The sequence below is a fragment of the Streptomyces sp. NBC_00328 genome, assembly GCF_036139655.1.
Lineage (GTDB): Bacteria > Actinomycetota > Actinomycetes > Streptomycetales > Streptomycetaceae > Streptomyces.
In genome coordinates this window covers 6,428,534-6,541,377 of record NZ_CP108013.1, presented here as the reverse complement: position 1 = coordinate 6,541,377, position 112,844 = coordinate 6,428,534, and the positions used below count along the sequence as shown (strand labels likewise).

102 protein-coding genes, 1 pseudogene and 1 riboswitch (2 of these 104 running past the window's edge) are annotated in these 112,844 nt (G+C 70.2%); of the genes and pseudogenes, 53 read left to right on the top strand and 50 right to left on the bottom strand.

Features of this window, described 5'->3' with window-relative positions:
• Both OG485_RS28835 and OG485_RS28830 read right to left on the bottom strand, forming a co-directional pair.
• A protein-coding gene (locus OG485_RS28835; protein WP_328671411.1) for an FtsK/SpoIIIE domain-containing protein crosses the window boundary here: on the bottom strand, nucleotides 1–1,156 show its 5' portion. Its footprint begins 182 nt before the window's first position; the window shows 1,156 of its 1,338 coding nt (coding positions 1–1,156); it begins with the start codon at nucleotides 1,154–1,156; its stop codon lies off the left edge, out of view.
• Between the two features lie 3 nt (nucleotides 1,157–1,159).
• The gene (locus OG485_RS28830) at nucleotides 1,160–1,489 is read right to left on the bottom strand and encodes an SCO3933 family regulatory protein (protein WP_328671410.1); all 330 of its coding nucleotides are present in this window, start codon (nucleotides 1,487–1,489) and stop codon (nucleotides 1,160–1,162) included.
• Nucleotides 1,490–1,680: 191 nt separating this feature from the next.
• On the opposite strand from OG485_RS28830, the gene OG485_RS28825 reads away from it, so the two are divergent.
• The 3 genes from OG485_RS28825 (at nucleotide 1,681) to OG485_RS28815 (ending at nucleotide 4,751) form a co-directional block, all read left to right on the top strand.
• The gene (locus OG485_RS28825; protein WP_328671409.1) at nucleotides 1,681–2,001 is read left to right on the top strand and encodes a putative quinol monooxygenase; all 321 of its coding nucleotides are present in this window, start codon (nucleotides 1,681–1,683) and stop codon (nucleotides 1,999–2,001) included.
• Nucleotides 1,998–3,236, top strand: coding sequence for a helix-turn-helix domain-containing protein (locus tag OG485_RS28820; RefSeq protein WP_328671408.1), 1,239 nt, complete (start codon nucleotides 1,998–2,000; stop codon nucleotides 3,234–3,236). Before OG485_RS28825 ends, OG485_RS28820 begins: the two co-directional genes overlap by 4 nt.
• A gap of 462 nt (nucleotides 3,237–3,698) precedes the next feature.
• Complete coding sequence (locus OG485_RS28815; RefSeq protein ID WP_328671407.1) at nucleotides 3,699–4,751, top strand: HNH endonuclease; 1,053 nt, start codon at nucleotides 3,699–3,701, stop codon at nucleotides 4,749–4,751.
• Between the two features lie 173 nt (nucleotides 4,752–4,924).
• Here the strand turns inward: OG485_RS28815 and OG485_RS28810 are convergent, their stop codons facing one another.
• Nucleotides 4,925–6,874 carry an ATP-binding protein gene (locus OG485_RS28810; protein ID WP_328671406.1) on the bottom strand — a complete coding sequence of 650 codons (1,950 nt, stop codon included), beginning with the start codon at nucleotides 6,872–6,874 and terminating at the stop codon, nucleotides 4,925–4,927.
• 209 nt (nucleotides 6,875–7,083) lie between these two features.
• On the opposite strand from OG485_RS28810, the gene OG485_RS28805 reads away from it, so the two are divergent.
• Nucleotides 7,084–7,338 (top strand): hypothetical protein, encoded by a 255-nt coding sequence (locus OG485_RS28805; protein ID WP_328671405.1) that lies wholly within the window; start codon nucleotides 7,084–7,086, stop codon nucleotides 7,336–7,338.
• 523 nt (nucleotides 7,339–7,861) lie between these two features.
• Here OG485_RS28805 and OG485_RS28800 read toward each other — a convergent pair.
• Complete coding sequence (locus tag OG485_RS28800) at nucleotides 7,862–8,845, bottom strand: hypothetical protein (protein ID WP_328671404.1); 984 nt, start codon at nucleotides 8,843–8,845, stop codon at nucleotides 7,862–7,864.
• Between the two features lie 750 nt (nucleotides 8,846–9,595).
• Between OG485_RS28800 and OG485_RS28795 the strand changes: the two genes are divergently transcribed.
• Nucleotides 9,596–10,303, top strand: coding sequence for a hypothetical protein (locus OG485_RS28795; protein WP_328671403.1), 708 nt, complete (start codon nucleotides 9,596–9,598; stop codon nucleotides 10,301–10,303).
• 405 nt (nucleotides 10,304–10,708) lie between these two features.
• Here the strand turns inward: OG485_RS28795 and ku are convergent, their stop codons facing one another.
• Nucleotides 10,709–11,902, bottom strand: a complete 1,194-nt coding sequence (gene ku, locus OG485_RS28790) for a non-homologous end joining protein Ku (protein WP_443048777.1) — start codon at nucleotides 11,900–11,902, stop codon at nucleotides 10,709–10,711.
• A gap of 62 nt (nucleotides 11,903–11,964) precedes the next feature.
• On the opposite strand from ku, the gene ligD reads away from it, so the two are divergent.
• Complete coding sequence (gene ligD, locus OG485_RS28785; protein WP_328671401.1) at nucleotides 11,965–12,846, top strand: non-homologous end-joining DNA ligase; 882 nt, start codon at nucleotides 11,965–11,967, stop codon at nucleotides 12,844–12,846.
• Between the two features lie 14 nt (nucleotides 12,847–12,860).
• Here ligD and OG485_RS28780 read toward each other — a convergent pair whose 3' ends face one another.
• On the bottom strand, nucleotides 12,861–13,664 hold the full coding sequence (locus tag OG485_RS28780) for a nuclease-related domain-containing protein (RefSeq protein WP_328671399.1): 804 nt from the start codon (nucleotides 13,662–13,664) through the stop codon (nucleotides 12,861–12,863).
• A gap of 98 nt (nucleotides 13,665–13,762) precedes the next feature.
• Here OG485_RS28780 and OG485_RS28775 point away from each other — a divergent pair, with 98 nt between their 5' ends.
• Nucleotides 13,763–14,269 carry a protein-tyrosine phosphatase family protein gene (locus OG485_RS28775; RefSeq protein WP_328671398.1) on the top strand — a complete coding sequence of 169 codons (507 nt, stop codon included), beginning with the start codon at nucleotides 13,763–13,765 and terminating at the stop codon, nucleotides 14,267–14,269.
• A gap of 585 nt (nucleotides 14,270–14,854) precedes the next feature.
• Here the strand turns inward: OG485_RS28775 and OG485_RS28765 are convergent.
• A complete protein-coding gene (locus tag OG485_RS28765; protein ID WP_328671396.1) occupies nucleotides 14,855–15,184 on the bottom strand; it encodes a hypothetical protein in 330 nt (109 codons plus the stop codon).
• A 75-nt stretch (nucleotides 15,185–15,259) separates the two neighbouring features.
• Nucleotides 15,260–16,129: an IS5 family transposase gene (locus OG485_RS28760; protein WP_328671395.1), complete on the bottom strand. Its 870-nt coding sequence runs from the start codon at nucleotides 16,127–16,129 to the stop codon at nucleotides 15,260–15,262.
• A gap of 57 nt (nucleotides 16,130–16,186) precedes the next feature.
• On the opposite strand from OG485_RS28760, the pseudogene OG485_RS28755 reads away from it, so the two are divergent.
• The 5 genes and pseudogenes from OG485_RS28755 to OG485_RS28735 all read left to right on the top strand — a co-directional run.
• A pseudogene (locus OG485_RS28755) lies at nucleotides 16,187–16,537 on the top strand (hypothetical protein); the annotation flags it as partial.
• Nucleotides 16,419–17,114: an SH3 domain-containing protein gene (locus tag OG485_RS28750; RefSeq protein ID WP_328671394.1), complete on the top strand. Its 696-nt coding sequence runs from the start codon at nucleotides 16,419–16,421 to the stop codon at nucleotides 17,112–17,114. The pseudogene OG485_RS28755 and the gene OG485_RS28750, both read left to right, overlap by 119 nt.
• A gap of 122 nt (nucleotides 17,115–17,236) precedes the next feature.
• On the top strand, nucleotides 17,237–18,622 hold the full coding sequence (locus tag OG485_RS28745; protein WP_443048776.1) for an FtsW/RodA/SpoVE family cell cycle protein: 1,386 nt from the start codon (nucleotides 17,237–17,239) through the stop codon (nucleotides 18,620–18,622).
• A complete protein-coding gene (locus tag OG485_RS28740) occupies nucleotides 18,619–20,076 on the top strand; it encodes a penicillin-binding transpeptidase domain-containing protein (RefSeq protein ID WP_328671393.1) in 1,458 nt (485 codons plus the stop codon). The genes OG485_RS28745 and OG485_RS28740 overlap by 4 nt, the downstream gene beginning before the upstream one ends.
• Before the next feature lie 173 nt (nucleotides 20,077–20,249).
• The gene (locus OG485_RS28735; RefSeq protein ID WP_328671392.1) at nucleotides 20,250–20,714 is read left to right on the top strand and encodes a DUF3291 domain-containing protein; all 465 of its coding nucleotides are present in this window, start codon (nucleotides 20,250–20,252) and stop codon (nucleotides 20,712–20,714) included.
• Here the strand turns inward: OG485_RS28735 and OG485_RS28730 are convergent, their stop codons facing one another.
• Nucleotides 20,715–21,824, bottom strand: a complete 1,110-nt coding sequence (locus OG485_RS28730; protein WP_328671391.1) for a ferritin-like domain-containing protein — start codon at nucleotides 21,822–21,824, stop codon at nucleotides 20,715–20,717.
• Between the two features lie 138 nt (nucleotides 21,825–21,962).
• On the opposite strand from OG485_RS28730, the gene OG485_RS28725 reads away from it, so the two are divergent.
• The 4 genes from OG485_RS28725 to OG485_RS28710 all read left to right on the top strand — a co-directional run bounded on the left by OG485_RS28725 (nucleotide 21,963) and on the right by OG485_RS28710 (nucleotide 25,366).
• The gene (locus tag OG485_RS28725; protein ID WP_326785535.1) at nucleotides 21,963–22,892 is read left to right on the top strand and encodes an AurF N-oxygenase family protein; all 930 of its coding nucleotides are present in this window, start codon (nucleotides 21,963–21,965) and stop codon (nucleotides 22,890–22,892) included.
• A 153-nt stretch (nucleotides 22,893–23,045) separates the two neighbouring features.
• A complete protein-coding gene (locus OG485_RS28720) occupies nucleotides 23,046–23,771 on the top strand; it encodes a TetR/AcrR family transcriptional regulator (RefSeq protein WP_328671390.1) in 726 nt (241 codons plus the stop codon).
• A gap of 10 nt (nucleotides 23,772–23,781) precedes the next feature.
• Nucleotides 23,782–24,099, top strand: coding sequence for a hypothetical protein (locus tag OG485_RS28715; protein WP_392962956.1), 318 nt, complete (start codon nucleotides 23,782–23,784; stop codon nucleotides 24,097–24,099).
• Nucleotides 24,100–24,208: 109 nt separating this feature from the next.
• Nucleotides 24,209–25,366, top strand: a complete 1,158-nt coding sequence (locus tag OG485_RS28710) for a C40 family peptidase (RefSeq protein ID WP_328671388.1) — start codon at nucleotides 24,209–24,211, stop codon at nucleotides 25,364–25,366.
• 172 nt (nucleotides 25,367–25,538) lie between these two features.
• Here the strand turns inward: OG485_RS28710 and OG485_RS28705 are convergent, their stop codons facing one another.
• The 6 genes from OG485_RS28705 to OG485_RS28680 all read right to left on the bottom strand — a co-directional run bounded on the left by OG485_RS28705 (nucleotide 25,539) and on the right by OG485_RS28680 (nucleotide 32,150).
• Nucleotides 25,539–26,015: a hypothetical protein gene (locus tag OG485_RS28705; RefSeq protein ID WP_328671387.1), complete on the bottom strand. Its 477-nt coding sequence runs from the start codon at nucleotides 26,013–26,015 to the stop codon at nucleotides 25,539–25,541.
• A gap of 150 nt (nucleotides 26,016–26,165) precedes the next feature.
• Nucleotides 26,166–27,419, bottom strand: a complete 1,254-nt coding sequence (locus tag OG485_RS28700) for a styrene monooxygenase/indole monooxygenase family protein (protein WP_328671386.1) — start codon at nucleotides 27,417–27,419, stop codon at nucleotides 26,166–26,168.
• Nucleotides 27,420–27,450: 31 nt separating this feature from the next.
• Complete coding sequence (locus tag OG485_RS28695; protein ID WP_328671385.1) at nucleotides 27,451–28,089, bottom strand: GTP-binding protein; 639 nt, start codon at nucleotides 28,087–28,089, stop codon at nucleotides 27,451–27,453.
• Nucleotides 28,070–28,480, bottom strand: coding sequence for a DUF742 domain-containing protein (locus OG485_RS28690; protein WP_328671384.1), 411 nt, complete (start codon nucleotides 28,478–28,480; stop codon nucleotides 28,070–28,072). The genes OG485_RS28695 and OG485_RS28690 overlap by 20 nt, the downstream gene beginning before the upstream one ends.
• Nucleotides 28,480–28,980 carry a roadblock/LC7 domain-containing protein gene (locus OG485_RS28685; protein WP_328671383.1) on the bottom strand — a complete coding sequence of 167 codons (501 nt, stop codon included), beginning with the start codon at nucleotides 28,978–28,980 and terminating at the stop codon, nucleotides 28,480–28,482. The genes OG485_RS28690 and OG485_RS28685 overlap by 1 nt, the downstream gene beginning before the upstream one ends.
• The gene (locus tag OG485_RS28680) at nucleotides 28,977–32,150 is read right to left on the bottom strand and encodes a sensor histidine kinase (RefSeq protein ID WP_328671382.1); all 3,174 of its coding nucleotides are present in this window, start codon (nucleotides 32,148–32,150) and stop codon (nucleotides 28,977–28,979) included. The genes OG485_RS28685 and OG485_RS28680 overlap by 4 nt, the downstream gene beginning before the upstream one ends.
• Before the next feature lie 369 nt (nucleotides 32,151–32,519).
• Between OG485_RS28680 and OG485_RS28675 the strand changes: the two genes are divergently transcribed.
• Nucleotides 32,520–33,308, top strand: a complete 789-nt coding sequence (locus OG485_RS28675) for a protein phosphatase 2C domain-containing protein (protein ID WP_328671381.1) — start codon at nucleotides 32,520–32,522, stop codon at nucleotides 33,306–33,308.
• A gap of 172 nt (nucleotides 33,309–33,480) precedes the next feature.
• On the opposite strand, the gene OG485_RS28670 is transcribed toward OG485_RS28675, so the two are convergent.
• Entirely contained in the window at nucleotides 33,481–33,999 is a 519-nt protein-coding gene (locus OG485_RS28670; protein WP_328671380.1) for a MarR family winged helix-turn-helix transcriptional regulator, read from the bottom strand.
• Nucleotides 34,000–34,296: 297 nt separating this feature from the next.
• Here OG485_RS28670 and OG485_RS28665 point away from each other — a divergent pair, with 297 nt between their 5' ends.
• The gene (locus OG485_RS28665; protein ID WP_328671379.1) at nucleotides 34,297–35,115 is read left to right on the top strand and encodes a lysozyme; all 819 of its coding nucleotides are present in this window, start codon (nucleotides 34,297–34,299) and stop codon (nucleotides 35,113–35,115) included.
• A gap of 151 nt (nucleotides 35,116–35,266) precedes the next feature.
• On the opposite strand, the gene lon is transcribed toward OG485_RS28665, so the two are convergent.
• Nucleotides 35,267–37,681, bottom strand: a complete 2,415-nt coding sequence (gene lon, locus OG485_RS28660; protein ID WP_328671378.1) for an endopeptidase La — start codon at nucleotides 37,679–37,681, stop codon at nucleotides 35,267–35,269.
• A 191-nt stretch (nucleotides 37,682–37,872) separates the two neighbouring features.
• Between lon and OG485_RS28655 the strand changes: the two genes are divergently transcribed.
• The 5 genes from OG485_RS28655 to OG485_RS28635 all read left to right on the top strand — a co-directional run bounded on the left by OG485_RS28655 (nucleotide 37,873) and on the right by OG485_RS28635 (nucleotide 45,304).
• On the top strand, nucleotides 37,873–38,151 hold the full coding sequence (locus OG485_RS28655) for a hypothetical protein (RefSeq protein WP_328671377.1): 279 nt from the start codon (nucleotides 37,873–37,875) through the stop codon (nucleotides 38,149–38,151).
• A gap of 343 nt (nucleotides 38,152–38,494) precedes the next feature.
• Nucleotides 38,495–39,172, top strand: a complete 678-nt coding sequence (locus tag OG485_RS28650) for a spermidine synthase (protein ID WP_328674704.1) — start codon at nucleotides 38,495–38,497, stop codon at nucleotides 39,170–39,172.
• 113 nt (nucleotides 39,173–39,285) lie between these two features.
• Complete coding sequence (locus OG485_RS28645) at nucleotides 39,286–40,023, top strand: response regulator transcription factor (protein ID WP_037620929.1); 738 nt, start codon at nucleotides 39,286–39,288, stop codon at nucleotides 40,021–40,023.
• 62 nt (nucleotides 40,024–40,085) lie between these two features.
• Nucleotides 40,086–41,225 carry a HAMP domain-containing sensor histidine kinase gene (locus tag OG485_RS28640; protein WP_328671376.1) on the top strand — a complete coding sequence of 380 codons (1,140 nt, stop codon included), beginning with the start codon at nucleotides 40,086–40,088 and terminating at the stop codon, nucleotides 41,223–41,225.
• Between the two features lie 281 nt (nucleotides 41,226–41,506).
• Nucleotides 41,507–45,304: a multifunctional oxoglutarate decarboxylase/oxoglutarate dehydrogenase thiamine pyrophosphate-binding subunit/dihydrolipoyllysine-residue succinyltransferase subunit gene (locus OG485_RS28635; RefSeq protein WP_328671375.1), complete on the top strand. Its 3,798-nt coding sequence runs from the start codon at nucleotides 41,507–41,509 to the stop codon at nucleotides 45,302–45,304.
• A gap of 120 nt (nucleotides 45,305–45,424) precedes the next feature.
• Here the strand turns inward: OG485_RS28635 and fxsT are convergent, their stop codons facing one another.
• The 8 genes from fxsT to OG485_RS28595 form a co-directional block, all read right to left on the bottom strand.
• Nucleotides 45,425–48,436, bottom strand: coding sequence for an FxSxx-COOH system tetratricopeptide repeat protein (fxsT, locus tag OG485_RS28630; protein WP_328671374.1), 3,012 nt, complete (start codon nucleotides 48,434–48,436; stop codon nucleotides 45,425–45,427).
• Between the two features lie 273 nt (nucleotides 48,437–48,709).
• Nucleotides 48,710–50,260 carry an aKG-HExxH-type peptide beta-hydroxylase gene (locus OG485_RS28625; RefSeq protein WP_328674703.1) on the bottom strand — a complete coding sequence of 517 codons (1,551 nt, stop codon included), beginning with the start codon at nucleotides 50,258–50,260 and terminating at the stop codon, nucleotides 48,710–48,712.
• The gene (locus OG485_RS28620; RefSeq protein ID WP_328674702.1) at nucleotides 50,260–51,447 is read right to left on the bottom strand and encodes an FxsB family cyclophane-forming radical SAM/SPASM peptide maturase; all 1,188 of its coding nucleotides are present in this window, start codon (nucleotides 51,445–51,447) and stop codon (nucleotides 50,260–50,262) included. The genes OG485_RS28625 and OG485_RS28620 overlap by 1 nt, the downstream gene beginning before the upstream one ends.
• A gap of 265 nt (nucleotides 51,448–51,712) precedes the next feature.
• A complete protein-coding gene (gene fxsA / locus OG485_RS28615; protein ID WP_328671373.1) occupies nucleotides 51,713–52,012 on the bottom strand; it encodes an FxSxx-COOH cyclophane-containing RiPP peptide in 300 nt (99 codons plus the stop codon).
• Between the two features lie 54 nt (nucleotides 52,013–52,066).
• On the bottom strand, nucleotides 52,067–55,378 hold the full coding sequence (locus OG485_RS28610) for an SAV_2336 N-terminal domain-related protein (RefSeq protein ID WP_328671372.1): 3,312 nt from the start codon (nucleotides 55,376–55,378) through the stop codon (nucleotides 52,067–52,069).
• Nucleotides 55,379–55,385: 7 nt separating this feature from the next.
• A complete protein-coding gene (locus OG485_RS28605; protein WP_328671371.1) occupies nucleotides 55,386–56,414 on the bottom strand; it encodes an AAA family ATPase in 1,029 nt (342 codons plus the stop codon).
• Between the two features lie 157 nt (nucleotides 56,415–56,571).
• Nucleotides 56,572–58,695, bottom strand: a complete 2,124-nt coding sequence (locus OG485_RS28600) for a VMAP-C domain-containing protein (RefSeq protein WP_328671370.1) — start codon at nucleotides 58,693–58,695, stop codon at nucleotides 56,572–56,574.
• Nucleotides 58,692–59,138 carry a CU044_2847 family protein gene (locus OG485_RS28595; RefSeq protein WP_328671369.1) on the bottom strand — a complete coding sequence of 149 codons (447 nt, stop codon included), beginning with the start codon at nucleotides 59,136–59,138 and terminating at the stop codon, nucleotides 58,692–58,694. The genes OG485_RS28600 and OG485_RS28595 overlap by 4 nt, the downstream gene beginning before the upstream one ends.
• A 154-nt stretch (nucleotides 59,139–59,292) precedes the next feature.
• Between OG485_RS28595 and OG485_RS28590 the strand changes: the two genes are divergently transcribed.
• On the top strand, nucleotides 59,293–59,478 hold the full coding sequence (locus tag OG485_RS28590) for a DUF6104 family protein (RefSeq protein WP_007266501.1): 186 nt from the start codon (nucleotides 59,293–59,295) through the stop codon (nucleotides 59,476–59,478).
• Between the two features lie 36 nt (nucleotides 59,479–59,514).
• Here the strand turns inward: OG485_RS28590 and OG485_RS28585 are convergent, their stop codons facing one another.
• Nucleotides 59,515–60,348: a hypothetical protein gene (locus tag OG485_RS28585; protein WP_328671368.1), complete on the bottom strand. Its 834-nt coding sequence runs from the start codon at nucleotides 60,346–60,348 to the stop codon at nucleotides 59,515–59,517.
• 164 nt (nucleotides 60,349–60,512) lie between these two features.
• Here OG485_RS28585 and OG485_RS28580 point away from each other — a divergent pair, with 164 nt between their 5' ends.
• A complete protein-coding gene (locus OG485_RS28580) occupies nucleotides 60,513–61,643 on the top strand; it encodes a DUF4097 family beta strand repeat-containing protein (protein ID WP_328671367.1) in 1,131 nt (376 codons plus the stop codon).
• A 1-nt stretch (nucleotide 61,644) separates the two neighbouring features.
• Nucleotides 61,645–62,724 (top strand): PadR family transcriptional regulator, encoded by a 1,080-nt coding sequence (locus OG485_RS28575; RefSeq protein ID WP_328671366.1) that lies wholly within the window; start codon nucleotides 61,645–61,647, stop codon nucleotides 62,722–62,724.
• A 373-nt stretch (nucleotides 62,725–63,097) separates the two neighbouring features.
• Here OG485_RS28575 and OG485_RS28570 read toward each other — a convergent pair whose 3' ends face one another.
• The 4 genes from OG485_RS28570 to OG485_RS28555 form a co-directional block, all read right to left on the bottom strand.
• Nucleotides 63,098–63,685, bottom strand: a complete 588-nt coding sequence (locus tag OG485_RS28570) for a Clp protease N-terminal domain-containing protein (RefSeq protein ID WP_328671365.1) — start codon at nucleotides 63,683–63,685, stop codon at nucleotides 63,098–63,100.
• Nucleotides 63,685–63,894, bottom strand: coding sequence for a helix-turn-helix domain-containing protein (locus tag OG485_RS28565; protein WP_148010429.1), 210 nt, complete (start codon nucleotides 63,892–63,894; stop codon nucleotides 63,685–63,687). The genes OG485_RS28570 and OG485_RS28565 overlap by 1 nt, the downstream gene beginning before the upstream one ends.
• A gap of 147 nt (nucleotides 63,895–64,041) precedes the next feature.
• Complete coding sequence (locus OG485_RS28560) at nucleotides 64,042–65,007, bottom strand: zinc-binding dehydrogenase (protein ID WP_328671364.1); 966 nt, start codon at nucleotides 65,005–65,007, stop codon at nucleotides 64,042–64,044.
• 185 nt (nucleotides 65,008–65,192) lie between these two features.
• Entirely contained in the window at nucleotides 65,193–66,416 is a 1,224-nt protein-coding gene (locus tag OG485_RS28555) for an NAD(P)-dependent malic enzyme (protein WP_328671363.1), read from the bottom strand.
• Nucleotides 66,417–66,955: 539 nt separating this feature from the next.
• Between OG485_RS28555 and OG485_RS28550 the strand changes: the two genes are divergently transcribed.
• The 3 genes from OG485_RS28550 to OG485_RS28540 are packed head-to-tail and all read left to right on the top strand — an operon-like array spanning nucleotide 66,956 to nucleotide 69,678.
• Nucleotides 66,956–67,918, top strand: coding sequence for an ABC transporter substrate-binding protein (locus OG485_RS28550; protein ID WP_328671362.1), 963 nt, complete (start codon nucleotides 66,956–66,958; stop codon nucleotides 67,916–67,918).
• A gap of 33 nt (nucleotides 67,919–67,951) precedes the next feature.
• Complete coding sequence (locus OG485_RS28545; RefSeq protein WP_328671361.1) at nucleotides 67,952–68,881, top strand: amino acid ABC transporter permease; 930 nt, start codon at nucleotides 67,952–67,954, stop codon at nucleotides 68,879–68,881.
• On the top strand, nucleotides 68,878–69,678 hold the full coding sequence (locus OG485_RS28540) for an amino acid ABC transporter ATP-binding protein (protein ID WP_328671360.1): 801 nt from the start codon (nucleotides 68,878–68,880) through the stop codon (nucleotides 69,676–69,678). The genes OG485_RS28545 and OG485_RS28540 overlap by 4 nt, the downstream gene beginning before the upstream one ends.
• Before the next feature lie 202 nt (nucleotides 69,679–69,880).
• On the opposite strand, the gene OG485_RS28535 is transcribed toward OG485_RS28540, so the two are convergent.
• Nucleotides 69,881–70,639: a class I SAM-dependent methyltransferase gene (locus OG485_RS28535; RefSeq protein ID WP_328671359.1), complete on the bottom strand. Its 759-nt coding sequence runs from the start codon at nucleotides 70,637–70,639 to the stop codon at nucleotides 69,881–69,883.
• Nucleotides 70,640–70,739: 100 nt separating this feature from the next.
• On the opposite strand from OG485_RS28535, the gene OG485_RS28530 reads away from it, so the two are divergent.
• Nucleotides 70,740–71,369 (top strand): CGNR zinc finger domain-containing protein, encoded by a 630-nt coding sequence (locus tag OG485_RS28530; protein WP_328671358.1) that lies wholly within the window; start codon nucleotides 70,740–70,742, stop codon nucleotides 71,367–71,369.
• Here OG485_RS28530 and sodX read toward each other — a convergent pair.
• The gene (gene sodX / locus OG485_RS28525; RefSeq protein ID WP_326785569.1) at nucleotides 71,273–71,707 is read right to left on the bottom strand and encodes a nickel-type superoxide dismutase maturation protease; all 435 of its coding nucleotides are present in this window, start codon (nucleotides 71,705–71,707) and stop codon (nucleotides 71,273–71,275) included. The genes OG485_RS28530 and sodX overlap by 97 nt on opposite strands.
• Nucleotides 71,708–71,852: 145 nt before the next feature.
• Between sodX and sodN the strand changes: the two genes are divergently transcribed.
• Entirely contained in the window at nucleotides 71,853–72,248 is a 396-nt protein-coding gene (gene sodN / locus OG485_RS28520; RefSeq protein WP_261707948.1) for a superoxide dismutase, Ni, read from the top strand.
• A gap of 139 nt (nucleotides 72,249–72,387) precedes the next feature.
• On the opposite strand, the gene OG485_RS28515 is transcribed toward sodN, so the two are convergent.
• Nucleotides 72,388–72,585, bottom strand: a complete 198-nt coding sequence (locus tag OG485_RS28515; protein ID WP_328671357.1) for a hypothetical protein — start codon at nucleotides 72,583–72,585, stop codon at nucleotides 72,388–72,390.
• A gap of 326 nt (nucleotides 72,586–72,911) precedes the next feature.
• Here OG485_RS28515 and OG485_RS28510 point away from each other — a divergent pair, with 326 nt between their 5' ends.
• The 6 genes from OG485_RS28510 (at nucleotide 72,912) to OG485_RS28485 (ending at nucleotide 77,471) form a co-directional block, all read left to right on the top strand.
• Nucleotides 72,912–74,165, top strand: a complete 1,254-nt coding sequence (locus OG485_RS28510; RefSeq protein ID WP_328671356.1) for a DUF2254 family protein — start codon at nucleotides 72,912–72,914, stop codon at nucleotides 74,163–74,165.
• 154 nt (nucleotides 74,166–74,319) lie between these two features.
• The gene (locus tag OG485_RS28505; RefSeq protein ID WP_328671355.1) at nucleotides 74,320–74,733 is read left to right on the top strand and encodes an SHOCT domain-containing protein; all 414 of its coding nucleotides are present in this window, start codon (nucleotides 74,320–74,322) and stop codon (nucleotides 74,731–74,733) included.
• A gap of 149 nt (nucleotides 74,734–74,882) precedes the next feature.
• On the top strand, nucleotides 74,883–75,263 hold the full coding sequence (locus tag OG485_RS28500) for a helix-turn-helix transcriptional regulator (protein ID WP_328674701.1): 381 nt from the start codon (nucleotides 74,883–74,885) through the stop codon (nucleotides 75,261–75,263).
• Between the two features lie 68 nt (nucleotides 75,264–75,331).
• Nucleotides 75,332–75,751: a VOC family protein gene (locus tag OG485_RS28495; RefSeq protein ID WP_328671354.1), complete on the top strand. Its 420-nt coding sequence runs from the start codon at nucleotides 75,332–75,334 to the stop codon at nucleotides 75,749–75,751.
• A 107-nt stretch (nucleotides 75,752–75,858) separates the two neighbouring features.
• On the top strand, nucleotides 75,859–76,695 hold the full coding sequence (locus OG485_RS28490) for a hypothetical protein (protein ID WP_328671353.1): 837 nt from the start codon (nucleotides 75,859–75,861) through the stop codon (nucleotides 76,693–76,695).
• The gene (locus OG485_RS28485; RefSeq protein ID WP_328671352.1) at nucleotides 76,692–77,471 is read left to right on the top strand and encodes a VOC family protein; all 780 of its coding nucleotides are present in this window, start codon (nucleotides 76,692–76,694) and stop codon (nucleotides 77,469–77,471) included. Before OG485_RS28490 ends, OG485_RS28485 begins: the two co-directional genes overlap by 4 nt.
• 47 nt (nucleotides 77,472–77,518) lie before the next feature.
• Here OG485_RS28485 and OG485_RS28480 read toward each other — a convergent pair whose 3' ends face one another.
• The 6 genes from OG485_RS28480 to OG485_RS28450 form a co-directional block, all read right to left on the bottom strand.
• Complete coding sequence (locus tag OG485_RS28480) at nucleotides 77,519–77,866, bottom strand: DUF952 domain-containing protein (RefSeq protein WP_328671351.1); 348 nt, start codon at nucleotides 77,864–77,866, stop codon at nucleotides 77,519–77,521.
• 10 nt (nucleotides 77,867–77,876) lie between these two features.
• Nucleotides 77,877–79,103 (bottom strand): RNA polymerase sigma factor, encoded by a 1,227-nt coding sequence (locus OG485_RS28475; protein WP_328671350.1) that lies wholly within the window; start codon nucleotides 79,101–79,103, stop codon nucleotides 77,877–77,879.
• Between the two features lie 5 nt (nucleotides 79,104–79,108).
• Nucleotides 79,109–79,522 carry a YciI family protein gene (locus tag OG485_RS28470; RefSeq protein ID WP_328448370.1) on the bottom strand — a complete coding sequence of 138 codons (414 nt, stop codon included), beginning with the start codon at nucleotides 79,520–79,522 and terminating at the stop codon, nucleotides 79,109–79,111.
• A 475-nt stretch (nucleotides 79,523–79,997) separates the two neighbouring features.
• Nucleotides 79,998–80,651: a GNAT family N-acetyltransferase gene (locus OG485_RS28460; protein WP_328671348.1), complete on the bottom strand. Its 654-nt coding sequence runs from the start codon at nucleotides 80,649–80,651 to the stop codon at nucleotides 79,998–80,000.
• A 156-nt stretch (nucleotides 80,652–80,807) separates the two neighbouring features.
• The gene (locus OG485_RS28455; RefSeq protein WP_328671347.1) at nucleotides 80,808–81,872 is read right to left on the bottom strand and encodes a family 2 encapsulin nanocompartment cargo protein polyprenyl transferase; all 1,065 of its coding nucleotides are present in this window, start codon (nucleotides 81,870–81,872) and stop codon (nucleotides 80,808–80,810) included.
• A 226-nt stretch (nucleotides 81,873–82,098) separates the two neighbouring features.
• On the bottom strand, nucleotides 82,099–83,505 hold the full coding sequence (locus OG485_RS28450) for a family 2B encapsulin nanocompartment shell protein (protein WP_328671346.1): 1,407 nt from the start codon (nucleotides 83,503–83,505) through the stop codon (nucleotides 82,099–82,101).
• 259 nt (nucleotides 83,506–83,764) lie between these two features.
• Here OG485_RS28450 and OG485_RS28445 point away from each other — a divergent pair, with 259 nt between their 5' ends.
• The gene (locus tag OG485_RS28445) at nucleotides 83,765–84,355 is read left to right on the top strand and encodes an N-acetylmuramoyl-L-alanine amidase (protein ID WP_326785584.1); all 591 of its coding nucleotides are present in this window, start codon (nucleotides 83,765–83,767) and stop codon (nucleotides 84,353–84,355) included.
• Between the two features lie 288 nt (nucleotides 84,356–84,643).
• A complete protein-coding gene (locus OG485_RS28440) occupies nucleotides 84,644–85,600 on the top strand; it encodes a 1-aminocyclopropane-1-carboxylate deaminase/D-cysteine desulfhydrase (RefSeq protein WP_328674700.1) in 957 nt (318 codons plus the stop codon).
• On the opposite strand, the gene OG485_RS28435 is transcribed toward OG485_RS28440, so the two are convergent.
• A complete protein-coding gene (locus OG485_RS28435) occupies nucleotides 85,582–87,177 on the bottom strand; it encodes a Na+/H+ antiporter (RefSeq protein WP_328671345.1) in 1,596 nt (531 codons plus the stop codon). The genes OG485_RS28440 and OG485_RS28435 overlap by 19 nt on opposite strands.
• A gap of 62 nt (nucleotides 87,178–87,239) precedes the next feature.
• On the opposite strand from OG485_RS28435, the gene OG485_RS28430 reads away from it, so the two are divergent.
• The 3 genes from OG485_RS28430 (at nucleotide 87,240) to OG485_RS28420 (ending at nucleotide 89,397) form a co-directional block, all read left to right on the top strand.
• A complete protein-coding gene (locus OG485_RS28430; protein WP_328671344.1) occupies nucleotides 87,240–87,500 on the top strand; it encodes a UBP-type zinc finger domain-containing protein in 261 nt (86 codons plus the stop codon).
• A gap of 284 nt (nucleotides 87,501–87,784) precedes the next feature.
• The gene (locus OG485_RS28425; RefSeq protein WP_328448386.1) at nucleotides 87,785–88,198 is read left to right on the top strand and encodes an anti-sigma regulatory factor; all 414 of its coding nucleotides are present in this window, start codon (nucleotides 87,785–87,787) and stop codon (nucleotides 88,196–88,198) included.
• Nucleotides 88,195–89,397, top strand: coding sequence for an RNA polymerase sigma factor SigF (locus OG485_RS28420; RefSeq protein ID WP_328671343.1), 1,203 nt, complete (start codon nucleotides 88,195–88,197; stop codon nucleotides 89,395–89,397). Before OG485_RS28425 ends, OG485_RS28420 begins: the two co-directional genes overlap by 4 nt.
• Before the next feature lie 6 nt (nucleotides 89,398–89,403).
• Here the strand turns inward: OG485_RS28420 and OG485_RS28415 are convergent, their stop codons facing one another.
• A complete protein-coding gene (locus OG485_RS28415) occupies nucleotides 89,404–89,856 on the bottom strand; it encodes a hypothetical protein (RefSeq protein ID WP_328671342.1) in 453 nt (150 codons plus the stop codon).
• Between the two features lie 171 nt (nucleotides 89,857–90,027).
• Here OG485_RS28415 and OG485_RS28410 point away from each other — a divergent pair, with 171 nt between their 5' ends.
• Together OG485_RS28410 and OG485_RS28405 are read left to right on the top strand one after the other, a co-directional pair.
• Nucleotides 90,028–90,993, top strand: coding sequence for a diacylglycerol/lipid kinase family protein (locus OG485_RS28410; protein ID WP_328448392.1), 966 nt, complete (start codon nucleotides 90,028–90,030; stop codon nucleotides 90,991–90,993).
• A gap of 317 nt (nucleotides 90,994–91,310) precedes the next feature.
• Nucleotides 91,311–91,568 carry a WhiB family transcriptional regulator gene (locus OG485_RS28405; protein ID WP_006380970.1) on the top strand — a complete coding sequence of 86 codons (258 nt, stop codon included), beginning with the start codon at nucleotides 91,311–91,313 and terminating at the stop codon, nucleotides 91,566–91,568.
• A 278-nt stretch (nucleotides 91,569–91,846) separates the two neighbouring features.
• On the opposite strand, the gene OG485_RS28400 is transcribed toward OG485_RS28405, so the two are convergent.
• Nucleotides 91,847–93,313 carry a PAS domain-containing sensor histidine kinase gene (locus tag OG485_RS28400; protein ID WP_326790802.1) on the bottom strand — a complete coding sequence of 489 codons (1,467 nt, stop codon included), beginning with the start codon at nucleotides 93,311–93,313 and terminating at the stop codon, nucleotides 91,847–91,849.
• 618 nt (nucleotides 93,314–93,931) lie between these two features.
• Between OG485_RS28400 and nagB the strand changes: the two genes are divergently transcribed.
• Nucleotides 93,932–94,717 carry a glucosamine-6-phosphate deaminase gene (nagB, locus tag OG485_RS28395; protein ID WP_328671337.1) on the top strand — a complete coding sequence of 262 codons (786 nt, stop codon included), beginning with the start codon at nucleotides 93,932–93,934 and terminating at the stop codon, nucleotides 94,715–94,717.
• Between the two features lie 238 nt (nucleotides 94,718–94,955).
• Here the strand turns inward: nagB and OG485_RS28390 are convergent, their stop codons facing one another.
• The 4 genes from OG485_RS28390 to OG485_RS28375 form a co-directional block, all read right to left on the bottom strand.
• Nucleotides 94,956–96,659, bottom strand: a complete 1,704-nt coding sequence (locus OG485_RS28390) for a glycoside hydrolase family 3 protein (RefSeq protein WP_328671336.1) — start codon at nucleotides 96,657–96,659, stop codon at nucleotides 94,956–94,958.
• Between the two features lie 9 nt (nucleotides 96,660–96,668).
• Nucleotides 96,669–97,544 carry a carbohydrate ABC transporter permease gene (locus OG485_RS28385; RefSeq protein WP_328671335.1) on the bottom strand — a complete coding sequence of 292 codons (876 nt, stop codon included), beginning with the start codon at nucleotides 97,542–97,544 and terminating at the stop codon, nucleotides 96,669–96,671.
• On the bottom strand, nucleotides 97,541–98,527 hold the full coding sequence (locus OG485_RS28380; protein ID WP_328448400.1) for a carbohydrate ABC transporter permease: 987 nt from the start codon (nucleotides 98,525–98,527) through the stop codon (nucleotides 97,541–97,543). The genes OG485_RS28385 and OG485_RS28380 overlap by 4 nt, the downstream gene beginning before the upstream one ends.
• Before the next feature lie 145 nt (nucleotides 98,528–98,672).
• A complete protein-coding gene (locus OG485_RS28375) occupies nucleotides 98,673–99,956 on the bottom strand; it encodes an extracellular solute-binding protein (RefSeq protein ID WP_328671334.1) in 1,284 nt (427 codons plus the stop codon).
• Nucleotides 99,957–100,393: 437 nt separating this feature from the next.
• Between OG485_RS28375 and OG485_RS28370 the strand changes: the two genes are divergently transcribed.
• From OG485_RS28370 to OG485_RS28340, 7 genes are all read left to right on the top strand, one after another.
• Nucleotides 100,394–101,158: a GntR family transcriptional regulator gene (locus OG485_RS28370; RefSeq protein ID WP_326785595.1), complete on the top strand. Its 765-nt coding sequence runs from the start codon at nucleotides 100,394–100,396 to the stop codon at nucleotides 101,156–101,158.
• A gap of 252 nt (nucleotides 101,159–101,410) precedes the next feature.
• Nucleotides 101,411–101,674 (top strand): DUF3311 domain-containing protein, encoded by a 264-nt coding sequence (locus OG485_RS28365; protein ID WP_328448405.1) that lies wholly within the window; start codon nucleotides 101,411–101,413, stop codon nucleotides 101,672–101,674.
• Nucleotides 101,671–103,281: a monocarboxylate uptake permease MctP gene (mctP, locus tag OG485_RS28360; protein ID WP_328671333.1), complete on the top strand. Its 1,611-nt coding sequence runs from the start codon at nucleotides 101,671–101,673 to the stop codon at nucleotides 103,279–103,281. The genes OG485_RS28365 and mctP overlap by 4 nt, the downstream gene beginning before the upstream one ends.
• A gap of 131 nt (nucleotides 103,282–103,412) precedes the next feature.
• Entirely contained in the window at nucleotides 103,413–103,934 is a 522-nt protein-coding gene (locus OG485_RS28355) for a GNAT family N-acetyltransferase (RefSeq protein ID WP_328671332.1), read from the top strand.
• Between the two features lie 52 nt (nucleotides 103,935–103,986).
• Nucleotides 103,987–104,135: riboswitch (cobalamin riboswitch) on the top strand.
• 135 nt (nucleotides 104,136–104,270) lie between these two features.
• Nucleotides 104,271–106,652 (top strand): ribonucleoside-diphosphate reductase subunit alpha, encoded by a 2,382-nt coding sequence (locus OG485_RS28350; protein ID WP_328671331.1) that lies wholly within the window; start codon nucleotides 104,271–104,273, stop codon nucleotides 106,650–106,652.
• The gene (locus tag OG485_RS28345) at nucleotides 106,652–107,701 is read left to right on the top strand and encodes a ribonucleotide-diphosphate reductase subunit beta (protein ID WP_328671330.1); all 1,050 of its coding nucleotides are present in this window, start codon (nucleotides 106,652–106,654) and stop codon (nucleotides 107,699–107,701) included. Before OG485_RS28350 ends, OG485_RS28345 begins: the two co-directional genes overlap by 1 nt.
• A gap of 158 nt (nucleotides 107,702–107,859) precedes the next feature.
• On the top strand, nucleotides 107,860–108,330 hold the full coding sequence (locus OG485_RS28340) for a hypothetical protein (protein ID WP_328671329.1): 471 nt from the start codon (nucleotides 107,860–107,862) through the stop codon (nucleotides 108,328–108,330).
• Here the strand turns inward: OG485_RS28340 and OG485_RS28335 are convergent.
• On the bottom strand, nucleotides 108,291–108,494 hold the full coding sequence (locus OG485_RS28335; protein ID WP_328671328.1) for a hypothetical protein: 204 nt from the start codon (nucleotides 108,492–108,494) through the stop codon (nucleotides 108,291–108,293). The genes OG485_RS28340 and OG485_RS28335 overlap by 40 nt on opposite strands.
• 92 nt (nucleotides 108,495–108,586) lie before the next feature.
• Between OG485_RS28335 and OG485_RS28330 the strand changes: the two genes are divergently transcribed.
• Nucleotides 108,587–109,552: a helix-turn-helix domain-containing protein gene (locus OG485_RS28330; RefSeq protein ID WP_328671327.1), complete on the top strand. Its 966-nt coding sequence runs from the start codon at nucleotides 108,587–108,589 to the stop codon at nucleotides 109,550–109,552.
• Nucleotides 109,553–109,598: 46 nt separating this feature from the next.
• Here OG485_RS28330 and OG485_RS28325 read toward each other — a convergent pair whose 3' ends face one another.
• The 3 genes from OG485_RS28325 to def form a co-directional block, all read right to left on the bottom strand.
• Complete coding sequence (locus tag OG485_RS28325; protein WP_328671326.1) at nucleotides 109,599–110,969, bottom strand: bifunctional albaflavenone monooxygenase/terpene synthase; 1,371 nt, start codon at nucleotides 110,967–110,969, stop codon at nucleotides 109,599–109,601.
• On the bottom strand, nucleotides 110,966–112,045 hold the full coding sequence (gene cyc1, locus OG485_RS28320; protein WP_328671325.1) for an epi-isozizaene synthase: 1,080 nt from the start codon (nucleotides 112,043–112,045) through the stop codon (nucleotides 110,966–110,968). The genes OG485_RS28325 and cyc1 overlap by 4 nt, the downstream gene beginning before the upstream one ends.
• A gap of 338 nt (nucleotides 112,046–112,383) precedes the next feature.
• Nucleotides 112,384–112,844: the 3' portion of a peptide deformylase gene (gene def, locus OG485_RS28315; RefSeq protein WP_328671324.1), read on the bottom strand. The gene runs 190 nt beyond the window's last position; 461 of the gene's 651 nt are visible here — the last part of the coding sequence; its start codon lies beyond the right edge, outside the window — the gene reads right to left on this strand; the stop codon is at nucleotides 112,384–112,386.

Genomic DNA, 112,844 nt, shown 5'->3' with positions numbered 1-112,844 from the left:
AATCCGCGGCGACCGCCAGGCCGGCCTTGTCCGGCGGAAACGTCGTGACCAGCGGGACAGCTTCGGGGGCGACGTCCCCGAGACACATTTCGGCGGTCTGCTTATCGTTGACCCGGTGCACCACCCGCCCGGTGAGCTGCGCGCGGAGCATCGTTGCGCCCTTGCCGAGTTCGGAGCCGAACCGCTGCCCGCAGATCTCCAGGAAGATCCCGGCGGCACGGGCCATCTGCGCCAGCCGAACCAGCGAGGTGACCAGCCGTTCGCGACGCTCCTCATCCTTCTTGGAGGAGATCAGGAAGAGTTCGGCGATCTCGTCCACGAGGAGCACGATCGGCACCGGCCGCAGGTCCTCCGGCAGCTCCCACAGGTCCGAGACGCCGTGCAGGCTCAGCAGGTCGAACCGGGATTCCATCTCGGCGACCAGGACATCGAGGAGCGATGCGGCATCGTCCGGGGTCGTGGCCAGCGCCGACAGCCGGGGCGCGTAGGCGGACTGTTCTACACCGCGCTTGCAGTCGATCCCCGCGATGGCCACCGGCAGTGGAGCCAGACCCTTGACCAGGTTGCGTTGGAACATCGACTTGCCGGACTGGTTGGCGCCCACGGTCAGCGCCATGGGCACCTTGCGGTAGTCGCGGACGAAGACGGTCCCGTCCTCCCGCAGCGCCACCGGCACGACCATGTCCCGGGGGCGTGCCTTGCGCGGCATGCGCACCCGGCGCAGCACGTCGTACCCGGTCATCCGCAGTTCCACGAACCCGGGCTTCGTCTCGGTCACGTTCACCGAGTGCACGCCCCAGGCGTGACGCAGCCGTTCCGAGGAGGCGACGACGTCCATCGGCTCCAGGCCGGCGGGAAGCCGCAGCGTGACCCGCAGACCGGTCGACGTGGCCCGGACCCGGCGGACCTTCGGCGGCACCGGCTGCACCTCACGCCGGGCGACGTTGCGGACCATGAACGCCCGCAGCCCCGACGGGTGCACCGTCAGCCCGCACACGTCCATGGTGGAGCGGTAGGACAGCGTGAAGCGGCCCCAGGCGGCTGGCAGTCCGACCAGCGACCAGTACACGCGCGGAGCGCGGACCTTCGCCAAGCCCAGACCACCGGCACCCGCTAACGCGCCCGACGCCTCCAGCCACAGGGACAGATCCGTCATGACTCAGACCCCGGCCGTGACGGCGACCGCACGGAACGAGATCCCGTGCCGCTTCTGCCCGTTGAACTCGTTCTCCCAGTCCCGCGCCTTGAGTCCGATCACCTTCACCGGCATACCCGGCGTCAGGCCCTCGGGGAGACCGGTCTCCGGGACGGTCACCTGGTAGAGGTTCCCCTCCCCCTCATCCGAGATGAGCAGGCCCACCGTGGACAGACCCGCGTTCGTCTCACGATCCACGGCCCGCTCACCGGTCTGCTTGTTGACCAGCTTCGGCACGGGCGCGGTCGCCACGAACACCACAGCGGTCGAAACGTCGATCTTGAAGGACGGCATTATGGAGTTCTCCCCTTGTGGGATGAGCCCCGGACTGCGTCGTGATCTTGGCGGATGGCGCGCAGTCCGGGGTGCCTTGTTTCTCGACCCTTTCGAAGCTACTCGCAGTTTTTCTGCGGGTCAACAGAAAAGCTGCGAGTAGCAGCAAAATTCTGAGTCTGCGAGACTGACGGCGGGAAGAAGGAGGAATTATGAGGAATTTCGCACTCTTTGTCCGCTTCACCCTGCGCGACGGCATGGGCGACGCCTTCGACACCTTGGTGAAGGAGACCGAAGCGGGCATCCGGGCGCACGAACCGGGGACGCTGGTCTACGCCTGCCACACGGTTGAAGGGGAGCCGAACCAGCGGATCTTCTTCGAGATCTACGCCGATCGGGCAGCGTTCGAGGAGCACGAGCGTCAACCACACACAGTGCGATTCCTGAGCGAGCGAACGCGGTACGTCGAGAAGACCGAAGTGGACTGGCTTGAGCCGTACGCCGGCAAGTACCCGCACGGAGCCGCGAAGTGAGCACCCTTCCCCCCACCACTGGTCAGCGGGTCAAGGAACTACGGCGGGCCGCGGGCATGTCGCAAGCCGACCTTGCTACCGCCATGGGGCGCTCCGAGAGCTGGGTGTCCCAAGTCGAACGCGGTGTGCAGCCTGTTGAACGTCTGGCGATCCTTCAAGGACTCGCAGATGCGCTGGGCGCCTCGATAAGAGACGTTCGGCCGGACGCCGCCCCCACCCCTGCGGACCGCGTGGACGACCCACCCGTGCCGGAGAGCAACGATCTAGACGGCCTTCGCGTCGCTCTCACAGGCCATCCCGCATTGGGTAGCTTGTTCGACCGCGGGCCGAGTTCCCCCGTGCCCACGCTTGCCGAGTTCCGCCACCGCGTCGACCAGGCGTGGGAATACGTGCATGCATCGAGCTTTGCGGCCTTGAGTGACCATCTCGTCAAGTTGCTGCCGGACATCGAGGTTGCGGTACGCCACGCGCCCGCAGCCGATCAAGTCGAATTGCACTCTCTCAGAGCCCGCAGCTACCAGGCAGCCGCCGCCAGCTTCACCCGCCAGGACCAGGCTGACGCTGCATGGGTAGCCGCAGACCGCGCCCTACAGGCCGCCGAGATGGCCGGCCAACCGCTTGAGGTGGTGGCCAGCCTCTTTCGCATGGCTCACGCGTTCATGCGGCAGCAGCACATGGACCAGGCCGAGCAGGCAGCAAAATCAGCGGTCGAGGTCTTGGACCCACGGGCAGAGAATCCCGCCTGCCCAGCCGAGGAACTGTCACTTCTCGGCGCCATGAACCTTGTGCTCTCGGTGATCAACGCGCGCGAAGGCAACCGATCCGAGACACACGCTCACCTCGAACGGGCAGAGGAGATCGCCGCGCGGCTCGGCGAGGACCGGAACGACTTCGACACCGAGTTCGGCCCCACAAACGTCAAGCTGCACTCCGTGAGCACGGCCGTGGAACTGGGAGATGCCGGACTGGCGTTGGAGATCGCAGCACAGGTCGACGCCGGCGGACTCTCCGCTGAACGTCAGTCACGCTTCCTACTCGACGTGGCACGGGCCCATTCGCAACGCCGACACGTCGGCGAAGCCACCGCAGCACTACTGGAAGCGGAGACCCTTGCACCGGAGCAGATCCGCGATCACCACATGGCCCGCGAGATCATCCGCGACCTCATCCAACTCTCAGGCCGACGCGTACCCGAATCGCTGCGAGAGCTTGCCGACCGATGCGGCGTGAGCTGACCTGTTACAGGTTTCTCTACCTCATCAAGTGCCCGCGCGAGCGCGGGCTGGCCCCTGGGGCCCGACCCCTCTGCGCCTTCGGCGCCGGGGTCGGCCCCTGGGGCCGCAGCGAGCTACGGCCCATACGTAGAGATCTGAACGCGGAGTGCTCCGGTCAGAACGTGCCTCCGGCGGGGGCGCTCAGGCTCCGAGATGGCGGGGGCGCCGTTCGCGGGTGCCGGCCGAGTGTGGTGTGCGCGGGGTGCTCCCATCCCGTCTGCCGTCGACCCAGGCAGAGCCGAGCAGTCGCGGCCCAGGGCGTCAAGGTCGTTCGTCCAGCCGGGCGCTCCACCTTGACGCCCTGAACCACGCCCGCTCCACGGTGTGTGGGTCGACGGCAGACGGGATGGGAGCCGCGGCGAGTGACAGGTTGACGTGGTAGGTGTCTAACGGGCTGTCAGTAGCGGCCCTTAGGCTTCCGGCATGCGCAAAGGTGCGATCACTCAAGACGGTGTCTTCAAGGCCATAGCGGAATACGACGAGTTGGGCCGTGACAGGTTCCTGTCTGAGTATGGGTACAAGCCGGCGACCGGCTATCTGCTTCTGCACGAGGACCGAACGTACGACTCGAAAGCCATCGCAGGTGTAGCCCACAAGTTCGATCAAGGCCGTGCACTGCGACCGGACGAGTTGATCGGGGGAAGGTCACACGCTGCCAGGTGGCTCGCCCGACTCGGCTTCCTAATCCGTTCGTCTCGCAGTCCTGACTGGACTCGCGACGAGATCATCCTCGCCTGCGACCTGGCGATGGCCAACGGCTGGAAGCGACTGGAGTTTGACGACGCACGCGTGATCCAGCTGTCTGCACTGCTACAGAACATGCCGATCCACCCCGAAGAACTACGCAACGAACTGTTCCGGAATCCCAACGGCGTAGCTCGCAAAACTGTTGACATTACGTCCAGGCACCCAAACTACCGAGGGAAGCCGACGAACGGCAACGCGCTTGATGTCGAAGTCATGAATGACTTCCTCGCCCGGCCAGCTGAGATGACGGAGGTAGCCCGGCGTATCCGGCACGGCCTTGCTTCAGGCGAATTCCAGGATCTAGCCCTGGAGGTTGAGGCAGAAGACGAATACAGCGCGCCCGAGGGCAGGTTGCTGATGAGCCTGCATAAGAGCCGAGAGCGGGACAAGGGGTTGCGCAAGAGGAAGATCGATGCGGTGTTGCGCCAGGGCCGCCGGCTCGCCTGTGAGGCATGCGGCTTCGACTTTGAGCAGGTCTACGGCGACCGTGGAAGCGGCTACATCGAGTGCCACCACGTCGTTCCCCTGCACGAGGCCGGCGAAGGTCGAACTAAGCTCAGCGATCTCGCCCTCATCTGTGCGAACTGCCATCGGATGATCCATCGCCGTGCTCCCTGGCCGACCCCCATAGAATTGAGGAACCTCATCCAGAGCCGACAAAACGCCAGGGCGCGTATCCCCTCCCAGCACAACGACGAAGCTGACCAACCCGCTGCGACCAAGATGTAGGTGGCATGCACGTGTCCCGTCCATGCCTGACCCTGTCGCAGTCATGGAGGACCGCGGTCGCGAATGGGTGCAGTCGAGTGCGGCGGCCCCTGACATTTCTACCGGTCAGGGGCCGCTCATCTGTCGTCGGCAAGAGGGGGATCGCGATCCTCTTAAGGGCCCTCTTATCCCATTCAGTTGCCTGCAAGTTGTTTCATACGATCGTCATCTGGAGCTCGATCGTGAAGAATCTCGAAGTAATCTGCCCACTGCTTCTTCGACCGCTCCAGCAATCCGAGCCAGTCGGTCGCCTCCATGTCATCCTGCCGGAGCTTTTCAATTTTATCCATAACATCTTGAGCTTTGTCGAGTTTATCCGCTACGAGAAGCCCAGAGACTGACTTGAACTCCGAAAAGCGAGCAGCAGTGGCATTGCGCAATCTTGTCACATACCGTTCGTAGCGCCCCAGATGATCCCAATCAATCTTCAACCCTGGACGCATAAATTCGACAACCAAGAGCTGGTTTCCTGAGGATAGGACCAGGTCTACGCGCGCATCCCAGTCTTTTCCGTAAATTTCCTTTGCGACTTCTTCCATTAGCCCCCGTACGCCGCGTTCCACACGGAAAGTCTCCCATCGGGGCGAGATTAGCCAGGGGTTTTCCGCGATGTAGTCCCGAATATGATTCTCAAGCTCACGTCGCTGGACACGCTCCTCAAGTCCAGTGATCAAGTTGAGTTGCGCTTTCACGTGCTCCGCAGCATGCAGGGCACTCATGACTCGAGACTGGGCAAGGATTTTGACCAGGGCGTCCGCATCTAGTTCGTCGGCACTGGCGAGATCGTCAATCAGGCCCTTAAGCCGCCCACCTTCCCAAGCCGATAGCATGGCCTGCGCCAGGTCGGCGAACTGTTCATCACTGAGGGTCGTAATCTTGGCGATCGATTCAAGAGCCTTTTCGACAACCTTCCGCTCAGGCCTCTCCAGTCTGCCGAGCCTAATGGAGAAAGGAGCCATTCGGTCACGCATGGCGGTAACTTTTGCTTGCGCCCTGAATCCCTGCCAAATCCGCAGGAGGGATTTAACTCTAGCCTGCCCCCACGCGAGCAGGGGCTCAGACGCCTCCGCTTCCCAATTCACCCGCTGTCGTTCGGTTGAGATGAGGTCCCGCGGCTGGTCGTCCAGGAAGTCAGCTTCCACACGCCCAGACAAATAGCTGGTTCCCTGCTGCCCGCCAAATCCGCCCGTCAGATTGAAAAGGAAGGGACGCTGCGCCAGCTTGTAGTGACTGAAGATAGAGACGCCAGTGAGTTCGTCATCACTGATCGGTTCTTTATAGAAGACGAATCGCCATTTTACCTGGTGCCCGTTGACAAGTCGCTCCACCCCCCACCCATCATCGTCGACAGTGAGGTTCGCCGGCCTCTGAGAATCCTCATAGTCACGAGGGAATGAGAACTCTATTTTCTCAATGTCATCAACTTCGGCGATTCGCTCGCCATTGACTGAAACAGCGAATTCGTCCGCTCGTTCCAAAAGCAAGAAACGTCGCGCCATGCTAGTTCTGAACTGATCTGCATTCGGCGTCTTTTTAAGCGTCAGGCTGCGAAGGGTAATAGTAGTACCGTGATCAACGCAACGGTCTTCCGCAGGCCCATCGTAGTCGATTACGTCGACCTCTAGCGGGTCATTCTGGGCGTAGCTGTCGGCGCCCTCAATTAGTTGGCTAGCGTCTAGTTCAAATACGGTTCTCTCTCCTGTTTCTCCGCTGACAGTTTCCACCCTGACGAAATTAGCAATTCCAAATCCAGCGAACTTGCCGATCCCTTTCCTTCCCATCATCGGGCGTCCGGAACCGGTTACATCCTTGCCGTTTTCCTTTCGCTTGTTGTAGCCGACGTTGAGGTATCGGTCTTGGCACTGGGCTAGAGTCATGCCGAAACCGTCATCACGGATCGAAATCTCCGAACCGGTATTCAGGTCGCCGGGCAGTACAACTTCAACCGAACTGGCGTCCGCATCCCAAGCGTTGGAGATCAACTCTGCAATAGCTGCCACCGGCGACTGATACATATCAATACCGAGATGTTCGATAACTCGACCGCGAAACCGGATTTCAAGTCGCGGCGATTTTGCGCCCATATTTCACTCCCGGAGAGCTAGGTGATGTCGCTTGGCTACGCTATCGCCCACGGCTCTCTGGTGGCAGCCCGTTTGGAAAATCGCTGACGGAACGCCAGATGCGCGGGCTGCTGGCGCTCGAAGTTGGCGGTTTCCGATGCGGCCTAGGACTCCTGGGTGGTTGGATTCGTGCTCCAGGCAGGTGCCGCGCCTGCGGGGAGGGGGACAGTATGAGTACGCCCAAGGTGCTGACAGTCACGCTTGAGTTCGAGATGGGTGATCGCAAGATCCACGCTCCGCGAGTCAAGGCGGCCTACGAAGCTGCGGTGAGTGCTGCGATCGATGCCGCGAAGGGTGAACTGCTCGACGGTAGCGTGAACACCGTTCGCAGCCGCATGACTTGGGACTACCGATGGGCCGAGACGTCCGCCCAATACACGGATGTGGACGTCGAGTGGTCCGATGAAGAAGAGCCGGAAGAGTAGGGCAGCCTTTCGGCCGTACCTGGCGCCTGACCTCTATGGCTGGCATCGACAGTGTCGGACGGCTCTGGCTACCAGCGGGCGTGAGCAGCACGGGTTACGCCGGTTCGACCCCACGCGGGTGACCGATGGGCAAACTCCCAAAAGTTGTGCTCAGTCGGCCGTGGACTATCTGTGGACTCGCCCCGTCCGATCTGCCGCGGACAGGGCCGTGACCTGCGGCGTTGCCCCGAACCCAATGGGCCTCCGGAGCCGTGTGCGCAGGTTTGAATCCTGCCGGGGGCACCCCTTATAAGGTGCCCAAAGACCCCGTCACCAGCGGAAACGCTGAGGCCGGGGTCTTCGCGTATGTGCAGACAGGTGCAGCCTGAGGCTGCTCTATGCCGGGGTCTGTGGACGAGTGTGGGCGGGATCTTGAAACATCGGCCCCGGTCGGTGGGCGCAACGAGCGGGGCCATTCCTCCGCCGTCTCCGTCCTCTCCCCCGGATCACCGAGGGCCGCACCGTCGATGTGCCCGCTCCGCGGTCAGGACGTGCAGCCGGGGACCGAACCGACAGGCCGGCAGTTGTTGGGGGTGTTGTCGACGATCTGGCTGTTGACGAGGTTCAGGACGCTGGGGGACGGCGCTTGCCAGATGCCGCCGCCGTTGAGCGCACTGTTGCGCTGCACCACTGTTTTCGTCAGCGTGCTGGTGCCGTCGTTGGCGATACCGCCGCCCATCTGGCCCGCGCGATTGTCGGCGATGGTCGTCGAGGAGATGTCCATCGGGGCGCGGTCGTTGTAGATTCCGCCGCCCTGCTCGAAAGCGCGATTGCCGCCGATGGACGACTTCTTGATGGTCAGAGAGGCCCCGGCGGTGAAGATGCCACCCCCAAGTTGCGTAGCCTGATTCCGCTCCACTTTGGTGTTGTCGAGCAGGGTGGTGCTGCGCGGCCCGTTGTAGATGGCGCCTCCCCGCTGTGCCGCGCTGTCCCGCAGAACGCTGTCATGGACTTCGAGGGTGCTGCCCTGGTTGACGAAAATGGCGCCCCCTTGGTTTGCCGTGCTGTTGGTCACCGTGCTGTGCCGGAGGATGAGCGTCGCTCCGTCGGTGGGCAGGTAGGTGCCGGCGTAATCGAGGTAGCCGCCACCGGTCGCTGTGACGCCGTCGACGGTCAGGCGCCCGTTGGGACCGTCGATCTGCGCGATGCGGAAGGCGTCGGAGGCGTCGGGGTCCCGTCGGATGGTGGTGTTGTGACCCAACAGGGTGACGGTGCCCGTGATCCGCGGCAGGGCGTTTGCGCCGAGCCCCCCTGTGGACGCAGGGGTTGTGACGTTGTAGACGCATTTGGGCGCGAGCCGGATGGTGTGCGGTCCGGTGTTGTTGTTCGCGGCGACGATCGCGTTGTTGAGCGCGGCGACATCGCAAGGGATGGACACCTGGGGTTCCGCGCTTGCCACGCTTCCCATGCCGAGCACAGCCACAATCGGCACAGCCAAGACCACGGGGCTGAGTTGACGTCTGAGCATGCCTTCTCCAGATCGCTTTGCGTGATCAATTGATCACCTTCAGCGACCATGGCCAGTTTTCCGCGAGCTCGCAACCTGTCGTTCGCGGCAAAGGCACGACCGGCAGGCAGGTATCGACCGCCCCAGCCGGCATGCGCGGTCGGCACGTCGACGGCGCACCAGCGGCGGTGGCACAGGCCGAAGGCGAATGGGAAGCCGGTGGGTACGGAAGTGGTGACCGCAGGATCGCGCCCTCAGTCCCTCGTGCTCGCGAGGCAGGTCCTCGATACGCCGGTCGACGACGTCCTGCCGCCCGTCGAGACACTCACTTCGCGTAGCGGGTCAGCAGGACCTCCACGATTGCGAGCCTGCTCAGGTTGTCGACAACGCGAGGGCCGACCTGGTTGGAGACCTTCCGTTTCCGCCGGCGGAGAGCCGTGATCGGATTTCGCGCAGTTCCCCCAGTCGACCGCGTAGTTGGCCGCGTTGACGAGAGTCCGCCGTTTCGCCGCGCGGTCTCGGCCGCCGCGGCCGTGCCGTCGAGCGTGAGTTTCAGTGAGTCCAGCACCGCGCGGGCCGTGGCTGGTTCAGCGGCATCGGCGAGTGGCCGCGCCCAGGTCCAGGGTGGCCACCGCGTGATCCATCGTTCCGGCAGCGGCGGAGATCATCGTGAATGCGATCGGCAGGTTCGCTCCGCAGAGCAGGGTTTCAGTGATCAAGTAGGCTCGCCGCTCCGATCATGCACATGACCTTGGGGGCACTGTGGGAAAGATGTCGACCGTGGTCACAGCCGCGGCGGTCTGCATGGCGTTGGGCGCTACCGCGACCGGCAGCTCAGGCGGCGCCGCGACCGACGAGCGCTCCGCCGAGCAGTTGCTCGACGACGCGTACAGAACCATGAGGTCACTCACGTCAGTGACCATCGACGGGGACACGGAGACACTCCCCACCGACGGGGAACGCATGACCAGCCGTCTGACGACCGACCTCAAGAACACGTGCACGTACAAGTCGTCCCGGGAATCAGGCGCCGTGCTCGAACAGATCCGGATCGGGAAGACGGACTACGTCCGGCTGAACCGCGCCTACCTCGATGCGTGGTCGGGGCAGGACACGCCAAGCGCGGCCGAACAGAAGCTCTGGATCAAGAAGCCGTCCAGCGAGTCGGTGCGCGGCGACGGGCTTTCGGACTGCACCTGGTCCTTCACCGCGTTCGGCAAGGCGAAGAAGAGCGATCCGACCACGGTCGACGGTCGCCGGGCCATCGCGCTGGTGGTGACCGACGCGAAGGTCGAAGGCGGCACCTACACGTTTCACGTCGCCGCCGAGGGCAAGCCCTACCTGCTCAAAGTCACCTACAGGGGACCCGACTTCCGCACCACGACCACCTTCAGCGGCTTCGACAAGCCACTGAGCGTGGATCCGCCGGCCAAGGGCCGGCTGCTGGATCTCGGCGGGATCGGCGGGATCGGCGGCTGAGGGGATCGGGCATTCGCCGGTCAGCCTTCAATCGGGGGGGCTGACTCAGTTCGCCCGGTCCCAGGTGGTTCCGCGCGGCCGGGCGCCTGTCTCGGACATGAACGAGGTCCGTTCGCTCCGGCCCCGCGGCGGGTGCCCTGCCCTCGTCATGGGTTCCGCCTCGACGCGTGGTCCTCGTCCTGCAGGAGACTTGGAGCACCCGAACGAGCTCTTCCCCCGGCTGCGGGAAGTCCGTCATCACCGGACGCTCGGCTACCGCCTTCCTGGGCGATCGCCCAGGTCGCCTCGCTTCTGCTCGTGTGCGGCGTGCTCGTACATCTATCTGGTGGGGTGGTAGGGATCGGCTTCGAGGCCCTCCGAACGTGGTGGGGGCCCCTCCGAACGTGGTGACAGGTCCGCCCGTCCTCACGCCGACGCCCGTTTGCGCGGGGTCGACTTCCTCGCGGGCGTCTTCTTCGTGGCGGTCTTCTTGGCCGCTGTCCGGGAAGAGGAGGAGGCGGAGGAGGAGGAGGAGGCTGTGTCGGCGGACTGTTTCGCGGCCGTCCCGGCGGCCGACTTCGCCTTCGTCGTCCGGCTTTCCGTCCGCCCGCCCTCCGTCGTCTGTCTTCCCGTCGTGGACTTCTTTCCCGCCGTCGACTTCGTCGTCGACTTTCTCGGTGTGGTCTTCTTCGCCGCTGTCTTCTTCGCGGTCGACGTCGACTTCTTTCCGCCGACCTCCTTGGGAGCCGTACGGGCCGACTCTCGGGCCCGTGTCTTGCCGCTCGGCAGCTCGGTGACCTCGGCGTCCTCACCGGTCCCGGTGGCCTTCTCGGACTCGTCGCCCCTCGATTCCTTGGCGGCGCGCACGCTCTTCTCCAGGGCCGCCATCAGGTCGAGCACCTTGCCGCCGGCCTCCTCCCCCGACGGAGCGGCCGGCGCTTCGTGGCCCTCGGCCTTGGCGGTGACGAGTTCCTCCACGGCCTCGCGGTAGTCGTCGTGCAGGTCTTCCAGGTCGACCTCGCCGAGGGTGTCCATCAGGGCGTCGGCCATGTCGAGTTCCTTGTCGCGGACCGTGATGGCCGTGTCCGGGGCGACCTCGCCGGTGGCGCGGATCTCGTCCGGCCAGAGCAGGCCGTGCATGGCGATGACGTCGTCGACGACGCGCAGCATGCCCAGCCGCTCCCGCCCGCGCAGCGCGAACTTCGCCACGGCGACCTTCTGGCTGCGTTTGAGGGCCTCCCGCAGCAGGATGTACGGCTTGGCGGCGGGGACGCCGTTCGCGGCCAGGTAGTACGCCGTGTCCATCTGGAGCGGGTCGATGCGGTCCGCCGGGACGAAGGCCACGATCTCGATCGTCCGGGTGGTCGGGATGGGCAGCGAGGCCAGGTCCTCGTCCGTGATCGGGATCAGGGTTCCGTCCACGTCCTCGTAGGCCTTGCCGATCTCCGCGGTCGGGACCTCGCTGTCCTCCAGCTCGCAGACCTTGCGGTAGCGGATGCGGCCGCCGTCGTCGAGGTGGATCTGGCGGAAGGAGATCGCGTGGCTCTCGGTGGCGTTCATGACCTTGATGGGGATGCTCACCAGGCCGAAGGAAATGGCGCCGTTCCAGATGGATCGCACGTTCAGCACCCTTCAGATCACTTTGAGCAAGGTTCGTGCCGGTTTCGTGGGATTGTCATCGTATGACGCCGATCACGGAGGTGGAGGGCAGGAGGCTCGCGCTCACCAATCTCGACAAGGTCCTCCACCCGGCCACCGGATTCACCAAGGGCGAGGTACTGCACTACTACGCCACGGTGGCGGAGGCGCTCCTCCCCCATCTGCGGGACCGGCCGGTCTCCTTCCTGCGCTATCCCGACGGGCCCGACGGGCAGGTCTTCTTCACCAAGAACGTTCCGCCGGGTACACCCGCCTGGGTCACCACGGCCGAGGTGCCACGCACGGAGGGACCCGCGCGCATGGTCCTCGTCCAGAATCTGGCCTCGCTCATGTGGGCGGCGAACCTCGTGACGGAGTTCCACACGCCGCAGTGGACGATCGGCACGCCCGGGATCGCCGCCCGGATCGTCTTCGACCTCGATCCGGGCGCGCCCGCCACGGTCGTGGAGTGCTGCGAGGTGGCGTTGTGGCTGCGCGAGCGGCTGGCCGCCGACGGGATCGAGGCGTACGCGAAGTCGTCCGGGTCGAAGGGGCTCCATCTGCTGGCCTCCGTCGCGCCGACGCCGTCCGCCGACGTCAGCGCGTACGCGAAGGAGCTGGCCGTGGAGGCGGAGAAGGCGCTGCCCCGGCGGGTCGTGCACCGGATGACACGGAACCTGCGCCCGGGAAAGGTGTTCGTCGACTGGAGTCAGAACGCCGGCCGCAAGACGACCGCCACTCCGTACACGCTACGGGCCCGGGCGGAGCCAATGGTGTCCGCACCCGTGACCTGGGACGAGGTCGAGGGATGCGGGTCGCCGGCTCAACTCGCCTTCCAGGCAACGGACATCCCGCCCCGCGTGCGGGAGTTCGGCGATCTCCTGGCCCCGCTGTTCGACCCGGATCGCGCCGGGCGGCTGCCATGAACGCCGGCCCCGCCTCACACCCGTAGCCACGTATGCCGGTCCCGGGCCATCGCGTGCAGGGCCTCCACGTCCGCCGGTTTGAGCACCCCGCCGAGCCGCCCGAGGTCCGCGATGTCGGTGTCCCGCAGGACACGGACCTCGCGCGGAGGCGTAGGCGTGTCCAGGCGCGCGGGGCCGACCACGGCGAGGACGGCGTGGACCTCGGCGGTCAGGGCATGGGACGCGCGGTCGGCGTCCGAACGGATCCGGCGGAGCAGCGGACGTGATGCGCGGCGGCCTACGGTGACCACCGGGTCGGCGATCAGGACGCGCTGCTTGTGGGCGTGCAGGGCGTGTAAGGAGAAAAGGCCGGCGGGGCCGATCAGCAGGTGATGGATGCGGTCGCCGCCCGGGAGCGGGACCGAGTGCAGGACATGCAGGCCCCCTCCCTCCAGCCGGTCGAGGGCCGCGCCGACGGTCTGCTCGGCGGCGAGCGCGCGGCGGCGCGGATCGGGGCGCAGCCGGTGCGCCGGGCCGGGGTCCCGGTCGAGGTCGATCAGCAGGGCCTCGCCCGGCCGGTTGGGCGCGAGGTCGTCGTCCGGGTGGAGGGTCAGGCGGGCCAGCTCGGCCGAGGTCGGCACGGGCGGTGGTCCGACCGTCACCGGGCCGGTCAGGAACGGGCGCAGAACGCCGAGCACGTCCTCGCGCCGGTCCTCGCTGAGCAGATTGACCCTGGCCGTGTCACGGTCGTACCAGGCGACGCTCCTCCCGTCGGTCAGGCACACGTACAGACGCTCCTGTCCGTGGCGCCGGGCCGGTACGACGCGCAGTCCGTTCATGCCCATCACCCCATGACCATGGGAACAGGCGGGGTGCTCCAGGGGCAAGAACCCGGTTACCTTTGGCAGGAGTTGGGGCAGTTGGGTGGGAGGCGCCGTTGCGAACTCGCAGAAGGTATCCGGATGTTCCGGCCCCGGACAGCCCGTGGAATGAGATCGTGCCCGGCCTGTGGATGGGCGGCCACGAGTTCACGGGACGTTCGGGACAGCCGCAATCCGTCGTCGTGAACGACGAGTTCGACCTGGTGCTGACGCTGCTGCGGCAGCCGGGGCACGGGCCCGACCCTGGGGTCGAGCATCACGTGTGGCCGATACCGGACGGGCCGCTGGACGGTACGCAGCTCACCGGGGTCATGCGGCTCGCGCGGGCCGCCGACGACGCGCTGGAGGACGGGCGCCGGGTGCTCGTCCGCTGCCATCACGGGTACAACCGCTCGGGGCTGGTCGTCGCGCACGCGCTCGTCCTGGCGGGGTACACCGCCGACGACGCGATACGGCTGATCCGGGCCCGGCGCTCGCCCTGGGCGCTGCACAACGAGCTGTTCGTGGAGTACCTGCGGGCCGGGCTCCCCACGGCACGTCTTCTCGAGGAGCTCGCGGAGTAGCCGCCAGGGGCAGGCGCTCCCGCAGCGAGGAGAGAAATCTCGGGGTCGTGATCATCCATGCGGTGCGAACGAAAGGGATTTCTGTGTGAATAAGGGGTACGGGGTGGCCGGTCGTCCTGTGTCGTGCCCGGTCTCCCGGGGCGTGCCCGTCCTCGGCTGTCACCCCCGGGACGACCTCTACTTCTTCGCCGGTCTCGTGCGGTAGCGGCGCGGCAGCTCCCGCGGACGGGGCGGCCCGGACACGGGAGCGCGGTGATCCCCAGCCGCCTCGCGCGAGGGCACCGGCCCCTGCCCCTGCCCCTGCCCCGAGGAACGGGGCATACCGGAGGGACCCGGGGGACCGGTCGGGGACCGACACCGCGGTCCGGGTGGTGCGGGGCGTACGCGTGGAAACCGACCGGCGGCGGCTGGAAGGGTGCCCGGGAATCTGGTGGCGAACGCCCCCAAGCACGGCAGGAGGCCAGTGGTGCCGGCCCTGGACGGCCCGGTCGTCACCGTCCGGGACCACGGGGACGGTTACCCCGGCCACCTCGTGGAGCACGGCCCGCAACGCTTCCGTACCGAGGGCGGCGCCTAGGGCGTGTTTTAGAAGTCGAAGATTGGTGGGGTTGGCCGTCCGGGATGAGAGCGGATGGCCAACCAGAAGGTCAGGTCGCGGGCAATGTCGCCGATCCTGGTCGACGTGGTGACCTCATGCTCGCGGCGACTGGCATCACGGAGGACGACTTCGTAGCCTCCTTCGTCGAGGACGGCCACTGAGGCGAACCAGACGGAGTCTTCTGCGTCGGGCTGGACGACGATGAAGGTGTTGTCGGTGTCGTTGAGGTCGCTGATCATCATGAACAGCGCATCCTCGGACGGGTCGTCGATACGGTCACCGTTCTCGCTGTCAGCGCCGTAGAAGCGAGCCCCCATCGGCAATCCCCTCCCGTCACGCTGCTCAACTTGTCGGCCGTCAGCATGGCATGCGGTACCGACACCCCGGCCTTGTCACAGCCATTCGCCGATCGTTGCGATCAGCACAGTGGCCTCGAAGCGGACCGAGAGCTTGTCGAACCGCGTGGCCACTGCCCTGTTGCGCTTGAGCCGGTTGATCCCGCACTCGACCGCGTGCCGGGCCTTGTAGTCCTCCCGGTCGAAGACCGGAGGCCGCCCGCCGGCCGAGCCACGCCGCTTGCGGTGACCGACCTGGTCAGCACGCTCCGGAATCGTGCAGCGGATACCACGCTTGCGAAGATAGGCCCGGTTGGCGCGAGACGAATAAGCCCTGTCGCCCCGCACCCGCAGTGGACGAACTCGAGGCCGGCCTGGCCCGGGGCGAGGAATCCGTATGCCCTCCAGAACAGCCTTGAACTGCGGACTGTCACCTCGCTGCCCGGCGGTGACCAGCACAGACAGAGGCCGTTGTCCCTGCTCGCATGCAATATGAATCTTGGTGGTCCAACCGCCACGAGATCGGCCCAGACCATGGTCGTGGGGTTCCGTGCGTGACCCTCCCGGCGATTCGTTTTGAGCATTGCCGTTGCGGCGGGCGCCCGCCGCGTGCTGATGGGCCCGGCAGATCGTGGAGTCGACGTTGACCTCCCAGATGATCAGCCCCGCCGCATCGGCACGGCTCTGCAACCTCGTCAACAGCGCCGCCCAGGTTCCGTCACGTTGCCAGCGCCGGAAGAATCCGTAGACCGTCTGCCACGGCCCGTATTCCCGCGGCAGGTCCCGCCACGGAGCTCCAGTCCGTACCCTCCAGCGGACCCCGTCGATCAGTCTCCGTCGACCCACCATCGGTCGTCCCAGAGCCGTGATCGGCAACAACGGTTCCAACACCGCCCACTGCTCGTCAGAAAGATCTCCTCGCCCCACCCTGCGATCATCACAGCGTGAAGCGAGGACCGATCCAACTTCCAAAACACGGCCTAGGGCCACGGGCTGGGCCTGACGATCGCGCTCGGCCAGGCGGAGGTCCTGGGTGCGCGTCTGGAGTTCGCCAACGCCCCGGACGGCGGTGCGCCGGCGACACTGACGCCCCCTCAGGACGGGCGGGGCGGCGGGAGCCGGGCGTCCCCGATGGCGGAGTGTGAACTGCGCTCCCGGGCTCCCGATCCTAATGTGGCGATAAGTCAGCTTCACCCCCTTCCTGGAGGAGCCCTCCATGTCCCTGCGGTCCCAATACACCCGAATCGGTATGGCCCTCGCCACCGGCAGTCTCGTCGCCCTCGCCGGTGCCACCCCCGCCCTCGCCGACGGCGACGGCGGCTCCGGAAGCGGTGACCATCAGCAGTGGAGCAACGGCGCCGGCGGCCACCAGTGGAGCGACGGTGGCGGCGGAGGCGGTGACGGCCGCGAGCAGGGCGCCGGCGGCGACGGGGGCGGCCAGTCGTGGAACAACGGTGACGGCGGGGGCGGTGACGGCGGGGGCAATCAGAACTGGGACAACGGCGGCGGTGGCGGCAACAGCTGGGACAACGGCGGCGGGGGCGGAGGCGGGGGCGGCAACCAGAACTGGAACAACGGCGGAGGCGGAGGCGGAGGCGGGGGCGGAGGCGGCGGTGACGGCCGCGAACCGGCGAACGGCAACGGGCATGGCAACGGAAACGGCCAGAACAACCCGCGGCTGTACCAGGGCCGGGTCACCGCTCGTGGCGGGCTGGCCCTGCGCAGCTCCCCGACACGCGGCAGCCAGCTGATCCGGGTCGCGCGGCAGGGGGAGATCGTCTCCATCTTCTGCAAGACCCCGGGCGAGACCGTCGACGGCAACCCGAACTGGTACCTCCTCACCGACGGCACCTGGGCCTGGGGCGCCGCTCGCTACATCGACAACATCGGTCCGGCCCCCCGCTGGTGCTGACGCCCGGGGCGACGGCGAACCGGGCCCTCGGTTCGTCATCACATGACGGGACTCGGTTCGTCATCGCATGACGGGACATCGGGTAACGGGACATCGGGTCGCCCGCTTGCTACGTTCCGGACATGATCCAGCCCGGAATGTCCGGAACATCCGGAACGGCCGTGGCGGCTGACCCGGCTCCTCCCGCCGAACGCCTGCCCAGGCGCCGTGGCATCGAGCTGTCCCTCATCGTCGTCGCCGTCCTGCTCTGCGTGTACGGCTACTGCGCCGTCGGTCTCGCCAAGCACGGCACCGTTCCGCCCGGCGCCGCCGGTTATGGCGCCGGGCTCGGCGTGCTCGCGCTCCTCGCCCATGTCGCCGTGCGCCTGCGGGCCCCCTACGCCGATCCGCTGCTGCTGCCCATCGCCGTCCTCCTCAACGGCCTGGGCCTGGTGCTGATCTACCGGCTCGACCTGGAGACACCGGCCGACCAGGCGGCTCCCATCCAGCTCGTCTGGTCCACGCTCGGCGTCGCGTTCTTCATCGTCGTCGTGCTCTGTCTGCGCGACCACCGTGTCCTCCAGCGCTACACCTACGTCTCGGTGGTCGGCGCCCTCGCCCTGCTCGTCCTGCCGATCTTCTTCCCGGCGGTGAACGGCGCCCGCATCTGGATCCGGATCGCCGGATTCTCCATCCAGCCGGGCGAGTTCGCGAAGGTCCTGCTCGCCGTCTTCTTCGCCGGCTACCTCGCCGCCAACCGCAACGCGCTCGCCTACAGCGGCCGCCAGATCTGGCGGTTCCGGCGGCTCCAGCTGCCCACCGGCCGCGTGCTCGGCCCGATCGTGGCGATCTGGCTGCTCAGCGTCCTGGTCCTGGTCCTGGAGCGGGACCTCGGAACCTCGCTGCTCTTCTTCGGCCTGTTCGTGATCCTGCTCTACGTCGCCACCGGCCGCACCGGATGGATCGCGGTCGGGCTGCTGCTGGCCTGCGTCGGCGCCCTCGCCGTCGGCCGCCTCGAACCGCATGTCCACAGCCGGGTCGAGGACTGGCTGGACCCCTTCGCCTCGATCGCCGCGGGCCAGGGACCCAATCAACTCGCCCAGTCCCTCTTCGCGTTCGCCGCCGGCGGCATGCTCGGCACCGGCCTGGGGCTCGGCCATTCGGTCCTCATCGGCTTCGCCGCCAAGTCCGACTTCATTCTGGCCACCGCGGGCGAGGAACTCGGTCTGACCGGCCTCTCCGCGGTCTTCCTCCTCTACGCCCTCCTCGTCGAACGCGGCTACCGCGCGGGCCTCGCTCTGCGCGACCCCTTCGGCCGGCTGCTCGCGATCGGACTCGCCTCGATCGTGGCGCTCCAGGTCTTCGTCATCGCGGGAGGCGTGACCGGCCTGATCCCGCTGACGGGCATGGCGATGCCGTTCCTCGCCCAGGGCGGCTCCTCCGTCGTCACCAACTGGATCATCGTGGCCCTGCTGATCCGGATCAGCGACTGCGCCCGCGGTCAGTACGACGGGACACCGGCACCATGACCAAGTACATCCGCCGGGCGATCGGACTGTGCGCCGTGCTGCTCGTGGCCCTTCTGGTCAACGCCGCCCGCGTCCAGGTCGTCGAGGCCCCGTCGTACGACCGTAATCCCGCCAACCGCCGTCCGGCGATCGCCCGTTACGGCCAGCCGCGCGGGGACATCGTCGTCGACGGCCGTACGGTCACCGGCTCCAGGGACACCGGCGAGCAGTTCCGCTACGAACGGACCTACCTGGACGGGCCGTTGTACGCCGCCGTCACCGGCTTCGCCTCGCAGCTCTACGGGACCACGCTGCTGGAGGGCACCGAGGACGGCATCCTGTCCGGCACCGACCCGATGCTGACCCCGTTCCCCCTGTTCAGCGGCCTCACCCGGGCCCGCGGCTCCGGCGGCAGGGTCGTCACCACCCTCAACCCGGCCGCGCAGCGGGCCGCCTACGAGGGGCTCGGCGGCCGCCGGGGCGCGGTCGCCGCGATCGAACCGTCGACCGGGCGGATCCTGGCCCTGGTCTCCACGCCGTCGTACGATCCCGCGCGGCTGTCCGGGACGGGGCCGGACGTCACCGGGGCGTGGGCCGGACTGAACGGCCGGGCCGACAAGCCGATGCTCAACCGGGCGATCCGGCAGACGTATCCGCCGGGGTCGACGTTCAAGGTGCTGACCGCCGCCGCGGCGCTGGACTCGGGTGTCGTGGACGACGTCGACGCGCCCACCAGGTCACCGAACCCCTACCGTCTTCCCGGCACCACGACGAGGCTCACGAACGAGATCGAGGGCTGTGAGGACGCCTCCCTGCGGTACGCCTTCACCTGGTCCTGCAACACGGTCTTCGCGAAGCTGGGCGTGGACATCGGGCTCGACGACATGACGAGGACGGCGGCGAACTTCGGCTTCAACGACCGCAAGCTGCGCATCCCCTTCTCGGTGGCGCCCAGCAACTTCGATCTGCGGCTCGACAGGGCGCAGTTGGGGCTCTCCTCCATCGGCCAGTTCGACACCCGGGCGACTCCGTTGCAGATGGCGATGATCGCGTCGGCCGTCGCGGGCGACGGTTCGGTCAGAACGCCCTACCTGGTGGAGCGGACGACCACGCACAGAGGCGCGACGCTCAGCACGACCGGTCCGCGCGTCCTTCACCAGGCGATGAGAGCGTCGACCGCGCAGCGCATGCGTGAGCTGATGACCGACGTGGTGCAGAAGGGCACCGGGACCGTGGCCGCCATTCCCGGCGCCACCGTCGGCGGAAAGACCGGCACCGCCCAGCACGGCATCGGCAACTCCGGTACCCCGTACGCCTGGTTCATCTCCTGGGCCCGCGCCGACGGCTCCATGGAGCCCGCTGTGGCCGTCGCGGTCGTCGTCGAGGACGCCGCCGCGGACCGGGGGGACATCACCGGGGGCGGGTTCGCGGGGCCGATCGCCCGGGCCGTGATGGAAGCGGTGCTGGGCTCTTGAAGGGACTCCCACTCGGGAGCGCTTCGCCGCGCGGCCAGGTTCTGGTCTGTCGCGGCCCGCACCTGGTCTGCCTCGCCCTGGGTTCGACCGGTCTCGCTCCGGTTCCGGTTCGGGTCGCCCAGTCCGTGAGACGGGGGCTGTGCCGTTCCTCCCGGCCGACCTACCGTTCGGCCATGACTCCGTCGACAGCCTCGTTCGAGCTCGCCCAGGTCAACGTCGCGCGACTCAAAGCCCCTTTGGATTCCCCCCAGTTGAAAGGTTTCGTGGAAGCCCTCGAACCCGTGAACGCCGTCGCGGACGCGGCGGACGGATTCGTCTGGCGTCTGCAGGACGACTCCGGTGACGCCACGGACTTCCGCGTTCTCGGCGACGCGTGGACGATCATCAACATGTCCACCTGGCGGGACACGAACGCGCTGACGGCGTTCATGTACCAGGGCCGGCACCGCGAGCTGATGGCACGGCGCCGTGAGTGGTTCGAACGGCTGCAGGAGGCGGTGACCGCACTGTGGTGGGTTCCGGCCGGCCACCGTCCCACGGTCACGGAAGCCGAGTCCCGCCTCCTCCACCTGCGCGAACACGGACCCACGCCGCACGCCTTCAGCCTGCGGACCTCCTTCCCGCCGGCGGGGCCGTGATCACGGGCTCCCGCGCCCCTCGTCGATCGTGTTCCCGACCTCCGCCACGCGTTCCCTCTCCTCGGCCGCGAACCGTTCCGCGTCCAGCTGCTCGGCCATCTCCTCGTCCTGGGCCATCAGGAGGTCGAGGTTGGAGTTGCCCATGTCGAAGACGCCCATGTCCACGTAGGCGCGCTGGAGGCGTTCGCCCCACAGGCCGATGTCCTTGACGCACGGGACGATGCGGCTGAAGAGCAACTGGCGGAAGAGGTGCAGGAATTCGGAGTTCTCGCTGAACTCCTCGGCCTCCGCCTTCGGGATGCCGAAGTTCTCCAGGACCTCGACCCCGCGCAGCCTGTCCCGCATCAGATAGCAGCCCTCGATCACGAATTCCTCGCGTTCGCGGAGTTCGGCGTCGGAGAGCTGCCGGTAGTAGTCGCGCAGGGCCATGCGACCGAAGGCGACATGGCGCGCCTCGTCCTGCATCACGTAGGACAGGATCTGTTTCGGCAGCGGCTTGTCGGTGGTGTCCCTGATCATCCCGAAGGCGGCCAGGGCCAGGCCCTCGATCAGGACCTGCATGCCCAGGTAGGGCATGTCCCAACGGGAGTCACGCAGGGTGTCGCCGAGGAGGGACTGGAGGTTGTCGTTGATCGGGTAGAGCATCCCGATCTTCTCGTGCAGGAAGCGGGAGTAGACCTCCGCGTGCCGGGCCTCGTCCATGGTCTGGGTGGCCGAGTAGAACTTGGCGTCGAGGTCGGGGACCGATTCGACGATGCGCGCCGCGCAGACCATCGCACCCTGTTCGCCGTGCAGGAACTGGCTGAACTGCCAGGAGGCGTAGTGCTTGCGCAGTTCGCCCTTGTCCCGGTCGGTCATCTTCGTCCAGTACGGGGTGCCGTACAGGGTCATCGCCTCGTCGGGGGTGCCGAGCGGATCGAGGGGATCGACCTCCAGGCCCCAGTCGATGCGCTTCTGGCCGTCCCACTGCTTGTCCTTGCCCTTCTGGTAGAGGGCGAGCAGCCGGTCACGACCGTCGTCGTACTCCCAGCTGAAGCGGGCCGCCCCCGAGGCCGGTATCTGCCAGTGGGGGTCTCCCGAGTCCGCGGCGTACAGCTCATGCGTCGGCATACTTCGCAGGCTCACACGGAGTAGACGCGTCGTCAACAAGTCCGGCACAGGGGATTGACGAGCTTGCTGACAAGCAGTCTCATAAGTGGTGACCGCCGGTAACCCATAGAGATCCCGTACGACGAGGTGGGAACAGCCATGACGACGGTGCCCGAAGCCGATGTGCTCCGTGACGCGCTCGGTCTGCTCAAGGACCGGGAGCAGGTGGCCGAGCGCCTCCTCGACTCCTCCGCGAAGCACTCCTTCGACCCCGACAAGGAGCTCGACTGGGACGCGCCCTTCGAGGAGGGCAAGTGGTTCTGGCCGCCCGAGCTGGTGTCGCTGTACGACACCCCGCTGTGGCGGAAGATGGGCGAGGAGCAGCGGATCGCGCTGTCCCGGCACGAGGCGGCCGCGCTGGCCTCGCTGGGCATCTGGTTCGAGATCATTCTGATGCAGCTGCTGGTGCGGCACATCTACGACAAGGCGGCGACGAGCGCGCACGTTCGGTACGCGCTGACCGAGATCGAGGACGAGTGCCGGCACTCGAAGATGTTCGCGCGGCTGATCACGCGCGGGGGCACGCCGTACTACCCGGTGAGCCGGGCGCATCAGAATCTGGGACGGCTGTTCAAGACCATCTCGACCACTCCGGGGTCCTTCACGGCGACACTGCTCGGTGAGGAGATCCTCGACTGGATGCAGCGGCTGACGTTCCCGGACGAGCGGGTGCAGACCCTCGTCCGGGGTGTCACGCGGATCCACGTGGTGGAGGAGGCGCGCCATGTCCGGTACGCCCGGGAGGAGTTGCGGCGGCAGATGCTCACCGCGCCGCGGTGGTCGCAGGAGTTCACCCGGGTCACCTCGGGCGAGTTCGCCCGCGTGTTCTCGGTGGCCTTCGTCAATCCCGAGGTCTACACGAACGTCGGGCTCGACAAGCGCGAGGCCCTGGCCCAGGTGAAGGCCAGTGGGCACCGGCGGGACGTGATGCAGACCGGGGCCAGGAAGCTGACGGACTTCCTGGACGACATCGGGGTGCTGCGGGGGGCGGGACGGCGGCTGTGGAAGTCGTCGGGGCTGCTGGCCTGAAGTGACTCCCGGGCGGCTGCGGGGTCGCCCGGGGCTTCACGGCGACGCTCGGCCCGGGAACACCGACGTCCGATACGACTCCGGACCGGCCTCGGTGTCCGCTGTTCCGCGCTGTTCGCGAGGGTGTGCGGATGGGCGGTTACGCTGCCGGACATGACCTCGCAGGCTTCCACCCCCGCTTACCGTCGGCTCAGTGTCGAGGAGCGGCGCAGTCAGTTGCTCGAAGCCGCGCTGTCCCTGTTCGCCCAGCGGGTGCCCGAGGAGGTCTCGCTGGACGATGTGGCGGAGGCGGCCGGGGTGTCGCGGCCGCTCGTGTACCGGTATTTCCCCGGCGGCAAGCAGCAGCTGTACGAGGCTGCCCTGCGGTCCGCCGCCGAGGAGCTGGAGCAGTGCTTCGCCGAGCCCCCGGAGGGGCCGCTGACCGAGCGGCTCTCCCGGGCCCTCGACCGGTACCTCGCGTTCGTGGACCAGCACGACGCCGGATTCAGCGCTCTGCTCCAGGGCGGCAGCGTCATCGAGACCTCGCGGACCACGGCCATAGTCGACGGGGTCCGCCGGGCCGCGGCGGAGCACATTCTCGATCATCTGGCGGTCAAGGATCCCGGGCCCCGGCTGCGGATGACCGTACGGATGTGGATCACGGCCGTGGAGGCCGCCTCGCTGATCTGGCTCGACGAGGACAAGGAACCGCCGCTGGACGAGCTGCGGGACTGGCTCGTCGAGCAGTTCACGGCGGCGCTCGCGGCGAGCGCCGGGAGCGATCCGCAGACCGCCGCGGTGGTCCGGGCCGCGCTCGCGATGGAGCGCCCCGACGGCATCGCGGGGGCGCTGGTCCGGCGGGTGCTGCCCGTTGTCGAGCATGCGGGCCACCTGCTGTGACACTGGTCCGGTGAAGAGCGAAGACACCCCCTTTGTCGGCGGCCCGCTGGACGGGCGCGTCCTGCCGGTCCTGCTCGGGATCACCGGCCACCCGCCGAAGACGTACCGGATCCCGGTGCCCGACCCGGACGGCGGCAAGTCCACCGTCCTGGTCTACCGGCGCGTCCAGGCGGCCACCAGCAAGCGGCTCGGTCTGCATCAGGGGTGGAAGTACGAGTACGCCCCCGAGGGCGACGCGTCGGAGCGCCGGTTCAAGCTGCCCTGGTCCCCGGGCACGCACAAGGGCGGGGGCGGCGGCGCCACGCCGGGCGGCAACGCCGACGAGTGACCTTCTTGCGCCGAAGCGCTCTCCCGGCGCGCGCCCGGGATGCGGCGGCCCGATCCTGCCGGTGCGAAACGGGTGGCGGACCGGCCGCCCCGGCAACGGAGGTGACGGCATGTCAGGAAGGCTTCTGCGTCTGGTCTGTACGGGGGCGGTGGCGGTCGGGGCGCTCCTCCCCTCCTCGTCGGCGGCGGCCGCCCCCGAGCCCGGCCCGGCCTCCGGCAGCGACGCCCAGCGGTCCGTCACCTCGTTGCTGACGGATCTTCAGCGGCTCTACCGGGACGCCGAACGCGCCACCGAGACGTACAACGGGACCGAGGAGAAACTGAAGAAGCAGCGCGCGGAGGTCGCCGGGCTCGACGCCCGCCTCGCCACGGCCCGTCTGTCGCTGGAGGACAGCCGGGTCGCCGCCGGACGGCTGGCCCGGCAGCAGTACCAGAGCGGGGACGGGATCTCCCCGTACGTACGGCTGCTGCTCGCCCGGGATCCGCAGCACGCCCTCGACCAGGGGCACCTGATCCGGCAGTTGTCGCTGGAGCGGGCCCAGACCGTACGGCGGGTCACGGGCCGCGAGAAGCGGGCCGACGGGCTCGCGCGCTCGGCCCGCAAGGCGCTGGACGCACAGCTCTCCCTCGCCGCACGCCGGCAGAAGGAGCGGGACGAGGTGCGCGAGCGTCTCGACGACGTGCAGCGGCTGCTCGCCTCCCTGACCGCGAAACAGATCGCCGAACTGGACCGGGTGGAGAAGTCGGGAACGGACACGGCCCAGAAGAAGATCATGGCGTCCGGCGCCCTCAGCAGCGTGCGGCCGCCCACGCGGGAGGGCGAGGAGGCGTTGCGCTACGCCGTCGAGCAGATCGGGAAGCCGTACGAGTGGGGTGCGGAGGGGCCGAAGACCTTTGACTGCTCGGGGCTGACGTCACAGGCCTGGGAGCGGGCCGGCCGGTCCATCCCGCGCACCAGCCAGGAGCAGTGGGCCGAGCTTCCGAGAGTCCCGCTGGACAAGCTGCGTCCCGGTGATCTGGTGATCTACTTCCCCGAGGCCACGCACGTCGCCCTCTACCTCGGCGAGGGGATGGTGGTGCAGGCCCCGCGGCCGGGGGCGAGCATCAAGGTGTCCCCCATCGCGGCCAACCCGCTGCTGGGTGCCGTACGCCCGGACCCGGACGGGGAGCCCTTGCGGCACTACACGCCGCCGGAGTTCCCCGAAGGCGCCACGGACGGATCCGACGAGGGCTACACCTCGGCCGCTCCGGTGGCCGCACCGAGGTAGTGGAAGGCCCCTGGCGGGGGCGTGCCGCCCGTCAGGGCAGAGGAAGGCCGTGCCCGTCCCGGACGCGCGGGAGGTGGGAGGTGGGACCTGTCCGGCCCCGGACAGGCGGGAGATGGGACCCGTTTCGCCGGGCCGGATGCTCTGCGTCCTGCCGGAATCGAACGGAACGCGGCTACATGCCCGCCGCAGGGTCGCCGTCGCCGAGGCCTATCCACCAGTGCCCGTCGTCCTTCACCAGCAGCAGCTCCTGCCGCTGGCCGGTTTCCTTGTACGCCACCGTCACCGAGTTGAAGTAGCCGACGACTCCCTCCAGTACGGTGACTTCGACGGGGCCGCCCGCTGCCCGGCCGTACTCGCGCACGTACTTGGCTGCGGTGGGCCCGGGCTGCTTGTAAGCGGGCCCGGCGAGATCGGCGATTCCCTCTGCGTCTCCGTCCTTGAGCCGCTGGACGTAGACCCGTACGACAGTGTCGACGTCCTTGGCCGTCTCCCGGACGTCGGGGTATGTGGACCTCTCCGCGCGCACCGTCACGTCGACCTCGGGTGCGTCGGCCAGGGCGTAGGGCTCGCTGGACCAGTTCCACCACACGGCTGCGGTGATCCCGACGGCCAGCAGGCCGCCGGCGAGCGATATGACCGGCTTCGTCACATGCACCTTCCTCAAGTACCAGTACAGCACCGATGTACAGCCACGGACGGCCCAGGGGTCACCCCTGGGCCGTCCGTGGGCCGGCCGAGTTGAACCGAAGGCGGCAAGCAACGACAGGCGACGGCTGCCGGACCGCGGGTCAGAAGGCCATCAGGCCCCGGTGACCGACGCCAGGTAGGCGCCCGTCTTCTCGGGGTCGAAGAAGAAGTTCTCGAAGTCGGCCGGGTTGTTGAAGCCGTTGGCGAACCGGTCGGCCACGGGCGGGAGTTGGCCCGCCGCTCCGATCAGGTTGAGCACGTGCTCCGGCGGGACGCCCAGCATCGCGTTGGTCCACTTGGTGACGTGCTGCGCGGTGTCCCAGTAGCGGTCGAACGTCGCCTGCATCCACTCCTCGTCGAAGGGCTTGTCGCCCTGCTCGACGATCGAGGCAAGATAGGCGGCGGCGCACTTGGACGCAGAGTTGGAACCCTGGCCGGTGATCGGGTCGTTGGCCACGACGACGTCGGCGACGCCGAGGACCAGCCCACCGCCGGGCAGCCGGCCGATCGGGTTGCGGACGGTGGGGGCGTACCGTCCGGACAACGTGCCGCCCGCGTCGGTCAGTTCGACGTTGGTGGCGCGGGCGTACTCCCAGGGCGTGAACCGCTCCATGAGTTCCAGGGTCAGGGAGAGGTGCTCGGCGGGGTCCTTGACGCCGTTGAAGACGTCGAGCGGGCCGCCGGGAATGCCCTCCCAGAAGAGGATGTCGGCGCGTCCCGAGGTGGTGAGCGTCGGCATGATGAAGAGCTCGCCGACACCGGGGACCAGGTTGCAGCGGACCGCGTCGTAGTCCGGGTGCTCCGGGCGCGGGCCCAGGCCGTGCACGTAGGACACCGCGAGGGCGCGCTGCGGCTCGTTGTACGGGGAGCGGGAGGCGTCACGGCCGAACATGGAGACGAGTTCGCCCTTGCCCGCCGAGACGAGCACCAGGTCGTAGGCGCGGGAGAAGTAGTCGAGGTCGGACACCGCCGCGCCGTGGATGACCAGTTGGCCGCCGCGCTGCGCGAACGTCTCCATCCAGCCGGCCATCTTGACCCGCTGGTCGACCGACTGCGCGTACCCGTCGAGCTTGCCGACCCAGTCGATGACGCGCTGCGAGGGCCCCGGGTCGAAGGAACCGGGGGCCGCGACCGAGACGCCGAGCCCTTGGATCTTCGGGGCCTGGGACTCCCAGAAGTTCACCTGGAGATCGCGCTCGTGCTGGAGCGCCGTGTCGAACATGCACTGCGTCGACATGACCCGGCCGGAACGGATCTCGTCCGCCGTCCGGTTCGACATCAGGGTGACCTCGTACCCGTGCGACTGGAGTCCGAGGGCGAGCTGGAGTCCGGACTGGCCGGCTCCGACGACGAGTATCTTCCGCATGCGGGTTGCTTCTCCTAGGACTCGGGCGTCCCTATTCGGGGCTGACTTCGAGCGCGTGGCCGACGAGCGCGAGCAGGGTCTCGACGACCGAGATCCGGCGGCGCGCGTCCATGATCATGACAGGTATGTGTGAAGGCACCGTGAGTGCTTCGCGCACGTCGTCGGGCTCGAACTCGTCGCTGCCGTCGAAGTGGTTGACGGCGACGACGTACGGCAGTCCGCAGCTCTCGAAGTAGTCGAGCGCCGGGAAGCAGTCCGAGAGGCGGCGGGTGTCGGCGAGGACCACCGCGCCGATCGCGCCGCGCACCAGGTCGTCCCACATGAACCAGAACCGCTGCTGGCCCGGCGTGCCGAAGAGGTAGAGCACCAGGTCGTCGTCGAGCGTGATGCGCCCGAAGTCCATGGCCACGGTGGTGGTCAGCTTGTCCGGCGTACCCGTGAGGTCGTCGGTCTCCTCGCTGGCCTGCGTCATCAGCGCCTCCGTCTGGAGAGGCGTGATCTCCGAGACGGAGGTGACGAGGGTGGTCTTGCCGACGCCGAAGCCGCCGGCCACCACGATCTTCGTGGCGATCGGCGCGCGCGTGCGGTCCGTCTGCCAGGCCTTCAGGTTCTCCTCTTCGTCGAGGAGGGGGGCGACGCCAGGTTCGGCGTCAGAGACGGCGGAGTCCACTCAGCACCCTTTCCAGCAGAGCGCGGTCCGGCTGTCCCGGGCCGTGACCTGTTCCGTACACGCGGATCTTTCCCTGGTCCGCCAGGTCGCTCAGGAGCACCCGGACCACTCCGAGCGGCATCCTGAGGAGGGCGGCGATCTCGGCCACCGTACGCATCCGGCGGCAGAGTTCGACGATGGCCCGCATCTCGGGCATGACCCGGGTGGTGAGCGAGCCGTTGGTCAGCTCCTTGCGCGCATCCGGGGCCTCCAGCGCGGCCACGAACGTCTCCACCAGCAGGACGTGGCCGAAGCGTGTACGTCCGCCGGTGAGCGAATAGGGGCGTACGCGGGCGGGCTTGCGGTCGCCGCCGCGGACCGGGAGCTTCTTGACGCCGTTCGACGCGGTCATCAGGCACTCCCGGGAGCGTCGGCCTCGAGGGATTTTCGGAGCTCGATGCGCAGCTCGGGGGTCAGGACATGTCCGGCCCGGCCGACGAAGAGCGCCATGTGGTACGCCACGACGCTCATGTCGCAGTCCGCGGATCCGTGCACTCCGAGCAGCGAGCCGTCGCTGATCGCCATGACGAAGAGGCTGCCCTCGTCCATCGCGACCATGGTCTGCTTGACGCCGCCGTTGTCCATCAGCTTGGCGGCGCCGAGGGTGAGGCTGCCGATGCCGGAGACGATGGTGGCGAGGTCGGCCGCGGAGCCCTTGGGGCCCTTCGGTTTGACGCTGTCGGCCGTCCTCGCCTCGGCGTTGTGGCCGGGGTCGGAGGAGAGCAGGAGCAGGCCGTCGGAGGAGACGACCGCGACCGACTGGAGGCCGGGCACCTCCTCGACGAGATTGGTCAGCAGCCAGTGCAGGTTACGTGCTTCGCTGCTCAGGCCGAAGGTACTGGTCGCGGTCAACTGCTTGCCTCCTCGACTGTGCCCCCCGATGCTTCTACGTCCTGTGCGCCGGTCCGGTGATCGGTGGACGCGGGTCCTGCGGGCGCGTGCGCGGGTGCGGGAGCCGGCGGGGTCTGTCCTTCGGGCGTGGGGGTCTCCGCCGTCCGGTCCGCGATCTCGGCCTCCACATCGCGTCGGCCTTCGATCGCGCCCCGGTGGAACCCGCCGAGCCTGCGGCGCAGTGCGTCGGCGTCCACGCCGCCCACGCGGGGGCGCGGTGCGGTCGCGGGGGCGGAGATCTTCGGTGTGCGTTTGGGCAGGCCCTTGTCGGTGACCCTGGGGTGTTCGTCGGGAACACGCTCGTGGTCGTCCGGGCCGATGGCGTACGGGTCGGCGGCTGCCGGACCTGCGGCCGGGGTGTCGGCCGCGGACCCCGCGGGTGCCTCGGTGGCCGTTCCCTGGTGGACGTCCGCCGCCGGAGTGCGCTCCGCGGCCGGTACACGGGGGTCGGACGCGGTCTGTGTGACACCGGGGGCCGTCCCGTCCGTGCGGGAGGCGGTCTCCGTGACACCGGCGGGCGTGGTGTCCGCGCGCGTGGTCGTCGTGTCCGGGCGTGCGGCCGTCGTGTCCCCGGCGAGGGCCTGGGCCGGCTCGGGGGATCCGGGGCCGGGTGCGTCGGCCGTCCCCGTGGTGCCGGCTGTGGCGGCCATGGCGGCCATGGCGGCCGGTTCCTCGGCGGCGTCCTGTGCGGGGGCCTGCGGGGCGAGCTCAGGGAGGAGCAGCTCCATCGTCGTCTCGGAGGTGAGCTCGGGCTCGGGCTCACGGGGCGCCGGGATGACCGGAGCCTGCACGGCCGGCCCGGACTCGGCGGCCGGCGTCCGCTCGGACACCGCCTCCGGTCCGGCGGCGGACTCCTCGACGGCCGCCTCGGCTGCCGCGATCAGCGGGTCCTCGGCGTCGGCCGAGGCCGCGACCGAGGCGCGCAGGATCGAACGGCCGCGCAGCACATTGGAGTTGGCCTCGGCGTCCGCGCCCGGCAGGGCCACCGCGGGGGCTCCGCCGGCGAGCCGGACGGAGGCGGGGACGGTGGACGCGGGGGCGGCGGCGAGCAGCGCCTTCGGGAGGACGACCACGGCGGCCACCCCGCCCTGCTTCTGCTCGCGCAGCTTCACCCGTACACCGTGCCGGTGGGCGAGCCTGGCCACGACGTACAGGCCGAGCCCGAGTCCCTCGCCGCTCTCCTGGTCGTACGTGTCCTCCGGGTCGAACTCGGAGAGGCGGGCGTTGAGGTGCCTCATCCGGTCGTCGGTCATGCCGATGCCCTCGTCCTGCACGGAGAGCATCACGTCACCGCTCTCCAGCAGCCAGCCGGAGAGTTCGACGGGCACGTCGGGCGGCGAGAACGAGGTGGCGTTCTCCAGGAGTTCGGCCACCAGGTGGCTGAGGTCGTCGGCGGCGAACCCGGCGATGTGCGCGTGCGGGGGCAGCGCGGCGATGCGCACCCGTTCGTACCGCTCGATCTCGCTGACCGAGGCACGGGCGACGTCGACGAGCGGGACCGGGCCCGCGTGGTGCTGGACGTGCTCGGCGCCCGCGAGAACGAGGAGGTTCTCGCTGTGCCGCCGCATGACGGTGGCGAAGTGGTCGAGCTTGAAGAGGGTGGAGAGGCGGTCCGGGTCCTGCTCGCGCTCCTCCAGGCCCTCGATCACGCCGAGCTGGCGCTCGACGAGGCCGAGGGTGCGCAGCGCGAGGTTCACGAAGGTGCTGTGGATGGTGCCGCGCACCTGCTCCAGGTGGGCCGCCGCCTCGGCGAGTCCGGAGCGCAGCTGGTCGCGCTCTTCGGCCATCTGCTGGCGCTGGCCGACGAGGTGCTTGCGGTCGCCTTCGAGGGTGGCGATCCGCTCGTGCAGACCGGCGGCGTGCGCGTGCAGTGCGTTGACGGAGCGGACCACCTGGGCGAACTCGTCGTTGCGGCCGGTGAACTTGACCGGTTCTCCGGCGGCCGGGTCGGCGGCGAGCCGGGCCGAGCCGAGGCGCAGGACGGCGAGCGGCCTGGTCAGGCTGCGGGCCATGGCCATCGTCATGCCGGCGGCGACCAGCATCAGGACGCCGAGCAGGGTGACGCGGAGCTCCAGCGCGGTGACGTCGTCGTCCCGCAGCGCTTCGACGTTCTTGGTGCGGTGGTCGTTGAGGGAGGCCTCGGCTCCGCGCATCAGCTCGATCCGGGCCGACAGGGCGGCGTCGAGCTTCTTGACGCCGGTGCCGAGCGCGGAGTCCGAGAGCTTCGGCTGCGCGGTGAGGTTGGCCAGGTACTTGTCCGCGGAGCCGACGTCGGGGCCGGTGACCGTGGAGTCGTACGACGTCACGGCCTGCTTGGGCGCGGTCTCGCGGAAGTCCGCGATGGCCGCGTCGGAGCGGAGGCGCGCCTGCTGGGCGGCGGCGCTCAGCGCGTCGCGCTGCTTGGCGTCGGCGGCCGACGAGGTGTTCGTGGTGGTCGTCAGACCCGTGACCGGGTTGTAGATGTTCTGGGTGGTGTGCGGGATGCCAAGGGCCGCCAGGAGCAGTCCGCGGGCCGCGGCGGACTGCTGGACGGCGGTGTCCAGCTCGGCGAGGGCGTGCGAACCGGCGCCCGCGCGCGGCGGCATCCGGTCGGCCAGCTCCTCGGCGAGGGCGTGGAGTTCGGCGATGGCGCCGGAGTACGCCTGGTGCGCCTCCAGGGCGGAGCTCTTCCCGGTGAGCGCCGATCGCCTGAGTGTCGCGATGCCGTCGAGGTCCTCTAGCAGCGCGGCGGGGGCGTCCGCGTCCGCGCGCAGCTCGTCGACCTGCCGGTCGACCAGGGCGCTGCGCCGCTCGGAGGGCGCCTTGGCCTTGGGCCTGCCGGCGGCGACGTAGGAGGTGACCTCGTCGCGCTCGTCGGCCAGCGCGTGCGCGAGGGTCAGCGCCTGCTGGGTGCGCTGGGCGAGCGTCACCAGATTCTGGGAATCGTTCAGTTGCTGTGAGGCCGACAGGACCATGGGCGCCCCGGCTCCGGCGATGGCGGCCGCGACGACCGCCACGGCCACGATCAGCCGGTTGCGTACATGGGCGGTCCTGCCCCGGCCCGTGGAGCCGGTGGCGTCGCCGACGGCGCCACCCTCTGTGGAGTTGGAGGCCGTCTTCTTGCCTGTGCGCCTCGGCCGCGTCTTCTGCACCGGTGCTCGCATTCCTGACTCGTGTACCCATTTGGGGCCCGGGTGACGTCCCGTCAATCGCGGCGTACGCCCGGTACGGCTCCCGACCCTCCCAGTGCCGGTGGGCAGTGGTCCCGCATCATCTGACCCGCCACCCGAAGGAGTGAACATCGGAGGGGAGTTGGCGGGCAAGTCTCCCCGGCGCCCGCCGCGGGCCCGCGCGGCGGGCCGGTTGGACGTCCGGGACGGGCTTTGGCAGTATTCGCCGCCACGTTTTGCCGGAGTCGATCATTCCATGCCAAACCCGGCGCCTGAGCTGCTGAACCGCACGTCGGGCGTTGCCCGGCGCCCTTCCGGTGCCCTTGTGAAGGGCTCGTGCAGACTGGCGGAATGCGCACTGAACTCGTGTCGGAGCCCGGAGACCCGGACCACCCCAATGAGGACTTCGCATCGGTCGGGCTTCCCGCTTCAGGACAGGGCGGTTCACTGGTCGTGCTCGACGGGGTGACACCGCCCCGGGGTGGCGACGGCTGTCTGCATTCGGTCCACTGGTTCTCCGCGCGGCTCGGCGGCGCGCTGACCGAACTGTCCGTTTCGCAGGGGGATTTACCCCTGCGGGAGGTCCTGGCGCGGGCGATTCGCCGCGTCGCCGACGCACACGCCGACACCTGTGACCTTTCTCACCCGCGTACGCCCCAGGCAACCGTGGTCCTCGCGCGGTGGTCCGCGTCGCGGGTCGAGTACCTGATCCTCTCGGACTCGGCCCTGCTGGTGGAATCCCCCTCAGGCGAGGTCACCGCCCTGCTGGACGACCGCCTCTCGCGGCTCCCCCGCACGGCCCTCGCCTCGGACGCCGTCGCCGACTCCACCGTCCGCAACAAGGAGGGCGGCTTCTTCACGGCCGCCGCGGACCCCTCGGTCGCCTCGCGCGCGGTGACGGGCACCCTCCCCCGGTCCTCGGTCCGCGCCCTGACCGCCCTCACGGACGGCGCCACCCGGTGGGTGGAGAGGTTCCACGCGGGCGACTGGGCCGAACTGTTCGCCCTCGTGCGCGAAGAGGGCCCGGCCTCGCTCGTCGAGCGCGTACGGCGCCTGGAGCGCACGGACGCGTCGGAGCGGCCGGGGTCCCGGCGGGGCAAGACGCACGACGACGCGACGGTGGTCTTCGTGGACCTGTGAGCGGGGCCGCGCGTCGAGCCGCGGGGGAACCGTGAATGGCGCTGCGCGTCGCGCTCTTCCCGGAACCGCGAGGGGAGCTGCGCGGGGAACCACGAACGGCGCGCCGCGCGGCGCGCCGTTCGGGAAACCGTGCGGGGAGCTGTCCGGAGGCGCGGGCGCCGGCCGGACGGAGCTACCTCTCCATGCCGCGGTTCAGCTGGTTCAGCAGGCGGGCGAGTTCCGCGACCTCGTTCTGGTCCCAGTGGGCGAGTTGGCGGACATAGCGGGCCCGGCGGGCCTCGCGGACGCTGGAGACACGTCCGCGGCCCTCATCGGTGAGGTGGACGAGCCAGGCGCGGCCGTCGGCGGGGTCGGGCTCGCGCGCGACCAGGCCCAGCTCCTCCAGGGCACGCAGCTGCCGGGACATCGTGGCCTTGCCGACGCCGATGTAGGCGGCGAGTTCCGTGGCTCGCTGGCGGCCGCACTCCTCCAGACGGACGAGGAGCCCGTACGCGGCGGACTCCAGGTCCGGATGGACCTCGCGGGCCATCTCCCCCTGGTTGGCGCGAGCGCGGCGCAGAAACACGGTCAACTCGCGTTCCAGGGAAAGGAACTCGCGCTCCACACCGCCGTGCGTCGCGGGCCGGTCCATACCATTTCCCGACACGCCGGATTCGACCGGACGTCCGCCGTCGTTTCCGCCCTCGTGCACGTCAGCACCCCTGACCCGGTTTCCCGATCCTGAAAGTTTCTGCCAGAACTCGCCGTTGCCGCAGCTCCGCCAGTATTTCGCAGGCGTAGACCAACGGCAGCCCCCGGCCCCTCTTCCCACACCGTCTTCTACGTGCGTAGCTTCTTTATCAGACACCTTTACTGGCATGCGCACGCCACTCCCAGGTCAAGGACGACCTGATCCCCCCGGGGCACGCATGCCCGCGCTTTTCCCCCCACCGAGCTCCCCCGAGCTCCCCCGGGCTCCGGAGCTCCATCGCCCTTCGGAGGCACGCACATGTCCGTGCACGGATCCGGAACGCCCCGCCGCCTGCGAGTGCTCGCGGCAGGAACCCTGCTCGCCGCCTTCTCCCTCCTCTCCACCCTCCCCTCCTCCGCCGCCGACACCCCCGCCCGCGGCTCCGCCCGGATGGGCATGGGGGTCATCGACCACGACGGTCAGGACGGCACGCCGTCCACCGGTGACGCCACCCAGACAGAAGGTGTGGACGTGGCCGGCTACCAGGGCAACGTCGCCTGGTCGACGCTGTGGAACAGCGGGGTCAGGTGGGCCTACACCAAGGCGAGCGAGGGGACGTACTACACGAACCCGTACTTCGCCCAGCAGTACAACGGCGCGTACAACATCGGCATGATCCGCGGGTCGTACCACTTCGCGACCCCGGACACGACGACCGGCGCCACCCAGGCCAACTACTTCGTCGACCACGGCGGCGGCTGGTCGGGCGACGGCAGGACGCTGCCCGGCACCCTCGACATCGAGTGGAACCCGTACGGGGCCGCCTGCTACGGCAAGACGCAGAGCGCGATGGTCAGCTGGATCAGCAGCTTCCTCACCCAGTACAAGGCCAGGACCGGCCGTGACGCGGTGATCTACACGGCCGCGAGCTGGTGGACCCAGTGCACCGGCAACTACAGCGGCTTCGCGTCCACCCACCCCCTGTGGATAGCGCGGTACGCCTCCGATCCGGGGACGCTCCCGGCGGGCTGGGACTACTACACGATCTGGCAGTACACGTCGTCAGGACCGACGGTCGGGGACCACGACAAGTTCAACGGTGCGCTCGACCGGGTGCAGGCACTGGCCAACGGCTGACACACACACCTGGCGTACAGGAGTACAGGAGTACAGCAGTACGGCAGGGCAGCGGGACAGCCCGACGTACGGCGAAGGCGCCCGACGAGCGGCACGGCGAAGGCCCGGGCCTCCCTCACGGGACCCGGGCCTTCCCTTCCGGCAACCTCCGTCACGCGGCTACCGAAACCTCCGGCACCGCGCCGTTCGTCGCCGGCGCCAGTGCCAGCTCCAGGACCTGGCGGACGTCCGTGACGGTGTGGACGTCGAGCTTCTCCAGGACCTCGGCCGGGACGTCGTCCAGATCGGCCTCGTTGCGCTTGGGGATGATCACGGTCGTGACACCCGCACGGTGCGCGGCGAGCAGCTTCTGCTTCACCCCGCCGATCGGCAGGACCCGCCCGGTCAGCGAGACCTCACCGGTCATGGCCACATCGGTGCGGACCAGCCGGCCCGACAGCAGCGACGCCAGGGCGGTCGTCATCGTGACGCCCGCGCTCGGGCCGTCCTTGGGGACCGCGCCCGCCGGGAAGTGGATGTGCGCGCCCCGGTCCTTCAGGTCGCCGACGGGGAGTTCGAGCTCCGCGCCGTGCGAGCGCAGGAAGGAGAGCGCGATCTGCGCCGACTCCTTCATCACGTCCCCGAGCTGGCCGGTGAGGGTCAGACCGGCCGCGCCCGTCTCCGGGTCGGCCAGCGACGCCTCCACATAGAGGACGTCACCGCCCGCGCCGGTGACCGCGAGACCCGTGGCGACGCCGGGCACCGCCGTACGGCGCTCGGCCGGGTCCTGCCCCGACTCGGGCACGTGGTGCGGACGCCCGATGAGCTCGCGCAGGTCGGTGTCCTTCACCGTGAACGGCAGCTCCCGGCGGCCCAGTTCGTGCTGGGCCGCGACCTTGCGCAGCAGCCGCGCGATGCCCCGCTCCAGGTTCCGCACGCCCGCTTCCCGGGTGTACTCCCCCGCGAGCTTGCGCAGCGCGCTCTCGTCGAGGACGACCTCGTCCTTCTCCAGGCCCGCCCGCTCCAGCTGGCGCGGCAGCAGGTGGTCCCGGGCGATGACGACCTTCTCGTCCTCGGTGTAGCCGTCGAGGCGGACCAGCTCCATACGGTCGAGCAGGGCCTCCGGGATGGCTTCCAGGACGTTGGCCGTGGCGAGGAACACGACGTCGGAGAGGTCGAGTTCGACCTCCAGGTAGTGGTCGCGGAAGGTGTGGTTCTGCGCCGGGTCGAGGACTTCGAGCAGCGCCGCCGCCGGGTCGCCCCGGTAGTCGGAGCCGACCTTGTCGATCTCGTCGAGCAGGACCACCGGGTTCATCGACCCGGCCTCCTTGATGGCGCGGACGATCCGGCCGGGCAGCGCGCCGACGTACGTACGGCGGTGTCCGCGGATCTCGGCCTCGTCCCGGACGCCACCGAGGGCGACGCGGACGAACTTGCGGCCCATGGCGTGCGCGACGGACTCGCCGAGCGAGGTCTTGCCGACGCCGGGCGGGCCGACGAGCGCGAGCACGGCACCGCCGCGCCGGCCGCCGACGACTCCGAGACCGCGCTCGGCACGCCGCTTGCGCACGGCGAGGTACTCGGTGATGCGCTCCTTCACGTCCTCCAGACCGGCGTGCTCGGCGTCGAGCACGGACTGGGCGCCCCTGATGTCGTACGCGTCCTCGGTCCGTTCGTTCCACGGCAGCTCCAGGACGGTGTCGAGCCAGGTCCGGATCCAGCTGCCCTCGGGCGACTGGTCACTGGACCGCTCCAGCTTCTCGACCTCCTTGAGTGCGGCCTCGCGGACGCTCTCGGGAAGGTCGGCGGCCTCGACCCGGGCGCGGTAGTCGTCGGACTCGTCCTCTCCGTCCTCTCCCTTGAGGTCGCGCAGCTCCTTGCGTACGGCTTCCAGCTGGCGCCGCAGCAGGAACTCGCGCTGCTGCTTGTCGACGCCCTCCTGGACGTCCTTGGCGATGGACTCGGCGACGTCCTGCTCGGCGAGGTGCTCGCGGAGCTGTTCGGTGGCGAGCTTCAGGCGGGCCACCGGGTCGGCGGTCTCCAGCAGCTCGACCTTCTGCTCCACGGAAAGGAACGGTGAGTAACCGGAATTGTCGGCAAGGGCGGAAACGTCGTCGATCTGCTGCACCCGGTCCACGACCTGCCAGGCGGCGCGCTTGCGCAGCCAGCTCGTGGCCAGGGCCTTGTATTCCTTCACCAGGTCGGTGACCCGGCCGGGCAGCGGGTCGGGCACGGTCTCCTCGACCCGGGTGCCCTCGACCCACAGTGCCGCGCCGGGACCCGTGGTCCCCGCGCCCACCCGCACGCGCCCACGCCCTCGGATCAGCGCGCCCGGGTCACCGTCGGCCAGCCGGCCGACCTGCTCGACCGTGCCGAGCACACCGGTGCTCGCGTAGGTCCCGTCGATACGCGGCACCAGGAGTACCTGAGGCTTTCCCGGCGTTGAACGGGCGGCGGCCTGAGCGGCCTCCACCGCGGCCCGCACATCGGGGTCGTTCAGATCCAGCGGAACCACCATTCCGGGCAGCACTACCTCGTCGTCGAGCGGCAGCACGGGCAGAGTGAGTGATGCGGACGTCGAAGCCATGATCTCCCCTTCGGCAGTCAAGTTGAGCTATGTCGACTCAATGCACGGGGCCTCCGCAATGTTCCCCGGAGGCCGTTCGCTCTGAGCGATCGCTTTGAACCCGGTGCGGGCGTCCCGGCCTCATGGGCTTCGGGACCTCGCGGGCCGTCCCCGGGATGCGAGGTGGCCACCGGCCTCGGATGGTTGGAGTCATGAACCATCACCTCGCCCAGAACAAGCTCGAAATCGACACCCGGCTCGTCACGGCCGGTGCCGTGCTCACCGCGGCCGGTGCCCTGGTGGCGTGCACCGGCATGGTCATCGCGGCCGCCGCCGTGTTCGCCGCGGGCCGGCGCATGCTCCGAGCCATGGATGTGCCTCCGTCGCAGGTGGCGGCCATGAAGTGGCGGCAGGCCAAGGAGGCATCCCTGGCGGGCGTGCAGGCCTGGCAGTCCTCGTCCGACGCCCAGAACGGGGCACCCCGCCGTTGAGCAGGCGCCCGGCCGTCCCTCTTATGGCTCAACGGGTCGCTTCTTGTCCGCGAGGGGGCGGACGAAGAGGCCCGTGAGCCGCTCGGGCGGTGGCCGGCGGACGGCTGCTCGAACAGTGACCGGCGGACGGCCGTTCGGGTAGCGGCCGGCGGGCGCGAAGGCCCGGCCGGTGAGAGTGGAAGCCCGGGTCGGGGGTCGCCGAGGGCCGGTCCGAGCCGCGTCCGAGGCCTCCGGCTCGTCGCCGCGTCAACCTCGCGGTGCCCGCCGTCACCCCGTCACGCCATCCCCCTGTTCCCGGCGAATTCCCGCGACCCGTACAGGTGAAAATGCCAGGATGGCGGCCATGACCGCCTCGTACGGGACTCCCGAAGTCATCGACCGCCGTCAGAGCCCGTACGGCGAGGTCGTGCTGCGGCGCCACGGAGCACTGCTCCAGATCATCGCCAACGGGTGCTTCCTGATGGACACCTCCGACGGGCGTTCCGAGCGGCTGCTCATGGACGCGGCGTACGACGCGCTGGACGGGCGCCCGGAGCCGAGCGTGCTGATCGGCGGGCTCGGCGTCGGATTCTCGCTGGCGCACGCCGCGGCCGACCGCCGCTGGGGGCGCATCACCGTTGTCGAGCGCGAACGGGCCGTCATCGACTGGCACCGGGGCGGCCCGCTCGCCGCGCTGTCCGCCGAGGCGCTCGCCGATCCGCGCACCGACATCGTCGAGAGGGACCTCGTCGACTACGTCAATGAGATCTCCGACACGTTCGACGCCCTGTGCCTCGACATCGACAACGGACCCGGCTGGACGGTCACCGAAGGCAACGCGGGACTGTACGGTGCGTCCGGACTGGCAAGCTGTGCAAGGGCGTTGAGGCCTGGCGGCGTCCTCGCCGTGTGGTCGGCGCAGCCCTCTCCGGAATTTGAAGTTACCTTGCGGAATGCCGGATTCCGCCGGGTCCGTACCGAAGTGATCCCCGTTGCCCGGGGCGTTCCCGACGTGGTGCATCTCGCGGTGAGGCCTGGATAGCCGAGGCGCACCCACTGCCCGTACCCTGCTTGCCTGACGCGGATCATTCAAGCGTCAAGCGCAGTCATGGGATCACCCCACGGATTCCGGAAAGCACACTTCAGGGGCGGGCGATGGAGCAGACACACACCTCCCAGAACGGTACGGCGGCGACCCCGGGCGCTCAGCGCCGGGTTTTGGTCGTCGAGGACGACCCCACGATCGTCGACGCCATCGCGGCCCGTCTGCGAGCCGAGGGATTCCTCGTGCAAACCGCGGGTGACGGCCCGGCCGCCGTCGACACCGCCGAGGCATGGCAGCCCGATCTGCTGATCCTCGACATCATGCTGCCCGGCTTCGACGGTCTGGAGGTCTGCCGGCGTGTGCAGGCCGCCCGCCCGGTGCCGGTGCTGATGCTCACCGCGCGCGACGACGAGACCGACATGCTGGTCGGGCTCGGAGTCGGCGCCGACGACTACATGACCAAGCCGTTCTCGATGCGCGAGCTCGCGGCCCGGGTGCACGTCCTGCTCCGCAGGGTCGAGCGCGCGGTCGTCGCGGCCTCCACTCCGCGCAGCGGCATCCTGCGGCTCGGCGAGCTGGAGATCGACCACGCGCAGCGCCGGGTGCGGGTCCGCAGCGAGGACGTACACCTCACTCCGACCGAGTTCGACCTCCTGGTCTGCCTCGCGAACACCCCGCGTGCCGTACTCTCGCGCGAGCAGCTGCTCGCCGAGGTGTGGGACTGGGCGGACGCCTCCGGTACCCGGACCGTCGACAGCCACATCAAGGCGCTGCGCCGCAAGATCGGTGCCGAGCGGATCCGTACGGTGCACGGCGTCGGCTACGCACTGGAGACCCCGACTCCCTGAGCCGGGACTCCGCAGAAGGGTCGGGGCCCGGGTGACCGGGACCCGGGTGAGGGGCTGATGTGATGAGCGGACCCGGAGAGCGGGGACGCGGGCTCGGCGAGCGCGCGTCCGGTGAGCGCAGGAGCTCGGGCTCCTGGGGCGAGGTGCGGCCCTTCTCGATCAAGACCAAGCTGGGCGCGCTGGTCGTCATCTCCGTGCTCATCACCACCGGTCTGTCGATGATCGCGGTGCACACCAAGACGGAGCTCCGCTTCATCACGGTGTTCTCGATGATCGCCACCCTGCTGATCACACAGTTCGTCGCGCACTCGCTCACCGCGCCGCTGGACGAGATGAACGCGGTGGCCCGCTCGATCTGGCACGGGGACTACACCCGCCGGGTGCGGGACGACCGGCGCGACGAGCTGGGCGACCTGGCCCAGACGATCAACCTCATGGCCGACGAGCTGGAGGCCCAGGACCGTCAGCGCAAGGAGCTCGTGGCGAATGTCTCGCACGAGCTGCGGACCCCCATCGCGGGTCTGCGCGCGGTCCTGGAGAACGTCGTGGACGGCGTCTCGGCGGCCGATCCCGAGACGATGCGCACCGCGCTGAAGCAGACGGAGCGCCTGGGGCGGCTGGTGGAGACCCTCCTCGACCTGTCCCGGCTGGACAACGGCGTCGTACCGCTGCGCAGGCGGCGCTTCGAGGTGTGGCCGTATCTGTCCGGGGTGCTGAAGGAGGCCAACATGGTCGCCTCCGCGCGCGCGGACCTCACCTCTGGCTCCGGCGGCGGCCACACCCGCAAGGACGTCCATCTGCACCTCGACGTGTCCCCGCCGGAGCTGACCGCGCACGCGGACCCGGAGCGGATCCACCAGGTCGTGGCGAATCTCATCGACAACGCGGTCAAGCACAGCCCGCCGCACGGCCGGGTGACGGTACGGGCCCGGCGGGGCGACCTTCCCGAGTCGCTGGCCCTGGAGGTCCTGGACGAGGGGCCCGGCATTCCGAAGTCGGAATGGCACCGCGTCTTCGAGCGGTTCAACCGCGGCGGGGTGCCCGCGCCGCACGGTCCTGGCAGCGACGGCGGTACGGGACTGGGGCTCGCGATCGCCCGCTGGGCGGTGGATCTGCACGGCGGACGCATAGGTGTGGCCGAATCTCAGCGGGGTTGCCGGATCCAGGTCATCCTTCCGGGACTTCCTTCTCTGCCAAGTTGACGTAAAGTTCGAACCGGAGTCGCAAGATCCACCGCTGTCGCCGCCGGCGTACACGTGTGATCAGGCACAGGACCGCGTGAACCGTGCCGCGGCCTCGGACCGACGTACCCTTTCCCCTGCGGAACCACGCTTGTTTCCCGCCATTTCCATGGGCGAAACACGGATTCCGATGTGACTTACGCGACGTTGGACGGGCCCGGCCTGACCTTCTCGGCCAGGGAGGCGTAGCCTTTATTCCCGCTGTCCATCACCTTGTGAAGCGGAAGAGGGCGGTTAGCGCCGTGTCGCCACAGTCCCCCAGTAACTCGAGTATCTCGACCGATGACCAAGCCGCCGGGAAGAACCCCGCGGCCGCCTTCGGTGCCAACGAGTGGCTCGTCGACGAGATCTATCAGCAGTACCTCCAGGACCCGAATTCCGTAGACCGAGCCTGGTGGGACTTCTTCGCCGATTACAAGCCCGGGGCGCCCGCCGCCTCGGCGCCGGCGGGTACTGCGGCCGCGGGGGCCGCAGGGACCACCACCACGGCCGCGCCGGCCGCTCCCGTGCCGCCCGCGGCACGCCAGGCTCCTCCCCAGGCGCCTGCCGCGCCCGCGCCCGCTCCGGCCGCCGCTCCCGCGGCTCCGAAGCCCGCCGCCGCGGCCCCGGCTCCCGTGAAGGCCGCTCCGGCCGCCGCGCAGCCGAAGGCGGCTCCGGCCACCGCGGCTCCCGAGGGCCCCGAGTACGTGACCCTGCGCGGTCCCGCCGGTGCCGTCGCGAAGAACATGAACGCCTCCCTGGAGCTGCCCACGGCCACGTCCGTGCGCGCGGTCCCGGTGAAGCTGCTCTTCGACAACCGCATCGTCATCAACAACCATCTGAAGCGCGCCCGGGGCGGGAAGATCTCCTTCACCCACCTCATCGGGTACGCGATGGTGCAGGCCATCAAGGCCATGCCGTCGATGAACTGGCACTTCGTGGAGAAGGACGGGAAGCCCACCCTCGTCAAGCCTCCGCACGTCAACTTCGGCCTCGCCATCGACCTGGTGAAGCCCAACGGCGACCGCCAGCTGGTCGTCGCGGGCATCAAGAAGGCCGAGACGCTGAACTTCTTCGAGTTCTGGCAGGCCTACGAGGACATCGTCCGCCGCGCCCGTGACGGCAAGCTGACGATGGACGACTTCACCGGTGTCACGGTCTCGCTGACCAACCCCGGCGGCCTCGGCACCGTCCACTCGGTCCCGCGCCTGATGCCCGGACAGTCGGTCATCATGGGCGTCGGCTCCATGGACTACCCGGCGGAGTTCCAGGGCACCTCCCAGGACACCCTGAACAAGCTCGGCATCGCCAAGGTCATGACGCTCACGTCGACCTACGACCACCGGGTCATCCAGGGCGCCGCCTCCGGCGAGTTCCTGCGCATCGTCGCGAACTTCCTGCTCGGCGAGACCGGCTTCTACGACGAGATCTTCGAGTCGCTGCGGATTCCCTACGAGCCGGTCCGCTGGCTCAAGGACATCGACGCCAGCCACGACGACGACGTCACCAAGGCCGCCCGCGTCTTCGAGCTGATCCACTCCTACCGGGTCCGCGGCCACGTCATGGCCGACACCGACCCCCTGGAGTACAAGCAGCGCAAGCACCCCGACCTCGACATCACCGAGCACGGGCTCACGCTGTGGGACCTGGAGCGCGAGTTCGCCGTCGGCGGCTTCTCCGGCAAGTCCCTGATGAAGCTGCGCGACATCCTCGGCGTGCTGCGCGACTCGTACTGCCGCACCACCGGCATCGAGTTCATGCACATCCAGGACCCGAAGCAGCGCAAGTGGATCCAGGACCGCATCGAGCGCCCGCACTCCAAGCCGGAGCGCGAGGAGCAGCTGCGCATCCTGCGCCGGCTGAACTCCGCCGAGGCCTTCGAGACCTTCCTGCAGACGAAGTACGTCGGCCAGAAGCGCTTCTCCCTGGAGGGCGGCGAGTCCGTCATCCCGCTGCTCGACGCCGTCATCGACAGCGCCGCGGAGTCCCGCCTGGACGAGGTCGTCATCGGCATGGCCCACCGCGGCCGCCTGAACGTCCTCGCGAACATCGTCGGCAAGTCGTACGCGCAGATCTTCCGCGAGTTCGAGGGCAACCTCGACCCGAAGTCGATGCACGGCTCCGGCGACGTGAAGTACCACCTGGGCGCCCGGGGCACCTTCACCGGCCTGGACGGCGAGCAGATCAAGGTCTCGCTGGCCGCCAACCCGTCCCACCTGGAGACGGTCGACCCGGTCATCGAGGGCATCGTCCGCGCCAAGCAGGACATCATCAACAAGGGCGGCACGGACTTCACCGTCCTGCCCGTCGCCCTGCACGGTGACGCGGCCTTCGCCGGCCAGGGTGTGGTCGCCGAGACGCTCAACATGTCGCAGCTGCGCGGCTACCGCACGGGCGGCACGGTCCACATCGTCATCAACAACCAGGTCGGCTTCACCGCCGCCCCGGAGTCGTCGCGCTCCTCCATGTACGCCACCGACGTGGCCCGCATGATCGAGGCGCCGATCTTCCACGTGAACGGTGACGACCCCGAGGCCGTCGTCCGCGTCGCGCGCCTGGCGTTCGAGTTCCGTCAGGCGTTCAACAAGGACGTCGTGATCGACCTCATCTGCTACCGCCGCCGCGGACACAACGAGTCCGACAACCCGGCGTTCACGCAGCCGCTGATGTACGACCTGATCGACAAGAAGCGCTCGGTGCGCAAGCTCTACACCGAGTCCCTCATCGGTCGCGGCGACATCACCCTCGAAGAGGCCGAGCAGGCGCTCCAGGACTTCCAGGGCCAGCTCGAGAAGGTCTTCACCGAGGTCCGCGAGGCCGTCGCGCAGGCGCCCGAGGCTCATGTCCCGGACGTCCAGGCCGAGTTCCCGGTCGCCGTGTCCACCGCGGTCTCCCAGGAGATCGTGAAGCGGATCGCCGAGTCCCAGGTCAACATCCCCGACAACGTCACCGTGCACCCGCGGCTGCTCCCGCAGCTCCAGCGCCGCGCGGCGATGATCGAGGACGGCACGATCGACTGGGGCATGGGCGAGACCCTCGCCATCGGCTCGCTGCTCCTGGAGGGTACGCCGGTCCGGCTGTCCGGCCAGGACTCGCGCCGCGGCACCTTCGGCCAGCGCCACGCGGTGCTGATCGACCGGGTCAACGGCGAGGACTACACCCCGCTCCAGTACCTCTCGGACGAGCAGGCCCGCCTGAACGTCTACGACTCGCTGCTCTCCGAGTACGCGGTCATGGGCTTCGAGTACGGCTACTCGCTGGCCCGCCCGGACGCGCTGGTGATGTGGGAGGCGCAGTTCGGCGACTTCGTCAACGGCGCGCAGACGGTCGTCGACGAGTACATCTCGGCCGCCGAGCAGAAGTGGGGCCAGACGTCCGGCGTCACCCTGCTGCTCCCGCACGGCTACGAGGGCCAGGGCCCGGACCACTCCTCGGCCCGGATCGAGCGCTTCCTCCAGCTGTGCGCCCAGAACAACATGACGGTCGCCCAGCCGACGTCCCCGTCGAACTACTTCCACCTCCTGCGGTGGCAGGTGCACAACCCGCACCACAAGCCGCTGGTGGTCTTCACCCCGAAGTCGATGCTGCGCCTGAAGGCCGCCGCGTCGAAGGCGGAGGAGTTCACGTCGGGCCAGTTCCGCCCGGTCATCGGCGACGACTCGGTCGACGCGGCCGCCGTGCGCAAGGTCGTGTTCTGCGCCGGCAAGCTGTACTACGACCTGGAGGCCGAGCGGAAGAAGCGCGGCTCCACGGACACGGCGATCATCCGTATCGAGCGCCTGTACCCGCTCCCGGGTGCCGAGCTCCAGGCGGAGATCGCCAAGTACCCGAACGCCGAGAAGTACCTGTGGGCCCAGGAGGAGCCGGCGAACCAGGGTGCCTGGCCGTTCATCGCGCTCAACCTGATCGACCACCTGGACCTGGCGGTCGGCGCGGACGTCCCGGGCGCCGAGCGCCTGCGCCGCATCTCGCGTCCGCACTCCTCCTCCCCCGCCGTCGGTTCCGCGAAGCGGCACCAGGCGGAGCAGGAACAGCTGGTGCGTGAGGTGTTCGAGGCGTAGGCCTCCGGCACGACAGCGTGAAGGGGCCCGCCCCCGAGTCCTGGTGGACTCGGGGGCGGGCCTTTTGGTGTTCCGTGCGGTGCCGGCGCCGGGCGATCCGGCACCGGCTTCATGTCTCCCTCACGTCTCCTGCGGTTCGAAGTCCCAGAAGGGCCGGTTGCGGGAACGGGCGGAGATGGTGTGGACGTGCTGGGGGCCCAGGGTGGCGGCCAGGTCGTCGAGGGCCGCCTGTTCGACCTTCTCGGCCTGCTGGCGGTCCCGCAGGCCGCGCAGATCGGCGGCGAGGGCGATGCGGGCCGAGAGCGTCAGCGGGTGGGTGCGGCCGAGGGCCTCGGTGGCACGGGCGACCGTGTCCTGGGTGAGCGCCGCGGCCGACTCCGGGTCGCCGATGAGGTTGCGCAGGGCGGCGGCGTTGATGGCGCAGCCGAGCGTCCAGGGGTGGTTCTCGCCCACCGCCACGGTCATGTCGGCCAGTGCCTCGTCGATGGCGACGTGGGCGTGATCGCGTTCGCCGACGCTCCGCAGGACCAGGGCGTGGTTGGCGCGGACACCGGCGATGTAGGGGTGCCCCTCGGCGAGCATCATCTCGTAGCGGGCGATGACGGACTCGCCGATCTCCCTCGCCTGGTCGATGTCGCCGTGCTCGCGCACGAAGCAGCTCGTGGTGGCGGCGAACCGCAGGGTCTGCGGATGGGTCTCGCCCAGGACGCGTTCACAGCGCTCCAGCACACGGGCGAACAGGGCCCCCGCGGCCCGGCGGTCGCCGCTGCGGTACTGGCACAGGGCCAGGTTGTGTTCGGCGTCCAGGGTCTGCGGGTTGTCGGCCCCCATGACGATGCGGTGTTCGCGCACGCTCTCCGTCTGGATGGACTCCGCCTCGGTGTAACGGCCGAGGTGGCGCAGGTCGGTCGCGTAGTGGATCTCGGAGGAGAGGGTCCACAGATGCCGGCCGCGCAGCAGTTGTCTGCGCGACTCCATGGTGCGCCGGTCGATGTCCAGGGCCTCTTCGAAACGGCCGAGCAGGCGCAGGGACACCGCCAGGTTGTTCTGGGCGCCCAGGGTGCGGGAGTCGGCGTCGCCCAGGAGGTCCCGGTAGGCCGTGAAGATCCACTGGGAGAGTTCCAGTGCCTCGTCGTAGCGGGCGAGGCCGCGCAGGTCGGCGGCGAGGCCGGTGGCGGCGCGGAGGTGTTCCAGGTCCTGGGGGCCTCGTTCCTCGCGCAGGTGCTCGACGGCGGCGCGTTCGATCGCCTCGGTGCGCTGGTAGTCGCCGACCACCCGCAGCAGGTTGGCGTAGTGGTGCGTCAGTTCCCAGACCCGTGCGTGGTTCTCGCCGAGCAGGATCCGCCAGGCCTCCATGGCGCGTTCGCCGAGCTTGATGCCGGCCACGTACTCGCCCGAGAGGTACATGTAGCGAAGGCAGTTGAAGACCAGCCCCTGGACCGCCGAGTCCTTGCTCTGCAGGACGTCGGCGTACTTCAGGTGCGGGACGATCTCGGCGTACCCCGGCCACAGCCGGGTGTCCGTCGGGCGCCTCGGGTCCGCTGCGGCCAGGGCGCGGCGGACCACGTCGATGAACTCGCGGCGGTCCTCGTCGGGCATGTCCTTGTGGACGATCTGGTGGACCATCCGATGCAGGTACAGGGACTCGCCGGAGGAGGCCGCCTCGTCGCCGGCCGCCTCGTGGGACTCCAGTCGGACGACGGAGTACTGGCGGAGCTGGTTGATGGCCTTGTTCCACAGCAGCGGATCGTTGAGCAGACCCGCGATCTGTTCCGGCAGCTGGTCGTGCGGCATCTCCTTCAGCAGGCGTACGGGGATGAACCCCGGCGCGAAGAAGGTGCACAGGCGGAGCAGGTCGACGGACTCCGGGACGGTGTCGCGGAGTTTGTTCAGCAGTATCGACCAGGCGGTCTGGAAGGCGACCGGGAAGTCGGCGGAGATCTTGACGACGTCCTGGTCGATGCCCCCGTCCAGCAGGGCGATGTACTCCTGGACGGACAGCTCCGAGTCGTTGAGCCAGCCGGCCGTCTGGTCCAGCAGGAGGGGCAAGTCCTCCAGGGCTTCGGCGAGTTGGTCGGCCTCGGGTTCGGTCAGACGGGGTGCGCGGCGGCGGATGAAGGCGACGGACTCGTCGCGGGCGTAGACCGGAACCTCCAGCAGTCTGCTGTTGTGCTCGCTCCACTCGGGGTTGCGCGAGGTGATCAGGACGTGGCCGGGCCCGGTGGGGACGAGGTCGTAGATCTGGTCGGGCTCGTCCGCGCCGTCCAGGATCAGCAGCCAGCGGGAGTAGGGGTCGCCCCGGCGCAGCGAGTCGCGTACGGCGCGCAGCCGTTCGCCGTACTCCGCTCCGGTCGACAGGCCCAACTGCGGCGCGAGTTCGGCCAGTCGGCGCCGGTAGGTGACCCGTTTCTCGGCGTTGACCCACCAGACCACGTCGTACTCGGAGCCGAAGCGGTAGACGTACTCGGCGGCGAGCTGGGTCTTGCCGACGCCGGACATGCCGTGCAGCGTGACCACGCCCGCGCCCGCCTCGGCGCCCTGGAGCAGGTGGTAGGCGTCGTTCAGGAGCGGCTCACGGCCGGTGAAGCGGGTGTTGCGACGCGGTACTCCGCCCCAGACCTCGGGCATGGCGGCCGGGAAGCGGGGGCCGCGCCGGGCGCCGTCGACGGACTCGGGGAGAGGTTCGGAGGGCAGGTCGAGGCGTTCGAGAACGCGGCGCTCGGCTTCGTCGGCGCCCATGTTGTTCAGGTCGACCGCGCCGAGGACGGTGGTGGCCGTCGGCAGTGTGCTGTTGGTGACGGAGACGGCCGCGAAGCGGGACGGGTCGGGCGCGACGACCTCGCGCAGCGCGGCGTTCCACTCCTCGTGGGTGCGCGGGCCGAGCTGGAAGTACCACTCGCTGACGACGATCAGGATGCGGCCCTTGGCCAGGGTCAGGTCGCGCAGCAGGTCGACGAGGGGCACCTCGGCCGGGGAGTCCCAGCGCTGGTACACCACGCGTTGTCCACGCCGCTCCAGACGGTCCCCGATCCAGGCCGCCCAGGCCCGGTTGAAACCGGCGAAGCTGATCGTGACGGTCTGTTTCGCGGACCCCCTTTCGGCTGGCCCGACCGGCGTACGAGCTCCAGACATGCAGCGGCCTCCCCGCGCGTGATTTTAGAACCGCCGCGAGGGTCGGCGATAGGGCGCCGACGCACACCAGTCGCTTGCTCCACGGTTCCTTTTCAAAGGTGTTCAGCGACGATCTTGGCGCACTGGCCCTCCCGTGTCCGGGAACCCGCGGCTTTCGGCGAGGATGGCTCAATCGGGGCGAGGCGTGAGGCGCTCGACGGGCGCGCGGGGCGCGTTCGGCGGTCCCGGTCCGACTCGGCCGACCCCGCGCCGCGCCCCCTGGAGGCATGCGGTTCATTCGCCCGGTGCGTGGCGCCGGGTCCACAGCGCCCGGGCCGCCTGTACGTACGCCGTCGCGCGCGCCGCGTGTCCGCGGGGCGGCGACTGCTCGGCGAGCCGTTCGTACACCTCGACCATGCGGTCGACGAACTTGCGTCCCCGCACGGTGAGATCACCCGATCCGACGAGCGCCGGCAGGACGGCCGCGACCTGTGCCTGACAGCGCGCGTGCTCCGCCCAGGCGGCGTCCCTGAGGGTGGGGAGCGTGGCGGCGAGCGCGCTGCGCTGGAAGAAGTCCGCCAGCGCGAGGTGGGAGTAGGCGCCCTGCAACAGGTTGTCGTACGGGCGCGGATCGGGGCGCCAGGGTGCGAAGTGGCGTGCTTCCGGACCCGCGTGATGGAACGTCATCATCTCGCTGAGCGCGGCGAGTTTGGTGTGCTGGATCTCGTGGACGAGGGTGGCCGCGAACACGGTCGCCGTCGCCGGCGCGCTGCTGAGGACCGCGCCGAAAGCCTCGCGCCGGGTACCGCTGCAGCTTCCGCCGGCGCCGCCCGGAACCGAGCCGGGCGGAGCGGCCAGCGGGACCAGACAGCGGAGCAGGGTCACCGCTTCCGCGAGGCGCCGCTCGCCGCCGAGTCCGAGCGCCGCGGCGGTGCCCGACCAGGTGTGCAGCCAGTGCTTGCGGTCGGCTTCGTCGAGGACGGCCGGGCCGCTCAGGGTGTCCGGGCGGGGTCCGCCGCGCGCGGTCCGATAGGGGTCGAGGTCGTCCAGCGGTACGGCGGCGGAGCCCGGCACCAGGCCGGGCAGCGTGTACGCCGGCGTCCAGGCGGCGGCCTCCGACCAGGCGCCTGCACCGCTCTGCAGGCGGACGACCACGTCCGCCTCGCCGGGCCGCCGGAGCGTCAGCCGCCCCCGCCGGTGCACGACGGCCACCTCCGTCTCCCCGGAACCGGGACCGCCGGTGCGCAGCGCGCCGAGCGAGGGCAGCGCCAGCACGCCGTCGTGAGCCGTCAGCCGTACCGCGTAGGGCACCCCTGCCCGCGCGGCGGCGACGGCGGCGAGTGACCCGAAGTGGGCGAGCGCGCGGGCCGGTTCACGGGTGTCCCGGCCGGTGAGCGGGCCCGGTCCGGACCTGAGCGCGCGCAGGGTGTCCCGGGCCCATGGACCGGTCAGCGGGTGGAGGAGGAGGGCACGGACGGGGGACGGCGGAGGACGGTTCCCGTCCGTGCCCTCCTCGGACTCCGGTGCGGACCCGCCCGGCCCCTCGGACACCGGCACGGACCCGTCCGGCCGCCCGGACACCGGACCGTCCCGGTACGGCCGTCCCCGGTGGGCGGACGGCTCCAGGCGTTCGGCCTCCTCCAGCAGGGCCCAGTCCTCGCGCAGCCGGGCCAGGGCGGCGGCGGGGCAGACGCTCGGGCCGGCCGACTCGGCCGCGTCGAGGACCGCGCGGAGCAGGAGCAGCCGTCGGGTGTGCTGGTCGCGGACGAGGAGCCCGAGGGTCTCGGGACCGCCTTCGGTGCGGCCGAGTTCGTTCACGGCCCGGTCCGTGACCGCCGGCAGGATCACGGGACGTCTCCTTCGGAAGCGGCGGGGACGGCGGCGGCCCGGGCCAGCCTCCCCGCGACATGGGGGATGAGGCGCTGGAGGTCGGCGCAGTACACCGACGGGTTGGTGAAGCCGTGTCCGGCCCGGTATCGATGCGCGTAGTGTCCGCCGCCGCACACGGTGAGCAGGGGGCAGGCCCGGCAGGCCGCGGCCAGCGAGGCGGCGCCCGCCTGCCGGGCCGCGACGCCGGGATGGCGCAGGGCCTGGTCGAAACTGTTCCGGAAGACGTCGAGGCCGGTCCTGGCCGCCCCCTCGTAACAGGACTTGAGGGAGTCGACCTGCTCGATGGAGCCGTCCGTCTCGACGACGACGGCGTCGAAGGGCGCGAGGCCGAGGGACTCGGTGGCGGCGGGCAGCCCGAGGAGCAGCGCGACGCACTCCTCGAAGAGCCGTACCCGCGTCTCGCGTCGCCCGGCCTGCCACCAGCGGTCGAAGACGGCGCACAGCCAGTCGCCGTAGGGAGTTCCCGGGCCCTCCCGGTGGGGTGGCGGCGCGGACCAGTTGCCGTGCGGGAGCAGCAGGTCGAGGGCCGGCGGCCGCAGCGCGAGCAGCGACTCGTACAGCTCGACCGGGTCCGTGGTGGGGTCCACGACGGTGAGGATCCCGGCGTACGCCTCCGGATGGCGTTCGGCGATCAGGCGGGCGCCGCGTGCGGCCGCGGGCCAGGACGGGCGGCCGGCGTGGTCGGTGCGCAGCGTGTTGTGCTCGGGCAGGCCGCCGTCCAGGCTGAGGCCGACGCGGATGCCGTGCCGGGCCAGGACGGCGAGCCGCCGCTCGGTGAGCAGGGTGGCGTTGGTCTGGACGGTGGCGTGCACGGTGCAGCCGTCCGGGACCCGGTCGCGTACGAGGCCGGTGAACCGGGCGAGGGTGTCCACGCCCGCCAGCAGCGGTTCGCCGCCGTGCAGGACCAGGGACAGAGCCGTCAGGCCGTGGGCGCGGGCGTGTTCGCCGATCCTCAGCGCGGTCCGCTCCAGGACGCCGGGCGGGGCCGCGGTGGGACGGCCGCGCCAGGTGTGGTCGGGGCCCTCGTAGAGGTAGCAGTAGCGGCAGGCCAGGTTGCAGCGGCCGTGCACCTTGACGATGAACTGCCGGAAGGGAAACGGCGGTTCGGGTCCCGGCGGTTCGGACGGGGCCCGTTCGGGCAGAGGCGGTCCGAGGTGCGGCACGGAGATCACGGGGATCGGGGAGGTCACCTCTGCAGACACTCCGGCACCCCCATGCTGTACGGCCGCGCGATCCCACGCCGCGAACCGCGCCACGGCCCCCTGCCCGTACGGGGCGACATTCCCGGACGCGGACCGGAGACAAACGTGACCCCTTCGAAATTGTCCGGTTCAATCACGAGGGGAGACCGGAACTGGCTGCTCGCGAGTGATGTTCGACCGAGCCCGCCCTCCCTCGCTTTGCCGCTCAGAAAGCGCTGTTGAACCCCCACAGGATCTCGCTCGGCTGTCCGGACCGCGTCCGCAGTTCGGCCAGCATCTCTGCCAGCACCGGGTGCTGGACGGTCCGCAGCTCCGCCAGGTCCAGGTCCAGCAGGTCGGGGAGCTCCGCCGGATCCGGCACCTCCGCCGGACCGTCCGGCGCTCCTTCAAGCCCCGGCGCCTGTGACGGGTCCGGGGTCTTTCGCGGGCCCGGTGACTGCGGCAGCCGCTCCCCCGCGCCATCGCGGTCCTGTGCGCCGTCCGGTACGTCGTCGCGTGCGCCCATGTCTTCTCCCTCGGCTTCCCTGACTCCGCCCCGGCGGCCGCCTGCAGGCGCTCCTCACTCCAGCTCGGCCAGCCGCTGTGCCGTCTGCCGGGCCGTCGGCTCGCCCGTGCTCGCGACACCGTCCGGCAGCCGGGACCACTCGGTCCGGGCGGCCCGGTAGGCCTCGCGCGCGGCACGCGGACGCGCCGCCGCTTCGTAGGACATACCCCGCCAGTGCTGTGCCCGAGCGGCCAGTTCCACGGCTTCCTGGCGCGTGCGCTCCGTCTCGGCCTCCTCCTCGGCCTCGCGGGCCGACTCGGCCGCGGCCCGGAAGGCGTCGACGGCCTCGTCGAGCCGCGCCTTGCGGCCGAGGCTCTGGTACGCCTCGATCTGGGCCTGTCCGAGCTCCAGCCAGCAGCGGGCGGTGGTGAGCGGTGGGCCGTCCTCAAGGGCCGCGAGGCCGAAAAGGTGCTCGGCCTCCCGCAGGTCGACCCGGTCACCGCGGGCGCCGTAGCGCAGCATCAGCGCGCGGCCGAGCAGCAGCAGGCGGTGGGCGAGTTGGGTGCTGCCCGCCGGTGTCTCGGTGCGGCAGTCCCGCAGCACGCGGATGGCCCGGTACAGCGATTCGCTCGGGGCGCGTCCCTGGTCCGGCACGGCGTGCCGCAGCAGTGCCTCGCCCCATTCGGCGAGGACGTCCGCGTGCGCGGGGGCGTCCCGGGGCACTCCGCGGGAGGCCTGCTCGAACCGTGCGGCGGCGTCCTGGAGTTCGCGCGGGTCGCCCGTGTCGGCGTACCGGGCGACGTGGATGCGCCCGGCACGCACCAGCAGGGCGGAGCGCAGCCCCTGTTCGCGGGTCAGGGCGAGCGCCTCCTCGACATGGTCGCGGGCGTCGTCCAGCGCGCCGCCGGACCTCAGGAGCGCGTCGACGAGATCGAGGAGGATACGGACGCGTGAGGACTCACCGGCGGCGGGCGTGTCCTCGGGGCCGGTTTCCAGGGCGGCGCGCAGGGAGCGCGCGCCCTGTTCCGCGTACAGCCTGGCCTGTTCGTGGTCGGCCGTGGCGCCCGACAGGCGCAGCAGGACACGGCCGTGGGCGAGCGGAAGTCCCGTGGGGCGGCTGCGCCGGTCGGGCCAGGCGTCGGCGAACGCCTCCAGCATGCCGACCGCGCCCTGGAGGAGCGCGCTGTCGCCGCCGAGGCGCCACTGCGCCTCCAGCGCCCGGACCCGCTCCAGGGTGAGGCGCAGGGCCTCGGCGGCGTCCAGTTCGGGCGCGGCGCAGGCCACCGCGTACTCGCGGTCGGCGCGTTGCAGCAGGTCGAGCGCGCCGCGCCGGTCGCCGCGCCGCCTGCGGTCGGTGGCGGCGGCGTGCAGCACCCTGGCCAGGCTGGCCCTCTCGCGCAGGGCGCGGGGGTGCGCGACCGCGCGTTCGGCGGCGGCCTCCGCCTCGCGCAGCAGGTCCGCGCCGCCCTGTACCTCCCACAGCAGCAGTACGCAGTTGGCGTACTCGGCCCACAGTTCCGGGTCGGCGCCGGGGACCGGTTCGTGTTCGGTCGCGCCGCGCAGGAGCTGGACGGCGTCGATGAGGTCCTGCACCATGCCGTCGCTGCCGAACTGGCCGGCCAGTGAGCGGGCCCTGAGCACGGCGGGGTGGGTGGGCCGCTGGTCGGGCGGGCCGTCGGGGCCGCGGGGCGGCGCGTAGGTGGCGAAGTGTTCCGGCAGCGGCATGAATCGCTCCAGTACCCGTGCGGCGACCTCGGCGAAGGGCTGGGGTACGAGGGTGGCGCCGCCGTTGTCGCCGTTCTCGCCCGGATATCCGGCGCCGGGTGAGAACGGCGGTCCGGAGCCGCCCTCGCCGAGCTGTGCGAGCGCCAGGGCGGGGAAGTTGGGGCCTCCCTTGCCGAAGCGGTGCTCGATGTATTCGGAGCAGTGCTTGAGCACCAGCATGGCCTCGTCGAGGCCCAGCGGGGACAGCAGGGCCTCCTGCGCGCCGGGCGCGAACTCGTACCACTGGGTGCCGTCCGCGCCGTACTCCTCGGTCCTGGTGCGTGAGACCAGGCCGCTGAGCAGGACTTCGGCCAGTTCGGCGGGCCCGGAGTCGGGGAGCATGGTGCGCTGGACGAGTTGCATCACGGGGAGGCTGAGCGGGGCCGCGGCCAGATAGCCGGCCAGTCGTCCGGCGGCCTTGGAGGCGTTGGAGCGGAACCGGCTGACCAGTTCGAGCCCGGACATGCGGCGTCCGGGCCGGGTGCTCCGGGCGGGCTCGTGGTGCCTGCGCACCCAGCCGACGGCGCCGGCCACGGGTCCCGCGCCGGCTCCGGACAGCAGGCGTGCCCAGGCGCCGAGCGCGGCGGGCTCGGGCGGCAGGACGGGCACGGGGAGCGCGCCGTCGCGTGCTTCCGGCGGGGTGCCTGCGGGCAGCCGGACCTTGAGTGTGGCGGCGCCCGCGAGGGCTTCGCCGCGGGTCAGTTCGCCGTACGACACCGGAAGCCGGGTGCGGTTCCACATGCGCTGCGGCAGCGGCTGGAGTACGGCGGCGGGGCCGAGCCGGGACAGGTGGTGCAGGAGCCGGTGTGCGTGGCCGCTGTGCCACAGGGGGCCGGCGCAGTCGCTGACGAGGAGGGTGACGCGGCGGCCTGTCGGGTCGCTCAGCCGGTCGGCGGAGTGCAGGGGGGCCGCGCCGGGTTCGGGGCTGCGGCTGACGGCGGGTTCTCCGTCCGGGCCCTGGTGGAGGTGGCTGACCTGGATGTCCCGGAAGGCGCCGAGCCCGCTGAAGACCTGTTCCAGTTCGGCGAACATCCGGTCCCACACGCGCATGGACGAGGAGGCGTCCATGACGAGCTGGAGGGTGGCGTCGGCCCGGGTCACCCCGCGGAACACCGGCAGGACCAATCCGCCGGCCCGGGCGGTGCGTTCGGCGGTCTCGGTCTCGTCGAGGACTTCACGCAGGGGCGGTGCCGCGGTGCGGTAGCCCTGCAACGGGCGCAATGCGCGCTGGAGTTCGAGGGGGGAGGGGAACGCGGGGGCGGCGGGTACGCCGACCGGCAGCACCGCCGACCGGCCCTGCCCGTAGCCGCGCGGCGCGCCGTCGCGCGGCACCGGGTACAGCGCGACGCGCCGGTCCGTCTCCGTGTCCCGCCGGGCCGGTGCGGGCCGGCCGCCGGGCGGTGGCCGTTCCTCCCGCCGCGTGTCCTGGCGCCCGGCGGCGGGGTCCTCGGCCGCCGCCTTGTGACCGGACGCCGAGGCGCTCCCCCACTCGTTCCCGGTCCGGTCCGTCGGGCGCGACCAGCGCGCCAGCCACAGGGCGTCGGCCAGTTGGCGGGCATCGGGATCCAGCCCGGCCTGCCGTATCCGGGCGATGAGTTCGGCGATCGGGTCGCCGCCGGTCATCAGCGCGTCACCTCGGGCGGTCGAGTCGCTGGATGAGCAGGTCCGCGAGCCGGTCCCGGCTGGGCGGGGCCGCGGCGTCGGTGAGGTAGATGGCGTTCAACAGCTGGTCGGCCGCGACGAGTTCGCTGCGCGAGCGCTCCAGGAAGTGGGTGATCAGATCGTCCCCGGCCCGCGCGGCCTCGTCGCCCAGGTGGGCGCGTACGAAGGTGGCGAGCCGCTTGTGGTCCGGGCGGCCCAGTTCGAGGTGGATGCAGCGGCGCATCAGCGGGGCGGGGAAGTCGCGCTCGCCGTTGCTGGTGAGCACCACGAAGGGGAAGGCGCGGCAGCGCACCCGGCCGTCGCGCACCCGCGCCTTGGTGCCGTCGGAGGTGAGCACCGCGGCCTCGCCGCCGGGCAGCCGGTCGGCGACGCGTTCCAGCTCGGGAATCGCGAACTCGCCCTCCTCCAGGACGTTCAGGAGGTCGTTGGGCAGGTCGATGTCGCTCTTGTCCAGCTCGTCGATGAGCAGCACGCGCGGGGTCTCGGAGGGCAGCAGCGCGGTGCCGAGCGGGCCGAGCCGGATGTAGCTGCCGATGCCCTCGACGGAACCGGGGGCGCCGGACGCGGCCGGGTCGCCGCCGTGCGGCGCGGCGAGCTGCACGTCCTGGAGCCGGGCGATCGCGTCGTAGTGGTAGAGGCCGTCCCGCAGCGTGGACCGGCTGACGATCGGCCAGCGCAGGACGTTGCCGAGGCCGAGTTCGTACGCCACCGAGTGCGCGAGCGTGCTCTTGCCCGCTCCGGGGCTGCCGGTGACCAGCAGGGGCCGGCGCAGATAGAGCGCCGCGTTGATCATTTCGAGTTCCTCGGCGCCGGGCCGGTGCAGTTCGGCCAGATGCCGGTACGCGCCCAGCCTGCGGTCCTCGGAGCCGTCACCGTTGCTCCCGGCGGCGTCCCGGCTCGCGAAGTCGCGCCACGGCGGCGGGGCAGGAAGCCGGTTCAGACCGTCGTGGGGTTCGCCTGCGCCTCGGTAGATGAGCCACTCGCTGGAATCGGTCATTGCCCAGTCCTCGTCGTCACTCGTCCACCCCGGCAGCCGTCGATCGTCGCCTCACCGTATCGACCCGCGGAGGGCCTCGTAAGGCCCCGAGAGGGGCTCGCGGCAGCCCACTTCGGCCTGCTTCGAGCGTCGCGCGACAGCGGGTCGAGCGATGCGGTCATGGCGCCTCCAGCAGGTCTCCGGTCCCGGGCAGGGGCCGGCGCGGGTCGTCGTAGAACAGGGCGATCCCATGGGCCCAGTAGGTCTCCGGCCGGCCCTCGCGCAGCCCGGCCCGCAGGGCGTGCACCAGTTCGGGAAGGCGGTCCGCGCCGCCCGCGCCCGCCACCGTGTCGCCGGCTCTCCGGTGGAACTCGCCGCAGACCGCTTCGGACTGCCCCCGCCAGCGCCGCCACAGGGCGACGCCGTATCCGCCGTGCACGATCCGCACGAGCGCGACCGGGTCGTCCTCGAACCGGTGGTCGCCGTAGCGGCAGAGCACGGGAACGGTCTTGTGCGGCAGGCCGCGCAACGACTCCGCCGCCGGAACGGGTACCCGCAACCCGTCCTCGCAGTCGAGCACTTCGGCCTGCGCGCCGTGTTCGTGGATCCACCGCCAGCGGGCCTCCCGCTCGTGCCGCTCCTCGTCGGCGGGGAACGTCTTTCCGGCCCGGGCGGCCGCGTCGGCGGGCTCGGGAAGCTGTTCCCGGTCGGCGCAGCGCACGACGACGGGCCGGTGGGCGCCGAGCGGCACTTCGTCCGGCCCGAACTGCCAGGTGTCGACGTCGAGTCCGAGCAGCAGATGAGGCAGCGCCACCTGGAGGTCGGCGGGCCGTCCGGGTTCGTCGCACTGGCGGAAGGCTTCCGTCAGGGCCGGCGCGAGAGCGGCCGGCAGCTCCTCCAGCGGGGTGCGTTCGCCGTCACGCAGCCGCACGACCTCTCCGGTCGGCCGGCCCACCGAGACGTGCCAGTCGCAGCGGCCCGGCTCCCAGCCCAGCTGCTCCAGTTCGAGCAGGACGAAGAGACGGGGCGCACGGCCGGCGCCGTGCGCGCTGCCGTGCGCCGCCCCTGCTTCCGCCGCCGAGGGGCCTCGGGGCGCCACCTGGAGCCGTTCGATCCACTGCTGGCCGAGGCGGCGCCGGTACGCGGGGCCGGGACGGCCCTCGGCGGTCTGCCGCACCCACTCCCACAGCGCCCGTTCGGCGGCCCGGGTGCCCGGTGTGACGAAGGGGCGTTCGGCGGACATCGCCCGCATGGCGTAGTCGAGGACGAGGTCGAGGGCGGCGTCCTGGCGCGAGCTCTCGTACAGCGCCCCGAGTCCGTCGCGCCAGCCGCGCGGAGCCGGATGCGGGATCGCCGCCTGGTCGCCCAGGAGGGATTCGAGCAGGCCGAGCAGGGCGCGGGTGCTGGCCGGCGGCGGCAGATCGGCGAGCCTGCCGAGCAGCTGGGTCCGCTCCTCGGGGCTCAGGGCGCGGCCTGGCCGGGCGCCGAGCTGGTTCTGGACGTCGGCCCAGGTGCTGCGGTCGGTGTCCGGGTGGCGCTGCCGGTCCCGGTGGTAGCGGTCGTGGGCGTGGAAGACGGCGTGGTACGGATCGTCGTGTTCGGCGGCCGTCTCCTCGGCCGGCACCGGCAGGGACCGTAACTGCTCCACGCCCGTGCAGGTGCCGCCGAGCCCCCGGTCCGTGCGCGACTTCAGGACTCCGACGACCTCACCGCGCACGGGGTCGACGACCGGCCCGCCCGAGACGCCGGGCGGCAGCACGTCGCCGCCGAGGCGGATCTGCTCGTCGTCGGACCAGCCGCCGAGCGTGCCCTGGACCGTGCAGGTGCCGCTCAGCCGGCGCAGCTCCCCGCCGACCACGGACCAGCCGGAGTACAGGACGACGCCCTCCTCGTAGTAGGCGGCCGGGCGTTCGGTGACGTACGCGCAGTCGTGGTCCACCGGCTCGCGCAGCCGTACCAGGGCGAGGTCGGGGGACGGCCAGGTGCCGCGCGCCGGGAGCCCCGCGCGGTCCGGGAGGACCGTCGCGACCTGGCCGGTGACGGCGGACGTACCGCGGCCCGGCCCCCTCTCGTACACCACCCGCACCTCGTTCCCCTCCCCGCTCCGGACCACATGTGCGCAGGTCAGAACCCAGTTCGGAGCGATGAAGAAGCCGCTCCCGAGGAACGTGCCGGGTTCGTCGAGGGCATACCCGGGGCCCGCGCGATGGATGCGCACGGTGGCGGCCATGACGAGATCACGCAGCGCACGGTGAGCGTTTCCGGGGCCGCCCGGTGCGCCCGGGGCGTGCCCGTCCGTCATGCTCCGCCCCCGCCGGAGGGGTCGGTGGCCGCGCCGTGCGCCGGGGCGCCGGGAGACGCGCCCGCGTGCGGGGCGGCCCCGTCCGTCTCCAGGTCCGGCGGAGCGCCGTTCCAGGTGAGCGTCACGGTGATGCCCGCCTTGGCCTCGCCGTCCGCGAGCAGCCCGACCACCTTGCCGGCCTTCGCCGTCAGCTCGATGCCGAACTCGACGCTGACCTCGTCGGGCCGCACCGCGCGCAGCGGGGCGGCGAGCGAGCGCGCGACGCCGGTGATCAGCGCGTGCAGGCTCTCGACCTGCGCCTCGACGCGCTCCGCGAAGCCGACGTCCGTCAGCGACAGCTCGCCGCCCGGATCCTCCAGTTCGTCGGCCCCCGAGATCCGGGCCCAGACCGGTGTTCCGTCGGGCATCTCGATCCGCGCTATGCGCGTCACCGCGTCACTCATGGCATCCCCCGTTCCCCCACGCCCCCGTGGTTCGAGCCGACCTTGCAGGCTAGCGGCCGGGGCCCGCGCACGACAGAGGCCCTCCACCGGCCTCCTGACCCCGCCTATCCTTTTCCCAGCGTTCCACTTCCCTTTCACCGACGGAGCACCATCCATGTACTTCACCGACCGCGGCATCGAGGAACTAGAGAAGCGGCGCGGCGAGGAAGAGGTCACCTTCGAGTGGCTCGCCGAGCAGCTGCGTACGTTCGTCGACCTCAATCCGGACTTCGAGGTACCGGTGGAGCGGCTGGCGACCTGGCTGGCCAGGCTGGACGACGAGGACGAGGACGACGAGTAGGAGCGCGCCCGGGGCACCGATCCCGCGCGAGGACGGTCAGTCGTAGGCGCGCAGGTGGTCGTACGCCAGGCCGAGGGCACCGCGGAGCATCAGGGCCGCGCCAGCGACGATCCAGCCGCCGCTGCGGCGCCGGATCCCCCAGGCCGTGAGCGGGAGGCCGACGGCGAGCTGGGCCGCGGCGAGGGTGCGGGCCCTCGGACCGCGCAGCCAGGGTCCGAGACCGCCGCTCTCCACGACGTCGAGTTCGGCGCCCACGGCGGCCCGCCAGCCGGTCCACTCGATCTGCTCGGCGTCCGGCCGGATCCGTACCGCGTCCCGGAGCCGTTCCACGGGTTCCCCGGGGTCGATCCCGGCGGGAAGCAGCACCCCCGCGCGCGTGAGGACGGCGAGCAGCCCGCTCACGCGCGCGTGGGCATCGGCCGCCGGGTCGGGCTGCGTCAGCGGCTCCAGCACCTGCATGTCGAGCACCGGGTCGAGCCCCAGACGGGCGGCGAAGGTGCGCATCGCCTCGTCCTCGCCGACCGGGGTGCCGTTCGCCAGCCATTCGTAGCCCACGGTGCGACGGAAGCCCGAGGCCAGGGTGAACCCGCTGCGGTCGGTGTCCCACCACAGTGCGAGGACGGGCCAGGGCGCGCCGACGGCGAGCGCCGCGGCCCAGCCGGTGAGCACGCGGTCGACGGGTTCCGCGCCCTCCTGCCAGGGCTTGCCCTCGGGGACCAGCACGCTCCAGTCGGGGCCCGCCCCGGCGAGCAGCATCCGCTCGCGCAGCAGGTGGACGGCGGGACCGACCGACTCCGGACGGGCCCGGCACAGCAGCAGGGCGCCGGGGGCCGGACGGTCGTCCCTGGACGTGCCGGAGGGAGTCGACATAGCCCCACTTTAGGGCGAATTGCCCACTTCGATGCACCAATGATCCCCAGAACGGGTGTCTTGACTTTCGACATCCGCGATATATCGTGAATACGAGAGACGCGATATGGCGTGTCGAGCTCGGACTCGTACGAGGGTCCGGTCCGTTCGAGGAGGTCTGCACCATGTCCGAGTGGTCCGTGACAGAGCCGAAGAAGCTCTCCTTCGACGGCCCAGTGCAGACGCTGCACGTGCGCATCGTCAACGGAACAGTGAACGTCGTGGGGACCGACGAGGGTTCCGCCCGGCTGGAGGTGTCGGAGCTCGACGGCCCCCCGCTCCAGGTGACCCAGGAGGGCGGCACGCTCACGGTGGCCTACGAGGACCTTCCCTGGAAGGGCTTCCTGAAGTGGCTCGACCGCAAGGGCTGGCGCCGCGCGGCCGTCGTCTCGCTCGCCGTCCCGGCGCGCACGCACGTCGAGGTGGGCGTGGTCGGCGCCGCAGCCGTGATCTCGGGGACGGACGGACGGGTCCAGGTGAAGGGCGTCACCGGCGACACCACGCTCGTCCGCGTCTCCGGCCCCGTGCGCGTGGAGACCGTCTCGGGGAACCTGGAGGCCCAGGCCGTCACCGGCGACCTCCACTTCAACTCGGTCTCCGGGGACCTGACCGTCGTCGAGGGCTCCGGCACCTCCGTGCGGGCCGAGTCGGTGAGCGGCTCGATGATCGTGGACCTCGACGCCACGGGCACGCCGACCGACGTCCGGCTGTCGAACGTCTCGGGCGAGATCGCCATCCGGTTCCCCCATCCCGCGGACGCCGAGGTGGAGGCGAACACCGCGAGCGGCAGCGTCTCCAGCGCGTTCGAGGACCTGCGGGTCAACGGCCAGTGGGGCGCCAAGAAGATCACCGGCCGCCTCGGCGCGGGCAACGGCAGGCTGAGGGCGATGACCGTCTCGGGCTCGATCGCCCTGCTGCGCAGGCCCCCGACGGAGGACGAGCCGTACGAGGAGGTCCCCCAACCGCGGGACGCGGCGCCTTCGGCCGGCCCGGAAACGACCGCGGACACCACCCCGGACACCACTGCGGGCGGCACGGCGGACAACGCGACGGGCGGCTCGGCGGACGACACCGCAGGCGACTCCGCGGCCGCCACCACTGACGCCACGGCGACGGACACCGCCGACCACTCCGCGACCGCCGCTGACGACCATTCCGCGACGGACACCGCTGACGGCACAGCGAGCGGCACACCGGGCGACGATGCCACCGAGGGCCGGCCGGCCGGCTCCTCGACCGACAAGAAGGTGCTCTGACATGGCCCCCGTCTTCGCCCACGGCCGACTGCGCCTGTACCTCCTCAAGCTGCTGGACGAGGCCCCGCGCCACGGCTACGAGGTGATCCGTCTCCTGGAGGAGCGCTTCCAGGGCCTGTACGCGCCCTCGGCGGGCACCGTCTACCCCCGGCTGGCGAAGCTGGAGGCCGAGGGACTCGTCACGCACACCTCCGAGGGCGGCCGCAAGGTGTACGCGATCACCGACGCGGGCCGCGCCGAACTGGCCGACCGCAGCGGCGAGCTGGCCGATCTGGAGCTGGAGATCCGCGAGTCGGTCGCGGAGCTCGCGGCGGAGATCCGCGCGGACGTCCGGGGCGCTGCCGGTGACCTGCGCCGCGAGATGCGGGCGGCGGCCACGGAGGCACGCCACGGCTCCCGGGCCGGCGCCCGTCCGGGGCAGCAGGACGATCCGGCGGGCGGGTCCGGCGGCCCCGACGACTTCCAGGACAGGGAGTCGTGGCGGGCGGCGAAGGAGGAGATGCGGCGCGTCCGTCAGGAGTGGAAGGAACAGGCCCGCCGCGCGAAGGACGAGAGCCGTCGCGCCCGCGACGAGGCGCAGCGCGCCCGCCGCCAGGCCAAGGAGGCCCAGGAGAAGGCCCGCGCGCAGGCCCAGGAGGAGATGCAGCGCATGGCCAAGCGCGTCCAGGACCAGGTCCAGGACCACTTCGCGCGCGGGGACTGGCCGACGGGCGTGCGCGAGGGGCTGACCGAACTGGCCAAGGAGTTCGGCGACTTCGGGAAGAACTTCGGCAAGGACCTGGGGAAGGACCTCGGCAAGGAGTTCGGCTTCGGTCGCACGCCGTCCGGAGCGCCCGTGGATCCGGAGTACTCGACCACGCCGGAGGACTTCCCCGCCGAGTACGAACCGGCCTGGGCGCACGAGGACTCCACGGGCAACCCCGCCCGGGACCTGGACCGTCTACTGGACCGCTTCCGTGACGACATCCGCGACGCGTCCCGCGACCACGGTGTCACGGAGGACCAACTCGGCGACATCCGCCGCCACTTGTCGACAGCGGCGGCCCACATCGGCTCGACACTGCGAGGCAGGCGGCCGTAATTCCCCCGGCGGCCCTCGACGCCCCGGCCCTTCTCACGGGCGCCGGGCGACCGGCCGGGCGGCACCGCACACGCGGCCCCGCCGGCCCGGTCGCCCGGGTTGTCACCGGCCGGCGTCGAGCACGGCTCAGCGGCCTTCGCCGGCCCGGGTACACCGGGCCGCACATCGCACCGGACCGCACAGCTCCACCGTTCCGCACGAGACACACCCGACCGCACGGGACGCCCGCACCCCGGCCGGGGTGCACACCCCGGCCGGCCCCCGCGCGCACCCCGGCCGAACCCACGCGCACCCCGGCCGGCCTCCACGCGCGCCGACCGGCCGGCACACGGCACCGACCGGTCGCACCCGTCACGCCGGTCTGCTCGCGGGCTCACCCGGCTTCCGCCACACCGCCCTCGCCGACCGCCCCGGCTCCGCCGTACAGCACTCGCGTCACCGACTCGTAGGTGACGCCGTGATCGGCCAGCACCTCGGCGGCGACCCCGCCCCGCAGGGTGATCGCCAGCAGCAGGTGCTCGTCCCCGATATGCCGGTCCCGTCGCGCGGCAGCGATCCGCAGGGCTCGTACCAGCACGTCCTTCGCCCCCTGTCCGAAGGGCCGACGGCGGGCCCGCCTGCCGTTCCCGCCCCGCCCGCCCGACTCCAGGGCGCCTTCTCCGTGGGCCTCCTCGATCCGGGAGACGATCTCGGACAGATCGATGCCGAGCCCCGAGAGGGCGTCCGCGTCGGCGCGCGAGAGCCCGCCCCTGCGCCGCGCCTCGGCGAGGTCCCGCTCCAGGGACTCCCGGAACCCGGACTCCCCGAGCGAGGTCAGCGCGAAGGAACCCCGGCTGCCCTCCCGGTCCAGGAGGGACAGCAGCATGTGCTCCTCCTCGACCGTCTCGGCACCCACCCGCCCGGAGTGCGACACCGCGCCCTCGACGACGGCACGCGCATCCTTCGTGAAGCGTTCGAACATCACTGCCTCCCGTACTTCTTGTGCACTGCCTGCCTGCTCACGCCGAGTTCCGCGGCGATCTCCTGCCACGACCAGCCCTGATGGCGCGCACTGCGCACCTGTACCGCCTCCAGCTGCTCCAGCAGCCTCCGCAGCGCGGAGACCGCCCGCAGCCCGATCCGCGGATCGCGATCACCCGCGCGCTCGGCAAGATCCGTTGCTTCGGTCATGATGTCAACCTACGTTGACACCTCGCCCTTGTCAACCAAAATTGACACCGCCGGGGCGTACCCGCACCCACCGGACACGCGAAACGGCGGGCCCGGAAACCCGGACCCGCCGCGACAACCCTCTGGAACAACCCTGTCAGCTCGCCGTCAGCTCGCCGTCAGCACGATCTTGCCGAACAGATCGCCGGACTCCAGCCGCTCGAACCCTTCGCGGGCCCGGTCGAGCGGCAGCACCTCGTCGACGACGGGCCGCACACCGGTGGCCGCGCAGAAGGCCAGCAGGTCCTCCAGCTCGTCCTTCGTTCCCATGGTGGAGCCGACCACCTTGAGTTCGAGGAAGAAGATCCGCGTCAGCTCGGCGTGCGAGGGCCGGTCACCGCTGGTGGCGCCCGAGATGACGACGGTTCCGCCGGGACGCAGCGACTTGACCGAGTGCGACCAGGTGGCGGCGCCGACCGTCTCGATGACCGCGTCGACCCGCTGCGGCAGCCGCGCCCCGGACTCCAGCGCCTCGACGGCTCCGAGTTCGAGCGCCCGCTTCCGCTTGGCCTCGTCACGGCTCGTGGCGAAGACCCGCAGCCCGGCGGCCTTGCCGAGCACGATCGCGGCGGTGGCCACGCCCCCGCCGGCACCCTGGACGAGCACGGAATCGCCGGGCCGGACCCCGGCGTTGGTGAACAGCATGCGGTACGCCGTCAGCCAGGCCGTCGGCAGACAGGCGGCCTCCGCGAAGGACAGCTCCCTGGGCTTCGGCAGCACGTTCCACGTCGGTACGGAGACCTGCTCGGCGAAGGTGCCCTGGTAGCGCTCGGTGAGGATGGACCGGGGCTCGTCGGGGCCGACCCCGTGCCCGCTCTGGCCGATGACGGAGTGCAGGACGACCTCGTTGCCGTCCTCGTCGATTCCGGCGGCGTCGCAGCCGAGGATCATCGGCAGCTTGTCCTCGGCGAGGCCGACGCCGCGCAGCGACCACAGATCATGGTGATTGAGGGAGGCGGCCCGTACGTTCACGGTCGTCCAGCCCGGCCTCTGTCCGGGGGCCGGGCGCTCCCCCAACTCCAGGCCGTTCAGCGGCTGGTCACGGTCGATTCGGGCGGCGTAGGCAGCGAACATGACCTCGACGATAGGCTCCGCCCCCGGCCTGGGGAACCGCCTCCCCGTGTGACACGCGTCCCGCACCACCCCCGGCGCAAGCCCCACCGGACGACGGCCTCTCCTCGCCCCCTTCTCCTCCCTCGGACAAAAGGACGGCCCCGCCGGGAGGAAACCATCCCGGCGGGGCCAAGCAGGACACCACGTCAGCGGCGGGCGACGCCCTCCGCACGGGCGGCGGCGGCCACCGCGGCCGTCACCGCCGGAGCCACCCGCTCGTCGAACGGCGAGGGGATGACGTAGTCCGCGGCGAGGTCGTCCCCGACCACCGCGGCCAGCGCGTCGGCGGCGGCGATCTTCATGCCCTCGGTGATCCGGGAGGCCCGGACCTGGAGCGCACCGGCGAAGATTCCCGGGAAGGCCAGCACGTTGTTGATCTGGTTCGGGAAGTCCGACCGCCCGGTCGCGACGACGGCCGCGTACTTGTGGGCGATGTCGGGGTGCACCTCGGGGTTCGGGTTGGCCATCGCGAAGACGAAGGCCCCCTTCGCCATGGAGGCGACCGCCGGCTCCGGCACCGTACCGCCGGAGACACCGATGAAGACGTCGGCGCCCGCGAGCGCCTCCTCCAGCGAACCGGAGATCCCCGCCTTGTTGGTGATCTCCGCGAGCTCGCGCTTGACGTCCGTCAGGTCGTCCCGGTCACGGGACACGACGCCCTTGCGGTCGGCGACCGCGACATCGCCGAGACCCGCCTCCAGCAGGAACTTGGCGATGGCGATACCGGCCGCGCCCGCGCCGGAGATCACCGCGCGCAGGTCGCCGAGCGAGCGCCCGGTCAGCCGGGCGGCGTTCCGCAGGGCCGCGAGAGTGACGACCGCGGTCCCGTGCTGGTCGTCGTGGAAGACGGGAATGTCCAGTCGTTCCTGCAGCTTGCGCTCGATCTCGAAGCACCGCGGTGCCGAGATGTCCTCCAGATTGACGCCGCCGAACGAGGGAGCGAGCCGGACCACCGTCTCGACGATCTCGTCGACGCCGGTGCAGGCGAGCGCGATGGGCACCGCGTCCACACCGCCGAACTGCTTGAACAGGATGGCCTTGCCCTCCATGACGGGGAGCGAGGCCTCCGGGCCGATGTCACCGAGCCCGAGCACTGCCGTTCCGTCGGTCACCACAGCGACCACGGACGACTTCCACGTGTAGTCGTGGACGAGTTCCGGCTGCTCGGCGATCGCGCTGCACACCTTCGCGACGCCGGGCGTGTAAGCCAGGGACAGGTCGTCCTTGTTGCGGACGGGCACAGTGGCTTGCACAGCCATCTTGCCGCCGCGGTGCAGCGCGAAAGCCGGGTCGAAGGAATCGAGGGGCTCCGCCCCGCCTTCCTGATCCGTACTGCTGTCGCTGCGAGGATTGACGATCTCCGCTGCCACTTTGTTTTACCCCTTAAGTCTTCATTGTTTGAGGGTGACCACTCCTGGTTGAGGGGTGGGCGGGCACCGCGCAGGCCCTGCCGCCGTGGTTGCGTACGGGCCGCTGCGCGACGGGCGCGCCGCACACGCGCCCTGAGCCCCGGATGAGGGGTGTAAAGAACCTTCTTACCGGACGGACGGTGCCGAGGACGAGTCCATAGAGCCAAGATCACATGGCGGTGAGATGATTCATGCCCGGATCCATTGACACTTCCGGACATGTCCTCGTTCGGACGTGAGTGCCGCCTAGCGGTCTTCCGCTTCTTGCGCGGCACCGAAGATCTTCCGGCCGGAGGGGACGATTCCCGCACATGATCCGGCCGTACGTGACCGCTCGGTAATGGTTCGGGGGTCACCCGTTATCCGATTTTGACATGGCGGGCACCGTGAATCTCGCCGTCCGAATGGCAAGATGCCGTCATTACACGAGGTCGCGACACTCGAAGGTGTGTGTTTCCGTCGACCTATCGGCTACTCCCTGATCCGCCGGAGGAACCCTCATGACCGCACGCACCACCCGTCGTACCACCGCCCGGTCCCGGATAGCAGCGGTCGGTGCGATCGCGGTCGCCGGCGCCCTTATCCTCACCGGCTGCGGTGACCAGACGGACAAGAGCAGCGACACCGGCAGCTCGGACACGTCCTCGTCCTCCGCGCCGCTCGCCGGCAAGCTTCCTGCCGACATCAAGAGCGCAGGCGTCATCAAGGTGGGCTCCGACATCGCCTACCCGCCGGTCGAGTACATGGAGAACGGCAAGGCCGTCGGTATCGACCCGGACATCGCGGCTGCGCTCGGCAAGCAGCTCGGCGTGAAGTTCGAGTTCCAGAACGGCAAGTTCGACCAGCTCATCGTGGGTCTGCAGTCCAAGCGCTTCAACGCCGTCATGTCGGCCATGAGCGACACGAAGGACCGGCAGAACGGCGTCGACTCGGACACCGGCAAGAAGGCCGGCAACGGCATCGACTTCGTCGACTACTTCACCGCTGGTACGTCGATCCTCGTCCAGAAGGGCAACCCGAAGGGCGTCCAGTCCCTGGACGACCTGTGCGGCAAGGTCGTCGCGCTGCAGAAGGGCACCACGTCCGAGGGCATCGCCAAGGCCCAGAGCACGAAGTGTACGAAGGACGGCAAGAAGGCCATCACGCTGCAGACCTTCGACACCGACCCCGAGGCGCTGCTCCGCCTGAAGCAGGGCGCGTCCGTCGCCGACCTGAACGACTTCCCTGTCGCGGCCTACAACGCCAAGACCTCGGGCGGCGGCAAGGACTTCGAGGTCGTCGGGGACCAGATCGAGGCCGGCCCGTACGGCATCGGCGTCAGCAAGGAGAGCACCCAGCTCCGCGACGCGATCCAGGCCGCCATGAGCGCGATCATCGAGAACGGTGACTACGCGAAGATCCTGGAGAAGTGGAACGTCAAGGACGGCGCGGTGACCGAGGCCAAGATCAACGGCGGCTCCTGACCCTGCCTGACGCAACACTGAAGGGCAGTCACTGTGACTGACACTGTCGACAAGACTCCGGGGTCATCCGTGCCGCCGGAGCAGATCAAGGCCATCCCGGTGCGCCACTACGGCCGCTGGGTGGCCGGCGTCCTGGTCATCGTGGTGATGGCGCTGATCGTTCTCGCGTTCTCCAACGCGAACATCAACTACGACATCATCCCGGACTACCTCACGGACTCGACCATCCTGTCCGGCGTCTGGCACACGCTGTACATCTCCGTACTGGCGATGGTGCTGGGACTTGTGCTGGGCGTGATCCTCGCGGTCATGCGGATGTCCTCGAACCCGGTGACCAGCACCGTGTCGTGGCTGTACATCTGGTTCTTCCGCGGCACTCCGGTGCTGGTGCAGCTGCTCCTCTGGTACAACATCGCGCTTGTGTTCCCCGTCCTCAACCTGGGGTTCTACAAGGACGAGATGAACCAGGTGATGACGCCGTTCCTGGCGGCTCTGCTCGGACTCGGCCTCAACGAGGCCGCGTACATGTCCGAGATCGTCCGGGCGGGTATCCAGTCCGTCGACCTGGGGCAGACGGAGGCGTCGCACGCGCTCGGCATGACCCAGGGCAAGACGCTGCGCCGGGTGATCCTCCCGCAGGCGATGCGCGTGATCGTGCCGCCCACGGGCAACGAGTTCATCAACATGCTCAAGACCTCGTCACTGGCCTACGCGGTCCAGTTCAACGAGACGATCAAGGCGGCCACCGACATCTCCAGCACCTCGCTGGCGGTCGTGGAGATGTACTTCGTCGCATCGATCTGGTACCTGATCCTGACCAGCATCTTCAGCGTCTTCCAGTACTACCTGGAGCGCCGTTACGCCCGAGGATCGTCGCGCACCCTGCCGCCGACGCCGTTGCAGCGCCTGAGGAAGAACCTCCGTCTGTTCGGTTCCTTCCGCCGCCCGGAGGTGGCCCGATGAGCAGTCTCAGCAAGGACATCACCCCGAGCACGACCGGCCGTCCGATGGTCAAGGCCGAGGCGGTGCACAAGTCCTTCGGGCTCGCGCACATCCTCAAGGGCATCGACCTGGAGGTGAACCCCCGCGAGGTGTTCTGCCTGATCGGTCCGTCGGGTTCCGGCAAGTCGACCTTCCTGCGGTGCATCAACCACCTGGAGAAGATCAGCGCCGGGCGCCTCTACGTCGACGGTGACCTGGTGGGATACCGCCAGAAGGGCGACAGGCTCTACGAGCTGAAGGAGCGCGAGGTAGCCGCCCAGCGGCGGGACATCGGCATGGTGTTCCAGCGCTTCAACCTCTTCCCGCACATGACGGCGGTGGAGAACGTCATGGAGGCGCCCGTACAGGTCAAGGGCGAGACCAAGGCCGTCGCCCGGGAGCGTGCGGAGCGGCTCCTCGACCGGGTGGGGCTGGGTGACCGCAAGGCTCACTACCCCGCCCAGCTCTCCGGCGGCCAGCAGCAGCGCGTCGCCATCGCCCGTGCGCTGGCGATGCAGCCGAAGCTGATGCTCTTCGACGAGCCGACCTCGGCTCTCGACCCGGAGCTCGTCGGTGAGGTCCTCGACGTCATGCGGGACCTCGCGGAGGACGGCATGACCATGATCGTCGTCACCCACGAGATGGGCTTCGCCCGTGAGGTCGGGGACTCGCTCGTGTTCATGGACGACGGTGTGGTGGTCGAGGCCGGCAACCCGCGCGACGTCCTGACGGACCCGCAGCACGAGCGCACGAAGTCGTTCCTGTCGAAGGTCCTCTGACCGGACGACGCGCTTCCGGGCGCAGGAACAAGGGGCGGTACGGGTCTCCCGTACCGCCCCTTCCTCATGCCCCCGTTCCTCATGCCCGTTCCCGTTCCTCCCGGTAGCCGGTGCTGTCCCGGACGCGGAGGGCCCTTCCGTCCTTCAGGTTCAGGACGGCCGCGAACTCCCCTGCCCAGTCCGGACAGGGTCCGCGGGTGGCCTACTTGACCGCGAGCACCAGCGCGTCCGAGGGGGAACGCCACACCGGGCGGGCCTCGCCGAAGCCCTGTTCGCGCAGCACGCGCGCGTGCCAGTCGGCGGAGGGGGTGTCCCCGTCGGCGTGCTCGCCGTAGATCTCGAAGCGGCGGGCGGTGGGGCCTGCGAGGACCGGGTCCTGGGCGGCCACCTCCCACCAGTCGGCCCAGTCGAGGGCGCCGTCTTTCTTCGCCTGCTCCCTGCGGGCGCGCTGCTGGGCGCGGTCGGCGGCGTTGATCTGGGGTGTCGTCTCGTCGATCATGTGGTCGGCGTTCATGAACACACCGCCGTCACGGACGAGTTCGGCGATCTGGCCGTAGAGGACGGTGAGGGGTTCGCTGTGCAGCCAGTGCAGGGCCGTGGCGGTCAGGACGGCGTCGTACGTGTCGTACGGCAGCCGCTCGCGCCAGCGGGGGTCCTTGAGGTCGGCGGTGACGAGGGAGACCCGGTCGTCACCGGCGAAGGTCCCCTCGGCGATGGCGAGGAGGGCGGGGTCGAGGTCGACGCCGGTGCTGGCGGCTCCGGGGAGGCGGGCGAGCAGCCGGGCGGTGATGGTGCCGGTCCCGCAGGCGAGGTCGAGGACGCGGGGCGCGGGTCCGACGAGCGCCTCGGTCATGTCGAGCATCACCCGGAAGCGGTCCTCGCGGTCCGGCATGTACCACTCCTGCTGCCGGTCCCAGCTCTGCTGCCAGGCCTGCCAGTCGGTTCCGGTGCCGATGGCCATGAAAGCCCCTCCTCCAGTCGACGACGTAATACCCTGTAAGGGCGATCAGCTGTTACCTGACCACCGCCGCGACGATAGAGCGCCTCCGTAAGGACTACAAGTGGAACTGGCCTATTACTCGGATTACGCCGTCCGCCTCGTCAACACCGAGGAACCGGCCCGGGGCAAGGACTCGCTGACCTCCGTCGAGGCCGTCCGTGACCTGTTCGGGGGCAACGCCTCGGCGGCCCGCCGTGCCGCGGAGGCCGACGTCACCCGCTTCCGCTCGGTGCGGGGACGACTGCGCGCGGTCTTCGAGGCGGCGGCTGGCGGCGAGGAGACCCTCGCGGTGGACCTGCTGAACTCCCTGCTCCTGGAATTCCCGGTGAGCCCGCAGATCTCGGGGCACGACCACCGCGACGACGACGACCGCCCGCTGTGGCACATGCATCTGGCGGATCACCCGTCGAACGCGACCGCGGGCTACGCGGCGATCGCGGCGATGGGCCTCGCCTTCCATCTGACCGAGTACGGCGTGGACCGTCTCGGCCTGTGCGAGGCCGCCCCGTGCCGCAACGCCTACCTGGACACCTCCACCAACCGCTCCCGGCGCTACTGCTCGGACCGCTGCGCGACCCGCGCCAACGTCGCGGCCTACCGTGCCCGCAAGCGCCTGGAGGCGGACCGGACGGGAAGCACCGGCCTGGCGGCCACCAGCACCCAGCGGACGACGGCGAACGGCGACCGCTGACCCGCTTTCGGCGGCCGGAAACGGAACCGCACCTTCCCGAGGACGAGTTCCTCGGGGACGGTTCCGTAGTCGGTGCTGTCCCCGCCCGCGAACGCGTTGTCCCCGAGCACCCACCAGCCGCCCTCACGCCGTTCCGCGATCCGCTTCACGACGAGCAGGTCCTGCTGGAACGGATGGCGCAGGACGACGACGTCGCCCGGCCTCACCCTCGCCCCCCACTGAACGACGAGCCGATCCCCGTGCTGGAGTGTGGGCACCATCGAAGGGCCCGTCACCTCCGCCGCCCCGAACGGCAGCAGAGCCTTCCCCCGCTCGGTCTCCTGCGACAGCTCCGGCATCACCGGCACCTCCCCGGTCCTATCCTCCACCAGTCCCAGTTTCACCCCGGACTTTTGTCCTAAGCCCATGGGGGCACTCGCGAAAACACGTCTCCTACGGAGTAATGTCCCACCTGAGAAGACGATCACGAGGAAGGACAGCTCAATGCTCTCCCGCCTGTTTGCCCCCAAGGTCAAGGTCAGCGCGCACTGCGACCTGCCCTGCGGCGTGTACGACCCGGCCCAGGCCCGCATCGAGGCGGAGTCGGTCAAGGCCGTTCAGGACAAGATGGCCGGCAACGACGACCCGCACTTCCAGGCTCGCGCCACGGTCATCAAGGAGCAGCGCGCCGAGCTCGCCAAGCACCACGTGTCGGTGCTCTGGAGCGACTACTTCAAGCCCCCGCACTTCGAGAAGTACCCGGAGCTGCACCAGCTGGTCAACGACGCCCTCAAGGCCCTCTCGGCCGCGAAGGCGTCCACCGACCCGGCGACGGGCCAGAAGGCGCTGGACTACATCGCCCAGATCGACAAGATCTTCTGGGAGACCAAGAAGGCCTGACCTTCGTCCGGGCCGTCCGAGCCGCGTCCGCGCGGATCGCGTCGCCCGTCTGTACGCACCCGGACCGTCGGGCCGCCGTTCCCGGCGGCCCGACGGTCCGGGTGCGTACTGCTTTCCTGGGGCGGTGGGCGTCCCTCGGTCACACGGGAAGCTGACGCATCTCGATCACCCGAAGGCCCAGGGCCTGGAACCGGGTGAGCAGTCCGTAGAGATGGGCGTCGTCGATCACGGTGCCGAAGAACAGGGTCTGCTCCTTCGTACGGACCTTGTCGAGTTCGGAAAAGGCCGAGGCGAGCGTGTCCGAAACAATGCCGGCGATGCGGAATTCATAGCGCATACAAGCACTTCCCTCGGGGCCGGGGCGCGGAGTCCGCTGCGTAGCCCTGCCATCGTCGGCCGCCCGCACCGATGTGACATCCCCCGGTGCGGGCGACATCCGCCCACCTCGGAACTCTCCCGCTCACACCCTCGCCACTCCACCTTCCACCCGTACCCCGGCGCTCCGCCCTCCGGGCGACGAAAAAGGCCGAAAAAAGGGTGAGCGGGCCCTCGCCGCGCGGGGGCTCACCTTCGACGGGTGATGCGGGTGGCCGCGCGGGCGGCGAACCTGGGCAGGCGGGTCCGCGTTCCGGCGGCCCCCGGGACCGCCTCGGAGGATGTCCGATGAACGCTCTCGCCGCAGCCGGCCGGGGCACCTCCGTCCGCACCGGCCACGCCGCGTTCCGCCGTCGGCGGTGGTGGCGCGCGGGCCTCCTCCAACTGCTGTTCATCGGCATCGGACTGGGCCTCGGCCTCCTCGTCCCGGAGTTCACCCGAGGGCCCGCGCTGCCGTCCCGCCAGGTGGCCGAGATGCTGCTCGCGACGGGCTTCGGGGTGCTCGGCGCGGCCACCGTGATCTTCTCCGTGCTGTTCCTGGTGGTGCAGTGGGCGGCCACCACCTTCACCCCGCGGCTCACCCTTTTCCGGGACGCCCCGATCGTGTGGCGGACGTTCGCCTTCGCCGTCGGGCTGACCGTCTTCTGTGCCACCGCGGCCCTGACCATCGCCAACCGGGACGAGGTCTCGGTGGTCGTGCCGATCAGCGCGGGCGTCCTGCTGCTCCTGCTGCTGACGCTGCTGCGCGCCCTCCTGCTGCGGGCCGTCGCCGCGATCCAGCTGGCCCCGGTGCTCGGCTCCATCACGGAACGGGGCCGGCACAGCCTCGACGTCCTGTACCCGGGCACCCGGGGAGACCTGGGAGACCCGGCCGGTCCGGGCGGGCCGCATTCGACGGTCCGCTGGCCGAAGGGCGGCGCGGTGCTGCAACGCGTGGACGAGGACCTGCTGGCGGGCGCGGCCCGGGCGGCGGACGCGGTCGTCGTGCTCCGGGTGACGCCCGGCACCACCGTGCAGCAGGGCACGGCCGTCGCCGAGGTGTACGGCGGCGAACTGTCCGCCTCCGCCGTGCTGCGCGGCCTGGAGACCGGCGCCGAACGCGTCTTCGACCAGGACCCCGGACTCGCCTTCCGGCTGCTCGCCGACATCGCGCTCAGGGCGCTGTCCCCGGCGGTCAACGACCCCGCCACGGCGGTCCAGGCCCTGGACGCCGTGGACGATCTGCTGCGCCGGCCGGTCCCGGCGCGGGCCCGGCCCCGCGAGATCGCCGACCGCGCGGGCAGCCTTCGCGTGGTCGTCCCGCTGCCGGGCTGGGAGGACTTCCTGCGGACCGCCGTCGACGAGGTGATCCCGGCCGCCAGGAACTCCCCGATGGTCCTGATCCGCCTCCGGACCCTCCTGGAGGACCTGCGCGGGGCGGGCCGCGGCGGGGCGCCCCTCACCAGGCGGCTGACCTGGGTGGACGAGGAGCTCGACGCCCGGTTCCCCCGCCTCCGGGACGCCCTCGCGGAGGAGCGCGAGGCGCCTCGGGTCGACGGATGAGCGGCCCGCCGGGGCCTCCGGGGTGACCCGCTGGGGCCGATCCGCGAGCTCACCCGCGGAGGGTGATCCGCCGGGGCGGGGGGTGACCGCACTCTGGAGCCGAAGCAAGACGTCACGCCCGCGGAGATGTCGCACAACCGACAGGAGTTCGACCATGAACGGCTCGACGCTCAATCTGGCAGCGGACTACCCCCTGCTGAACGTCTTCTGGACCACGATGTGGTTCTTCCTCTGGATCCTCTGGTTCATGCTGCTCTTCCGCGTCATCGGGGACATCTTCCGCGACGACTCGCTGAGCGGCTGGGGCAAGTCGGGCTGGTGCGTCTTCGTCGTCATCCTGCCCTTCCTGGGCATCTTCGTGTACCTGATCGCACGGGGCCGCGGAATGGGTGAGCGCGAGATGAAGCGCATCCAGAAGAACCAGGAAGACATGAACTCCTACATCCGCGAGACCGCCGGTACCACCGGCAAGGCCGACGAACTGGCGAAGCTCGCGGACCTCAAGAACCACGGCCACATCACGGCCGAGGAGTTCGAGAAGGCCAAGGCCAAGGTCCTCGCCGCCTGACGGCACGGACACCCCCGCGTACGCACGACCACCGCCGTCCCCCGGGCCAGTGATCCCCCGGGGGGCGGCGGTCCGTGTGCCATTCTGGGGAGGTGGCGAATCCCCGACCGCTCGAAGACCTGGTCCGGCTGCGGCAGGCGCGTGACCGGATGAACCGCGAGTACGCCGAGCCGTGGGACATGGCCACGCTCGCGCGCACCGCGCTGATGTCGCCCGGACACTTCCAGCGCAGTTTCCGGGAGGCGTTCGGCGAAACGCCGTACACCTATCGGATGACCCGGCGGATCGAGCGCGCGAAGGCTCTGCTGCGGCGCGGCGACCTGACGGTGACCGAGGTGTGCTTCGCGGTGGGCTGCACCTCGCTCGGCTCGTTCAGCTCGCGGTTCACGGAGCTGGTGGGCGAGACCCCGAGCGCGTACCGGGCCCGCCCGCACGACCACGGCGCCCCCATCCCCTCGTGCGTGGCCCGCCGGCTCACCCGCCCGGACCGCCACCGCAACCCGGAGGCGGAACCGGGGACGCGTCTCTAGTGCCTGTCGGGGCCCGTCCTCTCCCCGTCCGGCCGCGTGACGCGAACGGCAGGCTCTAGGTTGGACGCATGGATCTGAAACTGTCCCAGTGCTTCATCTCCGTCGACGACCACGACAAGGCGCTCGCCTTCTACCGTGACGTGCTGGGCCTGGAGGTACGGGGTGACGTCGGGTTCGAGGGAATGCGCTGGGTCACCGTCGGCTCGCCTCTCCAGCCGGATGTGGAGATCGTCCTGGAGCCCCCGGGGGCGGACCCGGACTCCTCTCCCGCGGACAAGCAGGCCATGGCCGAACTGCTGGCCAAGGGGATGCTGCGCGGAGTGATCTTCTCGACGACCGACTGCGACGAGCTCTTCGAGCGGGTCCGCGCCTCGGGCGCCGACGTCGTCCAGGAGCCCGAGAACCAGCCGTACGGCCTGCGGGACTGTGCCTTCCGCGACCCGGCGGGCAACCTCCTGCGCTTCGCGGAGAAGCGCGCCGCCCGCTGACGGAGGCGACAGGAGGCCGGGATCACGGGGGAGGGACACTACGTCCGTGTTCCGCGGCCATGACCGGCCCGCGGGACGAACCGTCCGAACGCTTCGAGGAGCCATCCGTGCCGTCCGCCCGCCCCCGCGTCCTGTTCGTCAGCGACCTGGCCTATCCGGCCAAGGGGCGGCGGTACTGCGACGAGGACATCGCCCTGACCTCCCGGCTGCGCGAGGACTTCGACATCGCCGTGTGCCACCCGCTGGACGCGGCCGCGCTGATGGCCGGCTTCGACGCCGTGGTCGTACGCAACAGCGGGCCCGTCCTGCACTACCAGGCCGCGTACGACGCGTTCCGCGAACGGGCGCTCGCGGAGGGGGTCCGCGTCTACAACCAGCTCTCCGGCAAGGGGGACATGGCCGGCAAGGACTATCTGCTGGAGCTGACCGCGGCCGGGTTCCCCGTCATTCCGACCGTCGACCGGGCACAGGACCTGGACCTGCTGCCCGAGGCCGCCATGTACGTGGTGAAACCGAGGCAGGGGGCGGACTCCATCGGCCTGGAGTTCGTTCCGCGCGAGAAACTCGCCTCCCTGCCGTTCGGCGACCTCCTCGTCCAGCCGCGCGTCGACTTCCGCTACGAGGTGTCGTTCTACTTCGTCGACCACACCCTCCAGTACGCCCTGTACGCGCCCGACCCGGAGCGGCGCTGGGCCCTGGAGCCGTACGAACCGACCGACGGGGACCGGGAGTTCGCGCAGCGGTTCGTCGAGTGGAACGACATCGCGTACGGCATCCAGCGCGTGGACGCCTGCCGGGCACCCGGCGGCGAGCTGCTCCTCGTCGAGCTGGAGGACCTCAACCCGTATCTCTCCCTTGACGTCCTCTCCCCCGAGACCCGCGACGCCTTCGTCGCACGGATGAAGGCGTCGCTGCGCGCCCTGATCGCCGAGGAGGCGGTATGAACCGTACGGACGGTGAGGCGGGGAAGCCCCCGGTGACCACGAGGCCGGTCGTCCGGTGGACCCACGTCTTCGTCGACCGGCCCGCGGCGGAGCTCGGACGGGCCCTCGGCTTCTGGACGGCGGTCACCGGCACGAAGCCGTCCGAACCCCGGGGCAGTCAGGGCGAGTTCGTGACGCTGCTGCCCGGCGAGGGGGACGCGTGCGTGAAGGCCCAGGGTGTCGGGGGCGCTCATCTCGACCTGTCCGTGGAGGACGTAGCGGGGCTGGTGGAGTGGGCGCTGCGGCTGGGTGCCGCGGTCGTCGCGGACCACGACGGGTGGGCCGTACTGCGCTCCCCCGGCGGGCAGTTGTTCTGCGCGGTGCCGTGGAACGGTGAATCGGCGCGGCCGCCGGTGACCGAGGGACCGGACGGGACGACAAGCCGGCTGGACCAGGTGAGCATCGACCTGGCGCCGGGCGTGTACGACGCCGAGACCGTCTTCTGGAGCGAGCTCACGGGGTGGGAGTCCCTCCCCGGAGCGCTCCCCGAGTTCCATCTGATCAGGCCGCCCGCCGGGCTGCCGCTGCGCATCCTGCTGCAACGCCTGGGCACCGAACGTCCCACCTCGGCCCACCTGGACCTCGCCTGCTCGGACGTCGACGCGGTCCGGGCCCACCACGAAGCCCTGGGCGCGACGGCGGTCGGCCGGGGCGCGCGGTGGACGGTGATGCGGGACCCCGTCGGCGGCACCTACTGCCTGACGGGCCGCGATCCCGCGACGGGCAGCCTGCCCTAGGGGCCGTGGCACGCCCCCTAGGATCAGGCCCGGCACACACGCTCGGGTCAGGCCCGAGCCGCGGCGCCCCGGTCCCATGCCTCCACGTCCACGACCGCCTCCACCGCGATCGGCCCGTAGACGTGCGGGAATTCCTCGCCGCCGGGATCCATCGCCTCGAAGCGGACCGGCGCCGTGAGCCGTCCGGCGTCGATCACGAGGACCACGAGTTCGTCGGGTCCGGTGTAGGAGCCGTACACCGTGGCGGCCACGGCGGGGAGTTGGCGGCGCAGCGAGCAGTGGATGAAGCCCTCTTCCTGGAGGGTCCGGCCGCGGGTGGATCTCTCGTAGGTGCCCGACGCGCGGGCCGCGTCCCACAGGGAACGCTCGGTCAGATGCAGCAGAGGTTCGGACATGCGGACAACGCTACGCACGCAGCCGGGCCGCCCGCACCTCCAAATAGCGGCGCTCGGGCAGGCTGAGGGTCTTGGCCGCCGCCGACGCGTAGGCCTCACGCGCCGCGTCCGGGTCGCCCGCGCGCTCCAGCAGGTGGGCCCGGACCGCGTCCAGCCGGTGCCCGGCCGCCGACTCCCCCTCCAGCCGGTCGAGTTCGGCGAGAGCGGCACGCGGCCCGTGCACCATGGCCACGGCGACCGCGCGGTTGAGGTGTTCGACGGGACCCGGGACCCGGCGGACGAGGAGGTCGTACAGGCCGAGGATCTCGGTCCAGTCCGTCGCCTCCGCCGACGGCGCCTCGTCGTGGACCGCGGCGATCGCGGCGCGGAGCGCGTACGGGCCCGCCGGTCCCAGCGCCAGCGCCTCGGTCACCAGGGTCACCCCCTCCTCGATCGCCGCCCTGTCCCAGCGGGTGCGGTCCTGTTCGTCGAGGGGGACGAGTTCTCCGTGCGGCCCGGTCCGCGCCGCGCGCCGGGCGTCGGTGAGCAGCATCAGCGCGAGCAGTCCGGTCACCTCGCCGTCCTCCGGCAGCAGTTGCCGGACCGTGCGGGTCAGCCGGATCGCCTCATGGGCGAGTTCGACGCGCTGGAGGGCCGAGCCCGAGGTCGCCGTGTAGCCCTCGTTGAAGATCAGGTAGAGCGTGTGCAGGACCGCGGGAAGCCGTTCCTCCCAGTGGTCGGGGCGGCCGAGACCTACCCCCCGGATCCGCTGCTTGGCCCGGCTGATCCGCTGCGCCATGGTCGCCTCGGGCACCAGGTACGCCCGCGCGATCTCCGCCGTGGTCAGGCCGCCGACCGCGCGCAGGGTGAGGGCGATCTGCGCGGCCGGGGACAGCGCGGGATGGCAGCACAGGAAGAGCAGGGAGAGGGTGTCGTCCAGCGACGGGGCGCGGTCCGAGCCCGGCGGCGGCGCCGTGAAGGCGTCCCGCGGTGTCAGCGCCGCGGCCCTCTCCTCCCGCAGACGCCGTGCCTCCTCCGCGCGCAGGGCGTCGACGAGCCGGCGCGAGGCGACCTTGATCAGCCATCCACGCGGATTGTCCGGCACACCCTTCTCCGGCCATTGCCCGGCGGCCGCGAGCAGCGCCTCCTGTGTCGCGTCCTCGGCCGAGTCGAAATGCCCGTAGCGGCGGACGAGCGCGCCGAGGACCTGCGGCGCGTGGCGGCGCAGCAGGTCCTCGACGTCGGTCGTGTCCCTCATCCCGCTCAGATGTCCCCGGCCCCCTCCTGGACGGGCCGGATGACCACCGGGTGGCCGGTCTGGCCCTCGGGGCCGGGGCAACGGGTGACCCGCTCGGCGATCTCGGTGACCCGCTCCAGGCTCGCGCAGTCGACCACCCAGTAGCCGGCCATCAGCTCCTTGGTCTCGCTGTACGGGCCGTCGGTGATCACGGCCTTGCCGTCCGCGTCCAGGGACACCTGGCGGGCCCGCGCGGGGTCGGTCAGTCCCTGGGCGTCGACGAGCTCGCCGGACTCGGAGAGGTCGTCGCCGATCGCGCCCATGTAGGCGTACATGGCCTGCAGTTCCTGCTCGCTCCAGGCCGGCGCCTGCTCGGAGGCGTTGCCCCGCATGCCCTCGTAGTCGGCCTGCGTGCCCTGCACCATCACCAGGTACTTCATGAGTCCGCTCCTTCGGCTTCCTCGGCTCGGACCGCCCGTCGTGGGCGGCTCTCACAGGGGACGTCGGAGCCGGCCCACGTTTCTCTACACGTTCCCCGCACGACTTTTCACGACCTCGTGCGGCGGTGTCCGGCGTGCGTCAGGACGGCTCCGCCGCGGCCTCCTCCGGCAGATCCCGCCCCTGGCCCTCGCCCCCGCCTTGGCCTTGCCCTTGGCCCTCGCGTCGGCCGTGTCCGTGTCCTGGCTCGTCCGCGTAGGCCGCGCAGTCCGGGTTGCGGCAGGGTCCCGGACCCCATCTGGGCACCCAGGCGCCCAGAGTCTTGTACCGGTGCACGACCGTGGCGACCGGTTGCCCGCATTCTGGACATACATGCTCATCCGTGCCCATGCCTTCAGGGTAGGACGGCGGACCCACCGCTTCCTGTCGTACGTCCAGAACAAGGCCCGGCCCCGGCCCCGGCCTCCTGCTCCCGGCCTAGGCCCGTGCCGGTCCCCCGGGACGCGGCTCGCGCCACATCGGCCACATCCGCGGGCCGTCCGGCAGGTCGAGGGGGCGGCCCGAGAGCGCGAAGCCGAGCCGTTCGTACAGGGCGCGGCTGCGGGCGTTGCTCGCCTCCAGGTAGGCGGCCAGTCCCTCGCGGTCGCAGCGGTCGAGGACCGACTCGATGAGCGCGCGGCCGAGGCCCTCGCCCTGGCGTTCCGGCGTCACCCCGATCATCCACAGGTAGGCGTGGGCCCGCCCCTCGGGGTGGATGCCGGCCGTCAGCCGGCCGATCAGCTCGACGCGTTCGTTGTCCGGGTCGACGGCCTCGCGGAGCTGCGACGGACCGTCCTCGTCCGCCCCGTCGCCTTCGCCGTCCCCCTGGTTCCCGCCCGCGCCGTCGTGGTTCCCGGCGGCGGGGACGGACAGCCACAGGGCGCACGCCGAACCGTCCTCGGCCAGATCGACGCGCCCCTCGGCGAGCACCACATCGGTGAAGGCCGCCATCAGCCCGGGGTGCTTCGCCCGGCGCTGCGCCGGGTCGGGGAAGACCCAGTTGCTCACCGGATCGTCCTGGAAGGCCTCGTCCAGCAGCCGGACGACCAGCTCCCGGTCCGCCTCGCCCGCCACCCGGATCGCCACACCCATGACCAGCCCCACCCTTCGCCCCAACCAGCCTCGACCGTACGGCGGTTGAGCCTATTACGCCCCCGCGCCGGCACGCGGAGCCGGGCACCGCACGGATGTCAGGTTCCGTACGGTGCCCGGGGTTCCGGGGCCGTCGACCAGCGGCACCGGAACCGGTCAGGTGCTGCGCCGCGTGACGAACTCGGCGAGTGCGAGAAGGCCGCCCGCCGCCTCGGGGTCCGGCACCGCGCGGGACAGTTCGTGCATCGCCCGGGACATCCGGTCGGCCGCCTGGACCTGCGCCCAGTCACGCCCGCCCGCCCGCTCGACTGCCAGCACCGTGCGCTCCAGCTCCCCTTCCCGGTAGGGCGCCGCGTACAGCTCGGCGAGTTCGGCGGCCGCCGGGGTGCCCGAGGTGAGCGCGGCGACCACGGGCAGCGACTTCTTGCGGGCGGCGAGGTCCGCCCCGGCCGGTTTGCCGGTGCGGCCCGGGTCTCCCCAGATCCCGATCACGTCGTCGATGAGCTGGAACGCGAGTCCCGCCTCCCGGCCGAACGCGTCGAGAGCCTCGACGTCCTCGGTACCCGCCCCCGCGTACAGCCCGCCGATGGCGCAGGCGCTGCCGAGCAGGGCGCCCGTCTTCGCCTCGGCCATGGCGAGGCACTCGTCGAGGGTGACCTCGTGCGGGCCGAGCTTCTCCATGGCCGTGTCCGTGTGCTGTCCCGCGCACAGTTCGACGACGCAGCCCGCGAGCCGCGCCGCGGCGGCCGAGGACGCGGGGTGCGGGTCCTCGGCGAGCATCCCCAGGGCCAGGGCCTGGAGGGCGTCCCCGGCGAGGATCGCGTCGGCGTCGCCGAACACGGTCCACGCGGTGGGACGGTGTCTGCGGGTGGTGTCCCGGTCCATCACGTCGTCGTGCAGCAGGGTGAAGTTGTGGATCAGCTCCACCGCGGCGGCCGCCCGTACGGCCGCCTCGCGCTGTCCGCCGAGCGCCTGGACCGCGGTCAGTACCAGCGCCGGCCGGATGGCCTTGCCGGCGTTCCCCGCCGCCGGGGTGCCGTCCGCCTGCTCCCAGCCGAAGTGGTATAGCGCGATCCGGCGCATGGAGCCCGGCAGCGAGTCGACCGCCCGGCGCAGCTCGGGGTCGACGCACGCCCGCGCCCGCTCCAGGACGACCGCGGCCTCCTGCGCGTCGAGCGGGCCCGGCGAGCCCGGTCTGTCCGGCCTCTCCGGTCTCTCCATGGGGCTCGGGCCGGGACCCCGTCGGTCCGAAGGCCTCGTCGGGCGCCGTCCGCCGGGGATTCCGGCCGGTCCCTGCCGTGTCCGGGTCGTCATGTCCTCACCCGCTCGATCGCTCCGGAACACCTGCTGACGGTGGCGCCGAGGAGGCCGCCGTGCGCGGGCGCGTGTCCCCGGTGTGGTCCCGCCCCGGGAGGCGGGACCACACCGGGCTCCGCTCGGCGGAACGTCACCGCCAGCGCCCGATCTCGACGTTCTCCAGGATGCCGAGCGCGTCCGGCACGAGTACCGCGGCCGAGTAGTACGCCGTCACCAGGTAGGAGATGATCGCCTGTTCGTTGATGCCCATGAAGCGCACCGACAGGCTCGGCTCGATCTCGTCCGGGATGCCCGCCTGCTGGAGCCCGACCACTCCCTGTTCGGCCTCGCCGGTACGCATGGCGATGATCGAGGTCGTACGGGCGTCGCTGACGGGGATCTTGTTGCACGGGAAGATCGGCACGCCCCGCCAGGTCGGGATGCGGTTCCCGGCCATCTCGATGCTCTCGGGGACGAGCCCGCGCTTGTTCAGCTCCCGGCCGAACGCGGAGATCGCGCGCGGATGGGCGAGGAACAGCTTGGTGCCGCGGCGACGGCTGAGCAGCTCGTCCATGTCGTCCGGGCCCGGTACGCCGTCGTGCGGCTGGAGCCGCTGGTCGTACTCGCAGTTGTTGAGCATGCCGAACTCGCGGTTGTTGATGAGCTCGTGCTCCTGGCGCTCCTTCAACGCCTCCACGGTGAGCCGCAACTGCTGCTCGGTCTGGTTCATCGGCTGGTTGTAGAGATCCGCCACGCGTGTGTGCAGGCGCAGGACGGTCTGGGCGATGCTCAGTTCGTACTCGCGCGGGGCCGCCTCGTAGTCCACGAAGGTGCCCGGGATGTCCTGCTCACCGGTGTGGCCGGCCGCGAGGTCGATCTCCTTCTCGCCGTACTTGTTGGTGCGCTGCGACGGAATCGCGCGCAGTTCCTGAAGGTGTTCGTTCAGGGACTCGGAACGCTCCGCCACCTGTTCGAGGTCCTGGCGGGGCAGTACGAGCACGGTCACCGCCGTCACCGCGCGGGCCGTGTACTCCCAGATGGCCTCCGGGTCGATGAGTGCCTGTTCGCCGAAGTACGCGCCGTCGGCGAGGACACCGAGCACCGTGTCGCCGCCGTAGGGGCCGGTGCCGATCTTCTCGACCTTGCCGTGCGCCAGGAGGAACACCTCCTCGGCCCGGCTGCCGAACGAGGTCAGCACCTCCCCCGGTGCGAACTCCCGCTGCTGGCACCGCTGGGCGAGCTCGCCCAGCACGTCGTGGTCCTCGTACGACCGCAGCACGGACAGTTCTCCGAGCTCCGCGGGGATGACCTGGACGCGGTCGCCCGTCTTGACGAACGTCACGCGTCCGTCGCCCACGGAGTAGCTGAGCCGCCGGTTCACGCGGTACGTGCCACCTTGCACGTTCACCCACGGAAGCATGCGCAGCAGCCACCGTGAGCTGATCTCCTGCATCTGTGGCGCGGACTTGGTGGTGGTGGCCAGGTTCCGCGCGGCTGATGTGCCGAGACTCTGCTGCGGACGGTTCTGCTCCGCGCGGACCTCTTCGCCTACCGACATGAAAATTGCCCTCCCGGTCGTGCACTGATCTTCGCGGCCAAGCCTTTCATCACTGTGTGTGCTGATGCCATTACACGAATGAGGGGGAATGGATCACTCCGGACGTGGGCAGGGAGGGCAGATTCCGCTTCTCCCGGGCTGACCGGATCGGCTCGCACGCTGTGCGAACGGCTGGTTCCGGCCACCCGGCCGGATATAGAAGCTGCGGTACCAGACGGCCGCGGCAGGGCGGCCGACGAACAGCGCGAAGGAGTCGGCCATGGCATCGCCCATGTCCGCGGGCAGGTTCCTCGACCGGATCAGGGACGAAGGAGTCCATGTCGTCGAGGTCGGCGACTGGGAGCATCACAACCGCAATCACAAGGGCCCGTGGGGGCCGGTGCACGGGGTGATGATCCACCACACCGTGACCTCGGGCGGCGCGCTCACGGTCGGGCTGTGCCGCGAGGGCCGCGAGGACCTGCCCGGACCGCTGTGCCACGGGGTCATCACCAAGGACGGCGTCCTGCACCTGGTCGGCTACGGCCGCGCCAACCACGCGGGCCTCGGCGACGACGACGTGCTGCGCGCGGTGATCGCCGAGAAGGCGCTGCCGCACGACAACGAGGCGAACACCGACGGCAACCGCCACTTCTACGGCTTCGAGTGCGAGAACCTCGGCGACGGCAAGGACCCGTGGCCCGAGGCGCAGCTCGACGCCATCGCCAAGGTCTCCGCCGCGATCTGCCGGTTCCACGGCTGGACGGAGCGCTCGGTCATCGGCCACCTGGAGTGGCAGCCGGGGAAGGTGGACCCGCGGGGCTTCACGATGAACTCGCTGCGGGGCCGCGTCCGCGAGCTGCTGAAGTGAGTTGAGGCGCCGCGGGCCGGACGGGGGCGGCCGGCGCCGCGGGCTCCCGCGTCCGGCCGTCCCGGACAGGTGTCCGACAATGGACCCGTGACCAGCCCCGACACCCCGGACGGCGGCCCGGGCCGCACCGGGCCCGCCTCCGGCGACCCGGAAGCCCCCGACCCGGCCGCCCCGCGCCGCGCCGCCCGCCCCGCGGACCCTGCGGAGGCGGACCCGGCGGTCACGGCCGGTCCCTCGGACTCCCGCACCGCGCGTGCCGTGCCGCACCCGGCCGTCACGGCCCCTCCCGTGGGCCCGCGCACCCCGCGCGGGACTCCCGCTCCCGTCGGCCCCCCGCCGCGGCTCCCGTCGCCGTTGGCGGAGGCCGGGGACGAGCGGTTCGCGCGGCACGGCGTGCGGCTGGTGCTGAAGCGGGACGACCTGATCCACCCGGAGCTGATCGGCAACAAGTGGCGCAAGCTGACGCCGAACCTCGAAGCGGCGGCGGGCCGCACGCTGGTCACCTTCGGCGGGGCCTACTCGAACCATCTGCGCGCCACCGCCGCCGCGGGCCGCCTCCTGGGCCTGCCCACGCTGGGCGTGGTCCGCGGCCAGGAACTGGCCGACCGCCCCCTGAACCCCTCACTGGCCCGCTGCGCCGCCGACGGCATGCGCCTTCACTTCGTCGACAGATCGACGTACCGGCACAAGACGGAACCCCGGACGCTGGCCGGGATCCTGCGGGCGACGGGCGCCGAGGACGCGTACGTCGTGCCCGAGGGCGGCAGCAACGCCCTCGCCGTGCGCGGCTGCCGGGCACTCGGCGAGGAGCTGCGCGACGAGGACGGCATCGACGTGGCCGCCCTCGCCTGCGGCACCGGCGGCACCCTCGCGGGGATGGCCGCGGGCCTCGCCCCCGGCCAGCGGGCGCTGGGCGTCCCGGTCCTGCGCGGCGGCTTCCTCGACGCCGGCACGACGGCCCTCCAGACGGCCGCGTTCGGTGCCCGGCGCGGGAACTGGTCCCTCGACGACCGCTTCCACTTCGGCGGCTACGCCCGCACCACCGCCGAACTCGACGCCTTCGCCGAGGACTTCGAGCAGCGGCACGGGCTGCCCGTCGAACGTCTCTATGTCGCCAAGATGCTCTACGGACTTGTCGCCCTCGCCGAGGAAGGGGCGTTCCCGCGCGGCACGACGGTGGCGGCGGTGATCACCGGAGCGCCGTTCCCCGCCCCGGGGACCGGACCTCAGGCCGCCTCCCGGTAGGCCGCCGCCTCCTCCAGGTCCAGCCGGCGCAGCAGCGTGCGCAGCATCTCGTCGTCGATGTAGCGGTGGTCGCGCAGCTTGACGAAGACGTCGCGCTCGGTGCCGATCATCTCGCGGGAGAGCCGGCGGTAGGTGTCGTCCGCAGTCTCGCCGGTGACCGGGTTGACCGCGCCGAGCCGCTCCCAGACGGCGTTGCGGCGCCGCTCCATGACCGTGCGCAGGCGCTCGGCGAGCGGTGGGGGCAGGGCGTTGCGCTCGTCGGCGAGGAGTTCGTCGAGGCGCTCCTCGGCGGCGCGGGAGGCCTGCGCCTGGGCGTTGGCCTCGGCGAGGGTCTCGGCCTGCGTGTCGCGTCCCGGCAGTTTCAGCAGCCGGATGAGCGGGGGCAGGGTCAGGCCCTGCACGACCAGGGTGCCGATGACGGTGGTGAAGGTCAGAAAGAGGATCAGGTTGCGCTCGGGGAAGGGATCGCCGCCGTCCACGGTGAGCGGGACGGAGAAGGCGATGGCGAGCGAGACGACGCCGCGCATGCCGGCCCAGCCGATGACGAACGGCCCCTTCCAGGTGGGGTTGGCCTCGCGTTCGCGGATGCGCGCCGACAGGAGGCGGGGCAGGAAGGTGGCGGGGTACACCCACACGAAGCGGGTCACGACGACGACGAGGAAGAGGGCGAGGGCGTACCAGGCGGCGGTCGTCCCCTCGTAGGCACCGAGGCCCTTGAGGACGACCGGGAGCTGGAGTCCGATCAGCGCGAACACCGCGGACTCCAGGACGAAGGCGACCATCTTCCACACCGCCTCCTCCTGGAGCCGGGTCGCGAAGTCCACCTCCCAGGAGCGGTGTCCGAGGTAGAGCGCGACGACGACCACCGCGAGCACACCGGAGGCGTGGAACTGCTCGGCGATGCCGTAGGCGACGAAGGGGATCAGCAGGGAGAGGGTGTTCTGGAGGAGCGCCTCGTTCATGTGGGTGCGCAGCCAGTGGATGGGGATCATCAGCACGAGCCCGACGACGACCCCGCCGACCGCCGCGAGCAGGAACTCGCGGACACCGCCCGCCCAGGTCGCGCCCTCGCCGACCGCCGCCGCGAGCGCCACCTTGTAGGCGGTGATCGCGGTCGCGTCGTTCACCAGGGACTCGCCCTGAAGGATCGTGGTGATCCGTGAGGGCAGTCCCACGCGGCGGGCCACGGCCGTCGCGGCCACCGCGTCCGGCGGTGCCACCACGGCGCCGAACACCAGCGCCGCGGGCAGCGGCAGGCCCGGTACGAGCAGATACGCGGCCCAGCCGACCACGAGGGTGGCGAAGAGGACGTACCCGACCGACAACAGCGCGACGGGCCTCAACTGGGCCCTCAGGTCGAGGTAGGAGCTGTCGGTGGCCGCCGTGTACAGCAGCGGGGGCAGCACCAGCGGGAGCACGACGTCGGGGTCGAGTTCGTACGTCGGCACTCCGGGGATGTACGAGACCAGCAGGGCCACGGCGACGATCAGCAGGGGGGCCGGGACCGGGGTGCGGCGAGCGGCCCCGGCGATCGCCGCGCTCCCCGCGACCAGCAACAGCAGTGGCAACACGTCCATCGTCTTCCGCCCGCCCTCTTTTTCCGCGCGGTGTCCCGCACGCCCGACGTAACCTGGCAATCATGAAACAGTGCACGCACGCCGACGCGCTGCCGCAGCCCGAACCCGACCCCGGGAGCGAGACCTGCCTGGAGTGCGCGGCCGCCGGTACCCACCCGGTGCAGCTTCGGCTGTGTCTGGAGTGCGGGCATCTCGCCTGTTGCGACTCCTCACCGCTGCGGCACGCCTCGGAGCATCACAACACCACCGGACATCCGATCATGCGCACGTTCGAGCAGGGGGAGAACTGGCGTTGGTGTTTCGTGGACCACGTCCTCGTCTGAGCCGTGGATCACGTACGCGCGTGACTCCCGATCCGGACGGTTCGACCGTCTGACGTCTGGGTACGTCAACCCGGCGCGCGCTCTTCCTATTTGGGGCCGCAGACCTCTAGCCACTGTCCGTACTCATAGGCTTACTATGAGTGACAGCAAGGGGCGGGGTCCCCAGGACAGGAAAGCCGGGAGCGCGGTAGCGTCACCGCTGAACGACGTAGCGCGTTACCCCGGGGGGCGACCCTCGGCCCCCGAAAGAGCTCGAATGAGCTTGTACCACCATGGAGGTGAGGGTGTCCCAGATCGCAGGCGAGCCCGCGACGAAGGACTTCGTGGAAGTCCGGCTGCCGGCCGCGGGTGCCTACCTGTCGGTACTGCGCACGGCCACGGCCGGGCTGGCGGCCCGTTTGGACTTCACCCTCGACGAGATCGAGGATCTGCGCATCGCCGTGGACGAGGCCTGCGCGATCCTGCTGCAGCAGGCCGTCCCCGGCTCGGTGCTCAGCTGTGTCTTCCGGCTGATCGACGACTCACTCGAGGTCACGGTCTCGGCGCCGACCACCGACGGTCACGCTCCGTCACGTGACACTTTCGCGTGGACCGTCCTGTCGGCTCTCGCGGGCAAGGTCGACTCCACCGTCTCCGAGGACAAGACCGTTTCGATCAGCCTCTACAAACAACGCGGCGCGGGACCCGGGCCGGCGTGAGGAACGGGGACGGGCCGGTGCGGGACGAAGAGCGCGGCACACGGGAGCCTCCCGCGGGGCGCGCCGACGGTCCGGACGGGCCGCGGCACACGGCGGACGGCGTCGACGGCATCCCCGAGCAGGCCCGGCCGCATCCGGAGATCGGCGTCTCCTCGGCAGCAGCGGCGCAGCCGGGAGCCTTCCCCGGCCGGGGAGGTCCCCCCGGTTCGAGCGCGGCCGAGGACACGGGGGAAGAGCCTCGAGCTCGGGAAATGGTGACGGGCGGGACTATGAGCGAGCACGAGCGAAACGCGGAACAGAACGTGCAGGGCGCGCAGCACGAGCGAGAGCCTGAGCAGAGCGCGCAGAGCGCGCAGAGCGCGCAGGGTGTGCAGGACGCCCGGCAAGGGCCCGATGTCCCGCAGGTCCAGCACGGGCCGAGCGCCCAGCACATCCAGCACGACCCCCGCGACCGCAGCGGGGCGCGGGCGATGTTCATCGAGCTGCGCAAACTCCAGGACGGCAGCGCCGAGTACGCGGAGCTGCGCAACCAGCTCGTCCGCATGCATCTGCCGCTCGTCGAGCACCTGGCCCGCCGCTTCCGCAACCGCGGTGAGCCGCTGGACGACCTGACCCAGGTCGCGACGATCGGGCTGATCAAGTCGGTCGACCGGTTCGACCCGGAGCGCGGTGTCGAGTTCTCGACGTACGCGACCCCGACGGTGGTCGGCGAGATCAAGCGGCACTTCCGCGACAAGGGCTGGGCGGTGCGCGTCCCGCGCCGTCTTCAGGAGCTGCGCCTCGCGCTGACCACGGCGACCGCGGAGCTCTCCCAGCTGCACGGGCGCTCCCCGACGGTGCACGAGCTGGCCGAGAAGCTCGCCATCTCGGAGGAGGAGGTCCTGGAGGGCCTGGAGTCCGCCAACGCGTACTCCACGCTGTCCCTGGACGTCCCCGACACGGACGACGAGTCCCCGGCGGTCGCGGACACCCTGGGCGCCGAGGACGAGGCGCTGGAGGGCGTCGAGTACCGCGAGTCGCTCAAGCCGCTGCTGGAGGACCTGCCCCCGCGGGAGAAGCGGATCCTGCTCCTTCGCTTCTTCGGCAACATGACGCAGTCGCAGATCGCGCAGGAGGTCGGCATCTCGCAGATGCACGTCTCGCGGCTGCTGGCCCGCACACTGGCCCAGCTTCGGGAGAAGCTCCTCGTCGAGGAGTGAGCCCCGCTACGTCTCGTCGTGCGCGTCGCCGCCGGGCCCTCGGATTCCGAGGGCCCGTGTCGTCGCCGGGTTCACCAGCAGCACCAGGGCCACCACGGCGACGACGGCGAGGGCGATACCGGCGGGGATCGCGACGCTGTCGGCCTGGAGCAGGGTGTAGGCGACGGGCAGTGCCAGGATCTGGGTGACGAGGGCCGGGCCCCGGCTCCAGGCGCGGCGCAGCAGCAGTCCGCGCGCGGCGAGCAGCGGCAGCAGCGCGAGCGCGATCAGCGTGACACCGCCGGTGACGGCCTGCCGCCGGCTGTCGGGATCGCCGGTGAGACCGAGGACGAGGACGCAGACGCCGCCCGCCACGAGGGCGGTCCCCTCCAGCGCGGCCAGCGCCGCGGCGGCGGTCAGCCGTCCGGGGCGGGGGTCGGATCGGGGGGCGTCGGGGGTGGGATTCTGCTCACGGCTCACCCCCGAAGAGTAGCCGTCGGCCCCGGACGCCCGAATGCCCCGGGGGCCGGGAACCGCACCGTCACGGGCGGTGCGGCGATCGGGTTTCGCACCCCTGCCGCACCTGCGGACTCTTACTGGATCCCTACCTCGGTCTGGGACGAGTACCACCCAGTAGGTACGCTGCATCGCATGCGTGCACTTCTTGTGGTCAATCCGGCGGCAACCACCACCAGTGCGCGTACGCGTGACGTCTTGATCCACGCGTTGGCCAGTGAGATGAAACTGGAAGTGGTCACGACCGAGTACCGCGGGCACGCCCGGGACCTCGGCAGGCAGGCCGCGGACAGCGACGACATAGACATGGTCGTGGCCCTCGGCGGGGACGGCACGGTCAACGAGGTCGTGAACGGTCTGCTGCACCGGGGCCCCGACTCCCGCCTCCCCGGCCTCGCCGTGGTCCCCGGCGGCTCCACCAACGTCTTCGCCCGCGCCCTGGGCCTGCCGAACGACGCCGTGGAGGCGACGGGCGCCCTGCTGGACGCGCTGCGCGAGGAGCGCGAGCGCACGGTCGGCCTCGGGCTGGCCGCGGGCACGCCCGGCACCGAGGACGAGTCCGTCCCCTCCCGCTGGTTCACCTTCTGCGCCGGCCTCGGCTTCGACGCCGGGGTGGTGGGCCGGGTCGAACAGCAGCGCGAGCTCGGCCGGCGCTCCACACATGCGCTCTATCTCCGCCAAGTGCTGCGTCAGTTTCTGGACGATCCTCACCGCCGGCACGGAACGATCACTCTGGAGCGCCCCGGCGCCGACCCGGTCACCGATCTGGTCCTGTCCATCATCTGCAACACCTCGCCGTGGACGTTTCTCGGCAATCGTCCGGTGTACGCGGCACCTAAGGCCTCGTTCGATACCGGACTCGACGTACTGGCACTCAGCCGCATGTCGACGCCCGCGGTCGCCCGGTATGCCACCCAGTTGCTCACTTCGTCCCCCGAGCGTGGACCCCACGGCAAGCACGCCGTCACTCTGCATGACCTGGCGGACTTCACCTTGCATTCGAAGGTTCCACTCCCCCTTCAGATGGACGGCGACCATCTGGGACTGCGTACGAGCGTGACGTTCACAGGCGTACGCCGTGCACTGCGTGTGATTGTGTGAGCGGAAGGGGCCAAACTCCTTTCACTCGAACGTTTAGACCACGGTCCACCCCATGGAAGTACGGCTGTGACTCAGCCGACACCGAGGAATCAAAAAAAACTTTCCGGAAGGGGTTGTATCCGCCGCTGAGGTTTGCGAGTCTCTACGTGGCGCTCGGGACGGCCCGCACCACCGGCCCCCAGAGCACCGGAACCCCTCCTCAAATCACAGGACCACACCAGTCCGTCTGGCTGTCGGCCCTTCACTTGTTGAGGGATTCGTGAAAGCGTTCACATTCACAAGCAACGTGCATGTAATACCAAGGAGAGGTAGCAGCCATGGACTGGCGTCACAACGCCGTTTGCCGCGAGGAAGACCCCGAGCTCTTCTTCCCCATCGGCAACACCGGTCCTGCGCTGCTGCAGATCGAGGAAGCCAAGGCCGTCTGCCGCCGCTGCCCCGTCATGGAGCAGTGCCTGCAGTGGGCGCTCGAGTCCGGCCAGGACTCCGGCGTCTGGGGTGGCCTCAGCGAGGACGAGCGCCGCGCAATGAAGCGCCGTGCCGCCCGCAACCGAGCTCGTCAGGCCACCGCCTGACGTTCCACCCCGCACGAGCCTGAGCTTGGCGGCGCGTACAACGCGTACGCAACTCCCGCCCCCGAGCCGCAGCGCGCAGTACCCCGATGCGCTTGATGCAACGAGCTTTCAGCCCCGGACCACCTGGTGGTCCGGGGCTCATTGCTGTTCGCGTCCGGTACCCGGCATTCCCGGAGTCCAGCACCGGTCACAGTGAGTGACGGGCATCCATGAGCATCAAATGCCCCTGTCCATCGGTCACTTGTGCGGGCATTCGTCCGGTTGTTCGTCCGGGCCTGCTACTTGGGTACGACCACCGGGATGTCCAGGAGCACCTGGGTGCCGCGCTCCGGAGCGGCCACCATGTCGAAGGTGCCGCCCAACTCGCCCTCCACCAGCGTCCGTACGATCTGCAGGCCGAGGTTGCCCGAGCGGTGCGGGTCGAAGCCCTCGGGCAGTCCGACCCCGTCGTCCTGGACGGTGACCAGCAGCCGGGCGTCCTTGGAGGTGCCGCCGCGCACCGCGGAGACCTCGACGGTGCCCCGGTCGCCCTCGCGGAAGCCGTGCTCCAGCGCGTTCTGCAGGATCTCGGTCAGGACCATGGAGAGCGGGGTCGCGACCTCGGCGTCCAGGATGCCGAAGCGTCCGGTGCGCCGGCCGGTGACCTTGCCCGGCGAGATCTCGGCGACCATGGCGAGCACCCGGTCGGCGATCTCGTCGAACTCCACGCGCTCGTCCAGGTTCTGGGAGAGCGTCTCGTGCACGATCGCGATCGAGCCGACCCGGCGCACGGCTTCCTCCAGGGCTTCCCGGCCCCGGTCCGACTCGATGCGACGGGCCTGGAGCCGCAGCAGGGCCGCCACCGTCTGGAGGTTGTTCTTCACCCGGTGGTGGATCTCCCGGATGGTGGCGTCCTTGGTGATCAGTTCGCGCTCGCGGCGACGCAGTTCGGTGACATCGCGGAGCAGGACCAGGGAACCGACCCGGGTGCCCTTGGGCTTGAGCGGGATCGCCCGGAGCTGGATCACCCCGTCGGCGCTCTCGATCTCGAACTCGCGGGGCGCCCAGCCGCTGGCCACCTTCGACAGCGCCTCGTCCACCGGACCCCGGGAGGGGGCGAGTTCGGCGGTCGTGGAGCCGAGGTTGTGGCCCACCAGGTCGGAGGCCAGGCCGATGCGGTGGTACGCCGAGAGCGCGTTCGGTGAGGCGTACTGGACGATGCCGTCCGCGTCGAGGCGGATCAGTCCGTCGCCGACCCTGGGCGAGGCGTCCATGTCGACCTGCTGGTCGGGGAACGGGAAGGTGCCCGCCGCGATCATCTGCGCGAGGTCGGAGGCGCTCTGGAGATACGTCAGTTCGAGGCGGCTCGGGGTGCGCACGGTGAGCAGGTTGGTGTTGCGCGCGATGACTCCGAGGACCCGGCCCTCACGTCGTACGGGAATGGACTCGACCCGGACCGGAACCTCCTCGCGCCACTCGGGATCGCCCTCGCGAACGATCCGGCCCTCGTCGAGCGCGGCGTCCAGCAGGGGGCGGCGGCCGCGCGGGACCAGGTGGCCCACCATGTCGTCCTGGTACGAGGTGGGCCCGGTGTTGGGGCGCATCTGGGCGACCGAGACGTAGCGGGTGCCGTCGCGCGTGGGGACCCACAGCACGAGGTCGGCGAAGGAGAGGTCGGAGAGCAGCTGCCACTCCGAGACCAGCAGATGAAGCCACTCGAGATCGGAGTCGTCGAGGGCTGTGTGCTGGCGTACGAGGTCGTTCATGGAGGGCACGTGTGCGAGCGTACCCGGAGGATCCGACAGGTCCCGAAATCGGCCGCCTTCCCCGGGCCCCGGGAGCGCCGTGCGGCCCCGGAGAACACCCGCGGGCCGCGGCGCCTGAGAGGGACCCTCGACCCTCCCGGCACCGCAGCCCGGAGCAACAACGGCCGTGGGGTGTGCGGTCCCGGTCGGCCGAAGAGAGGAGCCGGTGCAGTCAGGGCAGAGAGCGCCGGTTCCTCGGTCCGTCTTCCTGTGCGGGGAAGACGGAGGCTTGTTCAGTTTCTCAAAGCATTGTGGACTAGACCATGGTTCCGCGTCCATGCGGCCGCGGCCCTTGCGCTCCGGTCGTGTTCACCGTCGCCAGCCCATCCAACATCAGGAGCGCCCGTCAGACTATCCCGCTTCGGCTCGCGAACGGGAGGCGTCACCGCAGGGGCGGAGTCGCAGGACGGGCGGAGCGGGCCGGGGTACATCCCCGCAGGGACGGCGGTTCACCCCGCGACGCGCCCCGCGACGGGGCGACGAAAGGGTGACGCTCTGCTAGATTGGTCTATACCACATGTGTCCCCCTTCGGATTCGGATGCGTTCCTGAGTCCCCTCTCCAGATCGGCAGGCCCAGCGTGGAAGTTGTCATCGTCCCGGACGCCAAGGCGGGCGGCGAGCTGATCGCCGAGGCCATGGCGGAACTGCTCAGGCGCAAGCCCGACGCGCTCCTCGGCGTGGCCACCGGCTCGACGCCGCTGCCCATCTACGCGGCGCTGGCGGCCCGAGTGGGTTCCGGTGCCGTGGACACCTCGGGTGCGCGCATCGCCCAGCTCGACGAATACGTGGGGCTGCCGGCCGAGCACCCCGAGTCCTACCGCTCCGTGCTGCGGCGCGAGGTGCTGGAGCCGCTGGGCATCGGCATGGACGCGTTCATGGGGCCCGACGGCACGGCGGCGGACGTCCAGGCCGCGTGCGAGGCGTACGACAGGGCGCTGGCGGCGGCCGGCGGGGTCGACCTCCAGCTGCTGGGCATCGGGACGGACGGGCACATCGGGTTCAACGAACCGTGCTCCTCGCTCGCCTCCCGGACCCGCATCAAGACGCTGACCGAGCAGACCCGGGTGGACAACGCCCGGTTCTTCGACGGCGACATCGGGCAGGTGCCGCACCACGTCATCACCCAGGGCATCGGCACGATCCTGGAGGCACGGCATCTGGTGCTGCTCGCGACCGGCGAGGGCAAGGCGGACGCCGTGGCGGCGACGGTCGAAGGGCCCGTCGCGGCGGTCTGCCCCGCGTCGGCGCTTCAGCTGCACCCGCACGCGACGGTGGTCGTCGACGACGCCGCCGCGTCCAAGCTGAAGCTCGGGGACTACTTCCGCCAGACGTTCGCCGCCAAGCCGGACTGGCAGGGCATCTAGAGGCGGGCCGGCGGGTCGCGCCGCGGAGACAGAACGGTGCCGGGCACTCCCGAGGGAGTGCCCGGCACCGGTGCGTGGTGGCCCCGGGCCAGGGCCCGGAAGCCCGGGGCGAAACCGAGGCCAGGCCCGGGGCCGAAGCCCGGAGGCCGGGCCCAGGGCCGAAGGCCAAGCCCAGGGCCGAAGCCCGAAGGCCAAGCCCAGGGCCGAAGCCCGGAGGCCGGGCCCTGGGTCCGGGGCGCTACGGGCCCGCGATGACCTCCGCCGCCGCCAGGCCGCACACCCGTGCCGCGCCGTGGGTGGCGATGTGCAGGGCGCCCCGGGGAGCCGACTGGGGGACGCCCATCTCGACCACGACGGTGTCGGGGCGGGAGGCGAGCAGGGTGTCGAGGGCCGCCGTCATCCAGGGGTGACGGTGTTCGTCGCGGACCACCGCGACGAGGGGCCGCCCGGCGGCGGCCGCGAGCGCCGAGGAGCCCGCGTCCTCACCGGTGAAGCTGCCGGTCTCGGTGCCGGGAAGCAGCCGGGCCAGTTCCGCCGCCACGCCCCAGGGGGTCTCGTCGCCGACGGCGATGTTCGCGACCGGGGTGAGCGCGGCGACGTAGGGAGGCTCGGTGAGCGGGGTGTACGACGCGGAGCGGGTCACGGTCAGCGCGCGCCGCGCGGCGACCAGGCCCACATCGGCGGTCCGGGCCGTACCGCCGCCCGCTCCGTCCGACTCGCCGGTTCCGTCCGGGCCGCCCGTACCGCCTGTACCCGCTGTACCGTTCGCACGACCGGTGACATCCGCACCACCGGTACCGTTCACGCCACCCGCACTGCTCGCACCACCCGTACCGTCTGAGCTGTTCGATCCGTTCGAGCTGTTCAAGCCATTCGTGGGAGAGCCGGCCGCCGGGCCGGAGGCGGCCGGGGAGGCCTTCCGGGCGGCGGCCTCGGCCGTCCACTCGGCCAGTGCCCGCACCCGGTTCGCCGCGTCCGCGAGGCGTTCCTCGGAGAGCTCGCCGGACCGGACGGCGGAGACCAGGGCGTCGCGCAGCCGGCGCACGGTGTCGTCGTCCGCCAGCCCGCCGCCGACGCAGATGGCGTCCGCACCGGCCGCGATGGCCAGCACACTGCCCCGCTCGATGCCGTACGTCGCCGCGATGGCCTGCATCTCCATGCCGTCGGTGACGATGAGGCCCTCGTAGCCGAGCTCCTCGCGCAGCAGGCCCGTCAGGATCCGGCGGGAGAGGGTGGCCGGGCGGTCCGGGTCCAGCGCCGGGACGAGGATGTGCGCGCTCATCACGGCACGGCTGCCCGCGGCGATGGCGGCCCGGAAGGGGACGAGTTCGCGGGACTGGAGGACCGACAGGTCCGCGTCGATGCGCGGCAGGGCGTGGTGGGAGTCCACCGCGGTGTCCCCGTGACCCGGGAAGTGCTTGGTGCAGGCGGCCACGCCCGCGGCCTGGAGGCCCCTGACGTAGGCGGCCGTGTGCCGGGCCACCAGGCCGGTGTCGGCGCCGAAGGACCGTACGCCGATGACCGGGTTGGCCGGGTTGGAGTTCACGTCGGCGGACGGCGCCCAGTTGAGGTTCACCCCGCACGCGGCCAGTCTGCGGCCGAGTTCGAGGGCGACCTCCTCGGTGAGCGCCACGTCGTCGACGGCGCCCAGCGCGTGGTTGCCCGGGAAGGACGAGCCGGTGCGCACCTCCAGGCGGGTGACGTCACCGCCCTCCTCGTCGATGGCGACCAGGACGTCGTCACGTTCGACGCGCAACTGGGCTGTCAGGGCGGCCAGTTGCTCTGGTGAGGAAATGTTGCGGCCGAACAGGCCGACGGAGGCGAGGCCTTCACCGAGACGGCGCAGCAGCCAGTCCGGAGCCGTGGTCCCGGTGAAACCGGGCTGGAGCACGGTGAGGGCGTCGCGCGTCAGGGTGTCTGTACCACTGGCGAATGTCGTCATCGGGAGGCGTTATCCCTTCACGGCGCCCGCGGTCAGACCCGCGGCCATCTTGCGCTGGACGAGGAGGAACAGAACGACGATCGGCACGGCCATCATGGTGGATCCGGCCATCATCGGGGCGTACTCGGTGCCGTGCTTGGTGGTGAAGTTGCCGAGCCAGACCGTGGCGGTCTGGTTCTGCTGGCTCAGCAGCATGAGGGCGTAGAGGTATTCGTTCCAGGCCTGGATGAAAGCGTAGACGGACGTCGCGACCATGCCGGGGGCCAGCAGCGGGAAGACCACGCGGATGAAGGCGCCCGTGCGGCTGCATCCGTCGACCATCGCCGCCTCCTCCAGTTCCTTCGGGATGTTGACGATGAAGCCGCGCAGCGTCCACACCGTGAAGGGGAGGATGAAGGTCAGGTACGTGAGGATCAGACCGGAGAGCTTGTCGTACTGGTGCAGGTCGTTCAGCAGCAGGAAGACCGGGATGATCATGGCGACCAGCGGAACCATCTGGACCGCGAGGATGCCGACGATCACGATCTTGCGGCCGCGGAAGGCGAAGCGGGAGATGGCCAGCGCGGCCAGCATCCCGACCACGATGCCGATCACGACCACCGAGACGGAGACGATGAGGCTGCGGCCCACCGGGCCCCAGAAGTCGGCGATGTCCAGCGCGCGGCGGAAGTTGTCGAGCGTGAACCCGGTGGGGAACAGGCTCGGATCGGAGTCGATGGCGTCCTTGGCGGGCTTGATCGCCGTGTTGAGCATCCAGTAGACGGGGAAGCCCGCGGTGAGGAAGACGAGCAGGCCGAGGACGTTCCAGCCGAGCTTGGACTTGCGCGGCCCGGAGGGCTTCCGCCCCGCGGCGGACCTACGCCCGGACGTGGCGACGGCACTCATTCGACCTCTCCGATCTGCAGCATCTGACGCATGTACACGGCGACCACGCCCAGGAGCAGCAGCACGGTCAGCACCGCGATCGCCGATCCCTGCGCGTAGTCGTTGACGACGAAGGCGCGGTCGTACGAGTACGTGGTGAGCAACTGGAACTCCGCCTCCGGGTGGCCGCCCCGCATGACGAAGACCTGCGGGAAGACGCCCATGTCCCAGATGACGGAGAGGGTCGTCAGCATGACGATGATCGGCTTGAGGATCGGCAGCGTGACATGGCGGAAGACGCCCCAGGCACCCGCGCCGTCGAGCCGTGCGGCCTCCTCCAGCTCGGCGGGGACCTGGGTGAGTCCGGCGCTGAGCGTGATGACGACGAAGGGCACCGCGCCCCAGACGACCAGGAGCATGATCACGCTCAGGCCCTGCGTCCCGCTGGCGAACCAGTTGTGGCCGACCATGTCGACGCCGGGCAGCTTGCTGAGGAGCGCGTTGAAGATGCCGTAGTCGGAGTCGAAGAGCCACTTGAAGACGGTGGTGGCCACGATGATGGGCATGCCCCAGCTCGCCACCAGCACGATGTTGATCAGCGTCTTCACCCAGCCGGACACCCGCTGGAGGAGCAGCGCGATCAGCATGCCGATGACCATGGTGAAGACGACGGCCCCGCCGGCGAACAGGACGGTCCGGACGACCACCGCCCAGAACTCGCTGTCCGAGAGCACGCCCTTGAAGTTGTCGAAGCCGACCGACTCGGCCGGCTGGAAGCCCCAGAGCTGGGACTGCCCGAACTTCTGGAAGGAGAGCGTGACCAGGCGCACCAGCGGATAGCCGAGGACGAGCGCGAGGATCAGCAGGCACGGGGCGAGCAGGGCCCAGGGGGCCGCCGCCGCACCCGAGGTCCGCCTGGCGCGTGGCGCCTTCGCGACGGCCGGTGGTGGTGCCTGCCGCGGCGGCGGCACCTTGGCAGGGGTGGTCGTGTCTGCGGCACTCATCGCGCGCTCCTCAGCGGTCCCTCAGGTCGTACGAAAGCGAAGGCCCGCACGGCCGGGCGTCAGGGGGTGGGACCCTGGCCGGGCCGTACGGGAGGCAGGGCCCCGTCCCTCCGTGACGGAGGACCGACGGGGCCCTGCTCTCAGGTCACTTGGTGTTGATGACCTTGTCGATCGCGGCGTCCGCTTCCTTCGCGGCGTCCGCGACCGACTTCTTGCCGGTGCCGATGTTCTGCAGCATGGTCTGCAGGACCTGGGCCTTCTCGACCTGACCCCAGCCCGGCGCCATCGGGACGAACCAGCTGGACTGGGCCGCGGTGGCCGGAACGGCCGTCGCCGGGTCGCTCTGCAGGCTGACCAGGTCGGTCTTGTTGTTGGGCAGGTTGCCCTTGCCCATCAGGTACTTCTGGCCCTTGGCGCCGGTGAACGCGTTGATCCACTCGGCGGCGACGGTCTGCGCCTTCGACTTCACCGGGACGGCGAGGTCGGAGCCGCCCAGGAAGACCGGGAGGTTCTTGCCGGACGGGCCGGGCATCACGAAGTTCTCGAGGTTGCCCTTGAGCTTGCCGGTCTTGTCGCTCTTGGGGTCCTCGGCGGTCGCGCCCTCCCAGGCGGCACCGAAGATCATGCCGGACTTGCCCTGGCCGTAGACGATGTAACGGTCGGACTCGTCCTTGGTCTTGTCGCCGTGCATGTACTTGTCGACGACGGTCTTGAACTCGTTGAGGCCCTTGACCGACTCGGGCGAGGAGAGGTTGGCCTTCCACGTGCCGCCCTCCTCCTTCGCGATGGAGCCGCCGGCGTCGTAGACGAAGGACATGGCCGCGTACCAGTCGCGGGTGGGCTGGTACCAGGCGCTGAACTTGGCGCCCTGCTTCTTCTGGATCTTGTCCAGGTCGGAGGTGAGCTCCGCGTACGTCTTCGGCGTGGACTTCACGCCGGCCGAGGCGGCGACGTCCTTGCGCCAGTTGCCGACGCGGCCACCGGCGTAGTACGGCACGCCGTAGGTCTTGCCGTCGTAGGTCACGGACTCCTTGAGGCCGTCCAGCCAGGCGTCCGAGTTCTCGAACTTCGAGGCGTCGAGGGGAGCGAAGGCACCCTTGACCATGTAGCCGAGCATCTCGGTGTTGCCCATCTCGACCACGTCCGGCGCCTTGTCGGTGGCCAGGACCGCGTCGAGCTTGGTGTTCTTGTCCGGCCAGCCGTAGTACTCGTGCTTGATCTTGATGCCGGGGTGCTTCGCCTCGATCGCCGTGTCGGCCTGCTTGACCAGGTCGGGCCAGTTGTTCTGCGCGTCGACCGTGAGCCAGACCGTCAGCTCCTTGGCGTCCGCGCCCTTGTCCGACCCCCCGGACTTGTCGTCGTTGCCACACGCCGCGACGGAGAACATCATGCCCGCGATACCGATCGCGGCTATCAGCTTGCGCTTCACGCCACCCTCCTCAGGGATGCCACAAACCCCCCTGCTCCCCGCGGTGACATACGCCGTGTACCGCCCGTGGGGCCGGGACTGGACCAATGGTGTAGACCAGTACCGGGAGCTTGGCCTAGACCTAGGGGGGTGTCAAGGGTGTGTAAGCCCGTCCAGTCGGCCGTTATGGGACCTACATATGCAAGAACCTTTAAGTAGCCAAGCGGCACAAATTACGGACCCGTTCGCGGCCTGCGAAGGAACCATCCCCGGTCCGCCCGCGCCGAGTTCGACGACACCGTCTGCGCGCGATGGACTAGACCAACAGGTACGCCGACGGTATATAGAGGGGATCACGGAGCGTGCGGGGAACACGCGCGCAACAAGCCGTGCCACGATGTGAGGCGTGGCCGACGACATGGCGGCCGCTTCGGCATCCGGAGCCGGGAAGGCAGAGCATGAGCACCGACGTCAGCAGTGCGGAGAACGAGGGTGGGGCGCCCATCCGTACCGCGCGTGTGCCCAAGTACTACCGTCTCAAGAAGCACCTTCTCGACATGACGGAGACGCTGCCGCCCGGTACGCCGGTACCGCCGGAGCGGACCCTCGCCGCCGAGTTCGACACCTCGCGCACCACGGTGCGGCAGGCCCTTCAGGAGCTGGTCGTCGAGGGGCGTCTCGAACGCATCCAGGGCAAGGGCACCTTCGTCGCCAAGCCGAAGGTCTCCCAGGCGCTCCAACTGACCTCGTACACCGAGGACATGCGGGCCCAGGGCCTCGAACCGACCTCGCAGCTGCTGGACATCGGCTACATCACCGCGGACGACGCCCTCGCCGGCCTGCTCGACATCACCGCCGGGGGCCGGGTGCTGCGCATCGAGCGGCTGCGCCTCGCGAGCGGCGAGCCCATGGCCATCGAGACCACCCACCTCTCCGCCAAGCGTTTCCCCGCCCTGCGCAGGTCGCTGGTCAAGTACACCTCTCTCTACACCGCGCTGGCCGAGGTGTACGACGTCCATCTCGCCGAGGCCGAGGAGACCATCGAGACCTCGCTGGCGACCCCGCGCGAGGCCGGACTGCTCGGCACCGACGTGGGCCTGCCCATGCTGATGCTCTCCCGCCACTCGATCGACCGGCAGGGCGAGCCGGTGGAATGGGTGCGGTCGGTGTACCGGGGCGACCGGTACAAGTTCGTCGCCCGCCTCAAGCGCCCGCAGGACTGAGCCATATGGCGTAACCCGCGGGTACGGGGCGCACGCTCCCGTACCCGCGCGTTGCGCCGCCCGGCCCGGCGGGCCCGGACGGACCGTCAGGCGCCGTACCGGCCCCAGGGGTTCCGCGCCCGCCGAAGGCGCCGTGCGCTCCGACACGAACCCTCCACACCCGCCGTCCGAGCAGGGGTTCCCTAGAGCGGAACCATCCCCTAGATTGCCTGCGCGTTGCCCAGGTGATCGATGAGGGGACGGAGCCGCCCTATGTCAGACCTGCCCGAAGTGAAACCACCAGTGGTGACACCGGTACGTGTGGTGATCGCCCTCTGTCTGCTCGCACCCTTCGGGGCGATGCTGTGGGTCGGCTCCTACACGAAGACCGACCCGGCGTTCATCGGCATCCCGTTCTTCTACTGGTACCAACTGCTGTGGGTACCCCTTTCCACGCTGCTGACGGTGGTCGCGTACCAGCTCTGGCGACGTGACCAGCGGGCCCGCACCTCGGCGAAGGAAGGTGCGGAGGCATGAAGGACGGTGTGAACGGCGTCGCCCTCGGCGTCTTCGTCTTCTTCTTCCTGGCCGTCACGGTCCTGGGCTTCCTGGCCGCGCGCTGGCGCAGAGCCGCCGACGAGCACACCCTCGACGAGTGGGGCCTGGGCGGACGGTCCTTCGGCACCTGGGTGACCTGGTTCCTGCTCGGCGGCGACCTCTACACGGCGTACACCTTCGTCGCGGTGCCCGCGGCGATCTACGCGGCGGGCGCGGCCGGCTTCTTCGCCGTGCCGTACACGATCCTGGTCTATCCGCTGATCTTCACCTTCCTGCCCCGCCTGTGGTCGGTCTCCCACCGGCACGGCTATGTGACCACCTCGGACTTCGTGCGCGGCCGCTTCGGCTCCAAGGGCCTGTCCCTCGCCGTGGCCGTCACCGGCATCCTGGCCACCATGCCGTACATCGCGCTCCAGCTCGTCGGCATCCAGGCCGTCCTGGACGTGATGGGCGTGGGCGGCGGCGACGGCGCCAACTGGTTCGTCAAGGACCTGCCGCTCCTCATCGCCTTCGGGGTGCTGGCCGCGTACACCTACTCCTCGGGTCTGCGGGCCCCCGCTCTGATCGCGTTCGTGAAGGACGCCCTGATCTACATCGTGATCGCGGTGGCCGTCATCTACATCCCGATCAAACTGGGCGGCTTCGACGAGATCTTCAAGGCGGCGAGCGACAAGTACACGGCCGCGGGCGCCGGGGGGCTCGTCCCCGCCCAGGCGGGCCAGTGGACGTACGCCACCCTCGCGCTCGGCTCGGCGCTGGCGCTGTTCATGTATCCGCACTCGGTCACGGCGACGCTGTCCGGCCGCAGCCGGGAGGTGATCCGCCGCAACACGACGATCCTGCCGCTGTACTCGCTGATGCTGGGCCTGCTCGCCCTGCTCGGGTTCATGGCGATCGCGGCCGGCGTCAAGGTCACCAACGGCCAGCTCGCCATCCCCCAGCTCTTCGAGAACATGTTCCCCGACTGGTTCGCCGGCGTCGCCTTCGCCGCCATCGGGATCGGCGCGCTCGTCCCGGCGGCCATCATGTCGATCGCGGCCGCGAATCTCTTCACCCGCAACATCTACAAGGACTTCATCAACCCGGCCGCGACCCCTCGGCAGGAGACCCGGGTCTCCAAGCTGGTCTCGCTCCTGGTGAAGGTGGGCGCGCTGGTCTTCGTCCTGACCATGGACAAGACCGTCGCGATCAACTTCCAGCTGCTGGGCGGCATCTGGATCCTGCAGACCTTCCCCTCCCTGGTCGGCGGCCTGTTCACCCGCTGGTTCCACCGCTGGGCGCTGCTGGGCGGCTGGGCGGTCGGCATGCTCTACGGCACGATCGCCGCCTACGGAGTGGCCTCCCCGACCCAGAAGCACTTCGGCGGCAGCTCGAAGGAGATCCCCGGGATCGGGGAGATCGGCTACATCGGCCTGACGGCGTTCGTCCTGAACGTGGCCGTGGCCATCGTCCTGACCTTCGCCCTCAGGGCGCTCAAGGCCCCGGAGGGCGTGGACGAGACCTCGCCCGGGGACTACACGGCCGACGCGGGCGACGCAGGCGTCGAGACGGAGCTCCCGCCGGCCACGGCGGACGCGAGCCACTAGGAGAGCCGGAGACCTGTCCTGGCCGCGGGATCGCGGGGTCACGGGGCAGGTCCCGGCGACAGCCGGGAACGACGGGCCGCCGGTGAAAAACCGGCGGCCCGTCGCCGTGCCGGTCGGGCACACTCACCCGCATGGACATCGCCATCCGGCCCGCGCGGCCCGAGGAGTACCCCACGGTGGCCGGGATCACGGCCGAGGCCTATCTCGGCGACGGACTGCTCGACTTCGGGGAGAGCGACTCCTACCTCGGAAAGCTGCGGGACGTCGCGGGGCGCGCGGCCGTCGCCGAAGTGCTGGTCGCCGTGGACGGGGAGCGGGTGCTCGGCAGTGTGACCTTCGTGACGGACGGCAGCCCCATGGCCGACTTCGCGCGCGCCGGGGAGGCCGAGATCCGGATGCTCGCGGTCGCCCGGGAGGCACGCGGCCGGGGTGCCGGTGAGGCCCTCGTACGCTCCTGTGTCGGACGGGCCCGGGCTCTGGAGGGCGGCTGTACGCGTGTGGTGCTGTCCACCCAGGGCAGCATGCACAGCGCCCACCGCCTCTACGAGCGCGTGGGCTTCACCCGCACGCCCGACCGCGACTGGAACCCGCTTCCGGAGCTCGACGACATCCGGCTGCTCACTTACGAGTTGACGCTCCGACACACTCCGTAGCGCTCTTCGGCACCAAGCGGACACAAGATGTGGGGGCAGTCCCGAAGCCCGACACAAGATGTATGCTCAAGGTCGCTGTCGCCGCAGGGGAATTCGGTGCGAATCCGGAACTGTCCCGCAACGGTGTACTTGTGCGTGTTCGCGTGTCCGCGTGCCCGCTCTCGTGTCAGTCCGAGGACCTGCCGACAGCGCGCCCCGGCCGTCCGGCCCGGGTGCCGACGACGTCCGGGCCTCGCGGAATGGGCCGGTGGACGCGTGGTGCGCTGCTGCCCTGAAGCGCTCCCGTGTGCCCCGCTCCTGCCCGCCGGGTCCCGTGCCGAGCAGGGAGATCCCCACGTGACCATCGCGCCAGCCGATCCGGCTTCAGTGACCGCGCAGCAGGCCCGGGTGGAGACCGACGGTCCCGGAACCGCGCTGCTGCGGACCCTGACCGGTCTCACCGCCGACCTCCCCGACGCCGACCCCGGCCGGGTCGCCGCCGCGGCGCTGCGCGGCCGGTCCGCCCGCGCCGACGAGGCCGAGCTGCGCGAACTGGCCACCGAGGCGGCCGCGGGTCTCATCTCCGAGGATCCCGTCTACTCCCGGCTGGCCGCCCGTCTGCTGGCGATCACCATCACCGAGGAGGCCGCCTCCCAGGGCGTCACGACCTTCTCCGAGTCGGTCGCCGTCGGCCACCGCGAGGGCCTGATCGCCGACCGCACGGCCGAGTTCGTCCGGCTGCACACGGCCCGTCTCGACGCGCTGACCGACTCCGAGGGCGACGACCGTTTCGGCTACTTCGGGCTGCGCACGCTGCACAGCCGCTATCTGCTGCGGCACCCGATCACCCGCAAGGTCGTCGAGACGCCCCAGCACTTCATGCTCCGGGTGGCCTCCGGCCTCGCCGAGGACGACACCGCCCGCTCGGTGGACGAAGTCGCCGCGCTCTACCGGCTGATGAGCCGCCTCGACTACCTCCCCTCCTCCCCCACGCTCTTCAACTCCGGTACGCGGCACCCGCAGATGTCGTCCTGCTACCTCCTCGACTCCCCGCTGGACGAGCTGGACTCCATCTACGACCGCTACCACCAGGTGGCACGCCTGTCGAAGCACGCGGGCGGCATCGGCCTCTCGTACTCCCGTATCCGTTCGCGCGGTTCGCTGATCCGCGGCACCAACGGGCACTCCAACGGCATCGTCCCGTTCCTCAAGACGCTCGACGCCTCGGTCGCCGCGGTGAACCAGGGCGGCCGGCGCAAGGGCGCGGCCGCGGTGTACCTGGAGACCTGGCACTCCGACATCGAGGAGTTCCTGGAGCTGCGCGACAACACCGGTGAGGACGCCCGGCGTACGCACAACCTGAACCTCGCGCACTGGATCCCGGACGAGTTCATGCGCCGGGTGAACGAGGACGGCGTCTGGTCGCTGTTCTCCCCCGCCGACGTGCCGGAGCTGGTCGACCTGTGGGGCGACGAGTTCGACGCCGCGTACCGCAAGGCCGAGGAAGCGGGCCTCGCGAAGAAGACCATCCCGGCCCGCGACCTGTACGGCCGCATGATGCGCACCCTCGCGCAGACCGGCAACGGCTGGATGACCTTCAAGGACGCCGCCAACCGCACCGCCAACCAGACGGCGGAGCCGGGTCACACCGTCCACTCCTCGAACCTGTGCACCGAGATCCTGGAGGTCACGGACGACGGGGAGACGGCGGTCTGCAACCTGGGCTCGGTCAACCTGGGCGCGTTCGTCGTCGGTGACGACATCGACTGGGAGCGCCTCGACGAGACCGTGCGCACCGCGGTCACCTTCCTCGACCGTGTCGTGGACATCAACTTCTACCCGACCGAGCAGGCGGGCCGCTCCAACGCCAAGTGGCGTCCGGTGGGCCTCGGCGCGATGGGCCTCCAGGACGTCTTCTTCAAGCTGCGGCTGCCCTTCGACTCGCCCGAGGCCCGCGCGCTGTCCACCCGGATCGCCGAGCGCATCATGCTCGCCTCCTACGAGGCGTCCGCGGACCTCGCCGAGCGCAACGGCCCCCTCCCGGCCTGGGAGAAGACCCGTACCGCCCGTGGCGTCCTGCACCCGGACCACTTCGACGTCGAGCTGAACTGGCCGGAGCGCTGGGCGGCCCTGCGGCAGCGGATCGCCGAGGTCGGCATGCGCAACTCGCTGCTCCTCGCCATCGCGCCGACCGCGACCATCGCGTCCATCGCGGGCGTGTACGAGTGCATCGAGCCGCAGGTGTCGAACCTGTTCAAGCGCGAGACGCTCTCCGGCGAGTTCCTCCAGGTCAACTCCTACCTGGTGGCCGAGCTGAAGAAGCTCGGCGTGTGGGACGCGCAGACCCGTGAGGCGCTGCGCGAGTCCAGCGGCTCGGTGCAGGGCTTCACCTGGGTCCCGCAGGACGTCCGCGACCTGTACCGCACGGCGTGGGAGATCCCGCAGCGCGGCCTGATCGACATGGCCGCCGCCCGGACCCCGTTCCTGGACCAGGCCCAGTCGCTGAACCTGTTCCTGGAGACGCCGACCATCGGCAAGCTCTCCTCGATGTACTCCTACGCCTGGAAGTCGGGCCTGAAGACGACGTACTACCTGCGCTCCCGCCCGGCGACGCGCATCGCCCGCGCGGCCCAGGCGCAGGCGCAGCCCGAGAAGACCATCCCCGTCCAGCAGGTCGCCGACCCCGACGCCGTCGCCTGCTCTCTGGAAAACCCCGAGTCCTGCGAGGCCTGCCAGTAATGAGCGACACCACCACGGAGAAGGCCGCGTCCGAGAAGGCCGCGTCCGAGAAGAACCTGCTCGACCCGGGCTTCGAACTGACTCTCCGTCCCATGCGCTACCCGGACTTCTACGAGCGCTACCGGGACGCGATCAAGAACACCTGGACCGTCGAGGAGGTCGACCTCCACTCGGACGTCGCCGACCTCGCGAAGCTGACGCCGGGTGAGCAGCACATGATCGGCCGGCTGGTCGCGTTCTTCGCGACGGGCGACTCGATCGTGTCGAACAACCTGGTGTTGACGCTGTACAAGCACATCAACTCCCCCGAGGCGCGGCTCTACCTGAGCCGTCAGCTCTTCGAGGAGGCCGTGCACGTCCAGTTCTATCTGACGCTGCTCGACACCTATCTGCCCGACCCGGAGGACCGCACCGCGGCCTTCGCGGCCGTCGAGAGCATCCCCTCCATCCGCGAGAAGGCGCAGTTCTGCTTCAAGTGGATGGACTCGGTGGAGAAGCTGGACCGGCTGGAGAGCAAGGCCGACCGCCGCCGCTTCCTGCTGAACCTGATCTGCTTCGCCGCGTGCATCGAGGGGCTCTTCTTCTACGGGGCCTTCGCGTACGTCTACTGGTTCCGCAGCCGGGGTCTGCTGCACGGCCTGGCGACCGGCACCAACTGGGTGTTCCGCGACGAGACGATGCACATGAGCTTCGCCTTCGAGGTCGTCGACACCGTCCGCAAGGAGGAGCCGGAGCTCTTCGACGACCGGCTCCAGGAGCAGGTGACCGACATGCTGCGCGAGGCCGTCGAGGCGGAGCTGCAGTTCGGCCGCGACCTGTGCGGCGAGGGTCTGCCGGGCATGAACACCGACTCGATGCGGCAGTACCTGGAATGCGTGGCGGACCAGCGCCTTCAGCGGCTGGGCTTCGCGCCGGTGTACGGCTCGGAGAACCCGTTCTCCTTCATGGAGCTCCAGGGTGTCCAGGAGCTGACCAACTTCTTCGAGCGCCGGCCGTCCGCGTACCAGGTCGCGGTGGAGGGCACGGTCGACTTCGACGAGGACTTCTGACCGTCCGCCCTCCGGCGGCCCGGTCGTGGCCGGTGCCGCCGCAGCGGCCGGGTGACAGCTGGCAGGGCCCCGGCCGCGATGGCGGCCGGGGCCCTGTCACACGCCGAGATGGATCCTGATCCCCCGGTGGCACGTCCAACCCGCAAGGAGGCCACCCCATGCGTCGATCGACCCACACCCGGATCATCGCCCTCACCGCTCTGACCCTGCTTCTCGCGGGCTGCGGCACGCAGAGCGGAGGCGACGCGGGCGGCAGCGGCACCGTGTCGCCGTCGCCCACCACGTCACCCTCCCGGTCGCCCCGGGGCTGCGCCACAGAGAAGGCGGAGCTCGGCGCCGCCGACACCGGCGACACGTACTGTCTGGCGCCCGGCGAGACCGTACGCGTCTCCCTGGACGGCACCACGCGCAGGCCCTGGGCACCCGTGAAGGCCGACGGCAGCGGTCTGGAGGCCACCAACAGCGGCATCGTCCTCCAGCCGGGCGACGCGTCCGCCGCCTACAAGGCGGTCTCGCCGGGAACGGTCCGGCTGACGTCGTCCCGGCCGATGTGCCCGAGTGATCCGGCCCGGGTCTCCTGCAACGGGCTTCAGGAGTGGGCGGTCACGGTGGTGGTGACGAAGGAGTGAGGGCGCGGCGGCCGCCCGGCCTCCTGGCGGGGGTGGGTGGCCGCCCTGAGCTGACGGTCCACGCGCCGCTCGCGGGCGAGCCCGATCAGGGAGGGGAGCGCCACGGCCGTGAAGATCGCGAGAACGGCCAGGATTCCGACGAGGTTGTCCATCGCTGAATTCATGACACTAGTGTCGCTTCGATGACTCCTTACCGTCAGTGGCAGAACTGCCGCAGACCCTCGAATTACTGCCACTTCCACGGCACACTGGCAGCATGCTGAACAACGTGGCGGCCGTCCTGCTCAACGGCGTGCATCCCTTCGAACTCGGCGTCGTCTGCGAGGTGTTCGGCCTCGACCGCAGCGACGAGGGCTTGCCCGTCTACGAGTTCGCGGTCGTGTCCGCCGAAGGACCGACGCTCGGCACCCACGTCCCCGGGTTCACGGTCTCCACTCCGTACGGTCTCGACCGGCTCGAAGAGGCCGACCTGGTGGTCGTGCCCGCCGGGGACACCTACGCCGTACGCGGCTATCCGCCCGAACTGCTCACGGAGCTGCGCCGTGTGGTGGACCGCGGGGCCCGGGTGCTCAGCGTCTGCTCCGGGGTCTTCGCGCTCGGCGCGGCCGGGCTCCTGGACGGCAGGCGCTGCGCCGTGCACTGGCAGCACGTCGACGAGCTGGCCCGGCAGTATCCGCGGGCGATCATCGAGCCCGACGTCCTGTACGTGGACGAGGACCCGGTGATCACCTCGGCCGGCACCGCGGCCGGCATCGATGCCTGTCTGCACATCGTCCGCAAGGAGCAGGGCCCCGAGGTGGCCAACACCATCGCCCGCCGGATGGTGGTGCCGCCGCACCGCGACGGCGGGCAGGCCCAGTACATCGAGCGGCCCCTGCCCCGTTCGCAGTGCGACACGGTCGGCGAGGTGCTGGTGTGGATGCAGCGGCACCTCGACGAGGAGACGACCGTCGAACAGCTCGCGGCCCGCGCCCATATGGCGCCGCGCACCTTCGCGCGCCGCTTCCAGCAGGAGACCGGGACCACGCCCTACCGCTGGATCCTGCGTCAACGGGTGCTGTTGGCACAGGAGTTGCTGGAGGCCACGGACGAGACGATGGACGCGATCGCGGGCCGCGCAGGCTTCGGCAACGCGGCGGCGCTGCGCCATCAGTTCGTACGGAGCCTGGGGACGACCCCGCAGGCTTACCGGCGCACGTTCAGGGGCCCGAGGGCGGCCTGAACATGCGCCGGTGGACGTGCGGACCGGACACCGGCCGACGCCCGGCCTAGCGCGGCCGGGCCTTCAGCCGCAGGTCGTGGGGCCGCAGGGTGATGCCGACGCGGGTCGCGTCGCTGGACCCGGACACCGGCTCGAAGCGCCAGCGGGACGCCACGGTGGCGGTGATCAGGGAGAGCAGCGCCATCGAGAAGTGGTCGCTCGGGCACTTGCGGTTGCCCACGCTGAAGGGGCGCATCGCATACTTCGGGATGTCCCCGGAGCGTTCCGGAAGCCAGCGGTCGGGATCGAAATCCAGATGCTCCTCGTACGAACGCGGGTCGCGCTGGATCGCGTACGGGCTGTAGACGATGTCGGCACCGGCCGGAATGCGATAGCCGCCCAGCTCGGTTTCGGCCACCGCGCGCCGCGTCAATATCCATACGGCCGGGCGTAAACGCATCGCCTCGACGACGACATTGTTCGTGTGCGACAGCTTCCGGACGTCACCGAATCCGACGGGCCGGTCTCCCGCGACGGACCGGACCTCTGCGGCCACTTTGTCCGCCTGTTCCGGATGTTCCGTCAAGACTTGAAGCAACCACATGATCGTGGAGGCGATGGTTTCACTGCCGGGAGTGAGGATCGCGACGACTTGGTCGTGGATCTCCTGTTCGTCTATCGGGTCGCCGTCGTCGTTCTTCGCCTCCAGCAATGCCGTCAGCAAATCGTTCGGCTTTTGACCAGATGCCCGCCGCTCGTCGATGATCTCGTCGACGAGCGCGTGCAAATCGGCCAATGCGCGGTCGAATGCGCGTATCGAGGGAAGCGGGAGCCGGTAGAGCGGCCCCGCGGGTATGACCATACGGCGGTACATGCCCCGGAACACCGTGGTGAGCGCGAGGCTCAGCCGCTCGGCGCGCTCGTCCATGAACCGGCCGCGCAGCAGACAGCGGGCGGCGACACGGACCGCGACGCGGAACGACTCGGAGGTGCAGTCGACCGCCGCGCCGCTCTCCCAGCGCTCCGCGAACGCCTTCGACTCCTCCTCCATGATCGGGCCGTACTCGGGGATGATGTCGGCCCGGAACGCGGGCTGGATGGTCCGGCGCTGGCGCCGGTGCAGAGCCCCGTTGGCCGTGGCGACACCCTGCTTGCCCAGCAGGCCTTCGAGCGACTCCCACAGGGGGCCGCCGATCTCATAGTCGGGACTGAGCGCCAGCGCGCCGGTGAGCGCGGGGGTGGTGACGGCGTACACCGTCTTGGGTCCCATCCTGAGCCGGACGACATCGCCGTGGTCGCGCAGCCGGGCGAGGAAGCCCAGCGGGTCGCGGACCAGTTTCCAGCCGTGTCCGAGGACGGGCAGCCCGCCTCCGGCGAGGGGCGGGACGGACAGCTCCCGCACCTCGGGCACCTCGGGTCGTACCGCATCGACGGTCATTTCTCACCTGCCGCTTCATTGTTGACGTACGGGGGTGTGGAGCGGTCGTCCCAGCTGTCGACCATGTACCGGCCCGACTCGTGGTGGAACCAGTACACGGAGCTGAACCAGTTCCGCATGTTTCCGAGGCACGCCGTGACGGCGATGCTCGTCTCTTTTCCCCGGGCCGTACCGTCCGCGAGTGATCCGGCGAGCCGTGAAACGTCCTTCTCGGCGACGAGGAATTGTTCCACGCATTCCTCGACCCGCCGCCTCACTTCGGTGACGGCTTCTTCGAGCGTCAGCCCCTGATGATGAATGAGACTGATTCCGAGATTGTGGACCTCGTCGCCCGCTATTTCCTTGGGGAGCGAACAGAGGTCGTTGTACCAGGCGGCGAATTCCTGACTGAGCAATGCCGCCCGCTGGAATGCCGGATGCAACCGCACCTCGGCGGGGAGTTCACGGCCGGCGCTCGCTTCCAGAAGGTCGGTCCAGATCTCGTGCGCGAAAGTGAGCCGACGGAGTTCCAGGTATTCCGCGACCGTGGGAATGGTGCCGGAGGCCCGGTTCCGGAACTCCCTGTCGTACGCGTCGATCACCGCGTGGAAGTGGAGTGCGAACCGTTTGTTCCAGTCCTCGCCGAGGAACGAGTACAACCGCACCATGCTGTCCGCGAACCCCGCGACCAGTGGGTCCTTGTGGTGCAGGTGGTCCCTGGGGGCATCGAGGGCCGCATGAAGCCGGAACCGGAGCTTCCGCCAGGCGCCCGCCCGGCCGTGGACGACATCGCGGTCGTGCCGGTCGTCCCAGACGAAGAACCACGCGCTGTAGTCCGCAATCGCCTGGAGGACATCGTCAGGAGCGCCTAGGTAGTAGCCCGCCATGAGGTCCGTGTAGCACAAGCCGTCCGCATACTCCTCGACCTTGTCCGCGGGCATCAGACGCTTTTCGAGGAGCCAGGTCCTGGTGTTCTCCTGAAGCCTCGGCCAATACGGGTGCAGTCGACGGGGAAACTCGGACTCGATCACCGGGAGAGAGAGCGCCGGTGGTACCGCAAGCACTGTCGATGAAGAGCCGTATAAGAAAGCACGCACGAACAAACCCCTCTCAGCCGCCTGTTGACGTCACGCCCCTCCGGCTGTGCCGGGCGTGCGCCGTTGCGTATCCCCGCACTTCCCATTCAGCACCACAACTGACCGTTCTGGGAACGGATTTGGCCCACTGACTACGCGACCATGCCGAGAATCTCCCCTTGTGTGACTGAATCTGGATCACTGAAGGAGCACAAAGGATCGAACATATGACGTACATGCGAACGGTGCCTGGTCAGGCCGATCACCTGTCCAAGCACCGTTCGAGTGGACCCACAAGAGACCGTGCGTCACGCCGGTCAATTTATGTCACAGCGGCGCGGGGCGCCCTGCGACGAGGCTCAGCCGTTCGCCACGGTCGCGTAGCGAGGCTCGTTCTCGGCCATCTGCCGCAGCGCGTCCTTGCGGTCGCGCTTGGAGAGCCGGTCGATGTACAGGTACCCGTACAGGTGGTCCGTCTCGTGCTGGAGGCAGCGCGCGAAGTACCCCGTACCGCGCACCCGGACCGGGTTGCCCTTCTCGTCCTGCCCGGTGACCTCGGCGTAGTCGGGGCGGGCGAGCGGCGCGTAGGCGGTCGGCACCGACAGGCAGCCCTCGTTGCTCTCGTCCAACTGACGCTGGTCGGCGGGCAGATCGACCAGCTTCGGGTTGCAGACCACGCCGACGTGCCGGACGCCCTGGTCGTCCTGGCAGTCGTAGACGAAGACCTTCAGGTCGACGCCGATCTGATTGGCCGCCAGGCCCACGCCCTCGGCGGTGCGCTGGCTCGCGAACATGTCGGCGACCAGCTGGTCGAGCTCGT

Coding starts and splice junctions, on each gene's coding strand:
- ligD (WP_328671401.1), top strand. CDS start 11,965: ATGACGCCGATCACGGAGGTGGAGGGCAGGAGGCTCGCGCTCACCAAT.
- sodX (WP_326785569.1), bottom strand. CDS start 71,707: ATGCCGGAGCTGTCGCAGGAGACCGAGCGGGGGAAGGCTCTGCTGCCG.
- OG485_RS28540 (WP_328671360.1), top strand. CDS start 68,878: ATGAGCAGTCTCAGCAAGGACATCACCCCGAGCACGACCGGCCGTCCG.
- OG485_RS28750 (WP_328671394.1), top strand. CDS start 16,419: ATGTCCCTGCGGTCCCAATACACCCGAATCGGTATGGCCCTCGCCACC.
- OG485_RS28640 (WP_328671376.1), top strand. CDS start 40,086: ATGAGCGGACCCGGAGAGCGGGGACGCGGGCTCGGCGAGCGCGCGTCC.
- OG485_RS28675 (WP_328671381.1), top strand. CDS start 32,520: ATGCGCACTGAACTCGTGTCGGAGCCCGGAGACCCGGACCACCCCAAT.
- OG485_RS28735 (WP_328671392.1), top strand. CDS start 20,250: ATGACTCCGTCGACAGCCTCGTTCGAGCTCGCCCAGGTCAACGTCGCG.
- fxsT (WP_328671374.1), bottom strand. CDS start 48,436: ATGTCTGGAGCTCGTACGCCGGTCGGGCCAGCCGAAAGGGGGTCCGCG.
- OG485_RS28825 (WP_328671409.1), top strand. CDS start 1,681: ATGAGGAATTTCGCACTCTTTGTCCGCTTCACCCTGCGCGACGGCATG.
- OG485_RS28580 (WP_328671367.1), top strand. CDS start 60,513: ATGTCCGAGTGGTCCGTGACAGAGCCGAAGAAGCTCTCCTTCGACGGC.
- OG485_RS28535 (WP_328671359.1), bottom strand. CDS start 70,639: ATGGCCATCGGCACCGGAACCGACTGGCAGGCCTGGCAGCAGAGCTGG.
- OG485_RS28655 (WP_328671377.1), top strand. CDS start 37,873: ATGAACCATCACCTCGCCCAGAACAAGCTCGAAATCGACACCCGGCTC.
- OG485_RS28325 (WP_328671326.1), bottom strand. CDS start 110,969: ATGACCGTCGATGCGGTACGACCCGAGGTGCCCGAGGTGCGGGAGCTG.
- OG485_RS28460 (WP_328671348.1), bottom strand. CDS start 80,651: ATGGGTGTGGCGATCCGGGTGGCGGGCGAGGCGGACCGGGAGCTGGTC.
- OG485_RS28575 (WP_328671366.1), top strand. CDS start 61,645: ATGGCCCCCGTCTTCGCCCACGGCCGACTGCGCCTGTACCTCCTCAAG.
- OG485_RS28515 (WP_328671357.1), bottom strand. CDS start 72,585: ATGCGCTATGAATTCCGCATCGCCGGCATTGTTTCGGACACGCTCGCC.
- OG485_RS28830 (WP_328671410.1), bottom strand. CDS start 1,489: ATGCCGTCCTTCAAGATCGACGTTTCGACCGCTGTGGTGTTCGTGGCG.
- OG485_RS28345 (WP_328671330.1), top strand. CDS start 106,652: ATGAGCGACACCACCACGGAGAAGGCCGCGTCCGAGAAGGCCGCGTCC.
- OG485_RS28585 (WP_328671368.1), bottom strand. CDS start 60,348: ATGTCGACTCCCTCCGGCACGTCCAGGGACGACCGTCCGGCCCCCGGC.
- OG485_RS28475 (WP_328671350.1), bottom strand. CDS start 79,103: ATGAGGGACACGACCGACGTCGAGGACCTGCTGCGCCGCCACGCGCCG.
- OG485_RS28665 (WP_328671379.1), top strand. CDS start 34,297: ATGTCCGTGCACGGATCCGGAACGCCCCGCCGCCTGCGAGTGCTCGCG.
- OG485_RS28500 (WP_328674701.1), top strand. CDS start 74,883: ATGAACCGCGAGTACGCCGAGCCGTGGGACATGGCCACGCTCGCGCGC.
- OG485_RS28590 (WP_007266501.1), top strand. CDS start 59,293: ATGTACTTCACCGACCGCGGCATCGAGGAACTAGAGAAGCGGCGCGGC.
- OG485_RS28400 (WP_326790802.1), bottom strand. CDS start 93,313: ATGAACGACCTCGTACGCCAGCACACAGCCCTCGACGACTCCGATCTC.
- OG485_RS28725 (WP_326785535.1), top strand. CDS start 21,963: ATGACGACGGTGCCCGAAGCCGATGTGCTCCGTGACGCGCTCGGTCTG.
- OG485_RS28795 (WP_328671403.1), top strand. CDS start 9,596: ATGTCGACCGTGGTCACAGCCGCGGCGGTCTGCATGGCGTTGGGCGCT.
- OG485_RS28355 (WP_328671332.1), top strand. CDS start 103,413: ATGGACATCGCCATCCGGCCCGCGCGGCCCGAGGAGTACCCCACGGTG.
- OG485_RS28720 (WP_328671390.1), top strand. CDS start 23,046: ATGACCTCGCAGGCTTCCACCCCCGCTTACCGTCGGCTCAGTGTCGAG.
- OG485_RS28510 (WP_328671356.1), top strand. CDS start 72,912: ATGAACGCTCTCGCCGCAGCCGGCCGGGGCACCTCCGTCCGCACCGGC.
- OG485_RS28390 (WP_328671336.1), bottom strand. CDS start 96,659: ATGACGACATTCGCCAGTGGTACAGACACCCTGACGCGCGACGCCCTC.
- mctP (WP_328671333.1), top strand. CDS start 101,671: ATGAAGGACGGTGTGAACGGCGTCGCCCTCGGCGTCTTCGTCTTCTTC.
- OG485_RS28455 (WP_328671347.1), bottom strand. CDS start 81,872: ATGGAGAGACCGGAGAGGCCGGACAGACCGGGCTCGCCGGGCCCGCTC.
- OG485_RS28650 (WP_328674704.1), top strand. CDS start 38,495: ATGACCGCCTCGTACGGGACTCCCGAAGTCATCGACCGCCGTCAGAGC.
- OG485_RS28690 (WP_328671384.1), bottom strand. CDS start 28,480: ATGACCGCGTCGAACGGCGTCAAGAAGCTCCCGGTCCGCGGCGGCGAC.
- OG485_RS28565 (WP_148010429.1), bottom strand. CDS start 63,894: ATGACCGAAGCAACGGATCTTGCCGAGCGCGCGGGTGATCGCGATCCG.
- OG485_RS28335 (WP_328671328.1), bottom strand. CDS start 108,494: ATGAATTCAGCGATGGACAACCTCGTCGGAATCCTGGCCGTTCTCGCG.
- OG485_RS28445 (WP_326785584.1), top strand. CDS start 83,765: ATGGCATCGCCCATGTCCGCGGGCAGGTTCCTCGACCGGATCAGGGAC.
- OG485_RS28810 (WP_328671406.1), bottom strand. CDS start 6,874: ATGGGCGCAAAATCGCCGCGACTTGAAATCCGGTTTCGCGGTCGAGTT.
- OG485_RS28480 (WP_328671351.1), bottom strand. CDS start 77,866: ATGTCCGAACCTCTGCTGCATCTGACCGAGCGTTCCCTGTGGGACGCG.
- OG485_RS28610 (WP_328671372.1), bottom strand. CDS start 55,378: ATGACCGGCGGCGACCCGATCGCCGAACTCATCGCCCGGATACGGCAG.
- fxsA (WP_328671373.1), bottom strand. CDS start 52,012: ATGGGCGCACGCGACGACGTACCGGACGGCGCACAGGACCGCGATGGC.
- OG485_RS28380 (WP_328448400.1), bottom strand. CDS start 98,527: ATGAGTGCCGCAGACACGACCACCCCTGCCAAGGTGCCGCCGCCGCGG.
- OG485_RS28340 (WP_328671329.1), top strand. CDS start 107,860: ATGCGTCGATCGACCCACACCCGGATCATCGCCCTCACCGCTCTGACC.
- OG485_RS28800 (WP_328671404.1), bottom strand. CDS start 8,845: ATGCTCAGACGTCAACTCAGCCCCGTGGTCTTGGCTGTGCCGATTGTG.
- OG485_RS28815 (WP_328671407.1), top strand. CDS start 3,699: ATGCGCAAAGGTGCGATCACTCAAGACGGTGTCTTCAAGGCCATAGCG.
- OG485_RS28745 (WP_443048776.1), top strand. CDS start 17,237: ATGATCCAGCCCGGAATGTCCGGAACATCCGGAACGGCCGTGGCGGCT.
- OG485_RS28385 (WP_328671335.1), bottom strand. CDS start 97,544: ATGAGTGCCGTCGCCACGTCCGGGCGTAGGTCCGCCGCGGGGCGGAAG.
- OG485_RS28700 (WP_328671386.1), bottom strand. CDS start 27,419: ATGCGGAAGATACTCGTCGTCGGAGCCGGCCAGTCCGGACTCCAGCTC.
- OG485_RS28645 (WP_037620929.1), top strand. CDS start 39,286: ATGGAGCAGACACACACCTCCCAGAACGGTACGGCGGCGACCCCGGGC.
- OG485_RS28410 (WP_328448392.1), top strand. CDS start 90,028: ATGCGTGCACTTCTTGTGGTCAATCCGGCGGCAACCACCACCAGTGCG.
- OG485_RS28740 (WP_328671393.1), top strand. CDS start 18,619: ATGACCAAGTACATCCGCCGGGCGATCGGACTGTGCGCCGTGCTGCTC.
- OG485_RS28470 (WP_328448370.1), bottom strand. CDS start 79,522: ATGAAGTACCTGGTGATGGTGCAGGGCACGCAGGCCGACTACGAGGGC.
- OG485_RS28605 (WP_328671371.1), bottom strand. CDS start 56,414: ATGACCGATTCCAGCGAGTGGCTCATCTACCGAGGCGCAGGCGAACCC.
- OG485_RS28780 (WP_328671399.1), bottom strand. CDS start 13,664: ATGAACGGACTGCGCGTCGTACCGGCCCGGCGCCACGGACAGGAGCGT.
- OG485_RS28730 (WP_328671391.1), bottom strand. CDS start 21,824: ATGCCGACGCATGAGCTGTACGCCGCGGACTCGGGAGACCCCCACTGG.
- OG485_RS28330 (WP_328671327.1), top strand. CDS start 108,587: ATGCTGAACAACGTGGCGGCCGTCCTGCTCAACGGCGTGCATCCCTTC.
- OG485_RS28370 (WP_326785595.1), top strand. CDS start 100,394: ATGAGCACCGACGTCAGCAGTGCGGAGAACGAGGGTGGGGCGCCCATC.
- OG485_RS28495 (WP_328671354.1), top strand. CDS start 75,332: ATGGATCTGAAACTGTCCCAGTGCTTCATCTCCGTCGACGACCACGAC.
- OG485_RS28365 (WP_328448405.1), top strand. CDS start 101,411: ATGTCAGACCTGCCCGAAGTGAAACCACCAGTGGTGACACCGGTACGT.
- lon (WP_328671378.1), bottom strand. CDS start 37,681: ATGGCTTCGACGTCCGCATCACTCACTCTGCCCGTGCTGCCGCTCGAC.
- OG485_RS28435 (WP_328671345.1), bottom strand. CDS start 87,177: ATGGACGTGTTGCCACTGCTGTTGCTGGTCGCGGGGAGCGCGGCGATC.
- OG485_RS28550 (WP_328671362.1), top strand. CDS start 66,956: ATGACCGCACGCACCACCCGTCGTACCACCGCCCGGTCCCGGATAGCA.
- OG485_RS28505 (WP_328671355.1), top strand. CDS start 74,320: ATGAACGGCTCGACGCTCAATCTGGCAGCGGACTACCCCCTGCTGAAC.
- OG485_RS28450 (WP_328671346.1), bottom strand. CDS start 83,505: ATGTCGGTAGGCGAAGAGGTCCGCGCGGAGCAGAACCGTCCGCAGCAG.
- OG485_RS28560 (WP_328671364.1), bottom strand. CDS start 65,007: ATGTTCGCTGCCTACGCCGCCCGAATCGACCGTGACCAGCCGCTGAAC.
- OG485_RS28600 (WP_328671370.1), bottom strand. CDS start 58,695: ATGACGGACGGGCACGCCCCGGGCGCACCGGGCGGCCCCGGAAACGCT.
- OG485_RS28485 (WP_328671352.1), top strand. CDS start 76,692: ATGAACCGTACGGACGGTGAGGCGGGGAAGCCCCCGGTGACCACGAGG.
- OG485_RS28805 (WP_328671405.1), top strand. CDS start 7,084: ATGAGTACGCCCAAGGTGCTGACAGTCACGCTTGAGTTCGAGATGGGT.
- OG485_RS28765 (WP_328671396.1), bottom strand. CDS start 15,184: ATGGGGGCTCGCTTCTACGGCGCTGACAGCGAGAACGGTGACCGTATC.
- OG485_RS28405 (WP_006380970.1), top strand. CDS start 91,311: ATGGACTGGCGTCACAACGCCGTTTGCCGCGAGGAAGACCCCGAGCTC.
- sodN (WP_261707948.1), top strand. CDS start 71,853: ATGCTCTCCCGCCTGTTTGCCCCCAAGGTCAAGGTCAGCGCGCACTGC.
- OG485_RS28595 (WP_328671369.1), bottom strand. CDS start 59,138: ATGAGTGACGCGGTGACGCGCATAGCGCGGATCGAGATGCCCGACGGA.
- OG485_RS28710 (WP_328671388.1), top strand. CDS start 24,209: ATGTCAGGAAGGCTTCTGCGTCTGGTCTGTACGGGGGCGGTGGCGGTC.
- OG485_RS28570 (WP_328671365.1), bottom strand. CDS start 63,685: ATGTTCGAACGCTTCACGAAGGATGCGCGTGCCGTCGTCGAGGGCGCG.
- OG485_RS28430 (WP_328671344.1), top strand. CDS start 87,240: ATGAAACAGTGCACGCACGCCGACGCGCTGCCGCAGCCCGAACCCGAC.